This window comes from Limosilactobacillus ingluviei DSM 15946, from assembly GCF_001435775.1.
Taxonomy (GTDB): Bacteria; Bacillota; Bacilli; order Lactobacillales; family Lactobacillaceae; genus Limosilactobacillus; species Limosilactobacillus ingluviei.
In genome coordinates this window covers 1-112,094 of the sequence record NZ_AZFK01000005.1, presented here as the reverse complement: position 1 = coordinate 112,094, position 112,094 = coordinate 1, and the positions used below count along the sequence as shown (strand labels likewise).

129 protein-coding genes, 1 tRNA gene and 1 pseudogene (1 of these 131 running past the window's edge) are annotated in these 112,094 nt (G+C 47.2%); 111 read left to right on the top strand and 20 right to left on the bottom strand.

Annotated elements, in window-relative coordinates:
- Positions 1–234 carry the 5' portion of a hypothetical protein gene (locus tag FC43_RS01450; protein WP_056953539.1) on the bottom strand. It extends 105 nt beyond the left edge of the window, so the window shows 234 of its 339 coding nt (coding positions 1–234); its start codon is at positions 232–234; its stop codon lies off the left edge, out of view.
- Positions 235–384: 150 nt separating this feature from the next.
- On the opposite strand from FC43_RS01450, the gene FC43_RS01445 reads away from it, so the two are divergent.
- From FC43_RS01445 to FC43_RS01430, 4 genes are all read left to right on the top strand, one after another.
- Entirely contained in the window at positions 385–708 is a 324-nt protein-coding gene (locus FC43_RS01445) for a thioredoxin family protein (RefSeq protein WP_019205715.1), read from the top strand.
- A 124-nt stretch (positions 709–832) separates the two neighbouring features.
- Positions 833–1,471 carry a YtpR family tRNA-binding protein gene (gene ytpR, locus FC43_RS01440; RefSeq protein ID WP_056953537.1) on the top strand — a complete coding sequence of 213 codons (639 nt, stop codon included), beginning with the start codon at positions 833–835 and terminating at the stop codon, positions 1,469–1,471.
- A gap of 16 nt (positions 1,472–1,487) precedes the next feature.
- Positions 1,488–2,792, top strand: a complete 1,305-nt coding sequence (gene murC, locus FC43_RS01435; protein ID WP_056953535.1) for a UDP-N-acetylmuramate--L-alanine ligase — start codon at positions 1,488–1,490, stop codon at positions 2,790–2,792.
- 151 nt (positions 2,793–2,943) lie between these two features.
- Positions 2,944–3,663 (top strand): Bax inhibitor-1/YccA family protein, encoded by a 720-nt coding sequence (locus tag FC43_RS01430; protein ID WP_056953533.1) that lies wholly within the window; start codon positions 2,944–2,946, stop codon positions 3,661–3,663.
- Between the two features lie 45 nt (positions 3,664–3,708).
- On the opposite strand, the gene FC43_RS01425 is transcribed toward FC43_RS01430, so the two are convergent.
- Positions 3,709–4,269, bottom strand: coding sequence for a phosphoribosyltransferase family protein (locus FC43_RS01425; RefSeq protein ID WP_019205711.1), 561 nt, complete (start codon positions 4,267–4,269; stop codon positions 3,709–3,711).
- Positions 4,270–4,525: 256 nt separating this feature from the next.
- Here FC43_RS01425 and polA point away from each other — a divergent pair, with 256 nt between their 5' ends.
- From polA to FC43_RS01320, 21 genes are all read left to right on the top strand, one after another.
- A complete protein-coding gene (gene polA / locus FC43_RS01415) occupies positions 4,526–7,192 on the top strand; it encodes a DNA polymerase I (protein WP_056953530.1) in 2,667 nt (888 codons plus the stop codon).
- Between the two features lie 128 nt (positions 7,193–7,320).
- Complete coding sequence (gene mutM / locus FC43_RS01410) at positions 7,321–8,160, top strand: bifunctional DNA-formamidopyrimidine glycosylase/DNA-(apurinic or apyrimidinic site) lyase (protein ID WP_019205708.1); 840 nt, start codon at positions 7,321–7,323, stop codon at positions 8,158–8,160.
- On the top strand, positions 8,153–8,764 hold the full coding sequence (coaE, locus tag FC43_RS01405; RefSeq protein ID WP_040469886.1) for a dephospho-CoA kinase: 612 nt from the start codon (positions 8,153–8,155) through the stop codon (positions 8,762–8,764). The genes mutM and coaE overlap by 8 nt, the downstream gene beginning before the upstream one ends.
- Positions 8,765–8,839: 75 nt before the next feature.
- Positions 8,840–9,322, top strand: coding sequence for a transcriptional regulator NrdR (nrdR, locus tag FC43_RS01400; protein WP_056953528.1), 483 nt, complete (start codon positions 8,840–8,842; stop codon positions 9,320–9,322).
- A complete protein-coding gene (locus tag FC43_RS01395) occupies positions 9,315–10,676 on the top strand; it encodes a DnaD domain protein (RefSeq protein ID WP_056953526.1) in 1,362 nt (453 codons plus the stop codon). Before nrdR ends, FC43_RS01395 begins: the two co-directional genes overlap by 8 nt.
- A gap of 21 nt (positions 10,677–10,697) precedes the next feature.
- Positions 10,698–11,642 (top strand): primosomal protein DnaI, encoded by a 945-nt coding sequence (dnaI, locus tag FC43_RS01390; RefSeq protein WP_019205704.1) that lies wholly within the window; start codon positions 10,698–10,700, stop codon positions 11,640–11,642.
- 224 nt (positions 11,643–11,866) lie between these two features.
- Positions 11,867–12,379, top strand: coding sequence for a translation initiation factor IF-3 (gene infC / locus FC43_RS01385; RefSeq protein ID WP_019205703.1), 513 nt, complete (start codon positions 11,867–11,869; stop codon positions 12,377–12,379).
- Positions 12,380–12,398: 19 nt separating this feature from the next.
- Positions 12,399–12,596: a 50S ribosomal protein L35 gene (rpmI, locus tag FC43_RS01380; protein ID WP_019205702.1), complete on the top strand. Its 198-nt coding sequence runs from the start codon at positions 12,399–12,401 to the stop codon at positions 12,594–12,596.
- A 50-nt stretch (positions 12,597–12,646) separates the two neighbouring features.
- Positions 12,647–13,000 carry a 50S ribosomal protein L20 gene (gene rplT, locus FC43_RS01375; RefSeq protein WP_040469709.1) on the top strand — a complete coding sequence of 118 codons (354 nt, stop codon included), beginning with the start codon at positions 12,647–12,649 and terminating at the stop codon, positions 12,998–13,000.
- A gap of 176 nt (positions 13,001–13,176) precedes the next feature.
- Entirely contained in the window at positions 13,177–13,707 is a 531-nt protein-coding gene (locus FC43_RS01370; protein ID WP_056953525.1) for a YqeG family HAD IIIA-type phosphatase, read from the top strand.
- On the top strand, positions 13,700–14,818 hold the full coding sequence (gene yqeH, locus FC43_RS01365; RefSeq protein WP_056953523.1) for a ribosome biogenesis GTPase YqeH: 1,119 nt from the start codon (positions 13,700–13,702) through the stop codon (positions 14,816–14,818). The genes FC43_RS01370 and yqeH overlap by 8 nt, the downstream gene beginning before the upstream one ends.
- A gap of 18 nt (positions 14,819–14,836) precedes the next feature.
- Positions 14,837–15,148 (top strand): ribosome assembly RNA-binding protein YhbY, encoded by a 312-nt coding sequence (yhbY, locus tag FC43_RS01360; RefSeq protein ID WP_019205698.1) that lies wholly within the window; start codon positions 14,837–14,839, stop codon positions 15,146–15,148.
- Between the two features lie 26 nt (positions 15,149–15,174).
- Positions 15,175–15,813: a nicotinate-nucleotide adenylyltransferase gene (locus FC43_RS01355; protein ID WP_056953521.1), complete on the top strand. Its 639-nt coding sequence runs from the start codon at positions 15,175–15,177 to the stop codon at positions 15,811–15,813.
- On the top strand, positions 15,800–16,411 hold the full coding sequence (gene yqeK, locus FC43_RS01350) for a bis(5'-nucleosyl)-tetraphosphatase (symmetrical) YqeK (protein WP_019205696.1): 612 nt from the start codon (positions 15,800–15,802) through the stop codon (positions 16,409–16,411). Before FC43_RS01355 ends, yqeK begins: the two co-directional genes overlap by 14 nt.
- Positions 16,411–16,767 carry a ribosome silencing factor gene (rsfS, locus tag FC43_RS01345; RefSeq protein ID WP_056953519.1) on the top strand — a complete coding sequence of 119 codons (357 nt, stop codon included), beginning with the start codon at positions 16,411–16,413 and terminating at the stop codon, positions 16,765–16,767. The genes yqeK and rsfS overlap by 1 nt, the downstream gene beginning before the upstream one ends.
- Positions 16,767–17,531, top strand: a complete 765-nt coding sequence (locus tag FC43_RS01340; protein WP_056953517.1) for a class I SAM-dependent methyltransferase — start codon at positions 16,767–16,769, stop codon at positions 17,529–17,531. Before rsfS ends, FC43_RS01340 begins: the two co-directional genes overlap by 1 nt.
- Positions 17,532–17,536: 5 nt before the next feature.
- On the top strand, positions 17,537–18,679 hold the full coding sequence (locus tag FC43_RS01335) for a nucleotidyltransferase (RefSeq protein ID WP_056953515.1): 1,143 nt from the start codon (positions 17,537–17,539) through the stop codon (positions 18,677–18,679).
- 53 nt (positions 18,680–18,732) lie between these two features.
- Positions 18,733–19,287, top strand: a complete 555-nt coding sequence (locus FC43_RS01330; RefSeq protein WP_056953513.1) for a YceD family protein — start codon at positions 18,733–18,735, stop codon at positions 19,285–19,287.
- Positions 19,288–19,339: 52 nt separating this feature from the next.
- The gene (rpmF, locus tag FC43_RS10725; protein WP_081583797.1) at positions 19,340–19,519 is read left to right on the top strand and encodes a 50S ribosomal protein L32; all 180 of its coding nucleotides are present in this window, start codon (positions 19,340–19,342) and stop codon (positions 19,517–19,519) included.
- Positions 19,520–19,671: 152 nt separating this feature from the next.
- Complete coding sequence (locus FC43_RS01325) at positions 19,672–20,358, top strand: response regulator transcription factor (protein WP_019205691.1); 687 nt, start codon at positions 19,672–19,674, stop codon at positions 20,356–20,358.
- A gap of 15 nt (positions 20,359–20,373) precedes the next feature.
- Positions 20,374–21,903: a HAMP domain-containing sensor histidine kinase gene (locus FC43_RS01320; RefSeq protein ID WP_082611424.1), complete on the top strand. Its 1,530-nt coding sequence runs from the start codon at positions 20,374–20,376 to the stop codon at positions 21,901–21,903.
- Positions 21,904–21,951: 48 nt separating this feature from the next.
- Here FC43_RS01320 and FC43_RS01315 read toward each other — a convergent pair whose 3' ends face one another.
- The 3 genes from FC43_RS01315 to FC43_RS01305 form a co-directional block, all read right to left on the bottom strand.
- Positions 21,952–22,362 (bottom strand): peptide deformylase, encoded by a 411-nt coding sequence (locus FC43_RS01315; protein WP_056953511.1) that lies wholly within the window; start codon positions 22,360–22,362, stop codon positions 21,952–21,954.
- A 70-nt stretch (positions 22,363–22,432) separates the two neighbouring features.
- Positions 22,433–23,371 carry a membrane protein insertase YidC gene (yidC, locus tag FC43_RS01310; RefSeq protein ID WP_056953510.1) on the bottom strand — a complete coding sequence of 313 codons (939 nt, stop codon included), beginning with the start codon at positions 23,369–23,371 and terminating at the stop codon, positions 22,433–22,435.
- An 80-nt stretch (positions 23,372–23,451) separates the two neighbouring features.
- Positions 23,452–23,724, bottom strand: a complete 273-nt coding sequence (locus FC43_RS01305) for an acylphosphatase (RefSeq protein ID WP_019205687.1) — start codon at positions 23,722–23,724, stop codon at positions 23,452–23,454.
- Positions 23,725–23,772: 48 nt separating this feature from the next.
- Between FC43_RS01305 and FC43_RS01300 the strand changes: the two genes are divergently transcribed.
- The 7 genes from FC43_RS01300 to greA all read left to right on the top strand — a co-directional run bounded on the left by FC43_RS01300 (position 23,773) and on the right by greA (position 30,563).
- Positions 23,773–24,558, top strand: coding sequence for a TrmH family RNA methyltransferase (locus FC43_RS01300; RefSeq protein ID WP_056953508.1), 786 nt, complete (start codon positions 23,773–23,775; stop codon positions 24,556–24,558).
- A 125-nt stretch (positions 24,559–24,683) separates the two neighbouring features.
- The gene (locus tag FC43_RS01295; RefSeq protein WP_019205685.1) at positions 24,684–25,187 is read left to right on the top strand and encodes an HD domain-containing protein; all 504 of its coding nucleotides are present in this window, start codon (positions 24,684–24,686) and stop codon (positions 25,185–25,187) included.
- 24 nt (positions 25,188–25,211) lie between these two features.
- Positions 25,212–25,577: a winged helix-turn-helix transcriptional regulator gene (locus tag FC43_RS01290; protein ID WP_019205684.1), complete on the top strand. Its 366-nt coding sequence runs from the start codon at positions 25,212–25,214 to the stop codon at positions 25,575–25,577.
- 270 nt (positions 25,578–25,847) lie between these two features.
- Complete coding sequence (locus tag FC43_RS01285; protein WP_056953505.1) at positions 25,848–26,894, top strand: phenylalanine--tRNA ligase subunit alpha; 1,047 nt, start codon at positions 25,848–25,850, stop codon at positions 26,892–26,894.
- 4 nt (positions 26,895–26,898) lie between these two features.
- A complete protein-coding gene (gene pheT, locus FC43_RS01280; RefSeq protein ID WP_056953504.1) occupies positions 26,899–29,325 on the top strand; it encodes a phenylalanine--tRNA ligase subunit beta in 2,427 nt (808 codons plus the stop codon).
- 17 nt (positions 29,326–29,342) lie between these two features.
- On the top strand, positions 29,343–29,993 hold the full coding sequence (gene udk / locus FC43_RS01275; RefSeq protein ID WP_019205681.1) for a uridine kinase: 651 nt from the start codon (positions 29,343–29,345) through the stop codon (positions 29,991–29,993).
- Positions 29,994–30,086: 93 nt separating this feature from the next.
- Positions 30,087–30,563, top strand: coding sequence for a transcription elongation factor GreA (gene greA, locus FC43_RS01270; protein WP_019205680.1), 477 nt, complete (start codon positions 30,087–30,089; stop codon positions 30,561–30,563).
- A gap of 54 nt (positions 30,564–30,617) precedes the next feature.
- On the opposite strand, the gene FC43_RS01265 is transcribed toward greA, so the two are convergent.
- Entirely contained in the window at positions 30,618–33,212 is a 2,595-nt protein-coding gene (locus FC43_RS01265; protein WP_056953501.1) for a YfhO family protein, read from the bottom strand.
- A gap of 216 nt (positions 33,213–33,428) precedes the next feature.
- Between FC43_RS01265 and FC43_RS01260 the strand changes: the two genes are divergently transcribed.
- The 7 genes from FC43_RS01260 to FC43_RS01230 all read left to right on the top strand — a co-directional run bounded on the left by FC43_RS01260 (position 33,429) and on the right by FC43_RS01230 (position 38,791).
- Positions 33,429–35,489, top strand: coding sequence for a peptidoglycan D,D-transpeptidase FtsI family protein (locus FC43_RS01260; RefSeq protein ID WP_056953500.1), 2,061 nt, complete (start codon positions 33,429–33,431; stop codon positions 35,487–35,489).
- A gap of 137 nt (positions 35,490–35,626) precedes the next feature.
- The gene (gene rpmG / locus FC43_RS01255) at positions 35,627–35,776 is read left to right on the top strand and encodes a 50S ribosomal protein L33 (RefSeq protein WP_056953498.1); all 150 of its coding nucleotides are present in this window, start codon (positions 35,627–35,629) and stop codon (positions 35,774–35,776) included.
- Between the two features lie 150 nt (positions 35,777–35,926).
- Positions 35,927–36,478 carry a 5-formyltetrahydrofolate cyclo-ligase gene (locus FC43_RS01250; protein ID WP_019205677.1) on the top strand — a complete coding sequence of 184 codons (552 nt, stop codon included), beginning with the start codon at positions 35,927–35,929 and terminating at the stop codon, positions 36,476–36,478.
- A gap of 27 nt (positions 36,479–36,505) precedes the next feature.
- Positions 36,506–37,150 (top strand): rhomboid family intramembrane serine protease, encoded by a 645-nt coding sequence (locus FC43_RS01245; RefSeq protein ID WP_056953496.1) that lies wholly within the window; start codon positions 36,506–36,508, stop codon positions 37,148–37,150.
- Between the two features lies 1 nt (position 37,151).
- Positions 37,152–37,379, top strand: a complete 228-nt coding sequence (locus FC43_RS01240) for a YqgQ family protein (RefSeq protein WP_019205675.1) — start codon at positions 37,152–37,154, stop codon at positions 37,377–37,379.
- A gap of 6 nt (positions 37,380–37,385) precedes the next feature.
- Complete coding sequence (locus FC43_RS01235) at positions 37,386–38,351, top strand: ROK family glucokinase (protein WP_019205674.1); 966 nt, start codon at positions 37,386–37,388, stop codon at positions 38,349–38,351.
- A 23-nt stretch (positions 38,352–38,374) separates the two neighbouring features.
- Complete coding sequence (locus FC43_RS01230) at positions 38,375–38,791, top strand: rhodanese-like domain-containing protein (protein WP_019205673.1); 417 nt, start codon at positions 38,375–38,377, stop codon at positions 38,789–38,791.
- 139 nt (positions 38,792–38,930) lie between these two features.
- On the opposite strand, the gene FC43_RS10720 is transcribed toward FC43_RS01230, so the two are convergent.
- Positions 38,931–39,107, bottom strand: coding sequence for a DUF3042 family protein (locus FC43_RS10720; RefSeq protein ID WP_019205672.1), 177 nt, complete (start codon positions 39,105–39,107; stop codon positions 38,931–38,933).
- A gap of 92 nt (positions 39,108–39,199) precedes the next feature.
- Here FC43_RS10720 and miaA point away from each other — a divergent pair, with 92 nt between their 5' ends.
- Entirely contained in the window at positions 39,200–40,123 is a 924-nt protein-coding gene (gene miaA, locus FC43_RS01225) for a tRNA (adenosine(37)-N6)-dimethylallyltransferase MiaA (RefSeq protein WP_056953494.1), read from the top strand.
- Positions 40,124–40,264: 141 nt separating this feature from the next.
- Positions 40,265–41,605 (top strand): type I glutamate--ammonia ligase, encoded by a 1,341-nt coding sequence (glnA, locus tag FC43_RS01220; RefSeq protein WP_056953492.1) that lies wholly within the window; start codon positions 40,265–40,267, stop codon positions 41,603–41,605.
- 116 nt (positions 41,606–41,721) lie between these two features.
- On the opposite strand, the gene FC43_RS11480 is transcribed toward glnA, so the two are convergent.
- Entirely contained in the window at positions 41,722–41,850 is a 129-nt protein-coding gene (locus FC43_RS11480) for a hypothetical protein (protein WP_019205669.1), read from the bottom strand.
- Positions 41,851–42,044: 194 nt separating this feature from the next.
- Between FC43_RS11480 and FC43_RS01215 the strand changes: the two genes are divergently transcribed.
- The 9 genes from FC43_RS01215 to FC43_RS01175 all read left to right on the top strand — a co-directional run bounded on the left by FC43_RS01215 (position 42,045) and on the right by FC43_RS01175 (position 49,377).
- Complete coding sequence (locus FC43_RS01215; protein WP_019205668.1) at positions 42,045–42,929, top strand: hypothetical protein; 885 nt, start codon at positions 42,045–42,047, stop codon at positions 42,927–42,929.
- Entirely contained in the window at positions 42,922–43,956 is a 1,035-nt protein-coding gene (locus FC43_RS01210) for a hypothetical protein (protein WP_019205667.1), read from the top strand. The genes FC43_RS01215 and FC43_RS01210 overlap by 8 nt, the downstream gene beginning before the upstream one ends.
- Positions 43,946–44,464: a hypothetical protein gene (locus FC43_RS01205; RefSeq protein WP_019205666.1), complete on the top strand. Its 519-nt coding sequence runs from the start codon at positions 43,946–43,948 to the stop codon at positions 44,462–44,464. Before FC43_RS01210 ends, FC43_RS01205 begins: the two co-directional genes overlap by 11 nt.
- Positions 44,465–44,585: 121 nt before the next feature.
- Positions 44,586–45,149, top strand: a complete 564-nt coding sequence (gene ahpC, locus FC43_RS01200; RefSeq protein ID WP_019205665.1) for an alkyl hydroperoxide reductase subunit C — start codon at positions 44,586–44,588, stop codon at positions 45,147–45,149.
- A gap of 14 nt (positions 45,150–45,163) precedes the next feature.
- On the top strand, positions 45,164–46,804 hold the full coding sequence (locus FC43_RS01195; RefSeq protein ID WP_056953490.1) for an FAD-dependent oxidoreductase: 1,641 nt from the start codon (positions 45,164–45,166) through the stop codon (positions 46,802–46,804).
- A 162-nt stretch (positions 46,805–46,966) separates the two neighbouring features.
- Positions 46,967–47,437, top strand: coding sequence for a GAF domain-containing protein (locus FC43_RS01190; RefSeq protein WP_056953487.1), 471 nt, complete (start codon positions 46,967–46,969; stop codon positions 47,435–47,437).
- A 3-nt stretch (positions 47,438–47,440) separates the two neighbouring features.
- Positions 47,441–48,001, top strand: coding sequence for an RBBP9/YdeN family alpha/beta hydrolase (locus FC43_RS01185; protein ID WP_156648219.1), 561 nt, complete (start codon positions 47,441–47,443; stop codon positions 47,999–48,001).
- 49 nt (positions 48,002–48,050) lie between these two features.
- Positions 48,051–48,139 (top strand) — tRNA-Ser (locus FC43_RS01180).
- A 209-nt stretch (positions 48,140–48,348) separates the two neighbouring features.
- The gene (locus tag FC43_RS01175) at positions 48,349–49,377 is read left to right on the top strand and encodes a lipoate--protein ligase (protein ID WP_056953483.1); all 1,029 of its coding nucleotides are present in this window, start codon (positions 48,349–48,351) and stop codon (positions 49,375–49,377) included.
- A gap of 72 nt (positions 49,378–49,449) precedes the next feature.
- Here FC43_RS01175 and FC43_RS01170 read toward each other — a convergent pair whose 3' ends face one another.
- On the bottom strand, positions 49,450–50,706 hold the full coding sequence (locus FC43_RS01170) for a chloride channel protein (RefSeq protein ID WP_056953481.1): 1,257 nt from the start codon (positions 50,704–50,706) through the stop codon (positions 49,450–49,452).
- A 118-nt stretch (positions 50,707–50,824) separates the two neighbouring features.
- The gene (locus FC43_RS01165; protein WP_056953479.1) at positions 50,825–52,300 is read right to left on the bottom strand and encodes a hypothetical protein; all 1,476 of its coding nucleotides are present in this window, start codon (positions 52,298–52,300) and stop codon (positions 50,825–50,827) included.
- Positions 52,301–52,459: 159 nt separating this feature from the next.
- Here FC43_RS01165 and FC43_RS01160 point away from each other — a divergent pair, with 159 nt between their 5' ends.
- Complete coding sequence (locus FC43_RS01160; RefSeq protein WP_056953477.1) at positions 52,460–53,617, top strand: hydroxymethylglutaryl-CoA synthase; 1,158 nt, start codon at positions 52,460–52,462, stop codon at positions 53,615–53,617.
- A 119-nt stretch (positions 53,618–53,736) separates the two neighbouring features.
- Here FC43_RS01160 and lexA read toward each other — a convergent pair whose 3' ends face one another.
- Positions 53,737–54,363 (bottom strand): transcriptional repressor LexA, encoded by a 627-nt coding sequence (gene lexA / locus FC43_RS01155; RefSeq protein ID WP_019205657.1) that lies wholly within the window; start codon positions 54,361–54,363, stop codon positions 53,737–53,739.
- 135 nt (positions 54,364–54,498) lie between these two features.
- On the opposite strand from lexA, the gene FC43_RS01150 reads away from it, so the two are divergent.
- Together FC43_RS01150 and FC43_RS01145 are read left to right on the top strand one after the other, a co-directional pair.
- Entirely contained in the window at positions 54,499–54,750 is a 252-nt protein-coding gene (locus tag FC43_RS01150; protein ID WP_019205656.1) for a DUF896 domain-containing protein, read from the top strand.
- Between the two features lie 73 nt (positions 54,751–54,823).
- Positions 54,824–55,051 carry a YneF family protein gene (locus FC43_RS01145; protein WP_019205655.1) on the top strand — a complete coding sequence of 76 codons (228 nt, stop codon included), beginning with the start codon at positions 54,824–54,826 and terminating at the stop codon, positions 55,049–55,051.
- A gap of 35 nt (positions 55,052–55,086) precedes the next feature.
- Here FC43_RS01145 and FC43_RS01140 read toward each other — a convergent pair whose 3' ends face one another.
- Entirely contained in the window at positions 55,087–55,725 is a 639-nt protein-coding gene (locus FC43_RS01140; protein WP_019205654.1) for a lysophospholipid acyltransferase family protein, read from the bottom strand.
- A gap of 90 nt (positions 55,726–55,815) precedes the next feature.
- On the opposite strand from FC43_RS01140, the gene FC43_RS01135 reads away from it, so the two are divergent.
- The 9 genes from FC43_RS01135 to FC43_RS01095 all read left to right on the top strand — a co-directional run bounded on the left by FC43_RS01135 (position 55,816) and on the right by FC43_RS01095 (position 62,752).
- Positions 55,816–56,571, top strand: coding sequence for a tRNA1(Val) (adenine(37)-N6)-methyltransferase (locus FC43_RS01135; protein ID WP_056953475.1), 756 nt, complete (start codon positions 55,816–55,818; stop codon positions 56,569–56,571).
- On the top strand, positions 56,561–56,833 hold the full coding sequence (locus FC43_RS01130) for a GIY-YIG nuclease family protein (protein WP_056953473.1): 273 nt from the start codon (positions 56,561–56,563) through the stop codon (positions 56,831–56,833). The genes FC43_RS01135 and FC43_RS01130 overlap by 11 nt, the downstream gene beginning before the upstream one ends.
- Positions 56,834–56,994: 161 nt before the next feature.
- Positions 56,995–57,993 (top strand): D-2-hydroxyacid dehydrogenase, encoded by a 999-nt coding sequence (locus FC43_RS01125; RefSeq protein ID WP_019205651.1) that lies wholly within the window; start codon positions 56,995–56,997, stop codon positions 57,991–57,993.
- Positions 57,994–58,165: 172 nt separating this feature from the next.
- The gene (gene rpsB / locus FC43_RS01120; RefSeq protein ID WP_019205650.1) at positions 58,166–58,945 is read left to right on the top strand and encodes a 30S ribosomal protein S2; all 780 of its coding nucleotides are present in this window, start codon (positions 58,166–58,168) and stop codon (positions 58,943–58,945) included.
- 98 nt (positions 58,946–59,043) lie between these two features.
- On the top strand, positions 59,044–59,919 hold the full coding sequence (tsf, locus tag FC43_RS01115; RefSeq protein ID WP_056953472.1) for a translation elongation factor Ts: 876 nt from the start codon (positions 59,044–59,046) through the stop codon (positions 59,917–59,919).
- Positions 59,920–59,997: 78 nt separating this feature from the next.
- Positions 59,998–60,723, top strand: coding sequence for a UMP kinase (pyrH, locus tag FC43_RS01110; RefSeq protein WP_019205648.1), 726 nt, complete (start codon positions 59,998–60,000; stop codon positions 60,721–60,723).
- A 1-nt stretch (position 60,724) separates the two neighbouring features.
- Positions 60,725–61,285, top strand: a complete 561-nt coding sequence (gene frr, locus FC43_RS01105) for a ribosome recycling factor (protein ID WP_056953470.1) — start codon at positions 60,725–60,727, stop codon at positions 61,283–61,285.
- Positions 61,286–61,422: 137 nt separating this feature from the next.
- Positions 61,423–61,797 (top strand): iron chaperone, encoded by a 375-nt coding sequence (locus FC43_RS01100; protein WP_019205646.1) that lies wholly within the window; start codon positions 61,423–61,425, stop codon positions 61,795–61,797.
- Positions 61,798–61,801: 4 nt separating this feature from the next.
- Positions 61,802–62,752 carry a linear amide C-N hydrolase gene (locus FC43_RS01095; protein WP_056953468.1) on the top strand — a complete coding sequence of 317 codons (951 nt, stop codon included), beginning with the start codon at positions 61,802–61,804 and terminating at the stop codon, positions 62,750–62,752.
- A gap of 60 nt (positions 62,753–62,812) precedes the next feature.
- On the opposite strand, the gene FC43_RS01090 is transcribed toward FC43_RS01095, so the two are convergent.
- The gene (locus tag FC43_RS01090; RefSeq protein ID WP_056953466.1) at positions 62,813–64,729 is read right to left on the bottom strand and encodes a sucrose-specific PTS transporter subunit IIBC; all 1,917 of its coding nucleotides are present in this window, start codon (positions 64,727–64,729) and stop codon (positions 62,813–62,815) included.
- Between the two features lie 240 nt (positions 64,730–64,969).
- Here FC43_RS01090 and FC43_RS01085 point away from each other — a divergent pair, with 240 nt between their 5' ends.
- From FC43_RS01085 to FC43_RS01060, 6 genes are all read left to right on the top strand, one after another.
- Positions 64,970–66,433: a sucrose-6-phosphate hydrolase gene (locus FC43_RS01085; RefSeq protein WP_056953464.1), complete on the top strand. Its 1,464-nt coding sequence runs from the start codon at positions 64,970–64,972 to the stop codon at positions 66,431–66,433.
- A gap of 141 nt (positions 66,434–66,574) precedes the next feature.
- Positions 66,575–67,342, top strand: coding sequence for an isoprenyl transferase (locus FC43_RS01080; protein ID WP_056953462.1), 768 nt, complete (start codon positions 66,575–66,577; stop codon positions 67,340–67,342).
- A 22-nt stretch (positions 67,343–67,364) separates the two neighbouring features.
- Positions 67,365–68,153 carry a phosphatidate cytidylyltransferase gene (locus tag FC43_RS01075; RefSeq protein WP_056953459.1) on the top strand — a complete coding sequence of 263 codons (789 nt, stop codon included), beginning with the start codon at positions 67,365–67,367 and terminating at the stop codon, positions 68,151–68,153.
- A gap of 12 nt (positions 68,154–68,165) precedes the next feature.
- Positions 68,166–69,437 carry an RIP metalloprotease RseP gene (gene rseP / locus FC43_RS01070; protein WP_056953457.1) on the top strand — a complete coding sequence of 424 codons (1,272 nt, stop codon included), beginning with the start codon at positions 68,166–68,168 and terminating at the stop codon, positions 69,435–69,437.
- Between the two features lie 31 nt (positions 69,438–69,468).
- A complete protein-coding gene (locus FC43_RS01065; RefSeq protein WP_056953455.1) occupies positions 69,469–71,196 on the top strand; it encodes a proline--tRNA ligase in 1,728 nt (575 codons plus the stop codon).
- 98 nt (positions 71,197–71,294) lie between these two features.
- Positions 71,295–75,614 carry a PolC-type DNA polymerase III gene (locus FC43_RS01060; protein ID WP_056953453.1) on the top strand — a complete coding sequence of 1,440 codons (4,320 nt, stop codon included), beginning with the start codon at positions 71,295–71,297 and terminating at the stop codon, positions 75,612–75,614.
- Positions 75,615–75,720: 106 nt separating this feature from the next.
- On the opposite strand, the gene FC43_RS01055 is transcribed toward FC43_RS01060, so the two are convergent.
- The 4 genes from FC43_RS01055 to FC43_RS10980 form a co-directional block, all read right to left on the bottom strand.
- Positions 75,721–76,896 carry a tyrosine-type recombinase/integrase gene (locus FC43_RS01055; RefSeq protein WP_056953452.1) on the bottom strand — a complete coding sequence of 392 codons (1,176 nt, stop codon included), beginning with the start codon at positions 76,894–76,896 and terminating at the stop codon, positions 75,721–75,723.
- A 157-nt stretch (positions 76,897–77,053) separates the two neighbouring features.
- Positions 77,054–78,055 (bottom strand): Abi family protein, encoded by a 1,002-nt coding sequence (locus FC43_RS01050; protein ID WP_056953449.1) that lies wholly within the window; start codon positions 78,053–78,055, stop codon positions 77,054–77,056.
- Positions 78,056–78,168: 113 nt separating this feature from the next.
- Positions 78,169–78,591: a hypothetical protein gene (locus FC43_RS01045; RefSeq protein WP_156648218.1), complete on the bottom strand. Its 423-nt coding sequence runs from the start codon at positions 78,589–78,591 to the stop codon at positions 78,169–78,171.
- A 56-nt stretch (positions 78,592–78,647) separates the two neighbouring features.
- Positions 78,648–79,106: a hypothetical protein gene (locus tag FC43_RS10980; protein WP_056953445.1), complete on the bottom strand. Its 459-nt coding sequence runs from the start codon at positions 79,104–79,106 to the stop codon at positions 78,648–78,650.
- 85 nt (positions 79,107–79,191) lie between these two features.
- Here FC43_RS10980 and FC43_RS11330 point away from each other — a divergent pair.
- Positions 79,192–79,290 (top strand): annotated as a pseudogene (locus FC43_RS11330) (IS30 family transposase); the annotation flags it as partial.
- Between the two features lie 51 nt (positions 79,291–79,341).
- Here the strand turns inward: FC43_RS11330 and FC43_RS01035 are convergent.
- The 3 genes from FC43_RS01035 to FC43_RS01025 are packed head-to-tail and all read right to left on the bottom strand — an operon-like array spanning position 79,342 to position 80,919.
- Complete coding sequence (locus tag FC43_RS01035; protein WP_056953443.1) at positions 79,342–80,103, bottom strand: hypothetical protein; 762 nt, start codon at positions 80,101–80,103, stop codon at positions 79,342–79,344.
- Positions 80,104–80,106: 3 nt separating this feature from the next.
- Positions 80,107–80,568, bottom strand: a complete 462-nt coding sequence (locus FC43_RS01030) for an ImmA/IrrE family metallo-endopeptidase (protein WP_056953441.1) — start codon at positions 80,566–80,568, stop codon at positions 80,107–80,109.
- Between the two features lie 9 nt (positions 80,569–80,577).
- Positions 80,578–80,919 (bottom strand): helix-turn-helix domain-containing protein, encoded by a 342-nt coding sequence (locus FC43_RS01025; protein WP_056953440.1) that lies wholly within the window; start codon positions 80,917–80,919, stop codon positions 80,578–80,580.
- 165 nt (positions 80,920–81,084) lie between these two features.
- Here FC43_RS01025 and FC43_RS01020 point away from each other — a divergent pair, with 165 nt between their 5' ends.
- The 42 genes from FC43_RS01020 (at position 81,085) to FC43_RS00820 (ending at position 111,984) form a co-directional block, all read left to right on the top strand.
- A complete protein-coding gene (locus FC43_RS01020; RefSeq protein ID WP_056953438.1) occupies positions 81,085–81,294 on the top strand; it encodes a helix-turn-helix domain-containing protein in 210 nt (69 codons plus the stop codon).
- A 41-nt stretch (positions 81,295–81,335) separates the two neighbouring features.
- On the top strand, positions 81,336–81,575 hold the full coding sequence (locus tag FC43_RS01015; RefSeq protein ID WP_056953436.1) for a hypothetical protein: 240 nt from the start codon (positions 81,336–81,338) through the stop codon (positions 81,573–81,575).
- A gap of 83 nt (positions 81,576–81,658) precedes the next feature.
- Complete coding sequence (locus tag FC43_RS01010) at positions 81,659–81,868, top strand: hypothetical protein (RefSeq protein WP_056953434.1); 210 nt, start codon at positions 81,659–81,661, stop codon at positions 81,866–81,868.
- Between the two features lie 37 nt (positions 81,869–81,905).
- Positions 81,906–82,151, top strand: coding sequence for a hypothetical protein (locus FC43_RS01005; protein ID WP_056953431.1), 246 nt, complete (start codon positions 81,906–81,908; stop codon positions 82,149–82,151).
- A 99-nt stretch (positions 82,152–82,250) separates the two neighbouring features.
- The gene (locus FC43_RS01000) at positions 82,251–82,730 is read left to right on the top strand and encodes a siphovirus Gp157 family protein (protein WP_056953429.1); all 480 of its coding nucleotides are present in this window, start codon (positions 82,251–82,253) and stop codon (positions 82,728–82,730) included.
- A gap of 36 nt (positions 82,731–82,766) precedes the next feature.
- A complete protein-coding gene (locus FC43_RS00995; RefSeq protein ID WP_056953427.1) occupies positions 82,767–83,444 on the top strand; it encodes an AAA family ATPase in 678 nt (225 codons plus the stop codon).
- A complete protein-coding gene (locus FC43_RS00990; RefSeq protein ID WP_056953425.1) occupies positions 83,437–84,780 on the top strand; it encodes a DEAD/DEAH box helicase family protein in 1,344 nt (447 codons plus the stop codon). Before FC43_RS00995 ends, FC43_RS00990 begins: the two co-directional genes overlap by 8 nt.
- A gap of 15 nt (positions 84,781–84,795) precedes the next feature.
- The gene (locus tag FC43_RS00985; RefSeq protein WP_056953423.1) at positions 84,796–85,353 is read left to right on the top strand and encodes a DUF669 domain-containing protein; all 558 of its coding nucleotides are present in this window, start codon (positions 84,796–84,798) and stop codon (positions 85,351–85,353) included.
- Between the two features lie 12 nt (positions 85,354–85,365).
- Positions 85,366–85,701: a hypothetical protein gene (locus tag FC43_RS00980; protein ID WP_056953421.1), complete on the top strand. Its 336-nt coding sequence runs from the start codon at positions 85,366–85,368 to the stop codon at positions 85,699–85,701.
- 55 nt (positions 85,702–85,756) lie between these two features.
- Complete coding sequence (locus tag FC43_RS00975) at positions 85,757–88,081, top strand: phage/plasmid primase, P4 family (RefSeq protein WP_056953419.1); 2,325 nt, start codon at positions 85,757–85,759, stop codon at positions 88,079–88,081.
- Between the two features lie 290 nt (positions 88,082–88,371).
- Complete coding sequence (locus FC43_RS00970) at positions 88,372–88,569, top strand: hypothetical protein (RefSeq protein ID WP_056953417.1); 198 nt, start codon at positions 88,372–88,374, stop codon at positions 88,567–88,569.
- Positions 88,556–88,894, top strand: coding sequence for a VRR-NUC domain-containing protein (locus FC43_RS00965; protein ID WP_056953415.1), 339 nt, complete (start codon positions 88,556–88,558; stop codon positions 88,892–88,894). Before FC43_RS00970 ends, FC43_RS00965 begins: the two co-directional genes overlap by 14 nt.
- A 74-nt stretch (positions 88,895–88,968) precedes the next feature.
- The gene (locus tag FC43_RS00960) at positions 88,969–89,448 is read left to right on the top strand and encodes a hypothetical protein (RefSeq protein WP_056953413.1); all 480 of its coding nucleotides are present in this window, start codon (positions 88,969–88,971) and stop codon (positions 89,446–89,448) included.
- Between the two features lie 221 nt (positions 89,449–89,669).
- Positions 89,670–89,966 (top strand): hypothetical protein, encoded by a 297-nt coding sequence (locus tag FC43_RS00950; RefSeq protein WP_056953411.1) that lies wholly within the window; start codon positions 89,670–89,672, stop codon positions 89,964–89,966.
- Position 89,967: 1 nt separating this feature from the next.
- Positions 89,968–90,159, top strand: coding sequence for a hypothetical protein (locus tag FC43_RS00945; protein WP_019251679.1), 192 nt, complete (start codon positions 89,968–89,970; stop codon positions 90,157–90,159).
- Positions 90,159–90,335, top strand: coding sequence for a hypothetical protein (locus FC43_RS10970; RefSeq protein ID WP_156648216.1), 177 nt, complete (start codon positions 90,159–90,161; stop codon positions 90,333–90,335). Before FC43_RS00945 ends, FC43_RS10970 begins: the two co-directional genes overlap by 1 nt.
- Positions 90,332–90,544, top strand: a complete 213-nt coding sequence (locus FC43_RS00940) for a hypothetical protein (RefSeq protein WP_056953409.1) — start codon at positions 90,332–90,334, stop codon at positions 90,542–90,544. The genes FC43_RS10970 and FC43_RS00940 overlap by 4 nt, the downstream gene beginning before the upstream one ends.
- A gap of 157 nt (positions 90,545–90,701) precedes the next feature.
- Positions 90,702–91,160 carry an ArpU family phage packaging/lysis transcriptional regulator gene (locus FC43_RS00935; RefSeq protein WP_056953408.1) on the top strand — a complete coding sequence of 153 codons (459 nt, stop codon included), beginning with the start codon at positions 90,702–90,704 and terminating at the stop codon, positions 91,158–91,160.
- A 208-nt stretch (positions 91,161–91,368) separates the two neighbouring features.
- Positions 91,369–92,409, top strand: coding sequence for a hypothetical protein (locus tag FC43_RS00930; protein ID WP_156648215.1), 1,041 nt, complete (start codon positions 91,369–91,371; stop codon positions 92,407–92,409).
- A complete protein-coding gene (locus tag FC43_RS00925; RefSeq protein WP_056953404.1) occupies positions 92,406–93,008 on the top strand; it encodes a hypothetical protein in 603 nt (200 codons plus the stop codon). The genes FC43_RS00930 and FC43_RS00925 overlap by 4 nt, the downstream gene beginning before the upstream one ends.
- A gap of 41 nt (positions 93,009–93,049) precedes the next feature.
- On the top strand, positions 93,050–93,484 hold the full coding sequence (locus tag FC43_RS00920; protein ID WP_056953402.1) for a terminase small subunit: 435 nt from the start codon (positions 93,050–93,052) through the stop codon (positions 93,482–93,484).
- Positions 93,471–94,736: a PBSX family phage terminase large subunit gene (locus FC43_RS00915; RefSeq protein ID WP_056953399.1), complete on the top strand. Its 1,266-nt coding sequence runs from the start codon at positions 93,471–93,473 to the stop codon at positions 94,734–94,736. Before FC43_RS00920 ends, FC43_RS00915 begins: the two co-directional genes overlap by 14 nt.
- Before the next feature lie 11 nt (positions 94,737–94,747).
- Complete coding sequence (locus FC43_RS00910; RefSeq protein WP_056953397.1) at positions 94,748–96,211, top strand: phage portal protein; 1,464 nt, start codon at positions 94,748–94,750, stop codon at positions 96,209–96,211.
- Positions 96,177–97,541 carry a minor capsid protein gene (locus FC43_RS00905; RefSeq protein ID WP_162258973.1) on the top strand — a complete coding sequence of 455 codons (1,365 nt, stop codon included), beginning with the start codon at positions 96,177–96,179 and terminating at the stop codon, positions 97,539–97,541. The genes FC43_RS00910 and FC43_RS00905 overlap by 35 nt, the downstream gene beginning before the upstream one ends.
- Positions 97,541–97,777, top strand: coding sequence for a hypothetical protein (locus FC43_RS00900; protein WP_056953392.1), 237 nt, complete (start codon positions 97,541–97,543; stop codon positions 97,775–97,777). Before FC43_RS00905 ends, FC43_RS00900 begins: the two co-directional genes overlap by 1 nt.
- A gap of 28 nt (positions 97,778–97,805) precedes the next feature.
- Complete coding sequence (locus FC43_RS00895; RefSeq protein ID WP_056953391.1) at positions 97,806–98,141, top strand: YjcQ family protein; 336 nt, start codon at positions 97,806–97,808, stop codon at positions 98,139–98,141.
- 156 nt (positions 98,142–98,297) lie between these two features.
- Positions 98,298–98,924 carry a capsid assembly scaffolding protein Gp46 family protein gene (locus FC43_RS00890; protein WP_056953389.1) on the top strand — a complete coding sequence of 209 codons (627 nt, stop codon included), beginning with the start codon at positions 98,298–98,300 and terminating at the stop codon, positions 98,922–98,924.
- Between the two features lie 12 nt (positions 98,925–98,936).
- The gene (locus FC43_RS00885; protein WP_056953387.1) at positions 98,937–99,815 is read left to right on the top strand and encodes a hypothetical protein; all 879 of its coding nucleotides are present in this window, start codon (positions 98,937–98,939) and stop codon (positions 99,813–99,815) included.
- Between the two features lie 10 nt (positions 99,816–99,825).
- Positions 99,826–100,221 carry a phage head-tail connector protein gene (locus FC43_RS00880; RefSeq protein WP_268872331.1) on the top strand — a complete coding sequence of 132 codons (396 nt, stop codon included), beginning with the start codon at positions 99,826–99,828 and terminating at the stop codon, positions 100,219–100,221.
- A complete protein-coding gene (locus FC43_RS00875; protein ID WP_056953385.1) occupies positions 100,199–100,504 on the top strand; it encodes a hypothetical protein in 306 nt (101 codons plus the stop codon). Before FC43_RS00880 ends, FC43_RS00875 begins: the two co-directional genes overlap by 23 nt.
- Positions 100,504–100,860: an HK97-gp10 family putative phage morphogenesis protein gene (locus FC43_RS00870; protein ID WP_056953383.1), complete on the top strand. Its 357-nt coding sequence runs from the start codon at positions 100,504–100,506 to the stop codon at positions 100,858–100,860. Before FC43_RS00875 ends, FC43_RS00870 begins: the two co-directional genes overlap by 1 nt.
- Entirely contained in the window at positions 100,857–101,249 is a 393-nt protein-coding gene (locus tag FC43_RS00865; RefSeq protein WP_056953381.1) for a gp17 family tail completion protein, read from the top strand. Before FC43_RS00870 ends, FC43_RS00865 begins: the two co-directional genes overlap by 4 nt.
- Before the next feature lie 13 nt (positions 101,250–101,262).
- The gene (locus FC43_RS00860) at positions 101,263–101,877 is read left to right on the top strand and encodes a phage tail protein (RefSeq protein WP_056953379.1); all 615 of its coding nucleotides are present in this window, start codon (positions 101,263–101,265) and stop codon (positions 101,875–101,877) included.
- Positions 101,877–102,224: a tail assembly chaperone gene (locus tag FC43_RS00855; RefSeq protein ID WP_056953376.1), complete on the top strand. Its 348-nt coding sequence runs from the start codon at positions 101,877–101,879 to the stop codon at positions 102,222–102,224. The genes FC43_RS00860 and FC43_RS00855 overlap by 1 nt, the downstream gene beginning before the upstream one ends.
- 77 nt (positions 102,225–102,301) lie before the next feature.
- Positions 102,302–102,655 carry a hypothetical protein gene (locus FC43_RS00850; protein ID WP_235807563.1) on the top strand — a complete coding sequence of 118 codons (354 nt, stop codon included), beginning with the start codon at positions 102,302–102,304 and terminating at the stop codon, positions 102,653–102,655.
- 138 nt (positions 102,656–102,793) lie between these two features.
- On the top strand, positions 102,794–105,259 hold the full coding sequence (locus FC43_RS00845; RefSeq protein WP_202812965.1) for a tape measure protein: 2,466 nt from the start codon (positions 102,794–102,796) through the stop codon (positions 105,257–105,259).
- Positions 105,256–106,035: a phage tail family protein gene (locus FC43_RS00840; protein ID WP_056953370.1), complete on the top strand. Its 780-nt coding sequence runs from the start codon at positions 105,256–105,258 to the stop codon at positions 106,033–106,035. Before FC43_RS00845 ends, FC43_RS00840 begins: the two co-directional genes overlap by 4 nt.
- Positions 106,035–108,326, top strand: a complete 2,292-nt coding sequence (locus tag FC43_RS00835) for a phage tail protein (protein ID WP_056953368.1) — start codon at positions 106,035–106,037, stop codon at positions 108,324–108,326. Before FC43_RS00840 ends, FC43_RS00835 begins: the two co-directional genes overlap by 1 nt.
- The gene (locus FC43_RS00830) at positions 108,316–108,711 is read left to right on the top strand and encodes a hypothetical protein (protein ID WP_056953365.1); all 396 of its coding nucleotides are present in this window, start codon (positions 108,316–108,318) and stop codon (positions 108,709–108,711) included. The genes FC43_RS00835 and FC43_RS00830 overlap by 11 nt, the downstream gene beginning before the upstream one ends.
- Complete coding sequence (locus FC43_RS10710; protein ID WP_082611420.1) at positions 108,711–111,107, top strand: BppU family phage baseplate upper protein; 2,397 nt, start codon at positions 108,711–108,713, stop codon at positions 111,105–111,107. Before FC43_RS00830 ends, FC43_RS10710 begins: the two co-directional genes overlap by 1 nt.
- 300 nt (positions 111,108–111,407) lie before the next feature.
- Positions 111,408–111,569, top strand: a complete 162-nt coding sequence (locus FC43_RS10705) for an XkdX family protein (RefSeq protein WP_082611419.1) — start codon at positions 111,408–111,410, stop codon at positions 111,567–111,569.
- A 103-nt stretch (positions 111,570–111,672) separates the two neighbouring features.
- Positions 111,673–111,984 carry a hypothetical protein gene (locus FC43_RS00820; protein ID WP_056953363.1) on the top strand — a complete coding sequence of 104 codons (312 nt, stop codon included), beginning with the start codon at positions 111,673–111,675 and terminating at the stop codon, positions 111,982–111,984.
- Positions 111,985–112,094 lie beyond the last annotated feature (110 nt).

Below are 112,094 nucleotides of genomic sequence, written 5' to 3'. Positions count from 1 at the left end.
TTGGTAGGCTTGCGTGCGGACAGCAAAGCGTTGGAAGGGCCGGGCTTGGTAGTCAATCCAACTGCCCGTAATCGGGCCTTCCTTTTTAAAGTCGTTGATGACCAAGCGGAGAATTGCGTTGGCACTCAACTTGCGGTCACCAAACAATTTACCAGCTAAGAAGCCCGCGGCTCCAGATAATCCGAGGGTAACGGGAATCACCCAGGGGTTAAGGGAAGAATTAGAACTTGCCATTGTCTGCCTCACTTCTCTCATGTAAAGTAAACATATTGTAACACATGTGGCGCAGAAGCCAAAAATTTTCCCGGTTTGAGCAAACCATTGGTGAAAGTTGGAAAATTGTGTATAATTATCCTTACAATTAATAAGTATGGAGGAGAGCGAATGGAAAAGTTACCAAAGATGACCCAAGCAGAATTAAAGCAAAAAGTTGCTACGGGCAAGTATGTCCTCTTTTTTACGGCGGATTGGTGCCCAGATTGCAACTTCATCAAGCCGGCAATGCCAGCAATTGAAGCCGATTTTAGTGATTTTACCTTCTTGCTGGTTGACCGCGATGAAAATCTGGAATTAGCAGCTGAGCTGGGGATCATGGGGATCCCTAGCTTTGTGGCCTACCAAGCGGGGCAGGAAATCGGGCGGTTTGTCAATAAGGACCGCAAGACGAAAGAAGAAGTTGAAAGCTTCTTACAAAGTTTGCCAGCTTAATGGCAGTCGCAGGGTGGTCCCAAATGGGGCCACTCTTTTTGTTTGCTTTGTCGCGCGGAGAGCAACTTGTGGTAAACTATAGACTGATTTATTTAGAAATATAGATTGTGAGGGATTCATTGCCATGTTAATTGCAGGCTACAACCCGGCGGAGCTGGGGGATATTTTAGTAACGATGACGGCACCGGGGACTGGTGAACAAACGGTGGAAAAAAAGGGGCAGGTCGTGGCGATCACGGCTGCCGATGGTCAATTGTTGGGGTACAACTTCTTGGCTGCCAGTGCCATCCTGCCGGAATTAGCGACGGGGGTCAACGGGAATGTTGATCTGACCGCTGCTCAAGTGGCTAAGCTCAACGCGGCGATTCATGAAGCGGGCTTTACGGCTGAATTGACCGCCGCTTTGACCCCACATTTCCAAGTTGGCTATGTTGAAAAGATGGAAGACCACCCGAAGTCGGACCACTTACACATTACGACGGTGGACCTGGGCGATCACAAGCAACAGATCGTCAGCGGCTCGCCAAACATGCAAGCCAACGTAAAAGTCGTCGTGGCCAACGTCGGCACGATGATGCCCAGTGGCAGCATTATTTGGCCGGGGGCCCTACTGGGGGTTGAAAGCAACGGGATGATTTGCTCGGGGCGGGAGCTCCACTTGAAGGGTGCCCCCCAAAAGCCAGGGGCCTTGATTTTGCCGGATGATTTTGCCCCGGTGGGAGCGGCCTTTGATTTTACAAAGGGAAATGAATTGTTTGCCTAAGAAAGGAAGCGGCAAAATGGAACAGAAACACTATTACTTTATCGGGATCAAGGGGACCGGGATGGCCGCTTTAGCCGAGGTCTTGTTTGATTTGGGGCATACGGTTGAAGGGTCAGATATTGAAAAAGAAACCTTTACCCAAGGTCCCCTGCTTGAAAAGGGGATCCAAATTCACTCTTTTGATCCAGCTAACTTGCGCGCCGGGATGACGGTGGTGAAGGGGAACGCCTTTGGGATGGATCACCCGGAAGTGCAACAAGCGTTGGCCTTAGGGCTACCCGTCCAGTCTTACCCAGAAACGGTGGAAGAATTGGTCCAAAGCTATACCAGTATTGGGGTCGCTGGTGCGCACGGTAAGACCAGTACGACGGCCTTGTTGTCCCATGTGCTGGCGGGGGTGGCCCCAACCAATTACTTGATTGGCGATGGGGAAGGGAATGGGCAAGCCGATGCCCGCTTCTTTGCCTTTGAAGCCGACGAATACCGGGATCACTTCTTGGCTTATCACCCGGATTACGCCATCATGACCAACGTTGATTTTGACCACCCGGATTATTTTGCTGATTTAGCCGCGGTCCAAGCTTCCTTTGAAACTTACGGTCGGCAGGTTAAGAAGGCAATTTTTGCCTGGGGGGACGATCCAAGTCTGCGGCAGTTAAAGGTTGACGTGCCGGTCTACTACTATGGTACCAAACCAACGGATGACTTCTACGCCGTTGACATTCAGCGGACGCCGGCCGGATCGACCTTTACGGCCTTTTACCGGGAAAAGAAGCTGGGCGAATTTACGGTCCATCTTTACGGGGAACACAGCGTTTTGAACGCCTTAGCCGTAATTGCCGTGGCCTACTTGGAACAGGTGGATTTGACGGAAATTCAACGTGAATTGGCCAGCTTTACCGGGGTTAAGCGGCGCTTTGCCGAACATAAGGTGGGAGAAGCAACCATTATCGATGACTATGCCCACCACCCGTCAGAAATCAAGGCAACGCTGGATGCGGCCCGGCAAAAATACCCAGATAAGGAAATCGTGGCGGTCTTCCAGCCGCATACCTACTCGCGCTTGCAAGCCTATTTAACGGAATTTGGTCAAAGCCTTACCGCCGCGGATCAGCTGTACGTGACGCCGATTTTTGGTTCAATTCGCGAAGCGGCGGGGCAAATCTCCAGTGCCGACTTGATCAAGCTGGTGCCTGGCAGCAAAGCGATTGATTTGGATTCCATTGATCAATTGTTGACCCACCACAATGCCGTGGTTGTTTTCATGGGCGCCGGTGATATTGAAAAGTACGAAGATGCTTATGTAGCGCGCTTACAATAGGGCTTAAAACGGGAGGTCGGAATATTCCGGCCTTTTTATGACCGAATAGTTCACAAAGAAAAGGTTAAGTTGCTTGCCTTCTACGGTGGGATTTGCTAGGATTTAGCTAGATTAAACGTCAAAGATAGTCAAATTTGAAGGGGGATTTGAATTGAACGATTTCTTTTCTCAGGAACCGCAACGGCGGGAAGTTAATACCGACGTGGTGGGACTGAATCGCTTTTTAACCCGGATGTACGGGAACATGGCTTTAGCCGTCTTGGTCTCGGCTTTGACCGCCTACTTATCAATGACGGCCTTTCGGGCGGTAATTTTTTCCTACTTTGCGGCGCACAGTGGGATGGTGTGGTTGGTCTTGCTATTGCCAATTGCCCTCACCTTTGGGATTAACGCCAGTGCCCAGCGCAATCCGGTCGGCAGCTTCGTGATGTTGATGGTGACCGCGATCATCTACGGCCTGGTTTTTGCACTGATTGCGGGAGCTTACACGGGGGCCAACATTGCCGCGGCGTTCTTGTCTAGTGCGTCCTTATTTGTCTTCTTAGCAATTTATGGGACGGTTACCAAGCGGGATCTTTCCCGGGCCGGGGGCCAAGCGACCGCCGCATTATTCGCTTTGATGATTGCTTGGATCATTAATATGTTCTTGCAAAGTCCAGCGATTACCTACATCTTTTCCTTTATTGCGGTCATTATCTTTGTGGTTTTGACTGCCTGGGATGCTCAAAAGATGAAGCAACTGTACTTACAAGCGGGCAGCCAAGTTTCGGTCAGTGGTTTAGCAGTGATCGGGGCCTTGCAATTGTACTTGGACTTCATTAACCTGTTCTTGCAACTCTTGCAAATTTTTGGGATGTCGGATCGTGATTAATGAAAAAACAGCGTTGGCGATTAAGTCAACGCTGTTTTTGATTGTCTAAGCAGGTTGGGGAGTACCATCTAAGTTAAAGAGGGGCAGCGGGGCCAAAAAGGTCACGTCCGTACGCTTTTGGGCGGCCCCCTCGGCAAGGACGGCCGCCCTACCGACGACGGTGCTGCCAGCTTGCTGGAGGAGGCTTTCGGCGGCCTTCAATGATTCGCCAGTACTGATTACGTCATCGACGAGGATCACTTTTTTTCCTTGCAGGGCGGCTGCATCTGCCCCGTCCAGGACCAAGGTTTGCGCCTGGGCGGTTGTGATCGATTTGACCGTGGTGGTCAGTGGCTGTTGCATGTAGCTTTTAATGCTTTTGCGGATGACAAAGGAGCGGGGATGGTTGGTCAAGCGACTTAAATCGTGTGTTAAGGTCAGGCCCTTGCTTTCTACGGTAACCAGGTAATCGAAGGGGGTGGTTAAGCGGGCTGCCAATAGCTGGGCAGCTTGATAGGTCAAGTCATCATCGCCTAACAAAACAAAGGAAGCAATCGCGGTGGTTGCATTAATGGGCACGAGTGGCAAACGGCGAGTTTGGTTGCCGATGGTTAGTTGGTATTCCATGATTTCTCCTTTTCCCGAACAATATGAGCTCGAAATACTTATTAAGATCGCCTTTAACGGTATTATCTTACCGTTGCGGACGAAAATTGTCAATTTTGTTTGGCTGGGCCTGCCGGCGGCCGTTTTCCCAGGGCGGGTTGACGTCGGTAGTTTGGTTGGCAACCTTCACCGGGGGAAATAGGAAATAAAAGAAGGGTGGGGGAGACTCCACTTTTTTGTTACAATGAAATTGACGCGATCGGAAAGGACGAGGTAAATGACCAAAAAATTATTATTGATTGATGGAAACAGCATTGTCTTTCGGGCCTTTTTTGCGATGCATACGCAAATGGACCGCTTTACCAACCAGGCGGGGCTGCATACGGCGGCAATTTATGGTTTTAAGTTAATGTTGGACCATATTCTGGCGGATTTTCAGCCCGATGCCGCGTTGGTGGCCTTTGATGCGGGGAAGACGACCTTTCGAACGGAACGCTACGCGGAGTATAAAGCGGGGCGCAATCAAACCCCAACGGAATTGACGGAGCAATTTCCCTATGTGCGCCAGTTGGTCAAGGCCAGCGGGATGCACGCTTACGAACTGCCTAATTATGAGGCTGATGACATTATTGGGACGCTAGCCCAAGCCGGGGATCAAGCGGGCTACGAAACCTTGATTGTGTCTGGGGACCGCGACTTGACCCAGCTGGCTACGGAGCACACGACGGTTGCCGTGACCAAGAAAGGGGTCACTCAAACCGAACACTTTACGCCGGCTTATATGCTCGAAAAGCTGGGGGTAACGCCGACCCAATTTATTGACGTCAAGGCGCTGATGGGGGATAGCTCGGATAATTATCCGGGGGTCACCAAGATCGGGGAAAAGACGGCGATCAGCCTGATTCAAGAGTATGGTTCGTTGACTGGCTTATACGAGCACGTTACTGAGATGAAAAAGAGCAAGCGCAAGGAAAATCTGATCAATGAAAAAGAGATTGCCTTCAAGTGCCAAGATCTGGCCCGGATTCGGCGGGATGCGCCGGTCACGGTGAGCTTGGCTGATTTGACCTATACGGGGCCGGATCATGCGGCGCTGGTGGACCTGTATCAAGAACTGGATTTTAAGTCCTTTTTAACCAAGCTGACCCCGGATGAAGCCACGGCGCCGAGCGGGGAAACGGCGGTTGCTTTCACCCCGCTCACGGCTGAAAACTTAGCGGCCGTTGGGCAGCTGAAGGCGCCGTTGACGTTGCACCTTGAACAATCCCAAGCGAATTACCACCTGGCTAAAGTGGAAGGCTTTGCCTTGGGCGATGGCCAGCATTGGTTTGCCAGTCGGGATGCGACTTTATTGACCCAAGCACCAATTAAGGAGTTATTGGCCGATCCTAAGGTCGCGATTAACCTGTTCAATGCCAAAGCCCACCTGGTCTTATTGCACCGCTTGGGGATTGATTTGACCGGGATCGATTTTGATTTGCTGCTGGCGTCGTATTTGCTGAATCCAACTTTGAATGCGGATGACGTGGGGACATTGGCGCACGAACATGACTATTTGGCCATTTTGTCCGACGAAGAATTGTATGGCAAGGGAGCCAAACGCCAACTTCCAACTGATGATGCGGTCTTTTTGCGGCACTTGGTAGCCAAGGGACAAGCGATTGCCAAACTGCAACCCCAATTAGTGGCCAAATTAAAGGCCAACGAGCAATGGCCACTGTATACCCAAATCGAGCGCCCCTTGAGTACGGTGTTAGCACAGATGGAAATGGCGGGGATCAAGGTTGAAAAGGCGACCCTAGAAGCGATGGGCAGTCAATTATCAGAACGGCTCAGCGAATTAGAAACGGCAATTTATCAGGGTGCCGGCGAAGAATTCAATATCAATTCGACTAAGCAGCTGGGCACGATCTTGTTTGATCAATTGGGCTTGCGGCCGATTAAAAAGACCAAGACGGGTTATTCGACTTCGGTGGCGGTCTTGGAGAAATTGGTTGATCAGCATCCGATCATCAATAAGATCTTGGCCTACCGTCAAATTGCCAAGTTACAATCCACCTATATCGCCGGGTTGTTGAAGGTAATTCATGCCGATGACAAGATTCACACCCGTTATTTGCAAACCTTAACGGCGACGGGGCGTTTGTCTTCAGTGGACCCGAATTTGCAAAATATTCCGGTGCGCTTGGAAGAAGGGCGCAAAATTCGCAAGGCCTTTGTTCCCAGTCAACCCGGTTGGCAAATTTTCTCAGCTGATTACTCGCAAGTGGAACTGCGGGTGTTAGCCCATGTAACGGGAGATGCCAATTTACAGGCCGACTTTTTGGCGGGGGAAGACATTCACGCGGCCACGGCGCGGCGGATCTTCCACCTTTTGCCAGATGAAGAAGTTGATCCCAATATGCGGCGGCAGGCCAAAGCGGTTAACTTTGGGATTGTGTATGGCATTTCCGACTTTGGCTTGGCCCAAAATATTCACGTGACTCGTAAGCAGGCCCATGAATTTATTCAAGCCTACTTTGCGGAATTTCCGGGGGTTGAAAAGTATATCCATGACATTGTGGCCAGTGCCCGGGAACAAGGCTACGTTGAAACGCTGACGCACCGGCGCCGTTATTTGCCGGATATTCACGCTAAAAGTTTTAACTTACGCTCGTTTGCGGAACGAACGGCGATGAATACCCCGATCCAAGGCAGTGCGGCTGACATTATCAAGATGGCGATGATTAAGATGCCAGCGGCCTTGCAGGCCCACGGGCTGCAAGCGCGGATGTTGTTGCAAATTCATGACGAACTGGTCTTTGAAGCGCCGGCGGAAGAAATTCCGCAACTGGCGCAGGTGGTACCAGAAGTAATGGACTCAGCCATGCAGTTGGCAGTACCGCTGAAGGTCGAAAAAAAGGCCGGGGCCACCTGGTATGATTTAAAGAAATTGCCGGATTAGTGCATTGGGATGGAGGAGCCCAAGTGGTTCCCCCGCCTTTTTATTTTGACCGGAAAACAGGCACAAGCCTTGTGAAAACACGATGAAACTGCCTATAATATGGCTAAAAAAGGAAAGTGAGCGATTTTATGCCAGAATTGCCAGAAGTTGAAACGGTCCGGCGGGGCCTGTTGCGGATTGCGGCCGGCCGACAAATTCAGGGGATCGATATTTTTTACCCGAAGATGATTGAAAATCCAGTGGACGAATTTAAAGAAGCTTTAGTTGGGCAAACGATCGAAACGATCGACCGGCGGGGCAAGTACCTGCTGTTCCGGTTTAGCAACCAGTTGACGATGATTTCGCATTTGCGGATGGAGGGCAGTTACTTTAACCAACCCACTGGCACCACGATCGATAAACACGTCCACGTGCTGTTCCACTTTACTGATGGGACTGATTTGGGTTACCGTGATACCCGTAAATTTGGGCGGATGCACTTAGTGACCACGGGAACGGAAATGAATTACGGGGGCTTGGCCAAGATTGGGCCCGAACCCACCGCCGCCACGTTGACAACGACGTATTTGCAGGAAATCATGCACAAGTCACGCAGCAAAATCAAGCCCTTTTTATTAGACCAATCCCACGTGGCTGGGTTAGGAAATATCTATGTTGATGAGGTCTTGTGGGAGACAAAAATCAATCCCGAGCAGCCCACCAATACGATTCCGGCGGCGAAGGTTGCTCAGTTGCGGGACAACATCATTCACGAATTGGCCCGGGCGACCAAGCATCACGGGACGACCGTGCATACCTTTAAGAATGCCTTCGGGGATGCGGGAGAATTTCAAAATCAGCTCGATGTATATGGCCGCAGCGGGGAAGCGTGCCGGCGTTGTGGCACCAAGTTGGTTAAAATTAAGGTCGCCCAGCGCGGGACGACGTTTTGTCCACATTGCCAACCCTTGGTAGCCAGTGATGACTAAGGTATTGGGGCTGACCGGCGGGATTGCGACCGGTAAATCAACCGTGTCACGCTTTTTGCACCAGCAAGGGGCGGTTGTGATTGATGGCGATTTGGTAGCGCGTCAGGTGGTGGCCCCGCATCAGCCGGGGTTAGCGCGTTTGGTAGCCGCCTTTGGGCCGACGATCCTGGCCCCTGATGGGACGCTCAAACGCGCCCAATTGGGGCAAATGGTCTTTGGTCATCCCGCGGCCGAAGCGAAGCTCAATGGCATTTTGGGGCCTTTAATTCACCAAGAAATTGTTTGGCAACTCACCCAGGCCCGCCAAGCCGGGGTGCGTTTAGTGATCTTGGATGTGCCGCTCTTATATGAAGGGGGCTACGAAACGCTTTGCGATGCGGTGATGGTGGTTCAGGTCAGCGCGGCGACCCAATTGCGCCGCCTGATGGCCCGCAATGGCTATGATGAAACAACTGCCCACCAGCGGATTAATGCCCAGTGGCCTTTGGCTAAAAAGGCAGCGCGCGCCCAAGTTGTGATTAACAACGAAGGCAGTGTGGCTCAAACCCACCACCAAGTTATGGCCTGGCTGTTTCAGTGGCTTTTGCCGGTATGGTATAATTAAATAATTAGTTAAGCTCAGGGCCGGGGTTGGGACTGCCCTAACCAACGGATGGCCCTTGATTGAGGAGGGGAGCGCATGATTTGTCCACATTGTCAGCATAATGGCTCGCGGGTGGTGGATAGTCGGCCCAGTGAAGATGGGACCTTTATTCGCCGGCGGCGGGAGTGTACCCATTGTGGGTTCCGGTTTACCACGTTTGAACGCTATGAAGAGACGCCGTTGCTGGTGGTTAAAAAAGACGGCACCCGGCAAGAATTTAGCCGGCAAAAAGTGTTAAACGGCTTGGTGCGGTCGGCCGAAAAGCGGCCGGTCAGCATGGAAAAGTTGACGGATATTGCGGCCAATGTTGAAGCCCGGGTGCGGCGCTTGGGCGAAAATGAAGTTTCCAGTCAGGTGATTGGGGAATTTGTCATGAATGAGTTGCAAGAAGTTGACCAGATTGCCTACATCCGTTTTGCCAGCGTGTACCGCCAGTTTAAAGACGTCGATGCTTTTATGAGCGAATTAGAAGCCATCGTGGCCAAACAGCACCAAACCGAGGGGCCAACCCATGCTTGAGCGTTCACCGCTGACCCCTAAGAGCCACTATGTTATCAGTGCCGGGGCTAATTTTACTGGGCTTTCGCAGCCGACGTTTGTGCCGTATTATCAGCCCTTGTTAGGCTCAGCGGCGCTAGGGGTGTTGCTGGCTCTGGCAACGGAGCTGCACCCCCAACCGTTATTAACGGCGCCCGCCCGGATTAATCAATTACTGGTGCAACTGAACACGGGGATCCGCGAATTGACGGCAGCGTTGGATCGCTTAGAAGCCTTACGCTTGGTAAAAACCTTTGAGCAAGCAAGTGAACTGGGCGTGGTCTTTGTCTTTGAACTGCAACCGCCCTTACGGCCCGGTGAATTGTTAGCAGATGACTTATTATCGGTCTTGTTATTACAACAAGTTGGCGCCGCACGTTTTGATCAATTGGCGCGCCAAGCCCAGCAATTTAGCTTGGATACCAGTTCGCTCAAGCAAGTGACCAAGAGCTTTTTTGCGGTGTTTAAGCCGGATGAAACAACCAAGGCCCAAGATGATCAGGCCTTGCAAAAAGCCCGGCAAGGCCTGATCCAAGCGGCCGCGCCAGCGCAAGTTACTGCCCCGGATTTTGACTTTGGCTTCTTTTTACAACAAGCAACTAGTCTCGGGGTTCCCCAAGCGGCTTTGCAAGCTGCCCAAAATTTAATTTTGGCTGAACACCGCCTGTATGCGATGGATGAATTTCAACTGGCGAACTTAGCCGCCCGGGCAACGGATATGGCGACCAACCAGTTTAATGAACTGAGTTTTAAGCGCCAAGTTCAAGCGGCTAATCAGCCGCCGGCGGCCCCACCGTCAAGCACACCGGGGACTGATGATATGACCGGGTTGTCAGCCGCCATGCGCCAGCTGGTTAATTTAGCGAATCAGGTGCCGCCGGTTGAATTTTTACGGCAGTTAAAGGAACAAAAGGGGGGCTTTGTAACCCCGGCTGAACAGCGAACGTTGACGGAGCTGGCCCAAAACAGTCGTTTGTCCAACGGGGCGTTGAATGTTTTGACCTGGTACTTGTTGGTCGATCAAGAAATGCCCAATTTAGTAGCGAACTTAGCTAATTCAATCGCGTCGACCTGGCAAAGTCTCGGGGTAGCTTCGGCGGCTGACGCGTTGCGCCAAGCTCGGCGCCACCAACAGCAAAAACAAGCCCGCTTGGCCCAGCGCAACCAACCGAAGGGCAAGTATACTAAGCGGCCGCGGATTAAAGAACAATTGCCAGATTGGGCTAAACAGGCGAAGCCAGCGGCCTCGTCAGCCGCGGTCAGTTCTGCCAGTGTGCAAAAGATTGAAGATTTGCTGGCCGATTTGAAAAGTGATTCGCCAGACAAGAAACAGTAATGCTTGAAAGGAGGTGCCAAAATGGAATCCCTGAATCAGACCCTTGACCATTTATTGGCCCAGCAGGCTGGCAATGAAAGTTACCAGCAGCTCATGACGGAAGTTTTTGCTGATCCTGAAGTGCAGGCCTTTTTGCAGGCCCACCAAAGTGAATTAAGCGCGCAAAGCATTCAGCGGGGGCGGGCAAAATTGTATGAATACGTGCACGAACGAAACTTGGCCAATCAAGGGCGGGTTAGCGTAGCGCCAGGGTATGTTCCGAAGCTCGTTGTCTCCGCCGGCCAAATTGACGTGGCCTATGTGCCAACGGACCAGTTAAAAGCCCAACGCGCCAAGGCGGCCCGTTTAGCCCGGGTGACCCCAATCAGCATGCCCAAATTCATTCGCCAAGCTAGCTTCGATGCCTTCTTTCGCGAGGGACCGAATGCGACGCCAAGCCGCAATCAAGCCTTAGAGCGCGCCTTGATGTTTGTCAAACAATACAGCCCGAACCGGTTTGTTCCGGGGCTGTATTTATCCGGCAGCTTTGGGGTGGGAAAGACCTATTTATTAGGAGCAATTGCCAATCAGTTAGCAGACCAGGGCGTGCAGACGACGTTAGTACATTTTCCGTCCTTTGCGGTTAAAATGAAGAGTTCAATTGGGAAAAATACGACCGACCAGGAACGGGACCGGATCAAACAAGTCCCGGTCTTGATGTTGGACGATATTGGTGCGGATGCGCTCTCGGCTTGGGTACGCGACGAAGTGCTGGGGGTAATTTTGGAATACCGGATGCAAGAAGAATTACCGACCTTCTTTACTTCGAATTTCACGATGGCCCAATTGGTCGATCATTTGGCGATCGACAACCAGGGAAATCAAGAACCGCTAAAGGCCATGCGGATCATGGAACGGATTCGGTTTTTATCGCGCGAAATTGTTGTTGAGGGCGATAATTTGCGGCAAAAACTGGGAAATTCTTAAAAAGGCTTGACTTTCCACTTTAAATCACATAAGCTAGTAAACGTTGAAAGAAAAAAGCAGAAGCACCCGCTTCTCGCCTTGGTGATAAGTGTCGCCGGGCTGACGAGTTGAAGTACGACGATCGAGAGGATTCTCGGTAGTTTTGCGGCGGGGTGTTTTACCCCGCCTTTTTGCTTGATCTTTCCACTTAAAAAAATCGGAGGTGTGTTGCCATAGCTCAGGGAATGATTGTCAATAACGGTATTCGGGCCAAAGAAGTCCGGCTGATCGACCAAAACGGTGAGCAACTTGGGGTTAAGACCAAGGAAGAAGCTTTACGGATGGCTGAAGAGGCAGACTTAGACCTCGTCTTAGTTGCGCCAAAGGCACGGCCGGCGGTTGCACGGATTATGGACTACGGGAAGTACCGTTTTGAAATGCAAAAGAAGGAACGGGAAGCCCGGAAGAACCAAAAGACGGTTGCCGTCAAGGAAATTCGGTTGAGTCCCACAATTGATACGAACGACTTTAACGTGAAGTTAGGTCGGGTCCGCAAGTTCATCGAAAAGGGTGACAAGGTCCGCGTCTCACTGCGCTTCCGTGGTCGGGCGATCACGCACAAGGATATCGGTCGCGACATGATTGAAAAGATGGCTGAAGAAACCAAGGACATCGCAACGGTTGTGCAACGACCAAAGATGGAAGGGCGGAGCATGTTCTTAACGTTGGCTCCGCTCAACGACAAGGCAAAAAAATAAAAGAAGGTAGGAAATCGTTATGCCAAAGATGAAGACTAATCGCGCTGCTGCTAAGCGTTTCAAGCGGACTGCTAAGGGTGGATTCAAGAGCGGTAACTCTTTCACCAGCCACCGTTTCCACGGTAAGACCAAGAAGCAACGTCGTCAATTACGGGGGCTGTCGATGATGGACAAGTCCAACGTAAAGCGTTACAAGAAGATGATTCCTGCTAAGTAATTAGCAGCGACCAACCAAAATTAAGCAAAAAATTCTAGGAGGTTACCACTATGCGAGTTAAGGGTGGAACAGTTACGCGCGCACGTCGGAAGCGCATCATGAAGTTGGCAAAGGGTTACACTGGTTCTAAGCACCGCTTGTTCAAGACGGCGAAGGACCAAGTCATGAAGGGTTACACGTACGCTTTCCGTGACCGGAAGGCTAACAAGCGGAACTTCCGTGAACTTTGGATTGCCCGGATCAACGCTGGGGCCCGCATGAACGGGATCAGCTACTCCAAGCTGATGCACGGTTTGAAGCTGGCTAACATTGACATCAACCGCAAGATGTTAGCAGACTTGGCTGTTAACGATGCTGACGCCTTTAAGGCATTGGTTGACGAAGCTAAGAAGGCTTTGAACTAAACTTAATTAATCAAGCCCAAAAAAGATTAGGACGGTTCAAGGACTAGCCCTAATCTTTTTTTTAACTTTGGTTTTCGCGTGGACAGTGCCCGGGATTGGATTGGTCGTTTGAATTGAACCGCTAAAGCTCCCCCGGTATAATTAGCATGATTAACAATTAGGTGAGGAATTAAGCAGTGTTAGAGATTTTCAAGCCCACTTGGATGGTAAAATCGATATATCAAGTTTCCCCAACAGAACTGAAGCAGGCGGGGATCAAGGCTGTTTTAAGTGATTTAGACAATACTTTGATTGCCTGGAATAACCCCGATGGGACGCCTCAGTTGCGCACTTGGATGGAAGCGCTAGCCGCTGAAGGGATCCCGTTAGTGGTGGTTTCCAATAACAACCGGCGGCGGGTCGCCAAAGCAGTCGCCCCGTTGCAATTGCCGTTTGTTGCCCGGGCCTTGAAGCCATTGGGGATCGGGATTAAACGGGCGTACCGGGACTTAGGCTTGTCGCCAGATGAAGTCGTGATGGTGGGGGATCAATATTTAACGGATGTCGCGGCTTCCCACGCGGCTGGCGTCCGGTGTATCCTAGTCCAACCGCTGGTGACCAGTGATCAATGGAACACTAAGATCAACCGGTTTTTAGAACGCTTTGTTAAACAAGCACTCCAAAAGAAGTATCCAGAACAAACCTGGCAGGAGGGATTAAATGACTGACCAACAAGAAGAATTACGGTGTATTGGTTGTGGAAGTGTGATTCAAACGACTGACCAGCAAGGGTTGGGTTACACGCCGCAATCTGCTTTGGAGCGGGGCCTGGCCAGCGGTGAGTTATATTGCCAACGGTGTTTTCGCTTGCGCCACTACAATGAAATTGCGCCCGTGGCGTTGACAGATGATGATTTTTTAAAGCTGTTGAATCAGATTCGGGATGCCCAGGCCCTGATTGTGTACGTGGTGGATATTTTCGACTTCAACGGCAGCCTGATCCCAGGCTTACACCGGTTTGTGGGGGATAATCCGGTCTTACTGGTTGGAAATAAAGAAGACTTGTTGCCGCGCTCCTTACGGCGTTCTAAGCTGACGGATTGGCTGCGCCAGCAAGCCAATCAAGCGGGGATTCGACCGGTGGGGACGACTTTGGTTTCCGCCAAGAAAAATCACCAAATTGAAGCCCTCTTAGACCAAATTGAACAGCTGCGTGGCGACCGGGACGTCTACGTGGTAGGGGTTACGAACGTTGGGAAATCGACATTGATCAACCAAATTATCAAGCAACGGACCGGCGTGCAAGATTTGATTACGACTTCGCGCTTTCCGGGGACCACGTTGGATAAGATCGAAATTCCGCTCGACGATGGCCACCAATTAGTCGATACCCCGGGGATTATTCACCAAGAGCAAATGGCTCACGTCCTACCAGCTGAAGATTTACGGTTGGTAGCGCCGCAAAAAGAAATTAAGCCGAAGACGTACCAGTTAAATGATCAGCAAACGATCTTTTTGGGTGGGCTCGGTCGGTTTGACTATCTTAAAGGACCGCGGGCTGGGATCGTGGCGTATTTTGACAACAATTTACCCTTGCACCGGACCAAGCTGGCCAATGCCGATCAGTTCTATGACCGCCATATCGGTGAATTGTTGACGCCTCCCCGAACGGACCAATTGGCGCAATTGCCACCACTAGTCCGCTATGAATTTAAGACCACGGTGAAAAGCGATTTGGTATTTGAAGGGCTGGGATGGATCACCGTTCCTAAGGGGGTCACGGTTGCCGGTTGGGCCCCCAAGGGAGTAGCGGTCCTGTTGCGCCCAGCGATGATTTAATAAAAGTGAGGAAAAAAGATGCAATTACGCGGAAAGCAAAAACGATTTTTACGGGCGCAAGCCAACCACTTACAACCCTTATTTGCCGTTGGTAAAAATGGGTTGACCCCGGCGTGGGTGGCCCAATTAACGGGTGCCTTGGAACACCGGGAACTGATCAAGGTTAACCTGTTGCAAAATACCAGCGTTGATGTGACAGAAGTTAAGGATTACATTGAAGCCCACAGTGAGATTCAAGTGGTGCAAACGATTGGACGGGTCTTGGTGCTCTTTAAGCCGGCTTCTAAGCCCCAATTCCAGGATCTCTCCATTCAAGTCGCCAAACTATAAATTGGCTAGCATGAGGGGGAACAGTCATGGAACAGGTAACGCTTGAAGCAATTCCACAAGTTCAAGTTGCGCCGGTTCAAACCCGCCGGCGGCAACGCATCGGGTTATATGGGGGAACCTTTAATCCCGTTCATACCGCGCATTTAATGGTTGCGGATCAGGTTGGCCATGCGTTGCGTTTGAATCGGGTCGACTTTTTACCAGATGCCGTGCCACCGCACGTGGATAAAAAAACGGCCATCGATGCCACCGACCGGGTTGCCATGTTGCGCTTGGCAATTCAAGATAATCCGCTCTTTGGTCTTGAGTTGGCGGAAATTCAGCGGGGTGGGGTCAGTTATACTTACGAGACGGTTAAACAGTTAAAGGAAGCCCATCCAGAAAATGATTACTATTTTATCATTGGGGGCGACATGGTTGATTACCTGCCGAAATGGTACCGCATCAATGATTTATTGAAAATCGTCAATTTTGTCGCGGTGCGCCGGCCAGGCGCCAAAAATGAAAGTCAATATCCCGTGATTTGGGTTGATGTACCAGAAGTGCAGATTGCCTCAAGCGATATCCGCCAACGGGTTGCCCAGGGGGAATCAATTCGCTACTTGGTACCAACGCGCGTGGAGCAATATATAAAGGAGCATGATTTGTACCATGGCAGAAATTAAGTATCATAAACATTACTTACCCCTCAGTCGGCCGGAGCTGGTCGAGCGCTTAAAAGCGGCATTAAAACCGGCCCGGTTTGAACACGTCTTACGGGTTGAGCAGACCGCCTTGACCTTAGCTAAGGCCAATCACGTTGATTTAGAAGCCGCCAGTGTGGCAGCTTTGTGTCATGATTATGCTAAGCAACGCCCGGATGAAGATTTCGTGCGGGTGATCAAGGCTAACCACTTGGCACCGGAATTATTGAACTATGGCAACGCTATTTGGCATGGGGTTGTCGGCGCGGAGTTGGTAAAGGCCGAATTAGGGGTCCAAAATGAAGATATTTTGAATGCGATCCGGCAGCATACGACCGGGGCAGCCTTTATGACCCCCTTGGCCCAGGTCATTTACATGGCTGATTACATCGAACCCGGCCGTGATTTTCCGGGCGTTGAGCGGGCCCGCGAACTAACGAAAAAGAACTTGGCGTTTGGGGTAGCCTACCAAACGCAGCAAACTTTAACGTACCTGACCCAAAAGGGCAAGCCAGTTTATCCGAAGACCCTGGCGACTTACAATGCTTGGGTCCCACCATACAGGAAGGAAATTAAATAATGGAAAGTAAAACACTCTTAGAAAAAGTTGTTAAAGCAGCCGATGGGCGGCGGGCGGAAGACATTGTGGCCATGCAAGTCGACCAATTGACGCCGATGGCGGATTACTTTGTTACGATGACGGGGAGTTCGAACCGGCAGGTCCAAGCAATTGCCAACGCGATTGTGGAGATGGCCCACGAAAATCACGTGGAAATTGGCAGCGTCGAAGGGAAAGATGCGGCCCAATGGATTTTAATTGACTTAGGGGACGTTGTTGTACACGTCTTCCGTGAAGAAACGCGGCAGTTCTATAACTTGGAAAAATTATGGTCGGAAGCGCCCCTGGTTAATCTGTCAGCGTGGCTGAGTGACTAATGATTTATCAAACCTTTGCACAGCTGTATGATGAATTGTTTGATCCCCAGCTGTACGATGATTGGTTGCAATTTGTTCAAGCTCACGTACCGGCGGGACGCCATCTTTTGGACTTGGCCGGTGGGGCTGGCCGGTTGGCGGTATTATTGGCGCAAGCTGGTTATCGGGTCGTTGATGCGGATTTTTCGGCGGAAATGTTGGCATTGGCAGACCAACATCGGCAGGCGGCGGGAGTCGACTTTGACTTGGTGGAAGCTGATATGCGGGACCTCAGTGGCTTGCCCAAGTACGATGCAATCACTTGCTTTGCCGATTCCTTGTGCTACCTACCAGATTTAGCGGCCGTAACGGCAACTTTCCGGGCCGTGTACGAGCACTTGGTGCCGGGGGGCTACTTTTTATTTGACGTGATTACCCCCTACCAAACGGATGAGGTTTACCCGGGTTTTACCTATAATTTTGAAGATCCTGATCACGCCCGGGCCTTTTTGTGGGCCAGCTATGCTGATGATGCGATCGCCCATGGGGTTGTGCACGACCTCGCGTTTTTCATTCGCCAAGGTGACGGCAGCTATCAACGAATTGGCGAGCAGCACTTTGAGCGGACCTATCAGCAGGCAGATTTACGAGCCGCTTTAGAGGCAGCGGGCTTTGCCGACGAGCAGATCCAAGTCAGTGCCGATTTTGGCCGCCAAAAACCGGCAGCGCAAACGGCCCGGTGGTTTTTTACCGTCCAAAAGCCTGGTCAAGCAGTAAAGGGGTGAGTAGGATGAAAGCAGTGGGCCTGGTTACCGAATACAATCCATTTCATAACGGTCACCTCTACCACTTACAGACGGCCAAACGCTTAACCCAAGCCGATGTGGTAGTGGTGGTGATGAGTGGAAATTTTACCCAGCGGGGTGAACCAACCATTGTCGATAAATGGACCCGGGCGCAAGAAGCGCTGGCTAATGGGGCTGACCTTGTGGTTGAATTACCGCTTTTCGACGCTGTTCAGCCCGGGCAACGGTTTGCGACCGGGGCGCTGCGTTTACTAAATGACTTACAAGTTGCTGCGGTCGTTTTTGGGGCTGAGCATCCGGCTTGGGATTTTGAACGGTTGGTGGCAGCCGAAGCATCCTTTGCGGCGCCGGCATTTACTGATTACCGGGCGACTTATGCTACTCAGTTTAATGCGGCATTGGTCCAGCAAACCGGGGTGAGTCTAGTCGATCCTAACGACATTTTGGCTTTTTCGTACTTTAAAGCCCGCGCTGAACACAAGTGGTCAATGGAGCTGTACCCGATCCAACGGCGGGGCAGTGGTTATCATGATCAATCGTTGCAAACCACTTTGGCCAGTGCCAGTGCCATTCGCCAGGCGGTCCAAGACCGGACCGACATTGATGACGTGGTCCCAGCCCAAACGGCTCAGGACTTGGCAAATTTATCAGTCATCCCCAATTGGCAAGCGCTCTACCCGCTGTTGCGCAACCACTTGATTCAAGCGCCGGTAACCGAATTACGGCACATCTATTTAATGAGTGAAGGCCTGGAATATCGGATGAAAGAAGCGGCCAGTCGGGAGCTGACGTTTGATGGCTTTTTGCACGCCGTGAAAACGAAGCGCTATACCTTTGCCCGGTTATTGCGGCTGTGCTTATATACGGTCTTAGAAGCGACCCAAACGGAGGTCTTAAATGCGCAGCCTTACCATCACGTGCTGGGTTTTACGGCCCCGGGGCGGGCGTATTTACATGCGCTGAAAAAGACCGTTCAATACCCGTTGATCACTAAGGTGGATGCGGATAAAAAAGCGACCCTGATGAATTTGGATTACCGGGCAGGGAAGCTGTATCAACTCTTTACCCCAGTGGAGCAAGATTTAAAACACGCCCCAATCATTAAGCTGTCAAGCAAAAAACATTGACATGGCTGATCACGCCGCGTATAATAAAACGCGTTGCATTAGGAGGAACAAGGATGAAGTGGACCTTAAGTGAACTTCGCCGCTATGCAGATGAACCAATGCATCTGCAAAAGCAGTTAGAGTTAAATGATGCAATGAAGGCGCGCTTTCCGGATCAAATTTTAGCGGTTGCCCCCGTTAAGATTGACGGAAGCATGATGTATGAACGCGGGGATGCGACGATCTTTGCGACCGTTAAAACGACGGTCACCGTCCCATCAACGCGTTCGTTAACCCCGGTTGAGCTCCCGTTGGACTTTTCTTTTACGGAAAGTTATACCAATGACCAAACGCACCTTGACCGGTATGAAGAAGCCCAGACGCTGGCCTTTTTGCTCGATGATGCCCAAACGCCGATTGATTTTGAAGAAGCGGTGATGGAAAACATTATTGAGCAAATTCCCAGCCGGGTGTTGACGCCTTTAGAAGCTGCTGGTAATTCAATGCCCCAAGGTAAAGGATGGGACGTCCAAGAAGAAGGGGCGGTGGCTTCTGAAGCTAATGATTCTGTTGATCCACGTCTCGCTAAGTTAAAAGAATTATTTCCTGATCAGGACTCAAAGCATTAGCGAACGGTTAAAAACCAAAAGTGGATAAATTACATCTAAGGAGGTGTAACACATGGCTGTTCCAGCACGGAAGACGTCTAAGACGCGGAAGCGCAATCGTCGCGGTCACATCAAGTTGACTGTTCCTGGTTTGGCACCTTGCCCAAACTGCGGTGAATTGCGGAAGTCACACATGGTTTGCCCATCATGTGGCTACTACGATGGCAAGCAAGTTGTTAATGCCAACAACTAATGCCGTTTAACCGAAAAGATCCTCTCTAGGCGCCGGACCTGAGGGGATCTTTTTTTATGGGGAAATCCCGGGCCTGCCTAGGGAAAATCGGCGGGGTATGCTAAAATGTTGATAAGACTGAATAGATTTATGAGAGTAGTGAAGGTGATAAAATGAGTCGAATTTTGATTATCGAAGATGAAGAGAACTTGGCCCGCTTCGTTGAACTGGAATTAAAGCATGATGGTTATGAAACCGATGTTGAGCTGGATGGTCGGGCCGGGTTGGAAGCGGCTTTGAACCAAGACTTTGACGTCATTTTGTTGGACCTGATGCTGCCAGAATTAAACGGGATTGAAGTGGCCCGTCGGGTGCGCGAAGTTAAGGATACGCCAATCATTATTATGACCGCGCGGGACTCGGTGATTGACCGGGTTTCTGGTTTGGACCACGGGGCCGATGACTACATCGTCAAGCCGTTTGCCATTGAAGAACTGTTGGCCCGGGTCCGGGCCTTATTGCGCCGGATCAGTATTGAAGGTGGGGCCAACGGCGGCCACCAAACGACGGTGAACTACAAGGACTTGACGATTGAAAAGGAAAACCGGGTCGTTCGCCGCGGTGATGAAATCATTAACCTGACCAAGCGGGAGTACGAATTGCTGTTGATCCTGATGGAAAATATCAACGTGGTGATGTCCCGGAAGGAATTATTAAGCAAGGTATGGGGCTATGATGCCAAGGTCGAAACGAATGTTGTGGACGTATACGTTCGTTACTTGCGCAATAAGATTGATCGGCCGGGTGAAAAGAGCTACATTCAAACGGTCCGGGGGACGGGTTACGTCATTCGGTCGTAGAAAAAGAGGCGCAGTATGGAAAATGAGCAAACCAAGCCAAAGTTTGTCTCATTGAAGGTGAAGTGGGCCCTCGGGACGGCGGTGGGCTCACTGTTGATCTCCTTGGTGGTTGTAACGGTCCTGTTTGGCAGTTTTACCAGGGATTTGTTGCACCAGGAGCGTCGGGCCCTCAAGGACAATTTGGTCACCATTAGTCGCCAGTTAGGCGAAGTTACGACCAGCAATAATTTGACCAGTCAGCAGGTGAATGACTTACTGCAAAAACGGACTGCCCCGCTAAAGGGAACGGACGCCGGCAAAGTTTATCAGCGCCCGGTGATTCAAGGCTTCTCTAATTCGCATTTAGTGGTGGGGATTTATAATCGCGACCAACACTTGGTCTTTACGACGGGCCAATTAAAAAAGCCGTTTCACGCGGTTAAGGACGAACAAATCAAGTTGGTCGCCGGACGACACCACAAGGTGCTGGTGGGGCGGATTCCGGTGTATAATCACCAGACCCAGCGCCTTACGGGGTATTTGCAAATTGAAAACAACCTCAACAATTACTACCAACGTTATCAACGGCTGTTGTTGATCAGCAGCCTGGCTTTAACGTTGGTGGTGATTGCCAGTGGCCTGTTGGGCTACGGCTTATCCTACTTGATTTTACGGCCCTTAGACGATATTCAAACCACAATTTTGGCTTTACGGGATGACCCGACCAAAAACCAACGGGTCCCCGAGTTAAACCGGCACGATGAATTAGCTGAATTAAGCCAGATTTTTAATGCGATGCTCGACCGGATGCAACGCTATATTGAGCAACAGTCCCAGTTTGTGGGGGATGTTTCGCACGAATTACGGACCCCGGTGGCGATTATTCAAGGCCATATGCAAATGTTGCAGCGGTGGGGTAAGGATGATCCGCAAGTCTTGGAAGAATCCATTCCAGCGGTGATTGCGGAAACCAACCGGATGAACAGCCTGGTACAAGAGATGTTGGACTTGTCACGGGCGGAACAAGTGGAATTAAATTTCCATGATGCCACAACGCCCGTGCGGGAAGTGGTGCATCAAGTTTACAATAACTTTAAGATGATTCATCCCGATTTTGAATTCATGTTGGATGATGATTTGCGGCATGATGAAGTGGTGAAGATTTACCGGGATCACTTAGAACAAATTTTAATTATTCTCTGTGACAACGCCGTGAAATATTCTGGTGAGCAAAAGCGGATCCACTTGTCGCTTTCCCGCAACCTCCAGGCCGTTGAAATTGGGGTACAAGACTTTGGGGAAGGAATTTCCCCGGCGGAACTGTCGAAAGTCTTTGACCGGTTTTACCGGGTCGACAAAGCCCGGAGCCGCAAGAAGGGGGGCAATGGGCTCGGTTTAGCCATTGCCAAGCGCCTGATCGAAGGTTACCACGGGACGATTACCGTGGAAAGTCAGGTCGGTTCCGGTTCCCTGTTCCGCTTAACCTTACCAATTGTGCCAACCAATACCACACCTAAAGTGGCCGGTAAGGGGCGCAAATATCACGATAAAAAAGAACATTCATAAAGCAAAAGCCAGCTGAACCGTAGATGCCGGATCAGCTGGCTTTTTGGGTTAAATTAGGATTCCTTGGCAATGATCAAGCTCATGTTGAACGGCTTGAGCAGCGATGCCGCTTAAGCTTAACCGTTGCAATTGACCATGTTGATCCAAGTAGCGGACCGTGATTTCTTGGTAACGAGTAGTCGGGCGCTGTCCATTTAAGGAGAGACAGCCCTCGGTGGTTTGATAGGGGTGCCGCTTTTTTTCTAGGACGGGATTGAGCATGGCGACGTTAACGGGGCCAAGGCAGACGGCAATGATTTGTTTATGCACTCCGATCATATTGGCCGCCATCCCAATACATTCGGCTTGGTGGGCAGCTAAAGTTGCTAAGAGCTCTTGGGCGACCGGCCAGTCGGCTAAGGTTGCGGGAACACTGGGTTGTTGCAAGCTCAGGGGGTTACGATTGATAGGCTGGGTCATGAAATTTTCCTCCATTAATCTTAAAAAGACTGGTCAGCCAAGCTGAAGCTTGACGGCCAGTCCGAAATAATTACTTTGGCTTTCGGTGTTGCTTTCCGGCGTTACGCTGTTTACCAGCGTTGCGGGGCTTGGTTGGCGTAGTGTTTTTCAACGCGTTGATGGCTGCCGTGGGTTTAGTTGTCGTGGGCTGAGCAACAACCTTGGTTGGTTTTGGTTGCGGCCGGTTGGCCAATTCTTTTTTGATTTGCTTGCGCCATTGGGGGCGGTAGGCGTTAATCATTAGCGTTTGTAAGATGGCAAACAGTCCCCCGATAAAGAAGTAAACCCCGAGGCCGGCGGAAGACGATAAGCTGATTCCCCCGATCATGACCGGGTTTAAGAACAGCATCATCCGCATTTGCTTCTTTTGCTCCGGCGTTACCCCCACCATTGACAACCAAGCTTGAACAAGGTAAGCCACAAAGGATAGGGCGGCTAATAGGAAGCTGGGTTTTCCGAGGGGAATCCCCATAAAGGTGGCGACTGACAACTCCGGTGAGTAGCGAATGGCGTTGTACAGCGCGGTAAAGATTGGAAGTTGGATTAAAAGCGGCAAGCACCCGATCCCACCAACCATTGAAATATTGTTATCCCGGTAAAAGGCCATCATTTCTTGGCCAATCGCGGCTTGTTCTTCAGGGGTTTTGGCCTGCTTTTGCTTTTCTTGTAAGGCCCGCATTTGCGGTTGAACCATCGCCATGCGTTCTTGCATCAACGTTGATTTTTTCATTTGACTCATCATTGATGGTAAGAGGATCAATCGCACAATAATCACAATGACGACGATGGACCAGCCATAGCTGCCTCCCATGTGTTGAGCAATAAATTCCATCAAGTGTTGCATCGGTTTGGCCAGGTAGTCATAGACCATGCCGTAGGGCTTGCCATCCTTGACCCGGACACAGCCGGACAGGAGGACTAACAAACTGGCGAGGGCACTCAGCGTCCCGAGCCGTTTAATTTTTTTCATTGGTAAACCATCCTTCAGTAAGATTATCATCACTAAAAAATAATCATACCCGATTTACACCTAAATTGCTACTTTTGTTGCTAATTGGTAATTTTAAAAGTCCGCCACTTTGCCAAGGGTTGGGGTTGGATGTGGACTTCCTCCACCCGGCAATACGGATTAGGGCCAGCCTTAATGGCGAGGACAAAGGCTTTGACGTCACTGGCCGGGCCTTGGACGTTGATTTTAACTTGGCCATCGGGAAGATTTTCAACCGTTCCGGTCAGGTGGTACTGGCGGGCGAGCAGGAGAGTGGCATAGCGAAAGCCGACCCCTTGGACCCGGCCGGAAACAAAAATTAAGTAGTTAATCATTAAGCTGCTCCTTTAAAAATGTTATAATAGTTTAATTGAGGTGATAAAATGCGGGAACAATTAACGTCTATTAAGAACCAACACGTTAAAGACTGGAAAAAATTAGCCACCAAGCGGGGCCGGGAAAAATTTAATGCCTACTTGTTAGATGGCTGGCATTTAGTTGAAGAAGCCCTCAAAAGTGGGGTGACCTTAACGGCTTTAATTGGGACGGCCGATGAGTTGGCCGCTCACGAAGACATTGTAGCACGCTTTGACCGGGTCTACGAAGTTACGCCGGCGATCCTAAAGCACGTTTTGGACACGGTCACGCCCCAAGGCATTGCAGCGGTGGCCCAACTGCCCAACCACCGCTTCCAACCAGGGGTGGATCTGAAGGGGGCGTGGCTCTTGCTTGATCGCGTCCAAGATCCCGGCAACGTGGGAACCATGATTCGGACCGCGGATGCGGCTGGCTTTGCTGGCGTTGTGGCCAGTGCGCAAACGGCGGATCTGTTTAGTCCCAAGGTAGTGCGCTCAATGCAAGGCAGTCAATTTCATTTACAATTGTTCACTGGCGACTTAAGGAAATGGATTGCCGACTTTAAAGCCGCGGGGAAACCAGTGTATGGGACCCAATTAAATCCAGCGGCGCAAAGCTTTCGTCAGGTACACCCGGGTCCGGATTTTGCCTTAATCATGGGCAATGAAGGGCATGGGATGGCCAGTGACCTGTTGGCGGCGACCACGACCAACCTTTACATTCCAATGAAGGGGGCGGCCGAATCCTTAAACGTGGCGGTATCGGCCGGAATTTTAATGTTTGAATTGAACCGCGCGGCGTTGACGGACTAAACTTTCAAAAGCAGAAAAAAGTCAGGAAATTCTTAAGACTTACCAAAAGGAAGCAAAACGGTTCCCCTTTAAGGAGAAATCGTGTAAAATGATGGCAACAAAATAGAAAAGGAGCAATCTAGTGCATGAAAACAAGGGATGAATGGCGCAAGGACGAGGAATACGTGGCGTTAGTAGCGGACTTGTTGGCGCAACCGGCGGTGCAAAAGCTCGCCAACTATACCCAACATCATCACTCTGACCGCTTGCAACATTCGCTTTCGGTTTCTTATGACAGTTACCGAATTGCCAAGCGGCTTCACTTAGATTACGTGAGCACAGCGCGGGCGGGCTTGTTGCACGACTTGTTTTACTATGATTGGCGCACGACCAAATTCGATTTGGGGACGCACGCCTTCATTCATCCGCGGGTAGCGTTACGCAATGCGGAGAAGTTAACCCCGTTGAACCCCAAGGAAAAAGATATTATTTTAAAGCACATGTTTGGTGCAACTTTGGCCGTACCACGGTATGCAGAAAGTTTGATTGTTTCTTTAGTTGATGACTATGAAGCGCAAGCTGAATTCTTTGGCCCCTTAAAGCGGCGGTGGCAAGCGCGCATGCAGAGTCGACGATTGGTAAAAAATTAATTTGTTTGGTTGGAGGGGATTGTTATGAGCAAGGAAATGACGTTAGCGGGTGATGATTTTAGCCTGTGTCCGAAGTTTGCAAAGACTTTTTCGATTCTGGGCAAAAAGTGGAATGGAATGATTATTGAAGTGCTGTTGCACGAAAAGACCCAGCGGTTCAAAGATCTGGCTGGGCACGTAGCGAAGTGTTCCGATCGGGTGCTTTGTGAACGTTTAAAGGAATTAGAGCAAGAAGGGATTGTGGAACGCAAGACCTTCCCGGGGGAAAGTCGGATTGAATACTGCTTGACGGATCGCGGGGCGGAATTGGCCCCAGTGATGGCCGCTGTCCATGCTTGGTCTGATAAATGGTGTGAGGCTGAGCTTGACCAAATGCAAAAGATTGGTTAGAATGTAGCAGTGTTTATAAAGACGTTGAAGGAAATTAGTAGTTCTGGCAGCTCGTCAGGGAGGCTCATCAGTGACTGGAAGTGAGCCCGGGCTTAAAGGATGAATTTCACTTCCCGAGTTGGGGCCACCCCCGGTTGATGACCGTTATCAATCAATGAGTGTATAGCATAGCTATAAACTAGGGTGGTACCGCGAAGCCTCGTCCCTTGCTGGACGAGGCTTTTTTTACTACCCCAATTATTGCATACCATCGTGGATGAGGAGGATAAAATGGGCTTACGAGAAAAATTGGAAGAATTGCGCAAGCAAGGGATCCAAGAAATTAAAGCGAGCGCCGACCTGGATCACTTAAATGACATTCGGGTCAAAATGTTGGGTAAAAAAGGTCCCTTGACGACCGTTTTGCGGGGGATGAAGGACCTTAGCAAAGAAGAGCGACCAAAGGTGGGGAAGTTTGCCAATGAAATTCGGGACGAACTGGCCCAAGCCTTAGAAGCCAAGAAAGCTGAATTAGCGACCGCCCGGCTCAATGCCAAGTTGGCAGCGGAAACCCTGGACGTAACCTTACCCGGGACCCCGACGGTCCAAGGGCAACCCCACGTAATCCAACAAATTATTGACCAGCTGGTTGATCTGTTCGTTGGGATGGGCTATCAAGTGGCCGTGGGAGACGAAGTGGAACAAGATGAATATAACTTTGAACGGTTAAACCTGCCCAAAGATCACCCGGCCCGCGACATGCAAGATACCTTTTATGTGACGCCATCCGTTTTGATGCGGACCCAAACGTCACCAATGCAAGCGCGGATGATGGAAAAGCACGATTTTGCGAATGGGCCGTTGAAGATGATTTCACCCGGAAAAGTTTACCGGCGCGATACTGATGACGCGACGCACTCTCACCAATTCCATCAGGTCGAAGGTTTGGTCGTGGGTGAACATGTCACGATGGCCGATTTAAAGGGGACCTTGGAAGTCGTCGCCAAAACCCTGTTTGGGGATGAATTAGCCGTCCGGTTGCGGCCGAGCTACTTCCCATTTACTGAACCATCCGTTGAAGCTGACATTACTTGTTTTAACTGCCTGGGCCAGGGGTGTGCAATCTGTAAGCACACTGGTTGGCTGGAAGTCTTAGGGGCCGGGATGGTTCACCCGAACGTGTTGAAGATGTCAGGGGTTGATCCAGAAGTATACGGAGGCTTTGCCTTTGGGTTGGGGCCTGATCGCTTTGCGATGATTAAGTACGTGGTCGAAGACATTCGTGACTTCTACCAAAATGATGTTCGTTTCCTGAACCAATTCAACCAGAAAGGATAGCCGCATGAAAGTTTCATACCAATGGTTAAACCAATATTTGCCCCTGGAAGAAAAGGGGATTCAACCAGCCGCGTTAGCCGAAAAACTAGCCCGGACTTCGGTTGACATCAATGACGTCTACTCACCAATGGACGGGTTAAAAAAGTTGGTGGTCGGGCTGGTCGTGGCCTGTGAACCACACCCGGATTCCGATCACTTAAACGTCTGCCAAGTCCAAGTCAGCGAAACGGAAACCCTGCAGATTGTTTGTGGGGCTCCGAACGTGCAAGTTGGCAAAAAAGTTATCGTGGCCTTGGTGGGGGCCCGCATCAAAGATAACATTAAGATCAAGCGCGGCAAGATCCGGGGCGTTGAGTCCAATGGGATGCTGTGTGCCTTACAAGAAATTGGCTTCAGCGAGCAAGTGGCGCCAAAGGATTATGAAGCCGGGATTTGGTTCTTACCAGATGATGCTGTTGTCGGGGACGCCGTCTACCCGTACTTAGGGATGGACGATACGATCATTGATACTGACCTGACGCCAAACCGGGGTGACATGCTTAGTATTTTTGGGAACGTCAATGACCTGGCGGCGATCTATGATCTGCCAAACGGCTTTGAGAGTCATCCGGTCGTAGAAAGTGATGAGGCGATGGCTGATCAATTATCAGCGACCTTGGCGGATGAAGCAATTGCGCCGGCCTACGAAATGCGTTTAATCAAGCACTTGCACGTGGCGGACAGTCCAATGTGGCTGCAAATTAAATTATGGAACGCCGGGATTCGGCCGATTAATAACGTGGTTGACATTACTAACTACATCCTGCTGAAGTACGGGCAACCCTTGCATGCCTTCGATTACGCTAAGTTGCCAAGTCACCAAATTACGGTGCGCCATGCCCAAGCTGGTGAACAGTTGACGACGTTGGATGGGGAAGCCCGGAGTTTGCAGGCCAGTGATATTGTCATTGCGGCGGGCGAAGAAGCGGTGGCCTTAGCCGGGACGATGGGCGGTCAAAGCACGATGGTCGATGAACAGACGACCAGTGTGGCCTTGGAAGCCGCAATTTTTGATCCGGTCATGGTCCGCAAGCAAGCCCGGCGCTTAGATTTGCATTCCGAATCCTCAATGCGCTTTGAACGGGGCATCAACCCAGAAACTCTGCACCAGGCCTTGGATGAAGCGGCTTACTGGTTAGCTGAATTGGCCGGCGGGCAGGTTGTGGCTGGGAAAGCGGTCGCTGCCCGGCCCCAATTTGCCGACCGCGAAATTACGCTCTCGGTGCGGCGGGTCAACCATGTCTTAGGGACGGAATTGACCATGGCAATGATTGAACAGCTGATGGTCCGGTTAGACTTTGCGGCGCATTCTCTTGATGATGATCAATTGGTCGTGGCGGTCCCGGCCCGGCGTTGGGATATTGAATTGCCGGCGGACTTGTACGAAGAAATCGCCCGTTTATACGGCTATGATAATTTACCATCAACCTTACCAACCATGACCAAGACGGCTGGTGGGTTGACGGAAACGCAAGCCCGGTTGCGGGCCAGTCGCCACACATTGGAAGGCCTTGGCTTAACGCAAGCCATTTCCTACTCTTTGACTACCGTTAAGCGGGCCCAACAATTCCGGGTGGCTCCAGACCAAACTCAACCAATGCAATTGGATTACCCAATGAGTTCGGATCACGTGGCAACGCGGATGAGCATCATTAGCGGGCTGTTATTGGACGTGGCGTACAACCACGCCCGGAAAGTGGCCGATGTGGCCTTGTACGAACAAGGGCGCGTCTTTCTTCCGCAAGGCGGTGAACGGCCGTTAGAAGAAGAACATGTTGCAGGGGCAGTGACGGGGCACTTAACTCCGGCCAACTGGCACCAAGCGGCCCAACCAGTTGATTTCTATGCCTTGAAGGGGATTGTGCAAACCTACTTGCAAAACCTGGCCGTGGCTGGTGAGATTACTTACGTGGCCGATTCCAGCCGCCCAGAAATGCACCCGGGGCGGACGGCCAACATTTTATTGGACGGCCAAGTGGTTGGGTTCTTAGGCCAAGTGCACCCATCATGCGCGGCAGAATATAAGATTCCTGAAACCTACGTCTTTGAGCTGAACTTAGCGGCGCTTTTGGCAGCACCAAAGCGCGATAAGCACTATGTTCACATCAGCAAGTACCCGGCAGTCACCCGTGATATTGCCTTGTTGGTTGACCAAACAATTACCAACCAAGCAATCGTGGCGGCAATCAAGCAAAAGGGCGGCGCTTACCTTAAGCAGGTGCAATTATTCGACTTATACCGGGGGGAACACTTACCGGCCAATAAGAAGTCCTTGGCTTACACGTTGACTTACCAGGCCGATGATGCCACTTTGAAGGAAGACGACGTCAACCAAGCCTTTGAAAAAGTTGTGGCGCACTTAACGACGACCTTGGGCGCCGAAATTCGATAATAATAGTGAGGATTATGATGAACGAAGATAAACGACCAATCGTAATTGGGGTAACTGGGGGTTCTGGGAGTGGCAAGACGACAGTCTCCAAGGCCATTTATGAAAATTTGCGTGGGCAATCGATCCAAATTATCAACCAAGATACGTATTACAATGACCAAGCGGATATGACCATGGAAGAACGCAAGGCCGTCAACTATGATCACCCCTTAGCCTTTGATACGGCGCTGTTGATTGAACAACTGGATGCGCTGCGGCATAATCAAGCGGTCGAAATGCCGGTCTATGATTACAAGGAATATACACGTTCCCAAGCTACGGTGCACGTAGAACCCCAAGACGTGATTATTCTGGAAGGAATTTTAATCTTAGATGATGAACGCTTGCGGGATCTGATGGATATTAAAGTCTACGTGGATGCCGACGATGACATTCGGATTTTGCGCCGGATCCAACGTGATATGCAAGAACGGGGCCGGAGTTTAGAATCGATCATTAGCCAGTACCTTAAAACGGTTAAGCCGATGTATCACCAATTTATCGAACCCACCAAGCGGTATGCTGATATTATCGTCCCAGAGGGGGGCGAAAATCACGTTGCCATTGATATTTTGACGACGAAAGTCCGGGATGTCTTGGCTAAGCGGGGCCATTTGACTGCTGATTAGGAAAAATTCGTCACCTTCCTTAAAATAGCGCTTGAAATCGGCGGGGGAACGTGATAAATTTTCACAGTATTTGAATGAAAGGAATGGAATAATATGGCTGAAGAAAAAAGCTTCCCAATGACGGAAGATGGGAAAAAGAAGCTGGAACAAGAATTAGAAGATTTGCGCTTAGTGCGGCGTCCAGAAGTTATCAACCGGATTAAGATTGCCCGTAGCTACGGGGACTTATCCGAAAATTCGGAATACGAATCCGCAAAGGATGAACAAGCCTTTGTGGAAGGGCGGATCAGCCAAATCGAAACGATGTTGCAATACGCCGTCATCATTGATAATGACGCGGTTGACAAGGACGAAGTTTCAATGGGGCGTGAAATTACTTTCCAAGAGTTACCAGATGAAGAGCCCGAAACGTACACGATCGTCGGTGAATCAGAATCCGACCCGCTGAACGGTAAGATTTCTAACGAATCACCAATGGCCCAAGGTTTGTTGGGACACAAGGTCGGCGATGAAGTGGACGTGGAAATCCCAACCGGGACGATGAAGGTTAAGATTTTAAGCGTGAAGTAAAATTTGTTTGAACCTAAAAATAGCGTCAGGCCAAACGGCTTGACGCTATTTTTACTAAGCTTTTCGTTTCTGCCACGTTCCCCAACCTAGGGCGGTTAACAGGGTAATGGTTAACCCAAGCCACCAATAAGGCGGCCAGTACGTAAAGCTGACGGTATGCGTCCCCTTTGGCAGTTTTACCGCCAAAAAGGTTTGCGCAGCCTTGTGCGTAGCAACTGGGTGCCCATCGATTTTAACGTGCCAACCTCGCGTGTAGGGAATTGAGGTCATTAAGACCTGCCGGGCTTTAGTCACCGTAATGGTACCGGTAAAGCGGTTGCTGTGCCAACTGGTGATCTTAAGCGGGGCCGTTTGCAAACGCCGGGCGCTTTGCTCAAAGCGCGCCCGGTTCAGACGGTAGAGACTAACGTTTTGCAGCCAGAGGGACGCTTTTTTCAGCGCAATGGTGACCGTGATGGTTTTTCCCTTAGCATGATCGGCAATCGTGGTGACGATCGTATTTTGATAGGTTGGGTACTGTTTGAGCGGTCGGCCGTTCAAAGTGATGGTCGCGTTATCCTTCAGTGCTGCCCCGAGGGTAAGGTAGTAGGGGTCATTGGTTTGCGGCTTAATCGTCAGGGTCAGTTGGGCCGGGGCCATTAGCTTTTGACGCCGGACGGTAATGCCCGTAATTTGCCGCGAAGTCGGTAAATTGACAAATTCGACGTGATCAAAGTTTTGCACGGTAAAGAGTTCGGGTTCCTTGGCTTGTCCCGCTAACGTTTGGTAAAGCTGTGATTGGTAGCTTAAAGGATCGAGGGTGGTCGGATTGAACTGCAAGATTCGGGCGTTGGCTGCGAAGGCCAGGGGCAGGGCCCAACGGTTTTGCCGAATCTGTACGGCGGAAGTCTGGCTGACGACGGGGGCTTGCTTCCAGTCGGGGCGGTTGGCGACGAGGGGTAAGATCACGTTGCCTGCCGGCCCAAGCCCCTGACGTTGGGCTTGCCAATAATACTTCATGCCTAAGAATGAGTCGGTAACGGGGGTCCCGTTAGAGTAGGTCACATAGCCATCCCCGGCTGGTTGGCCGATTCGTTGGAAAAATTTGCTGACGGTTGGCTCCATCGTGGAACCAAAGTGGTCACCCGTAAAGAAATCGCCTTGAAAGGGATCATCTTTGGTCCGGGCGAAGTCCTTAGCGATTCGGTAGAGCCCGTGGTCAGTTTGGCGGTTTTGCTGACTGACTTTTACCAATGCCTTGGTGTAATTGGCAAATTGAGCTTGGCTGACGTAAGAAAGCTTGTTGAGAGCGGTCACCGCATTGAAACTCAGGTCAAAGATGGTCAAAGCTGCTAAGGCGACCCCAAAGTACGATAACCGCCGCTGGTCAAGGTATAACATCGCAATGGCCAACGCAGCTAACAATAAGCCGATGCCAATTTGCCAGGGGGTGAGGTAATCGAGTTGCTTGCGCAGCCCCCAGGCCATCCCAGCTCCGCTACCGGCGATCGCCACCAGCAAGAGGGCCAGGCGCCAACTGATGGGGCGGTGGGGGCGCCAGGCTACCGCGGCCAGCCACAGCCACCAAAAAGAAATTAAAAAGGAGAAGCGCGCTGGGTACCAGACGGGAAATTGGCCCAAGTGCCAAAGCAAATCCAGCGGGGGCCAACAGCAAGAAAGCAACAAGCCCCCGGTAATGGCGCCCGCTAACCACCGGCTGCGTTGGCGTTCGGTGGGCGTAAAGAAGTATAAAAGACCAGCAAACAAGGGTAACATCCCGAGGTAAAGGTTGGCTTGACCGCTGGGCATTTGATTGAAGTTAAACGCCCCGGGGACCAGTTTACCGAATAAATAGAGGGGGTTATATTCCAAGCGCCACTTAATGCTGGTTGTCGTATAAGTCCCTTTGCTGGTGGTTAAGGCCCAGATCGTTGGCAAGAGGACGACGGCACTGAGGGCGACACTGGTTAGTGAACTAAGCAAATAGGTTTTAAAAACCGTTTTACTGGCGGGAGCGTTTTGCCGACTCAGTTGCCAAAGTAAAAATGGCAAAGTGAAGAGGCAAACCATCCAGCCCATGTAGTAGTTATCAATGATCAACAACGTCAACCAACCAATATACATGTTGGCTGATTCCTGCCGGCTAATTTTTAAAAGCCCGGCGATTACCAATGGCAACAGGGCTAAAACGTCCAGCCAGAGCGGGTTGAGTTGGTTGGCAATCATCCAGCCCATCATGGCGTACCCGGTCGTAAAAATGATCAGGCGACTGCCGGTTTGCAAGTGTTCGTGCTTTAGCAGCCAGCCAAAGCTCAGGGCGGCTAAACCGTATTTGAGCAATAAAACGACCATGATCCCACTGGTCAGCCATTGGTGGGGGAATAAAAGCAACACCAGGTTCAGGGGGCTTAATAAGTAATAGGCGTTGGTCCCCCACATTTCGCCGCCTAAGCCCTTGCTGAATGAATAAAGCAAACTAGCGGGATGATGTAGAAGACTGGTGCGCAGGTAGGCAAAAAAATCGACGTACTGTTGCCCGAGGTCAACCGTTAATAAGGAACTGGATCCAAAGGGGACCATTCCCCGGCTGGCAAAGTAACTCCCCATTATTAAGATCGGGAGGAAAAAACAAATGATTAAATCGCGGTGACGAGTAACAAAGGTTTTCAAACCATGGACAGTCCTTCCGTAAAAGTAATTGGCAAGTGGCGATTGCCGTGATTGCTCCCCATTATATACCGATTTGGGTGGAGCCGGGGGTAAATTAAAATTTCTTAAAAACCCTGTTGATTCGAGTAAAATGATAGTAAGATTGAATGGTTACCATGAGAAGTTAAATTGGGGCGAGTTGATCGCGCTATTTAAACTAAGGAGAAGCGAGCAATTGTGAATTTTTTAAAACGTTTTAAAGGGATCTTTAACCAACGCGACGAAAAGCGGCAGACCTCACAATCGGCGATTCCCTTCCGGTTGAATTTGTTGCTGTGGATCGTGGCCTTGCTTTTATTGGCCCTTGGGGTGCGCCTGTTTTATCTCCAAGTGCTGAACGGGACGTCATACAAGGCCTTAGTTAAGCAGGCCGATACAATGACGGAAACCAATAATGTTCAGCGGGGGATGATCTATGATACCAACGGAAAGGTCTTGGTTGGTAATCAAGCCCACCAAGCCATTACCTATACCAAGGGCAGCACGGTGACGGATCGGGAAATGTATCGGATCGCGAACCGCTTGGGTAATTACCTGACGGTTAATACCAGTCGCCTGACCACCCGGAACCAAATGGATTACTTTTTGGCTGATGAAGCACATTTAAAGCAGGTAGAAAAGGCGGCCAAGATTAAGGCGGGCTCAACCAACGCTTATGACGAGGCTATTGATTACCTGCAAAAGCATCCGCACTTCTTTAAACTCAGTAAGCAAGAAAAGAATAAGGCGATGATTTATGGCTCCATGAGCGGGGCTTACTCACTGTCGACGACTTATATCAAAGCAACCGGCGTTACCGCCAAGGAATTGGCCGAAGTCGGGGAACACCTGAGTGAGATGCCCGGGGTGAAGATTGGTTCCGCCTGGACGCGGAATTACCCAGAAGGCAAGGATATTCAATCCCTCGTGGGGACCGTAACCACGACTGGGTTGCCAAGTGATACCCAAAATACTTTGTTGGCGCAAGGCTATTCGCGCAATGACAACGTCGGGGCTTCGTATTTAGAAAAGTTATTCCAAGCTACCTTAGCGGGTTCAAAGTCCCAAACGGAAGTGTCGACTTCAGGCACGCGAACGCACGAAAAACTTAAGTATGCCGGCAAGAAGGGGGACAACTTGGTCCTGACCATCAATGCGGAATTTCAAAAGAAGGTCCAAAGTATTTTGGAAAGCAACTACGGCTCGGCCGGGATTGCCAATTCGCCAGGAGCCTACGCGGTGGTCATGAACCCGAATACCGGGGCCATTTATGCGATGGCGGGAATTGACCGTGATTTAAAGACCGGGAAACAAACCGTCGATGAAATTGGGGCCATCAACCACCCGATTGTTTTAGGGTCGGTGGTCAAGGGGGCCACGATTATGGCGGGGTTAATGACAGGGGTGATCACGCCAAGCAATAATGTTTTAACCGACCAACCGATCAAGGTGGCTGGGACCTCCGTCAAAGGGTCTTGGTTTAATAAGTCTGGCGGTGCGAACGTTGGCTTGACGGCTCCGGAGGCCTTAGAAGTCTCCTCCAACTCGTATATGATGCAACTGGCCATGAAGATGGGTGGGATGCACTATTCTTATGATACCCAAATCACGTTAACGCCAAGCATCTTTACCAAGTTGCGTTATTACTTTAATATGTTTGGCTTGGGCGTGAAGACCGGGGTTGATTTGCCAGGCGAAACCGTGGGCTACCGCGGGGCAGCGGACCAAAAGCACATTGGGAGTGCCTTGGACCTTTCCTACGGGAACTACGATGCGTACACGGTCATGCAACTGGCCCAATACATGTCGACCTTAGCTAACGGGGGGAAGAAATTACGGCCCTACATTGTTAAACAGATTCGGGAAACGAATCCAGATGGGACGTTGGGCAAGATCCAATCCGAAACCCAACCTGAGGTCCAATCAGTGATTAACGCGCCGAAGTCGTACTTTGATTTGATTCACCAGGGCTTGTACTTAGTGACGCACGGTTCGAGTCCGTACGTGACGGCAGGGACAATGAAGAGCGAAACGCCATCGATTTCCGGGAAGACGGGGACGGCCGAAACGGTGTCTAACGGTCATTCGACGGTGACCCTGAGTTTTGCGGGCTATGCACCATCAGATAATCCGCAGGTGGTGGTAGCGTTGTCGATTCCCGGGGCTTCCAATGATAACAGCCAGGCCAACATTAACATGGCCAAGCAAATCTTTGCGGCTTACTGGAAGTATGTTCAGGCCAAGCCGAGCAGCAACTAGGCCCTGACAAGGAAAAATCCTTAACAACTTCGACTAAAAGACTGGTCAAATCGAGCAATTGATGATATAGTTGTACGAGTTAGGGTTACGTATAACGTATTCTCGTTAAAATAATTATAGTTTGGAGGCAAGAACCGATGCGTGTAAACATTACTATGGAATGCACTGAATGCCACGAACGGAACTACTTGACTAGTAAGAACCGTCGTAACAACCCGGACCGGCTGGAATTAAAGAAGTACTGCCCACGGGAACGCAAGGTCACTTTGCACCGCGAAACTAAGTAGTGGTCAAGGGCTCAACAAAAAAGACTGGGTTATGCCCAGTCTTTTTTGTTGTCAGTGAAGCAGACTTTTTTAAGAATAATAAATTGACCTGGTTGCTAAAATTTGTGATAATTATTCTTTGTAAACGTTTGATCAAAGGAGAGAGATTTGATGACCTATACAAAGAAGGAGATGCGCCAGGCCTATATTGCGCGTTTACAACAGCTGGATTCCAATATCAAGCTGAAAGAAGAGCGGGCCTTGGCACAAAAGCTGTATGATCAACCGGCGTGGCTTAATGCTCAAGTGATTGCTTTGACCTTAAGTCAGTCCTTTGAGCTGGATACTGCCCCGTTGATCCTACACGCCCGGCATAAGGGGCAAACGGTAGTAGTGCCACGAACTTTACCGCACCGGCAAATGGAGTTTGTGGAACTAACGGAGGAAACCCACTTTGGTGAGTCAAGTTTTGGCGTTTTGGAACCATTGGATGGGCGTGTGTTTGACAAAGCTGACATTGACTTGATGGTCGTCCCGGGAGTGGCCTTTACCCCGGCGGGGAAACGGTTAGGCTTTGGTGGTGGTTATTACGATCGCTACTTGGCTGATTATGCGGGCGCGACCGTCGCGGTAGCCCTGACGACTCAGGTGGCTCAAGCAGACGAATGGCCAGGTGAAACGCACGATATCACCGTGCAGCAGGTGGTTAGCTTAGTGGACTAAGCGTGATTGGAGGGTGTTTTGAAAGAAATGTGGCGCAAAGCCCCGGTAACGACCGGGCTGGTAGGCATCATGGTCGTGGTCTATTTAGGGGTCATCATCACCGGTGGCCTGACCGTCCCGAACTTATTGCGGTGGGGCGCGCTGTACCCGCCGTATGTTGCGGTTGGCCAAGTTTGGCGCTTGCTGACGGCAGGGTTCTTGCACCTCGGCTGGGAACACTTATTACTGAACAGTTTGACCTTGGCGTTAATTGGCTATTATGTTGAGCAGCTTTTTGGACACTGGCGGTTACTAGCCTTGTTTCTACTTAGTGTTTTGGGGGGCAATTTAGCCAGTTGCGCCTTTGATCCTACCAGCCTTGCGGTGGGTGCCAGCACCGGGATTTTTGGCCTATTTGGGGCTTTTATCTTTTTAGGCAGCGAGTTTCGCCAACAAGAAGGGGTCCGTTTAATGGCGCGCCAATTCTTGATCCTGGTGGGGATTAATGTGGCCTTTGATTTTTTGCTGCCGCACGTGGGGTTAGTCGCTCATTTAGGCGGACTGTTGGTTGGCTTTTTGGCGGCTGCTATGTTAGGGGCGCCACGCTTAGGCCCAGTTAATTTGGTTAAGCGGGGCTTAAGTGGGGCCATTTTAATCGGTTTGGCAATTTTGTGTTATGGAATGGGGCGATAGAATGCCGGGAACGACGAACTTGCGGACCCTGTATGACGTCCAGCAGCTTTTAAAACGCTTTAATGTATTTGTTTACGTTGGCAAACGCTTGTGGGACATTGAATTGATGGCGCTAGAACTAGATAACCTTTATCAGGCCCGGGTTCTGGAGCGCGATGTGTATCTGCAGGCTAAGCTGGTGTTGAAAAAAGAACACCGTGAAGAAGAGAAATATCAACAAGAGAGGTAATTTATCATGACGAACAAGAAGTTGATTGGGGTTGACCTTGGTGGGACCACGATTAAGTTTGCAATTTTGACGGCCGAAGGGGAAATCCAACAAAAATGGTCATTGCGGACCAACATTTTGGATGAAGGGTCGCACATTGTTCCGGATATCATTGAATCCATTAACCACCACATCGATCTATACAAGATGAGCCGCGATCAATTCATCGGGATCGGCATGGGGACCCCTGGGACGGTTGACCGGGACAACGGGACCGTTATTGGGGCGTACAACTTAAACTGGAAGACCTTGCAACCAGTGAAGGAACAAATCGAAGCCGGGACGGGCCTGAAGTTTGCTATTGACAACGACGCCAACTGTGCCGGTTTAGGCGAACGCTGGAAGGGGGCCGGCAACGATGGTGACGACGTGGCCTTTATTACCCTGGGAACCGGGGTTGGTGGGGGCTTAATCGCCAACCGTCAACTGCTTCACGGGATCGGTGGGGCCGCTGGGGAAGTCGGCCACATTATTGTGCAACCAAACGGTTACCAATGTACTTGTGGCAACCATGGGTGTTTGGAACAATACGCCTCTGCAACCGGGGTCGTTCACTTGGCCCAAGACTTGGCTGAAGAATACGAAGGGACTTCCCGGCTAAAGAAGATGATCGATGACGGGGATGAAATTACCTCCAAGATCGTCTTTGACTTAGCTAAGGAGCGGGACTACTTAGCCAACAAAGTCGTTGATAAGGTTTGCTACTACCTGGGCTTGGCGTGTGCCAACATTTCAAACACCTTGAACCCTGAATTTGTGGTTATCGGTGGCGGGGTTTCCGCGGCCGGTGACTTCTTGTTGAAGCGGGTTCAAAAGAACTTTAATGAATTTGCCTTTGCCACGGTTCGGACTTCCACTCAACTTAAGTTGGCTGAATTAGGAAATGACGCGGGGGTAATTGGGGCGGCTTCATTGGCAACTCAATTTGCTTAATTGACGGCGAGGAGTGTTGGATTATGGTGATTGCATCCGTTTCAGGCGGCTTATTATTATTTGATGCTGTCATTATTGCGATTTTATTGATTTGGCTGGGAAGCGCTGGTTTGAACCGCTGGCGGCGGAAGCGCTACGCGACGGTGATTGATCAAGCGGCTTTTCAAAAGGGTTCCCACCGGGCGCAAGTCATTGACGTGCGCAACAAAGAAGATTTTGATCGGGGTCACATTTTAGGGGCGCGGAGCATTCCCTTGGCTTACATGAAGCAGCAAATGGGCGATTTGCGGGCTGATTTGCCAGTTTACCTGTACGATGAGGGGATGACGCTGAGTACCCAAGCGGCGGCCTGGTTGGCAAAGCAAGGCTTCCAACAGGTTTACATCTTAGATGGCGGGTTTGCCAAGTGGACTGGGAAAACCAAAAAAGCCAAGTATTAATGTTGTGACTGAATCGATAACAAAAAACGGGTGCCGCTTCCTTGTTCAAAGGAAGGGTTGGCGCTCGTTTTTGTTTAGAAGCAAAATAAAAAGGCTGGGTTACCAAATTAGTTGGTTGCCAGCCTTTCGTGAAGCAGGTTTAGAATTGGTGGGCGGAGCGGCCCTTCCGGACCGCTGCCCGCCGGTTGGTATCAAATTTTTCTTCGGTTTCTTCAATTGGCTTGACAACCGCTTTGTGAAAAGCCAACATCCCGCTGGCGATTGCGCCCAGGGTAGTTAAGGTGCCAAAGAAAAAGCCTTTTGAGAATTGTTTCATAATAATCTGCTCCCTTCTTGCTTAACTATGTTCATTATGCAAGATTTACTGGCATTTTGCCAGTCCAAAACCAAAGATTGGCGGTGAATTTAATGACAAAAGTGATTGCAATTGTTGGACCAACTGCAGTTGGCAAGACGGCCCTTTCCTTGAAATTGGCCCACGCCCTGAACGGGGAAATTATTTCGGGGGATTCGATGCAAGTTTACCGGCACTTGGATATCGGAACAGCCAAGGTCACGCCACAAGAAATGGCGGGGATTGAGCACCACTTGATTGACATTTTGGATGTTCATGAACGCTTTTCGGTGGCTGATTTTAAACAACAAGCGCAAGCCCAGATTCAAGCGATTGCCAAGCGAGGTCATCAACCAATGATTGTTGGGGGCACTGGCTTTTATCTTCATGCCCTTACCCACGCCTTAGTCTTGGGGAATGATCATTTTGATCAGCAATCGCAAGCGATTCGTGACCACTGGCATCAAGTGGCCCAACAAGCGGGGAACCAATTTGTTTGGAACGTTTTGGCCCAAAAAGATCCAGCAGCAGCGCAGCAGATTCCAGTAGCTAATTTACGCCGGGTGATTCGGGCCTTGGAAGTGATCGAGAAAACAGGCCGGCCGTTTTCCTTGCAACCCCAGCAAACCAGTCCCGATGAATATTTCCTGGTTGCGTTAACAACCGAGCGCCAGTTGTTATACGAACGCATTAACCAGCGGGTCGATCAAATGGTTGCCAATGGCTTGTTGGATGAAGCCCGGTGGTTGTATGAGCAAGGCGGGGAAGCCCTGCCAGCTGGGAAGGGCATTGGTTACCGGGAACTCTTTGCGTACTTTGCCGGGGAGATTTCCTTGGCCGCGGCAATTGAAAAGATCAAACTCGATTCGCGTCACTATGCCAAACGGCAATTAACCTGGTTTCGGAATCAAGAAGAGTGTCACTGGTTTGACCTGGTCCAAGGGCAAAGCAGTACTGAAGAAATTCAAGCTCACCTTGAACGGTGGTTAAAAAAATAAAGATTTAAGCGGTTCCATTCTAATTGTCAACCAGAATTGCACTGGGGAATTGACTTGTGAGGGCATGGTGATAAACTAATACCAATTTAGAAATTTGATTGCAAATCACTAGTGGGCTTAGCGAGAAAGGAACTAGACAATATGACCAGGCATTTGTACACGAAGGATGAAGTTCGGCAGCTGATTAAGGATGAGGACGTTCGCTTTTTGCGGTTGATGTTCACGGATTTATTTGGGATGAGCAAAAGTGTGGACCTACCAATCAGTCAGCTGGACAAATTGTTGAACAACAAAATGATGTTTGACGGTTCTTCGATTGACGGGTTTGTACGGATTGAAGAAAGTGATATGTACCTTTATCCGGACATGAGCACTTGGTTGATCTTCCCGTGGGGGCAAGAACACGGGAAAGTCGCGCAGGTAATCTGCAGTGTCTACACGATTGATGGAGAACCCTTTGCTGGTGATCCGCGGAACAATTTGAAGCGCATCGTGGCTGAAATGAAGGCGGCTGGTTTTACCAACTTTAACATTGGTCCAGAACCGGAATTCTTCTTATTCAAGACTGATGAGGCTGGCAAGCCAACGATGGAAGTCAACGACCAAGAAAATTACTTTGATATGGAGCCAGCGGACCGGGGGGAAGATTGCCGGCGTGATATTGTCCTGGCCTTAGAAAAGCTTGGGTTTTCCGTGGAAGCTTCCCACCACGAAGTTGCACCAGGCCAACACGAAGTCGACTTTAAGTATGCTGATGCCTTAGAAGCGGCGGATAACATTCAAATCTTTAAGATGGTGGTTAAAACCATTGCTAAGCAATATGGCTTGCATGCGACCTTCATGCCAAAGCCATTATCTGGGGTCAACGGGTCGGGGATGCACATGAACATGTCCCTCTTTACGGAACAGGGGAATGCCTTTTACGACGCCGCTGATGCTAACCAGCTTTCGACGACGGCTTACCAATTCCTAGCGGGGGTCTTGGCTCACGTGCGGAGTTTGACGGCAGTCTGCAACCCAACGGTTAACTCCTACAAGCGGTTGGTGCCGGGCTATGAAGCGCCAGTTTATGTTGCTTGGTCAGCTTCGAACCGGTCACCGTTGGTTCGGATTCCCGGGAGCCGGGGCTTGAGTACTCGATTGGAACTGCGCTCGGTCGACCCATCGGCTAACCCATACTTAGCGATTGCGACGATCTTGGCCGCTGGCCTGGATGGTTTAAAGCAACAGTTGACGCCAATGCCAGCAGTGGACGAAAACATTTACCAAATGACCTTGGCCCAACGGCGGGCGAAGGGGATTGAAGACCTGCCCGACACTTTGCACAATGCCTTGAAGAGTCTGGCCCAAGATGAAGTAATTAAAGCGGCGATGGGGGACCACTTGTTTGATAGCTTTATGACGGCCAAGAGCAAGGAATACGCGGCTTACCGGCTGAACGTTTCAAATTGGGAACGGGACCGGTACATGGAAAAGTTCTAGTTTAAAAATCTTTTAACACGCTCGAACGAGGCAGGACCTTTGTTGGAGCGTGTTTTAATTTGCGCAAACGAAAGGGGCTGATGAGAAATTGACTTCTCATCAGCCCCAACCTGCCATTACTTGTTTAATTTAGCTGCATCGGCGTCGAGCTTGGCAAATCCAGCGCCCTTGGTTGGGGTGCTGTTGCCGCGCTTTTCCATTGCTTTACGGGCCATCGCTTTGCGTTCTTGCTTGCTGAGTGCCATGCTAACTCGCCTCTTTTGCATTGGAATGTCAAAACTTTTGTTTCGACGCCTTCATTGTAGCACGTTCAGCTGAATTGTGAAGGGAAGATGATGCGCAAGACGCTAATTTATAAAAAAAGTTGGCGTTTCGTCATTGTCCCTTTAAATCCAGCCAAAAAATCGGTAAGATTAAACTAGACTATGATAAGGAGACCATGCTGATGATAAGTGAGACAACCAACGGTGCACAACCGATCAGTCAAATTATTAATCAATCAATTGAACAAAAAGTTAACTACCTCCAAGAATTAAAGCAAGCGGTGGCCAACCATGCCGATCAAGCAATCTATGCTTTGCTGGATCAAAAACGGTATGCAGCTGAAATTATGCATCGGGAAGAAAAGGCGAATGATACCGGGGTCATGACCTTGGTTGATGACTTGACGGCCCAATTAAGTAATTATTTGAGTACCAAGTTGATTAATTACTTAAGTCAAGCCTATCCGTTTTTTTACTATGAAGAATACCAATTAGGCCATTACCGCATGTACTTTGGTAACTGGTGGGATCGCCGGCAATTTGGTGAATTAGATGTATTAAATATTCGCTTTGTCTTTGATCAAAGTGAATACGCCAAGTTGGCCAAGTCCTTTGAATTGGCGCAAGCTGGGCAACGTTATAATGGTCAACGGATTGAAGAATTATCCAAGGAAAATGATCGCTTACAAGCGCTGATTGATTCGGCGGATAAACGGGACGCGAAAAAAGAAGAATTGCAAGCGGAGTTAAAGGAAGCCAGTGCGCGCAATGGCTTGTTTGAATCAAGCAAGAACCGTGAAACCAGGGAAGCCATTGTGGCTAAACTGAGCGAATTGGAAAACCAAGATGAAGAAGCCCGGACGGCGGCCGGCAAGATTAAGGCCAATAATCAGCAGGTCCTGGAATTGTCAAAGGAAAATACGATCCTTAGTTATGAACGGAAGAGTATTGTGGATACTTTCGGCAGTTTTGAAGATTTCGAATTAGCTAACCGGAAACTTTACGCTAGCTATTTACAAAGTTTGGTCGCGGATGGAAAGCAGGTGGAAGCTGATGACTAAGCAAATGATCTCAACAGCGACCGAACAAGTGACCAGTTTAACCGCTTCGCTGACGACGGGGTTAAAACTTGGGGAGCGCTACGTGCAATTATTGGACCAACTGGCTACGGCGACGGTCCCGACAGAATTATTGGACGCAGCCGGTCAATTGGTAGAATTTGATTTAAATCATGCCTACGTTAAATTTCCGCAACACTATCAACCTGAAGATTATTACTTGCTTTTGATGGGACGGCTGTTAGAATTAGCCGGGATTGGCGACTTTGCGGTGAAACCTGACCCAATGCACCGGCGTTTGGCCATGCGGCTGACCACGTTTGAAAATGACTATACCTTCTGCTTTGAACAAAAGCGCAGTCGTCCGGGGGCCTTTTTCTGTGAGCAAACAGACCATGAGCCGCTGTTTAACTTGGACTTGGCGCACCACAGTTTACAATTTGATAACCGGGCCCTGGTTGATTTCTTGATTGTCAAAGAAATTGCCAACCATAATGACTTGGAATTACAAGGGGTGGTCAAGCCCCTAGTGGCCTTTGCTAACCTTTTGGTTGAGCAATTGGACTTTACCATTAACTTGGGGATCTTGGCCACGGATAATGCGGCGCAATTCAAGTTAGCGGCGCCGGAGTTGTCGTTAACGGTTATTGATAAATTGTTTGTCCAAACGGCGGAAACGGACACGGTTTTATTGAGTTTGCCACAAAACAATGGGGCGAAGTTAGCTTTGGCATCAGACACGGCGTTAAGCCTGGCATTTGATCCTGACGATTATACCAAGCAATGGTTCTTCATGGTCACAGATGCAAAAGCGCAACTCTCCTTCCTAGACGTGCTCTTACATTACCCGTTGGTCCGGGATTGGTACTTGGCGAACCGGTCCGCTTTGGCCATTCGTGATGATCAATTTGCCTATGCGCCTGTTGATGAACATGTGGTGGTCAATTCACCGGCGACGGATGCCGAGCCGATTAAAGAAGAAGCCCCGGCGAGCGCGGTCGAAGAAGAGGACGGTGAAAATGATGCTTGATTTTACCAAGTTGTTGCAAGCGGCGATTAGTTTGGATAATCAATTGTTTGAAAAGCGGGATCTCTTGTTGGGACCGACTGCGCACCTACAGCATGCGGTCTTGAATGCGGATCAGGCTTTGACGACTTTGTACGGCGGGCAAAGCAAATACTCCTTGCGTGCGGGCCAAGTTAAAAAATCAACCGAACAGCAAGCCGAAGACTTTGCCCACGTTTTATTTTGGTTTTTGGTGGTCAGTGCCCGGCTTAAGTGGACGCATTTGGTGGTAATGACCCCCGAAGAATACCAAAAATTAGTGACGGCAACGCCTTGTACCAAATTGGTTGATTTAGATCGGGAAGCGTTAGCTATTAAGAACCTTTTTTTGCAAAGCTACTATACCCACCGGCAAGCTGATTTTCGTCATGCTTGGCATTTGTTGTTAAAAATGGGCTTGGTTGATTACCAAGTTAACCCGACCGAATTAATGCAAGCCTATGACGGCTTGTTTGCGGCAGTTGAAGATTGATGAAGAAGGACTGGTGTCATTGGCATTAGTCCTTTTTGATTTGAAAATAAGCCTTTACATTTGATATCACTAGTGTTATATTTTGGTTGTAGATAAGAATCATTATAAGGAGGATCTTAAGATGAATTTTTTGAATCAAGAAATTGGTGACTTTGCGGTGAAGGCTTACCAAGCTGGTAAAACGGTTGATGTTACCAAAGCAGATGTTCTGGGAAAGTGGAGCATTTTCTTCTTTTACCCAGCGGATTTCTCCTTTGTTTGTCCAACGGAATTAGAAGCATTACAATCTAATTATGAAGCCTTTCAACAAGCAGGGGCGGAAGTTTACTCGGTTTCTGAAGACACCGAATTCGTGCACAAGGCCTGGGCGGAAGCTTCCGAAAAGATTGGCAAATTGCAATACAAGATGCTAGCGGACCCCGCCGGGAAATTGGCTCGGATGTTTGATGTGTTAGATGAAGAAGCGGGTCAGGCTTACCGGGGCGTCTTTATCGTTGACCCAGATGGCAAGATCCAATCCTATACGATTAATAATATGGGGATCGGGCGGTCAGCTGACGAAATTTTGCGGACTTTGCAAGCGGCCCAATTTGTTCGCGAACACGGCGATCGGGTTTGCCCGGCTAATTGGCAACCGGGTGAAGAAACGATCAAGCCAAGTCTGGACCTGGTTGGCAAGTTATAAAAGAGGCGATGTCGATGACGGAGCGGATCTATGATTTAATTATTGTAGGTGCGGGGCCAGCTGGATTAAGTGCCGCGATTTACGCGGGCCGCGCAACTTTGGATACGTTGGTGTTGGAGGCTGAAACGGTCGGAGGGCAGGTTACGACCACGGCCATGGTCTACAACTACCCCGCGGCACCAGCAGTTGATGGTTCCCAGTTAATGCGGCAAATGCAAAGTCAGGCCCAGGATTTTGGGGTTCAAATCAAAAAGGATGCGGTGGTAGCTTGCCAACTGGCCGATGAGGTGAAAGTCCTCACGGGAGCCAGTGGGCAAACTTATCGCACGCGCAGCGTGATTTTAGCGATGGGGGCCCAACCACGTCAGGCAGGCTTTATTGGTGAAGATGCTTTTCGGGGCCGGGGGGTCGCCTATTGCTCAACGTGTGATGGGGAACTGTTTACCGGGTTGCCAGTTTTCGTGGTTGGCGGTGGTTACGCGGCGGCCGAAGAGGCAGATTTCTTGACTCGCTATGCTAAACGCGTGACCGTATTAGTGCGGGAAGGCGAATTTCAATGTCCACCGCTAACGGCGGCCCGGGCCCTTGATAATCCTCAAGTCGAAGTCCGTTATCACACGGAGATTAAGGAAGTGCATGGTGAGCAGTTCTTAACGGGGATGACCTTGGTAAACAACCAAACCGGGGTGGAAAGCACTTACCAAGTGACACCACCGGACAAGACCTTTGGGGTGTTTGTCTACGTGGGGACGCAACCCGCCACCGCCGGTTTGCCACCAACGTTAGTGCGCGACAAACACGGTTATTTAGCAGTTGACGCGCAGCAAGCGACAGCGGTTCCTGGTGTCTTCGCGGCGGGAGACCTAGTTGCTAAGCCCCTCCGGCAGATTATTACTGCGGCGGCCGATGGCGCAATGGCGGCAACCAGTGCGGAAGCTTATGTTACCGCCCTAAAGCAACGGTTGCATTTGCCTTTGCATAAGACGCCAACGGTTAAGCAGGGCCCAACCAGCAAACTGCCAACTGCGTCGACCAGTCAGCACACGGGCAAGTGGTTTACGCCGGACTTAGTAGCCCAATTGCAGCCGGTTTTATCCAAACTTACCCGGCCGGTAACCTTGCAGTTGTGGCTGACTGACAATCAAGTCAGTCAGGAACTGCGGTCGTTTGTCAGTGAATTGGTTACCCTGGATGCGCACTTAGAAATGGCTGAACAAACCGCTCCCGCCCAAGCTACGTTACTGCCGCAATTACGCTTGGTTTGTGATGGTCAGGATACGGGCCTGCATTATGCCGGCGTGCCGACCGGTCATGAATTGAATTCGTTGGTGTTGGGCTTATACAATGTGGCCGGGTCAGGCCAAACGCTTGAACCTGCCTTAAAGGAGCGGATCCAAGCGCTGCCACCAACGAAGCTGGAAATTGGTGTTTCGTTGACGTGTCATTTCTGTCCCGATGTTGTGGCCGCCTGCCAGCACATGGCGGCGTTAAATCCGGGAATTGAGGCTACCATGATTGATTTGGCCCAATTTAAAGATCTGCGGGAAGCCCGGCAGATTATGAGCGTGCCAGCGACCATGATTAATGGTGGGCCGGTAATCTTTGGCAGTCAAAGTTTGGCAGCCTTGGTAGCGGCAGTAGAAGCAGCCGATTAAATTGCAAATAAAGAATGGTCACCAGTTGCTTGCGGCATTGGTGACCATTTTTGCTGTTAAATGAAAATGCCCTCAATGAGCTTAGTTAAGATATAAGGACCAGTTTCCGTTTGCGACTGTTTGTTTTTATGATAAAATGATTAGAAAATGTGAGGTGTTAGCATGCCAGAAACCGATTATCAATTACTACAAGAACAAGCAGCAGCGCTATTAGCTGGTGAAACTGATTGGGTCGCTATGACGGCTAATCTTTCATCATTACTGTTTCATAGTTTACCGGCGGTTAATTTTGCTGGCTTCTATCGCTTGAAGGCAGGGGAGCTATTACTCGGTCCCTTTCAAGGGCGAGTAGCTTGTATGCATATTGCTTTAGGAAACGGGGTCTGTGGGACCGCAGCTCAACGTCAAACGACCGTCATTGTTCCAAACGTCCATCAATTTGCTGGCCACATTGCTTGCGATAGTGCCTCAAATTCTGAAATTGTCGTTCCGGTTTTTAAAGCGGGGCAACTATGGGGCGTTTTAGATATTGATAGTCCTGAATTAGCGCGTTTTTCTGCGGCTGATCAAGCGGGACTTGAAGCTTTAGTCGCGTTATTATTCCCCGCCCCAACATCACTAACGGAGGATTAATTGATGACTGATCCAATTTACGTTGTACACGGTTATTGTGCCAACCCCGAGGCCAACTGGTTTCCTTGGCTTAAACAGCTTGGGGCGACCCAGCTGCACCGACCGGTTCACGTCGTAACGCTCCCGGAACCTGATAATCCTCGTTTGGCTGACTGGTTGGCGGCTTGTCAGTCGCAAATCTCGCAGACCGATGGGGTGACGTTAATCGGCCATTCGCTTGGTTGTATTACCACCCTACGCTTTTTGGCGCAAGCTGATGTACAGAATGTCAACTTAATTCTCGTTTCTGGTTTTGATGACCTCGTCCCTGGCCTGACAGAACTGGCACCATTTACCGCTGAATCGCTCGATTATGCTGCGATTCGGGCCAAATTAAAAGCCGCGGTCGTAATTTCGGCGCGGGATGATCATATTGTTCCATACCAGTTTACCCAACGACTGGCTACTAATTTGGCGGCGCCGTTTATTCTTTTGCCAACTGGCGACCACTTTATTACCCAAACAGGTGGCGATCGACTGCCATTACTCGAATTCTTATTAAAAAATGGCCTGTTAATTAACTAAATCCCCTTGTCAAAGTTAATTCTCCATGCTAAACTATAATAGTTGTCACGGAGAGTTGGCAGAGTGGTAATGCACCGGACTCGAAATCCGGCGAACCCATGTTGAATGGGCGCGCAGGTTCAAATCCTGTACTCTCCTTATTTTTAAGTTTTAAAACCGCTAGATGCTGTTAAGTCAGTATTTAGCGGTTCTTTTGTTAGGTTATCGTTATGGTGAAAAAGTCAGTCGCTTTACCAACTTTTCGTTGGCAGGGGCTAATGAAAGGACTAAGATAAAAGGGAGTGCTTTAAATTCTCGGTAAAAAGAAGATCTTTTTTGAATTTTAAAAGAGGAAGGAAGCAGCCAGTTTGTTCTTAATTGACACCAGTCGGCATGGCAAACCCGTTTATAATGCCATGATCAATCAATCTTTAGATGCATACTTGATTAACGATTTGCGGTTGGAGGGGCATGGCTTGATCTGCTACATTAACGATCCGGCGGTCATTATCGGGCGGCACCAAAATGCCTATGCCGAAGTTAACCTGCCGTATCTAAAACAGCATGATATCCAGTTGGTGCGCCGGACCAGCGGCGGCGGGGCGGTTTATCATGACCGGGGCAATATTGTCTTTGAAAACATTGTGGTGGGAGACACCACTGATTTTCGGGATTTTCAAAAAATTGGCGCGCCGATTGTGACGGCCTTGCACGATTTGGGAGTGGCCGGCGCTGAAGTACGTGGGCGCAATGATATGGCTATTGACGGTAAAAAATTTTCAGGGATGGCCATGGTTAAAGCCAATAATGCCTATGCCGCCGGTGGCACGATTATGTTTGATTTGGATGAAACTGTGGCCCGCACGGTTTTGACGCCCGATATTGGTAAATTAGAATCCAAGGGGATTAAATCGGTTGACGCCCGGATTACGAACGTCAAGCCGCATTTGCCGGCCAAGTACCAAGCTTGGACCAGCGAGGATTTTAAGAATTACTTGCTTTGTCACATGTTTGGGGTTGAAAAATTGGCTGACATTCCGACCTATCACCTTACGGAAGCTGATTGGGCGGTAATTGACGCTCGGCAAGCCAGTCGGTTTGCTACTGATGAATGGAACTTTGGGCAAAATCCGGGTTATGAGCACTATGTTTCCCATCATTTTCCGATTGGGACGGTGGCCTTCAATTTCAATGTGGTTGACCGCCACATCAGTGAAATTAAGCTGTTTGGGGACTTTTTAACCACCGGCAACCCGGCCGTGATTGAAGCGGCCTTACAGGGAGTTGAATACCACGCCGAAGCCATCAGGGCGGCATTGTCAACGGTCGATATTGAACGTAATTTAAGTTCAGTCAGTGTTGATGACTTAACCGCTTTGATAATGCGGATGCTGTAAAACGTTGCCTTGATTATAAAAGAAAGCCGCGCGTTTGTTGGGGAGCAAAGCCTAACAAACGCGCGGTTTTGTTTAATCTTTTTGTTTTTGAAATTGTTGCGCGGTCCAAGTGGCAATCGCAACCACTAAGGCCAAAGGCAGCAAGGCCGTATGGTTCATATGACAAACTTCGTAAATCATGAATAAGGCCATTAATGGAGCACTTTGCGATGCGGCCAACAGTCCGGCGGCCCCGAGGACGGCCGTTTGGCTTAAAGTTACACCACTGACCAGGGGAACGTATAAGGCGCCGATCATTAAGCCGCTGCACGCCCCCAAGGCAATTGAGGGGGTTAAAGTACCACCGTAACCGCCCCCCTTAATGGTTAATAGCGTTGCGCTGGCTTTCGCCAAGAAACCGAAGCCAAGCCAGCTGATGGCCAGCAAGGTCGCGGGATGGGTATTCATGGCTAATTGGGCCAGGCCCCGGCCATTACCACAAACCGCTGGAAAGAACATGGCAATTAAGCCGGTCAAGGCTGCAACAAGTGGGAACTGCCACAGCAATTGCCGGCCATAAGCCCGGTGCTGACTGGCCCGGTTAATGATTGCCTTAAACCCCGCGCCGAGGGCACCGTTAACCACCCCTAAGATTATCGCGAGCGGGATGATGGTCAAAGCATAGTGATGGTTGCCAGTCAGATAGTACGGGACAAAGCCCTTCGTTAATGCGCCCACCATAGTGGCAATGGCCGACATGGTAACACTGACGGCCACGGAGCGCGGGGTGATTTTTTTGTATAGCAGTTCCAGACAAAACATGGTTCCCGTTAAAGGCGAGATATAAACGCCGGCAAACCCAGCCCCGGCTGCCGCTGCAATCAACAGGCGGCGGTCTTCCGGCGTGATTTGCCAACCGTGTTGCTGGCTCCACCGACTTAAATTGTCGGCAATCATTGCCCCGGCTTGCCGCGGTGCTAATTCACGCCCGATCGACCCTCCGGTACTGACGTAAAAGATTTGGGTGACGACATGCCCGATCGTTCGGCCAACCGGCATCCGGGTGCCCTGCATGGCGGCATTGATGCCGACGGGGCGCCAGTTGCGTTGTAGCCAGTACCAACTCAAAGCGCTAATAATTCCACCAAGCACTAGTGCGAGGAAGCGTTGGACTGGTGGGGTATGGATCGCAACGGGGACCTGGTTGTTTTCAATGAAGCCCAAAAATAAGTGTTCAACGTGGTCCAATAAGAGCCCTAATAAAAGCGATGAACTTCCCACGATTAGTCCTAACCCAACCGTTAGCACGGCCAGGTGCAGATCTTCCCGACGACTGGTGTTCCTAACCATTCTCAATTCCTCATTTCATTTGGCCGCTTAAAATGCCAAATGACTTTCTACTAAAAATATTCCGTCCACCATTGTAGCACTGCGAATCTAACCCGCCAATTTAAAGTTTTAGTAAGTTTTACTCCAGGGTAAAATAACGGCAAAGGAATTGACGGGCTGTGATGTCGCTTGGGATGAGCGGTTCGGTTGGAGTGAGTGACAAACTTTGGTGGTGGTAGCTGATTTGCAGCGCCGGGGTAAATGAAATGGAAAGGCCAAGTTCAATGGCAGCCTGGAGCAACCGCTGTTTTTGTACGGAATATGTCTCTGCTAAAACCGGCACCGGGGCTGGGTCTTGGGCGAAAAGTTGATACCGCCGTTGCCCTGTGGTGATACCAAAGTTAAGCAATTGATGATCTGAAGTGATAAATTGAACCAACCGGCCACTCGGGGTTTTGGTAGGGGCTTGGAGCCGTTGCTGGACGGTGGCAAGTGCATGAAAGTAGGCAGCCGGGGCCTTAATGGTTTGGGCAAATTCGCGTAACTGCGCCACCAACTGGCCGCCTTCGCGTTGGACCCACGCGAAGACTTCCGTGGGGTCTTGCATAGCAACGGCATGGTTGCGTTCGCGAGCAGTGGTCAGGTCCAATCTTGGGCGGGTCACCAGCCAGTAAGCCAAGCAAAGCTCCAGGAAATCAAGGGTTGTTGGCGCAATGCCACTGGCCGCAAAAGGATCCAGGTCAAAGGCCCGGAATTCAAGGCGCTCGATGCCGTTTGCCAAAAGGTCGGCCAGGTCCGTTGCGCGACCTTTTAGCCGAACGGGGCCATAAAATTCATGGAGGGAAAAGAAGCGCTGGTTGGCTAGCATCGCGTTTAATTGGCGTACTTGGGCCGCTAAGCTGGCATAGGTGATCGTTTCCTCTGCAAAATTGGTATAGCCAAAATTACTGTTGCGTAAACTGCGAACGGGAGCCGAAAAGGAGACGGGGGCACCACTGAGCTGATTGCCAGCGACCGGGCTGGCCCCGAATAAGTAGGTAAATAACCACCGGTGGGCCACGAAGGCTTGGGCACATTGGAAGTAAAGCTGGTTTTGCCAAGCGATTGCCGACTCAGTAGTTGAAGTCAGATGGGCGCTTAATTGGGTTAGGAGGTGGCGATCAAACGAAAAATTAATGTGAATTCCCGTCAGCAATTCCCGGCTGGTGCCGTATTTTGCTTGTAAGTAGTCATGGTATTGGGCCACCCATGCGCGACTGTTAAATTGACCTGCAAAGTGGAGGTCTGTCGCTGAAAAAACGGGTGGCACGGATAGGGGCCATAAAAAGTCGTGATTCTTAAGGTGAGCAAGCTCAACTTCTTGAATCATGGTTAGGTTGCGGACCGCTAAACGACTGCCTTGACTAGGAGGTGCAACCATTTCAAGCATATTGTCAGCAAAGTCAGTTTTTAAATATGGATTCGTCTGCCGGGAAGAAAAGGTCGAGGGGTACGGGGCCCGACTTAGCTGGCCGGTTGCGGTTAGCCGGTGTTGTTCGCTTTCTAAGCCGAAATAGCCCTTTAGTAAATGCGGAACTAAGTGTTGCGACTGGAGAAATGACCAAATATCTGCCATTAATTTCGCCTCCCTAACGTGATAAGTAAGATCATTATACCTTTTTCTCATCTAATTTTCATTTTTAATTAATTCAACGGGCGAAAAGCAGTGATTATTTTACAAGGAACCTCGGAACCGCTAAAATTAAACCATCATGCTGAAGACGGAGGGATTATTTTGAAGATTGGGATTGATCGGCTCACCTTTGCAACGACCGAGTTGTATTTAGATTTACGCGACTTAGCGGCGGCACGCCACGTTGACCCGGATAAATATTTAATGGGGATTGGCCAAAGCCAACAGGCCGTGATTCCGCCAACCCAGGATGCGGTGACCTTGGCCGCACAAGCAGCCGCCAAAATTCCGGCCGCTGAATTAGCGCAGGTCAGCACCGTAATTGTGGCCACGGAATCTGGCGTCGATAATTCAAAGGCCGCGGCTTTGTACGTAAAGCAACTATTGGGGCTAAGCGATTTTGTCCGCACGATCGAATTAAAGGAAGCTTGTTACTCAGCCACCGCCGGCTTGCAATTTGCGAAAGGGTTGGTGGCATTGCACCCGACCGAAAAAATCTTGGTAATTGCTAGCGATATTGCTCGTTACGGGTTGCAAACTGGTGGTGAAGTTACACAAGGTGGGGGCGCGGTCGCCATGGTGGTGGCAAAAGACCCCCGCGTGTTGGAATTAGAATCGACCAGTGTTGCTTTTTCCCAAGATGTGATGGACTTTTGGCGGCCGCTGTATCGGTCAGAAGCACTGGTTGATGGGAAATATTCGACCCAAGTCTACATTGATTTCTTCCAAGCTTGTTGGCAACGGTACCGGCAATTGACTGGGGTGACGCTTGATGATTTTGCTGGCTTCTTATTCCACTTGCCGTTTACTAAGATGGGCAAGAAGGCCTTGGCTAGTGAGTTAGGCGATCGTGATGATCAAGTTGCCCAGCGTTTTTGGGCGGTGTTGCAAGCCAGCCAGGTTTATAGCCGCCGGGTCGGTAATCTTTACACGGGGTCGTTGTACCTAAGCTTGCTTTCGGCGCTTAATCACGGTCAGTTGCAAGCGGGTAATCGCTTGGGCCTGTTTAGCTATGGCTCGGGTGCTGAAGGAGAATTTTTGACGGGCCGGCTTGTTGATGGCTTTGCGGCGGCCTTGGAACGGCCCGATGCAATGCTTGATCAACGGCGGCAAGTCAGTGTTGCAGAATATGAAACCTTATTCAATCAGCACTTAGGCTTGCAAAGTCAGGATTGTACCTTTGATTTGGCAGACAGCCAAGCCCCGTTTGTCCTGGCAGGTCAGCAAAACCACCAACGCCAATATCAACGGCGGGGCTAGAAAAAGCGGCTGGAAAAAAGTCTTAAAATTTCAAAAAGCGCTAGAAATCACGTTCCTGAAAACGTTGATTTCTAGCGCTTTGTTGTTACTTTCTGGGCGCTAGCCGAAAAGCTAGTTCTCTAAAAAATACTGTCCCGGAATAAACCAATCACCCGCCCCAAAATCCGAACATCGTCTAAAATGATCGGGTCCATTTGGTCGTTTTCTGGTTCTAAGCGGTAGTAGTGAGCTTCTTTGTAGAACCGCTTGCAAGTAACTTCGTTTTCCGTGGTCATGGCGATGACTACATCCCCGTTATTGGCAGTTTCTTGCTGACGAACAATGACCTTATCGCCGTTTAAAATGCCCATGTTGATCATACTGTTTCCCTTAATCGTCAACATGAACAAATCATCATTGTCTTGGATCGTTGGTGGAACGGGGTAGTAGTCAGTGGCATCTTCAATTGCCAAAATCGGCTGGCCGGCCGCTACGACCCCTAAAAGAGGAATTTCGTGTTGGTGCGGCTTAATGCCGATGGCGCTAAGGCCTTCTTGGGTAATTTCTAAGGCCCGGGGTTTAGCCGGGTCTTTTTGTAAGTAACCCCGTTTGATTAAGCGGTTAATGTGGCCGTGAACCGTAGAAGTTGATGACAAACCAACTGCATCACAAATTTCACGGATGGTCGGCGGATAGCCCTGGTTGGTAACTTGTTGATGGATAAACGCTAGCACTTCTAATTGCTTCGGTTCGGAATTTCGTGGCATAGTACTTCGCTCCTTTTTTTAATTATCTTACCATATAAGAATTGATTTGTAAAACATGCGTTCGTAAGTTTGGCTGCTTGAATTTAATGGTAATTTTGGGTATGCTAAAATTGATTCGTAAGGGAGTTGATGAGCATGACGGAATCAAAAGAACAAGACCAATTATTAAAACGAATTAACGAATTGGCCCATAAAAACAAAACGGAGGGCTTGACTCCGGCTGAAAAAGCAGAACGCAAAAAATTGCGGGATCAGTATTTAAAGAATTTTCGGGCGGCGTTCCGTTCCAACATCGAAATGATGCAAATCTTTGATAAAAATGGTAAAGAGGTGACCCCAGAAAAGGTGAAAGCCATTCAACGTAAAAAGGGGTTGCGGGATGATTAAATTAAAATTAGGCTTTTAAAATTCTCCCGAATTGTGTAACATAGATATGATTTAAACAAAGGGGGAAAAGACAGTGGGTCTGACAATTGCTTTAGTAATTTTGGCTTTACTGGTTGGGATTGCCATTGGTTTCTTTGGGGCACGGCGCTACATGGAAAACTACTTGCGGAACAATCCGCCAATTTCGGCTGACATGTTGCGGACGATGATGTTGCAAATGGGCCAAAAGCCATCGGACAAGAAATTGCACCAAATGATGCAAACGATGAAGAGCCAAGCTAAGAAAGCTAATAAAAAGTAATAAAAAAAGCGGCGTTTCCGCCGCCTTTTTTATTACTAAAATTGATCATCAGATGGTTTTGGTGGCATCTGGTATTTAAAGGTCGGGTCCAATTGTTGGTCTAACTGGTCAAAAGCGGCTTGAATCGTCTGCTCCATTTCGGCGAGCTTTTCGTCATTTAATTTCATTTTGCGGTCGATTGTGATTGGTTCCCCGATCGCAATTTTGCGTGGATGACGCGCAAAGAGTTGTTTAAATGACAACGGCCCTTGATAGACTGCTGGCACCAAAGGTACACCGGCCAACTTTGCGATTACAAGCGCCCCGCCCTTTAGCTTCGCGGAATAACGAGAACCGGTTGGGAAGATAATGGTCGCCAAGTCGGTTTGCTTCAGAATGCGGACCGGGGTTTTAACGGCCGACGGACCGGGGTTAGCTCGGTTGACGGGAAAAGCGTTTAATTTCCGTAAAAACCAATTAGCCAGCGGCTTTTGGAAAAGTTCTTCTTTGGCCATAAAGGCAAATTTTTTAGGAAAAATGGCCAGCGCCAATAGCACGGGATCCATCCATGAGCGATGGGGAGCAATTAAAATGTAATTTCCGGCCGGTAAATGCTCCTTACCGGTAATAATTGGTCGCCCGTTGATCAAATTTAAGAAGGGTTGGACCAAATGAACTAAAAAACTGTATAGCATTGATAAACCTCACCAATAATTTTTTATCTTGGAATATTCTTAGTCTAGTATGAAGAATCACAGTCGATTATGCAAGCAAGCGGAGGAAAAATGAACGAAGAAGCATTACTCAAAGCCAACGAGCGCATTGATGCGCTAAGTGCCCAAGGCATTCGAATTATTCAGAGTCCGGAAGTGTTTGCCTTTTCTCTGGATGCGGTGTTGTTAGCTGATTTTGTGCGTCCCAATCGCAAAAGTAAGCTGCAAACCGTAGATCTTTGTGCGGGGAATGGGGCGATTGGCCTCTTTTTAAATCGAAAGTTAGGCGGGCACATTACAGAAGTCGAGTTGCAAATGCGCTTAGCGGACATGGCTGAGCGCAGCGTGGCTTTAAATCAGCTGACGGAACGTTACACCGTCATTAATGCGGATGTAAAGGACATTTACGAATATCTGTCAAAGGATTCAGCGGACATTGTTGTATGCAATCCGCCGTACTTTAAGGATTTACCCACCAGCGAAAAAAATCCGAATCCCCACTTGGCTTTGGCCCGGCACGAAATTGCCATTGATTTAGCTGGTATCGTAGCGAAAATGAGTGGGCTGTTAAAAATGAATGGGAAAGCTTATCTGGTGCACCGCCCCGAACGCTTGGCGGAAATCTTAACGACCTTTTCACAATACCGCTTGGCCCCTAAGCGTTTGCGCTTAGTGTATCCCAAGGCGGGCCGGGATGCGAATATGGTTTTGATCGAGGCCATTAAAGATGGTAAAGCGGGGGGCTTAAAAGTGGTGCCACCCTTAGTGGTTGCCGATCAAGTCGGGAATTACCGACCGGAAGTGCAGGCGATGTTGCATGCCCACTAAGCTGTATTACATGTATGTTTTGTTATGTGCTGACGGTAGTTTTTACTGTGGTTTTACTGACGACGTGCAACGGCGGTTTCGGACGCACCAACGGTTTAAAGGGGCAAAATATACCCGGGTCAAAGCGCGGCACCCGTTACGGTTGCTTTATCAAGAGGCGTTTGCGGATAAGTCATCGGCCTTGTCGGCTGAGTACCGCTTTAAGCATCAGTCCCGGCGGGCCAAGGAAAAATTTCTTCACATGCGTGGCGTGAAATGGTAGCGGTTTCATAAGATTTTAGCTTAAAAATAGCACACTTTTTCACAAACTGTGCTATAATGAATTTGTCGAAAAATAAAGGTTCTGACAAGGTAATGTGATTCGATTCACATTTGGGTAGAACCGCTATTTTCCTTAGAGACAAAGATTTGGAGGCTAAAGTAATGAAGATTATTGCTTACGGGATTCGCGAAGACGAAAAGCCATACGTTGCTGAATGGCAAGAACAACACCCAGACGTTCAAGTCAAGATTGTTGAAGAATTATTACTTGACAGCACGGTCGATCAAGCTGAAGGGTTTGATGGGGTGGTAGCCTATCAACAAGCTCCATACACGGATAACGTTTTAAAGACGCTGGCAGGCTACGGAATTCACTACCTGTCCTTGCGTAATGTCGGGGTTGATAATTTGAACCCGGTAGCCGTAAAGGAAAATGACTTTAAGATTACCAACGTTCCAGTTTATTCACCAGCGGCCATCGCTGAATTTTCTGTCACTCAATTAATGAATCTGTTGCGTCGGACTAAGGAATACTTCCGGAAGTTTGACCGTCGTGATTACCGGTGGGCACCAGAAATTTCTCAAGAATTAAACCAACAAGTGGTTGGGGTCATTGGGACGGGCCACATTGGGCAAGTTGCCATTGACATCTACAAGGGCTTTGGGGCGAAGGTAATTGCTTATGACAAGTTCCACAACCCTGAATTGGAAAAAGAAGGTTTGTATGTTGACAGTTTAGACGAACTGTTTGCGCAAGCAACGGTGGTTACTTTGCACATTCCGTTGTTCCCTGAAACAGAAAACATGTTAAACAAGGAAGCCTTCGACAAGATGAACGATGGGGTCTTCATCGTTAATGCTTCGCGGGGGCCACTGATTGATGAAAAGGCTTTGATCGATGCCCTTGATTCTGGTAAGGTTGCCGGGGCTGCCTTGGATGTCTTAGTTGATGAAACCAAGGTCTTTAACCACAACATGGCTGGTAAGAACATGGATTACCCAGAATTCTGGAACTTGGAAAGCCGGGGCAACGTTTTGATTTCCCCACACACCGCCTTCTACACCAATGTCGCGGTTGAAAACATGGTTAAGCAAAGTTTGGACGCTAACCTGAGTCTGATTCAAACCGGTGCTTCTGACCACGAAGTTAAATTTAACTAAAAATCAATTTTCTCGGGCTGAAAGTCTTGTCTTTTCAGTCCGTTTTTTGTATACTAGTCAACGGTGCAAAAAGCCCAATTCACACCCGTCTTGATGACTGAGGAAGTGCGTTTTCGTACCCCAGTCAAGTGAGGGGCGGGGAGGAAAAAACTATTTTTTTGGAGGTATATTCATGTCTGTAGTTAGCATGAAGCAATTGCTTGAAGCCGGTGTCCACTTTGGTCACCAAACGCGTCGTTGGAACCCAAAGATGAAGCCATTCATCTTCACGGAACGGAACGGGATTTACATCATTGACCTGCAAAAGACGGTTAAGATGATCGATCACGCTTACAACTACGTGAAGGACATTGCCGCTGATGGCGGGGTGGTTCTGTTTGTTGGGACCAAGAAGCAAGCCCAAGACTCAATTGAAGAAGAAGCCGTTCGGGCAGGTCAATACTTTGTTAACCACCGTTGGCTTGGTGGGACCTTGACCAACTGGAAGACGATCCAATCCCGGATCAACCGCTTGAAGCAACTCAAGAAGATGGCAGAAGATGGCACGTTTGACCGGCTGCCAAAGAAGGAAGTTGCTGTGTTGACGAAGCAACGTGAAAAGTTGGAACGCTTCTTGGGTGGGATCGAAGACATGCCACGCATCCCAGATGTATTGTACATTGTTGACCCACACAAGGAACAAATTGCAGTTAAGGAAGCTCAAAAGTTGAACATTCCGATTGTTGCAATGGTTGACACTAACACGGACCCAGATGACATTGATGTGATCATCCCATCTAACGATGACGCAATCCGGGCCGTTCGTCTGATCACTTCTACGATGGCTGATGCAGTGATCGAAGGAAAGCAAGGTCAAGACGACCAACAAGTTGCTGAAGAAGCAGAACAAGACGCTGAAGTTACGGCAGATGCTTTAAAGGATCTGAAGGACAGCGTTGAAGGCAACAACTAAAAATAGTTAATGCTTAGGCTGTTTTGCAGTTAGACCAGGAAGGCCTGAGTGCAAAACAGCCTTTTTTGAAAATTTACTTTGATTAAGGAGAGATACTCATGGCAATTAGCGCAAAGCAAGTTATGGAATTACGGAAGAAGTCAGGGGCCGGAATTATGGATGCCAAGAAGGCCTTAGTTGCCAGTGATGGTGACATGGACAAGGCAATGGACTTTTTGCGTGAAAAAGGGATTGCTAAGGCGGCAAAGAAGAGTGACCGGATTGCGGCCGAAGGGTTGACGGACATCAAGGTTGAAGGCAACACGGCTGCCATCGTGGAATTAAACTCCGAAACGGACTTTGTGGCTGCTTCCGATCCATTTAAGGATGCTTTGAAGAGCGTCGCCAGCCTGTTGGTAGAAAAGAAGCCGGCTGACGTTGAAGCGGCCTTGGCTTTAGAAACGGCTAACGGGACGTTAAACGATGACCTGATTGCTACGACCCAAAAGACGGGGGAAAAGGTTTCCTTACGGCGGTTTACTTTAGTTGAAAAGGCAGACGGTGACTCCTTTGGGGCTTACCTGCACCAAGGTGGTCGGATTGCGGCCTTGGTTGTTTTGGAAGGGGCCGACGAAACTACTGCTAAGGACGTTGCAATGCACGTGGCGGCCGTTAACCCTGAATTTATGACCCGGGAAGACGTTCCTGCTGAACGCCTTGAACACGAAAAGAAGATCTTTACGGAAGAAACCTTGAACGAAGGGAAGCCAGAAAAGATCGTTGGCAAGATTGTTGAAGGGCGTTTGAACAAGTTCTTGGCGCAAATTACGTTGGCCGACCAAGCCTTTGTTAAGGATTCTGACCAAACGGTTGCAGAATACGTTGCTTCTAAGGGTGGTAAGCTGAAGTCCTTCATCCGTTACGAAGTTGGGGAAGGGATCGAAAAGAAGGAAACGAACCTGGCCCAAGAAATCAGTGAACAATTAAACAAGTAATTACTGATTAAGCTCAGGACGTACTGTACTTTTTGGGGCGGTGCGTCCTTTTTTGAAATGAGAATCAGGAGGGTGAAGATGACAGAAGCAGTCAAATACCAACGAATTATTCTGAAGTTAAGCGGAGAAGCATTAGCTGGGGACCAAGGCTTTGGGATTAATCCGCCCGAATTAAAGACCGTTGCCAAGGAATTAAAAGAAGTTCACGACTTAGGTGTGCAAGTCGGGATTGTTGTTGGTGGTGGCAACATGTGGCGCGGTGTGACGGGCGAAAAGCTCGGCATGGAACGGGCCCAAGCTGATTACATTGGAATGTTGGCCACCATCATGAACGCCCTCTCCTTACAAGATGCCTTGGAAGCCTTAGGGGTTCCGACCCGGGTCCAAACTTCAATCGAAATGCGCCAAATTGCTGAACCATATATTCGGCGCAAAGCCATTCGTCACTTTGAAAAAGGCCGGGTAGTTATCTTTGCTGGTGGCACGGGTAGTCCATACTTCTCCACGGATACCACAGCTGCTTTGCGGGCCGCTGAAATCAATGCAGATGCCATTTTAATGGCGAAAAATGGGGTTGATGGGGTTTACTCAGCGGATCCGAATAAGGATGCTTCCGCGGTTAAGTTTGACCGGTTGACCCACATGGATATTATCAATAAGCAATTACACGTCATGGATTCGACGGCAAGTTCTTTGTCAATGGATAATGATATTCCGCTGGTGGTCTTTAACTTGAATACCCCAGGAAATATTTTGAAGGTGGTCAAGGGCGAAGCTATCGGCACAACGATTGAGGGGGATTAAGATGACTGGAAAAGAAATTTTAGTTGAAGCTAAAGATAAAATGACGAAATCCGGGGAAGCTTTAAAGCGGACCTTGGCAGATATTCGGGCTGGGCGGGCCAACGCCAGCCTGTTAAACCCAGTTCAAGTCGAATATTACGGGGCAATGACGCCGTTAAACCAAGTGGCCTCCATTTCAATTCCGGAAGCCCGGCAATTATTGGTGACGCCGTACGATAAGACTTTATTGGAAGAAATCGAACGGGCCATTTACCAATCCAACTTGGGGTTAACCCCGCAAAACGATGGGACTACCATTCGCTTAATTATTCCGCAACTGACGGAAGAACGGCGTAAGGAATTGGTCAAGGACGTGAAAGCGGAAACCGAAAAGGCGAAAGTTGCCGTGCGCAATGTCCGGCGCGAAGCAATGGACGCTTTGAAGAAGGGGAACAAGGCTGGCGACTTTAACGATGATGAGTTCCATGACTTGGAAAAGAAGGTCCAAGAGGAAACAGATGCAGGGATTAAGAACCTGGAAGCCATCGCGGCCGAAAAAGAAAAAGAATTAATGGCCAACTAAGTCGTGGCCAAAGAAAGGCTGGGAGCAATGCTCACCAGTCTTTTTTTAAACCGTTATGGTGGTGGGGGGCACTTCGCTTGTGGTTGGTGAGTAAAACCGGTATATTAAAAAGAAAATAGTTAATGGGAGCGACAATAATGACAACTTTTGCCCAATACCTCGCCCAAATTGATTCGCCGACTCACCGGGATCAATTTGCCGCTGTATTACAGTGGGTAGCCCAACAAGATCCGCAACTGACCGGCGTTATTAAGTGGAATCAACCGATGTTCACGGCCCACGGTACTTTTATTCTCGGTTTTTTTGCTGCTCAACACCACTTTACGGTTGGACCCGAACAAGTTATTTTTGATCAATTCCTGCCTCAAATTAAGGCGCAAAGCCTAAAGCACGGGAAGAAAACCTTTCAAATTCCCTTCGATCAGCCGGTACCGTATGATTTATTGGGGCAGTTGCTCCAAGCAACCTTAACCTTGAAAGCGACGACGACTAGTTTTTGGTGGCGGGGGTAAGATTATGTGTACGAGTATTGGAATTGTCACGCAGGATGGTTATCATTTGTTGGGACGGACGATGGATTGGGATACTTTGCGGGTCGGGCCCCTGTTTTTGCCGCGTGGGTATCAATGGCAAACCGTTTTTGACCATCGTACCTACCAAAACCGTTATGCTTTGGTGGGAGGCGGTTTAGCTAATGCTAAGTTGGTTGACGTGAGTGATGGGGTCAATGAGAAGGGGCTGATGGTCCAAAAGCTGACGTTTGATCATGGTGGACAATTAACCGAAGCTCGCCATGCGGATAAAGTGCAGTTGGCAGCCCGTGAGTTAGCGCTGTATTTGTTGGGGCGGTTTGCCTCGATTGCCGAAATTGAAGCCCACTTGTCTGAGATTGAATTGATGAGTGATACCAATAGTGATGTTAAATATGGGCACGCGGAGCAACACTATGCGGTTATGGATGCGACGGGGCGCATGGTCGTAATTGAACCCAGTCAAGCCCCGTTACGCTTACGCGAGAATCCGCTGGGCGTATTGACCAATCACCCCAACTTTGATTCCCAAATTCGGCGTTTGCACGATTATGTAACTTTTAGTCCCGCTTTTGAACAGGGGACCGTCCCCTTAAATACCTACCACGTGACGACCGGGGAGTTGAGTGGCAAGAAGACGCCGCCGGGGGCGTACTCGCCGAGTGCGCGCTTTATGCGGGCCGCGTATATGAAAGAGCTGGCAGATCAACCGGTGGACCTGACCATGGGCGTCGCCACGACCAGTCACCTGTTGGATACGGTTACGGTCCCGCAAAGCAAGGGGCACCGACCGACGTTTTCAGTCTACCGTTCAATTGCCGTGGCGGAGACTTGCACCTATTACTTTCAAGCTTACGCCCAATTGGGGATGACGGCGCTAACGCTAACGCCGGAATTAGCAGCCCAGCCAACGCCGCAATTGTATCGCAATGATTAACTAATCAACAATAAAAGCGAACGAGAAAGACAAGTTGCTTCTCGTTCGCTTTTAAGTTATTTAGGCTTGGGCCGCCAACAACTGATCACCTGCGTTCACCGTACCGCTTGTTAGGGGTTCGATGGCTTGGTATTGGTTGGAGTTGGTGATGACGACCATTACGGTTGGATCATAACCTGCGGCTTTGATGGCTGCTAAGTCGGCGGTCCCCAGGATCTCACCCGCTTTCACGTGTTGGCCTTGGGCAACTTGGGTCGTAAAGTGTTGACCCTTTAAGTTTACGGTATCCAAACCGACGTGGATTAAGACTTCTGTGCCATCGTCGGCGGTTAACCCATAGGCATGCTTGGTTTCGTAGGCAACGGTGATGGTTCCCGTGACGGGAGCATGGATGGTCCCGTCGGTTGGGATCACTGCTGCCCCGTCGCCCATCATTTTTTGTGAAAAGACCGCATCGTTAACCTGACTCAGTGCTTCTACCGTTCCACTAACGGGACTCAAAATTTCACTGGCAGTGGTTGCAGTTGGCGCAGCTGCGGCAGTAACAGGTTCCGCAGGGGCAGTCGCTGGCGCAGCTGGTGCGGGGTTAACCAGCTGGTGGTGCGTCTTACCATAAAGGAAAGTAACGGCAAAGGCGATGGCAAAGCTGACTACTTCACACAGTAAGTACAGGGGAATGGAGTGGGCGTCGATGGATAGAAAACCAATGAACCCAGCTGAACCCATGGAAACCGCAATGACGTGAAAGAGTCCCGCTAAGGTTGCCGCAACGCAAGAACCAATTAAGGCACAGAAGAATGGGAACTTGAGCTTTAAGTTGACCCCAAACAAAGCCGGTTCGGTAATCCCCAGCAAGGCCGAAATGGCCGCCGAACTGGATAAGCCCTTCATCTTTTGATCCTTGGTCAAGAAGTATACGGCCGTAGTAGCGGCCCCTTGAGCGACATTAGCCATGGAAGCAACGACAAAGATAAAGTCACCAGCACCATGACCATCCTTAAAGGCGGTGATCAATTGGGTTTCGATGGCCGGGAAGCTTTGGTGTAACCCGGTCAATACGATCGGGGAGTAGACGGCCCCGAAAATCCCGGTCCCGATAAAGCCCAAGGTGCTGTATACCCAAACGATCCCATTAGTCAACCAATCGGATAATTCCTTCATGACTGGTCCGACCACAATAAAGGTCAAGAACCCAGTTAAAAGGACGGAAATTAATGGGGTAAAAGTAAAGTCAACAGCGGCCGGCAACTTTTTGTGTAACCATTTTTCAAAGATTGACAGTAAGTAAACGGCTGCCAAAGCCGGGATTACTTGGCCAGTGTAGGATTGAATGGCGATGTTTAACCCAAAGGCATGCCAAGTCCCACCATTAGCGAGCGCCGGGGCAGTCATCATCATTCCGACTACAGCCCCTAAGAATTGGTTAGCTCCGAACCGTTTGGCCCCAGAAATTCCGACGAGAATTGGCAAGAAGACGTATGGAGCCGCTGACATGACGGCCACCATTTGTTCCAGTCCCTTGAGGGCCGGGTACATTTGAATGACCGACTTCGGGCCAAAGAGATCCGTTGCGGTCAGGACGTTGTTTAAAGCCATTAACAAACCACCCGCGACCAGGGCCGGAATTAATGGCACGAAGATATCTGATAGCAACTTGATAAAGGCCATCACCGGGTTGAACTTTTGGTTCTTGGCGGCGATTTGCTTAAGGTCGTCAGTTGAGACTTCTTGTAAGCCGGTTTGCTTGATCAATTCATCGTAAACGTTGTTGACATCACCAGGGCCAATAATAATTTGGTATTGGCCATTGGTTTTAAAGGTCCCCTTGACACCATCATTCGCGTCAAGCGCCGCTTGATTGATTTTTTCATCATCCTTTAAAACCAGGCGGAGGCGGGTTGCGCAGTGCGCAGCTGCCACTAAGTTTTCTCGACCCACGGCGTTAATAACGTCGGTGGCCACTTGTTTGTGATTCATAAGCTGAACCCTCCTTTAGGTTACGCTTGGTTGAAAACGCTTTATTCGAGTTATATAATACGCTAAATCCCGTCAATGTCAACCGATAGTCAATAAGATTTTAAAATTAGTTCATCAAATCAGCTCTACTAAGCGGTTTGTCTGCTCAAGGTGATTACTAACCGATTGACAAAAAGGGGGCGATCGGGCACAATAACGGTGATTAACTTGGTGGAGTTTTTGAGAAGGTGAGGAAAGAAAATGGAATGGACACGCGCAAAACGGTATCAACCATATACTGCCTATTCGGCGGCAACGCTGTTGGCGCTGCAACAGCAAGCAGCTGATTCGCCCGCCCAATTGCGTTATCATATTCGCCCCCGTTCAGGGTTGTTGAACGATCCGAATGGTTTTTCCTACTTTAACGGGGAATGGAATGTTTTTTACCAGTCGTTCCCGTTTGGGGCCACCCATGGCTTGAAGGCTTGGATGCGTTTGACGTCGCCTGATTTGGTCCATTGGTATGAGCACGGCTTAGCCTTGCAACCCGATACCAAGTTTGACAGTCACGGGGCTTATTCTGGTTCGGCCAGGGCCGTTGGCGACCGCTTATTTTTAATGTATACCGGTAACCACCGTACCGCTACCTGGCAACGGCACCCCTATCAACTGGGAGCGTGGTTGGATCAAAAAGGCCAGGTCACTAAACTGGGCAAGCCATTGATTGAACCGCCCGCCGCGGTTAGTGAACACTTCCGTGATCCGCAATTATTGCAAGTTGGCTCGACTTACTATGCGTTGATTGGGGCGCAAACGTCGTCCGATCAGCATGGGGCGATCTGGCTCTACCAAGCCCCAGCGGCAGTGGGGCCTTGGCAAGCGGTTGGTCCCGTTGATCTAGGGGAGACGGCGTTGGGATACATGGTTGAATGCCCCAACCTGGTTGAGGTTGATGGCACTCCGGTAATGATCTTTTGCCCCCAAGGCCTGCCCAAACAAGTCGCTGCTTACCAAAATATCTATCCCAATATGTACGTTAGTGGCACCGCCTTTGATTACCAAACGGCCCAATTACGCCACCCGAGTGCCCTGAGCAATTTGGATGCTGGCTTTGATGTTTATGCCAGCCAGGCCTTTAATGCCCCGGATGGAAAGGCTTACCTGATTTCTTGGGTGGGGCTGCCAGATCTGACTTACCCAACCGATCAGGAAAATTGGGCCAACTGCCTTAGTCAAGTCAAGGAATTACATTTTCACGCTGGGCATTTGTATCAACAGCCAGTGGCAGCGATGAAGACCTTACGGCAAACTGAGCATGGCTTTGCTGGTTCGGTAACGACGGTTGCCACGGCCGCGGGACAGCAATTGGAATTACAACTGACCATTGCGGAGGATCAAACTGGCACACTTTACTTAGCTGCTGATGACACCCTAACGCATGGCTTGCGGCTAAACTTTGATACCCGAAACGGCCAATTGGAAGTTGACCGGGGGCAAACGGCGCAAGTGCCGACGCCCGAATATGGCACGACGCGGTCGGTGGCCGTGCCGGCACATCAACCTTTGCAATTGAGAATTTTCTTGGATCATTCCCTGGCCGAAATTTTTGTCAATCACGGCGCCGAAGTGGTCACCTTGCGTTACTTTAACGATCAATCATGGGGGAAAATTGCCTTTGCACAGCCAACCCAAGTTACGGGAAAGTGGTGGTCGTTACAACTGTAAATTCAAGTGAGCCAGTGTTGCCCCAAGCAGCGCTGGTTTTTTGCGTGTCTTCTCGATGAAAATTCTTTTTATGGCGTCTTAAATCTGCTAAAATGAAAAGTGTTGCAAAATTTCCCACTTGGGAAGGAACGGAGGAACATCGTGTTTTCCAAACCAAAAGAAACTGTGGCTGATCAGCCGGCCCTCGATTTGGCAAACATTCCCGCCCACATTGCGATTATTATGGATGGAAACGGGCGGTGGGCCAAGGCTCGCCATTTGCCACGGGTTGCTGGCCACCAACAAGGAATGCAGACGGTAAAAAAAGTTACCATTGAGGCGAGTCGGTTAGGCGTGAAGGTCTTAACGCTATACGCTTTTTCAACCGAAAATTGGAAGCGGCCCAGTAGCGAAGTCAACTTTTTGATGCAATTACCAATTAAGTTCTTTGATACCTTTGTCCCGGAATTGATTGAAAATAACGTCCGGGTAATGGTCATGGGGGACTTAACCGCGTTACCTGCTCCCACCCAGGCGGTGGTGAAAAAAGCCATGGCCCAAACGGCGGCTTGTACGGGGATGGTCTTAAACTTTGCCTTGAATTATGGGGGACGAGCCGAATTGGTTCGGGCGGCCCAAACGCTAGCCCAGCAGGTTGAACAAGGCGCCCTAACAGCGGAGGCAATTGACGAAGCGCACTTTGAGCAAGCGTTAATGACGGCGCCGTTGGGTGAGCTGGCCGCACCGGATCTTTTGATTCGCACCAGCGGTGAAGAGCGGTTGAGCAATTTTATGCTCTGGCAGGTTGCCTACAGTGAATTTGTCTTTTTAGATGAGCACTGGCCAGATTTTGATGGCGCTAGTTTACGCCACGCAATTGAAGTATTTCAACACCGTCACCGCCGGTTCGGGGGTTTGGTGAATAAATAACGTAGATGGGAGAATTTGAAGAATGAAGACACGGGTAATAACCGCGGTGATTGCATTGGCAATATTTATTCCACTGATTATCATTGGCCACTTGCCATTGACCTTTGCGGCAATGGTGTTAGGGGTAGTCGCAGTCAGTGAAGTCTTGATTATGAAGAAAATCTTTGTGACCTCGTTTGCGGCGATTGTGTCGTATTTGGCGGTCATTTTGATGATTGTGCCGGCTGGCTACTTGGCCTTTTTGCCGAGCCAATTAAACCGGTTAACGACGGTTTACATTTTATTGATGTTATTGTTGTTGCACACGGTCTTTCATAAGACCCGCTTTAGTTTTGATGATGCCGGGGTGTTAACCCTGGCCATTATCTACATTGGGATGGGCTTTAATGCCTTTATTACCGCCCGGGCCGCGGGCTTTTGGACCTTGCTGTATGGGATGCTGATCGTGTGGCTGACTGATTCCGGGGCGTATTTATTTGGCCGCCAGTTTGGTAAACACAAGTTGGCGCCAAGGGTAAGTCCCAATAAGACTTGGGAAGGTTCCATTTTAGGGACGGTGGCTGCGACCGTTATTTTAGCGGTTTACTTGCATTTCTTCCCCGTCGGACACCTTAATTTCTGGTTGATGTTGCTGGTGACGGTCGTCTTGTCAGTGTTTGGCCAGCTGGGTGATTTAATTGAATCGGCGTTGAAGCGCTACTATGGCGTTAAGGATTCCGGCAAGATTTTGCCAGGTCATGGGGGGATCTTGGATCGTTTTGACAGCATGTTGGTAGTTATGCCAGCTTTATACCTTTTGGGGATTATCTAAAGGGGTGACACTTTGCTTTTAACAATTATCGTCTTCATTATTGTTTTTGGGTTGTTGGTGTTGGTCCATGAATTTGGTCACTACTTTTTTGCTAAGCGGGCCGGCATTTTGGTGCGTGAATTTGCAATTGGGATGGGGCCCAAGCTATGGTGGCGCCAAGTAAATGGCACGACCTATACGCTTCGTTGCTTACCCTTAGGGGGATACGTACGACTGGCTGGCAGTGAGGAAGATGAAGAAGAATTGCGGGTTGGTATGCCGGTGACCTTGGAATTAAACGAAGCCGGGCAAGTGGTTAAGATTAATACCAGTCAACAGCCCGGCTTATTTACCGGTTTGCCGCTGCAAGTGACGGCCTTTGATTTGGTGGATACTTTAACGATTAAAGGCTATGTTAACGGTGACGAAACAACTGAACAAACTTATGCGGTTGATCACGATGCCGAATTGGTCGAAAAAGGGGGGACCACGGTCCGAATCGCCCCGCGGGACACCTGGGTAAATTCCGCGCCTTTGCCTGCGCGGATGATGACCAACTTTGCCGGGGCCTTTAATAACTTTTTATTGTCGTTGGTGGCCTTTGTGGTGCTCGGGTTTACCCTGGCCGGCATTCCCACCAACAGCAACCAGTTAGGGCAAGTTGCGGCTGGTTCGCCGGCAGCGCGTGCGGGTCTGGTCGCCGGGGATCGGATTGTCGCGGTGAATAGTCACCCCACGAAAGACTGGGAGGCGTTGGCAACGCAAATTGCCAACCATCCGGGGCAAAAGGTAACTTTGCAATATCGCCATCAAGGCAAGCTTAAAACAACTACGGCAACGCCTAAAAAGGTTCGGCAAGGCAAGCAGACGGTTGGCCAAATTGGCATCAGTGAACGACTGGATCACTCCATTGCCGCACGGCTAAATTACGGGTGGCACCAGTTTATCACTGCGGGAACGTTGATTTTTACGATCCTCGGGCACATGGTGACCCATGGCTTTTCGTTAAACGATTTGGGTGGTCCCGTGGCAATTTATGCGGGAACTTCACAAGCCACGGCCTTGGGGTTCAATGGGGTCTTGAATTTCTTGGCCCTGTTGTCAATTAACCTGGGGATTGTAAACTTATTACCGATTCCCGCTCTTGATGGGGGAAAGTTGTTGCTCAATATCATTGAAGCAATCATTCGCCGGCCGATTCCCGAAAAAGCTGAGGCCATTGTTTCAATGGCGGGCTTTTTCTTCCTGTTGTTGTTGATGATCCTGGTAACTTTTAACGATATTCAACGCTACTTCATTCACTAAAAATTAATTGGTACAAAGGAGTACTTTACGCATGAAACAATCACAAATTTTAATTCCAACTAAAAAGGAAGCGCCAAGCGATGCAGAAGCGCTCAGTCATCAGATGATGGTGCGGGCGGGGTATGTTTACCAGGTTTCCGCGGGGGTGTGGGCATACTTGCCCCTGGCTTACCGCGTGATTCGCAAAATCGAAAACATTATTCGCGAAGAAATGGCTAATGCCGGTGCGGTTGAAATGATGATGCCGGGCCTCTTACCGGCGGACCTTTGGAAAGAATCTGGTCGTTACGAAAGCTATGGGGCCAACTTATACAAATTAAAGGACCGGCGGGACCGGGACTTTATCATGGGCCCGACCCACGAAGAAACGTTTACGGCCTTGATGCGGGATTCGATCAAATCGTACAAGAAGTTGCCACTGGTCTTATACCAAATGCAAGATAAGTACCGGGATGAAGACCGGCCGCGGTTTGGGGTGTTGCGCGGGAAGGAATTCGAAATGTTAGACGGGTACTCCTTCTCAGCCGACCAGGCGGGATTAGATGCCGCCTACGATAAGCAAGCAGTTGCTTACCGCAATATTTTTGACCGGATTGGCTTGGACTACAAGGTCATTTTGGCGGATTCCGGGACCATGGGGGGCAAAAATTCACAGGAATTTTCTGCGCCAGCGGCCGTTGGTGAAGATATCATCGTTTATACGGATGGTGATTATGCGGCCAACATTGAAAAGGCGACGAGTCAATTTACCGGGGTACAACAAGAAGGGACCCCGGCCGAATTGACGAAGGTGGCCACCCCCGGGGCACACTCAGTGGATGAAGCTGGCGAAAGCCTGGGGATGCCAAGCAGTCAGATTCTGAAGTCGATGTTGTTTATGGCCAAAATGGCTGATGAGACGGTTCAACCAGTGATGGTCTTGATGCGGGGCAACGATGAAGTCAACGAAACGAAGTTGAAGAATGCCTTGGATTGTTTGGAATTAACCTTTGCAACTGAAGAAGAAGCCGAACAATACTTAGGGGCTCACCCGGGTTCTTTAGGACCGGTGGGAGTGGGTCAAGAAGTTAAGATCTTGGCTGACGAATACGTCAAGGTTTTGGTAAACATGGCTTGTGGTGCCAATGACGACGGCTACCACTACATCAATGCCAATTTAGACCGGGACTTCCGGGTGGATGCATTTGGCGATTTCCGCTTGGTACAAGAAGGCGAAATTGCCCCGGATGGTTTGCCACTAAAGTTTACCAAGGGGATTGAAATTGGCCATATCTTTAAACTGGGGACGCACTACTCCAAGCAGATGGGCGCCCAAGTTCTGGATCAAAACGGCCGGCTGGTGGATGTGATCATGGGGTCCTACGGGATCGGGATCACGCGGTTACTGTCGGCGGTAGCTGAACAACAAGCCGATGAAAACGGGTTGGTTTGGCCGGACAGCATTGCTCCGTTTGACGTCCATGTAATTCCAATTAACGCTAAGAACGCGGATCAAATGCGGGTCGCGGATGAAGTGACGGCGCAACTGGAAGTAGCCAACCTGGAAGTCTTATTGGATGATCGCAAGGAACGGCCGGGGGTCAAGTTTGCCGATTCCGACTTGATTGGGCTGCCAATTCGGGTAACGGTTGGGAAAAAGGCCACGGAAGGAATTGTGGAAGTCAAAATTCGCAAGACTGGTGAAACCATCGAAGTCAAGGTTGAAGAATTAGTCAATACCATTCAAATTCTGTTGCAAAACAACTTGCAACAAGCTTAATTGCAGTTGAAACGTCGCTGATAAATCCAGCAGCTGCCGGTGGGCGGCCGCAAATGATTTGTTGGCGTCGTTTTCTTTTCGGTTAAGGAGGGAACAACGTGGCATTAAGTCCGCAAGAAAAATTTACCAAATTACTTGAACAGATTAATTACTCCGCTCCGGCCCTGATGAAGGGGCAAGTCGCGGCAGTGATTGTTCACCAAAAATCGCGGGTCTGGGAGTTAACCTTGCATTTTCCGCACCTCTTGCCGGCGGAAGTATACCAGGGATTGTTTCAAGCGTTACGGGTTTCATTTTATCAATTGGCGCAAGCACAAGTGGCCCTACAAATTACCGCTGATGAAGCACCTTTAACGCAGGACTTGTTAGTTGCCTACTGGCGGCCCTTGGTGCAACAAACCTTTGGCCAAGCTGGAATGGCGGTTGAATTAGCTGAACAGACGGAACCCCATTTGGTGGGCCAGCAAGTTCAAGTACCGCTGGAAAACGAACAGATTAAAGTTTTCATGGAAAACAAATTCTTTGGACCGTTAGCAAGGGCCTACCAACGGGTTGGGTTTCCGACGTTTACTTTCCGCGGTGTGGTTGACGAAGCCAAATCCCAAGCCCAAATTGATTTAGTAAAGCAAAAACAAGAAGCTCAGGATGCTGCGCTGGTGAAAAAAGCGTTGGCGCAACTGCAAGCCAACCAAGCCAAGCAGGCTGCTGCCCAAGCTGCGGCGCCGCAAGACGGACCAGTCGTAATTGGCAAATCAATCAATCCGCAAGCTGAAGTGATCGCGATGCAAGAGATTGTGGAAGAAGAGCGCAGTGTGGTCGTGGAAGGGTATGTCTTTTCCAAGGAAATTCGTGACTTGCGTTCTGGCCGCCAGCTGATGGTGCTGGAAGTCACGGATTACACTTCGTCGATCGTGGTTAAAAAATTCTCCCGCAACCAAGAGGAAGAAGCGCAATTTGAAGGCTTAAATGAAGGCGATTGGATCCGGGTTCGGGGGTCAGTCCAAGAGGACAATTACATGAAAGATCTGACGCTGAATGCGTATGACATCAATCAAATTTCGCACCCCGCCCGCCAGGATCAAGCGCCCGCGGATGAAAAACGAATTGAACTCCACGTTCACTCGACAATGAGCCAGATGGATGCTACTAATTCCATTACGGACTACGCCAAGCAAGCCGTTAAGTGGGGAATGCCGGCACTGGCCATTACGGATCATGCCGATGTCCAGGCCTTTCCCGAAGCCTTTAAAGCCGCGGGCAAAATTAAAATGCTGTACGGGGTCGAAGCCAACGTAGTCGACGATGGGGTGCCACTGGTGTACAACGAAAATCACCAGCCTCTGCAAGGACAAACTTACGTGATTTTCGACGTAGAAACCACGGGTCTGTCAGCCGTTTATGACAAGGTCATTCAGCTGTCCGCGGTAAAAATGAAAGATGGCGAAGTGCTGGACCGGTTTGACGAATTCATCGATCCGGGCTTCCCGTTGTCCCAACAAACCACGGAATTAACCAGTATCACGGACGATATGGTCCGCGGGTCCAAGTCGGAAGAAGAAGTCTTCCAATTGTTCCGTGATTTTTGTGCCGATGCAATTATTGCCGGTCACAATGTTTCCTTTGACTTGGGCTTTATGAACGCAGGTTACGAACGTCATGGCAAGGCCCCGATTGAAGCACCGGTCATTGATACTTTGCCCTTGGCGCGCTTCTTGTACCCTAATTTGCGCGGTTACCGGTTAAATACCCTGAGCAAAAAGTTTAAAATTGCCTTGGAACACCACCACCTGGCCAACTTTGACTCGGAAGCAACGGGGAAGTTACTGCACTTGTTCTTGAAAGAGGCTGAGCAACGTTATGCCATCAAATACGTTGATGATTTAAATCAACATATGACCGACAATGGGGCTTACCGGCATGCCCGGCCCTTCCACGTGACGATTTTGGCCCAAACCCAAGCGGGAATGAAGAACCTGTATAAGTTGGTTTCGTTGAGTAACGTTAAGTACTTTGCGCGGGTCCCGCGGATTCCGCGGAGCGTTTTGGCGCATTACCGGGAAGGGTTACTGCTGGGAACGGCCTGTGCCAGTGGTGAAGTCTTTACCGCGATGATGCAAAAGGGTTACGCTGAAGCTAAGCGGTTGGTTGATTTTTACGATTTTATTGAGGTTCAACCCAAGCCAAATTATGCGCCTTTGCTAGAGCAAGGGGTGATCCAAGACCAAGCCCATTTGGAATCAATCATTAAAAATATGGTTAAGTTGGGGGAAAAAGTAAACAAGCCCGTGGTGGCAACCGGGGATGTGCACTACTTAAATCCGGAGGATAAGATTTACCGCAAGATTTTGATTAACTCCCAGGGGGGCGCGAACTTCTTAAATAAGACTGAGCGGCCGGACGTGCACTTCCGGACGACGGACGAAATGTTGGCGGAATTTGCCTTCTTGGGGCCGGAAGTGGCCAAGCAAATCGTGGTTACCAATACCCACTTGATTGCTGATCAAATTGGCGACTTGCATCCGGTCCAAGATAAGCTGTATGCGCCGCACATGGCGGGGGCGGACCAAGAAATTCAGGATCGGACCTGGGCCACGGCCAAAGCTTGGTACGGTGATCCACTGCCGGAACTGGTCAAGGACCGGGTGAACTTGGAATTGAACAGTATTGTTTCGAACGGGTTTGCCGTGCACTACTTGATCGCGCAACGGTTAGTGGCTAAATCTAATAAGGATGGCTATTTAGTGGGGTCCCGGGGCTCGGTGGGCTCCAGTGTGGTGGCGACATTGTCGGGGATTACGGAAGTTAATCCGTTGCCGCCGCACTATCGTTGCCCCAACTGCCAGTACAGCCACTTCTACACGAAGGGGGAATACAGTTCAGGCTTTGACTTGCCAGATAAGCCGTGTCCCGAGTGTGGCACGTTGATGGTCAAGGATGGTCACGATATTCCCTTCCAAACGTTCTTAGGGTTTAAGGGTAACAAGGTCCCGGATATTGACTTGAATTTCTCTGGGGACTACCAACCAATCGCCCACAACTACATGAAGGTCTTGTTTGGGGAGAAAAACGTTTTCCGGGCCGGGACGATCGGGACGGTCGCCGATAAAACGGCCTATGGGTACGTTAAAGCTTATGAACGCGATACTGATCAGCAGTTCCGCGGGGCGGAAGAGGACCGGTTGGCCAAAGGCGCAACCGGGGTCAAACGGACAACGGGGCAACACCCAGCCGGGATTATTATCGTCCCTGATGACAAGGAAATTTATGACTTTACCCCGGTTCAATACCCGGCTGATGACCAAACGGCGGCGTGGGAAACGACCCACTTTGATTTCCACTCCATTCACGATAACCTTTTGAAAATGGACATTTTGGGGCATGATGACCCAACGATGATTCGGGCGTTACAAGATTTGTCGGGGATTGACCCAACGACGATACCAATGGATGATGAAGGGGTGATGAGTCTGTTCTCCAGTCCCGAAGCCCTTGGGGTAACCGAAGAACAGATCAATTCGAAGACCGGGACCCTGGGCCTGCCTGAATTCGGGACCCGCTTTGTACGGGGAATGTTAGAAGATACCCACCCGAAGAATTATTCCCAATTGTTGCAAATTTCGGGGCTTTCCCACGGGACCGGGGTGTGGTTGGATAACGCCCAAGAGCTGATTAAGCAAGGCACGGCGACAATTGCCAACGTGATTGGGTGCCGGGACAACATCATGACCGACTTGATTCACTACGGGTTAGATTCGGAAACCTCGTTCCAAGTGATGGAACACGTGCGTAAAGGGCGGGGGATTCCTGATGAGTGGCAATCCAAGATGTTAGAAGTCGGCGTGCCCCAATGGTACTTGGATTCATGTTTAAAGATTAAGTACATGTTCCCGCGGGCCCACGCCGCGGCCTATGTCTTAATGGCGTTGCGGATTGCTTACTTTAAGGTTTATTTCCCGCTGACCTACTACGCGGCCTTCTTCTCGGTCCGGGCCGACGATTTCGATGTCGTTGCCATGGCCCACGGCAAAAACGCCGTCAAAGCCGCGATTAAGGAAATCAACGACAAGGGCAACGAGGCCTCGGCCAAGGAAAAGAACCTGATGACGATCCTCGAATTGGCCAACGAAATGCTGGAACGCGGCTTTGAATTCAAAATGGTCGACTTGGAACGTTCCGACGCCAGCGATTGGTTGATTGACGGCAACACCCTGATTGCTCCGTTCCGGGCGATCCCGGGGTTGGGGCTGAACGTGGCCAAGCAGATTGTTGCGGCGCGCGAAGAACGGCCCTTCTTGTCCAAGGAAGACTTGGCAGAGCGGGGGAAGGTTTCTAAGACCTTAATTGAGTTCATGACGGTAAACCACGTTTTGGACGGGCTTCCAGATAGTAACCAGCTTGATCTGTTCTCTGATCTGTAATTAGATGATAATAAAATTAATACTTCGATTTTGTAAGCCCTCAAATGGGCACAAAATGGGCAAAAATTAAGCGGTGCTGATTGATTTCAGCACCGCTTTTTTGATTTTAAAGTTTATCAATTTTACCAATCTGATTTTCAAAGTCATCTTGGGCTTGTTTAGTGACGTGCATATAGATTTGTGTTGTTATATCACCTTTAGCGTGACCAACGCGTTTCTGGATTACTCGTAGTGGAACATCCATATCTGCCAGGACAGAAACATGAGTGTGGCGAAAGTAGTGAGTAGTAACGTTTTTATCGATCTTTTGTCGTTCAACAGCTCGCTTCAGATATTGATTGGCGTTGTTAACATTAAGAGGCTTCTGTTGATCATATGTGATTGCCGTCTGATTGATGGCAAACAGTAGGGCGTTCTCATCTTTTCCTCGTGCGTGTTGCTCAACTATATTAGCAGCAATAGGGGAAAGGGTGATGGTTCTTAAACCAGCGAACGTCTTAGGTTCATGAGAAAGAAAATGTCGATAAGGCTTCTTTTTCCAGATCATTGTGCCATCGATTCTTAGGTAGACTTTGCCATTTTCTTTGATTATGTCGTTCACTTGCAGACCAGACAATTCACCGAACCGTATTCCAGTTAAGAATTGTAACTGAAAAGCATCAGCGTAGTACTGCATATTACGATCAATGCAATCATTAATAATACTGTGGTATTCATCTATGGTGAGATATTTATTTTCAATCTCATCCCGGCGCCGGGCGGTCTCGTCCTTCCACGTTATCCTGACCTTATCCATAGGGTTCTCGCTGAGAAAGCCGAAACTGACAGCATAATTGAAAAGCAGATTAATAGCGCTCTTCTTCGATTTAACTGTCCCATTGGTTAGAGGAAGTTTATCGCGGTATAGCTGATCGTTAAAGTAACGGTTTAACCACACAGTTGTAATGGCACTTGGACGCGTACTTGGTCCACAGGCTTTAACAAACTCATCGAGAAAAATTTCGCCGTTGTGATAGGTGTTATATCGGACCTGTTTTTCGTAGTCATCCAGAAACTTGGTTTCCAGTTCTTGCATGGTGATTTTACGAACAGCGCGACCTTCTTCTGCGAGGGCCTTCTGAATCTTCTCCTCCAACTCCCTGGTGGCCGCTTTAACCACTTGTGGGGTCTTCTTACCGTATGTCACAGATACTCGGCGATAATGACCGGTCAATGATGATTTGTACCGTTCAATGAAACAGTAACGGGTTTTACCATGCACGGAACGTTTTTCTATCCACATAGTTGTCCCTCCATTATTTAATTGTGTATAATGAAAGGGTTGATAGCGTAGACCAATGCTTTATCAACCCTCGGCCCATCTCCTATGCCAGTAGGGGATGGGCTTTTTTCATTTACCAGCTTTTTACGTCATCAGGGTTTGGACATAAAATCATTTTCTATGAAGGAAATTTCATGTTCATAAATTCCTGCAGTCTTGAAATAAAATCTTTATCAACTTCAAATAAATCGTAGATGCTTTTACCGTTAAAAAGGTTTTGATTCCCATAAGTATTAACAACTGATTCCAGCTCATCGATCATAGTAGATATAAGATATTGATCGTCTAGAAGTACAATAATACTAACTATAATTGAAAAAAGCCCATTACGGGGTAATTCTTCCCCGTTCTTAGTTTTATAAAGAAACGAAATTGAGAACTCCTTTAAAAAACGTATTTTTTGTGTGTCAGATTCCTTAAGCCGCAACTTAAAGGTTCTATTACCATGGGCCGAGAGATTTCTAAATCTATAAACTTGTTCTAAACAAATTTTGCAGAATTGCAGTTTATCGTCAGTTGTAACATTCTCATGCTTTGGCATTCTTTGAAGGAAAATGTTTACAACTTCTTTCTTTTCGTTAATCGATAAGGTGGAATACCAATTTACCATAGAGCCAAAGCTAATAACTTCTGCCGCTATCCATGGTGGTAAATTGCCTTCTTCATCTATATAGTGTTGGGCGATCTTGCTGCTTTGCTTAGCATCTTCAATTGCATTCATAAAATCGCTGATTTTGCCACGTTGCGCTCTTATTTTACTGTAATTTCTTTTATCTAAGTACTTTTCTTCATCGATAGAAAAGTTTCGAGCTACTATATTTGAAACAAGGGCTTTTAGCCGTTCTTCTACTGCTAGTGAGTATTTAAAAATAATATTGCTAACTTGAACATCAATCCAATGAACTTGATATAACATTTCGAAAGAAGTTCCCGTTCGATATATATCGGGTTCTTTTTGCTTCAAGAACATATCTTTGTAGCCATTAATAATAGAGTAGTATGGAAATGTCATTAAAGCATTTTTAGCAAATTCGTAATCGTTTATTTCCACACCGCGACTTTTTAAAATTGCTATTTGCTCATCGAAAGATTTATACGGATGCTTAAAATTTTTAGACATGCAAAAAGAGCCTCCCCACTATACAGTAGAAAGGCTCTTTTTCGCAGGTCTCATCTAGGAAACCCATCTCAGACACCTTTATAGTACCGTATAGTCTATTTTTAGTCAACTTGTTAATCAACAAATTCAACAATATCTCCCACTGAAATAACTTGATCAGGCTTGATATTTTTTACATCTGAGTTATTTACATTTAAGTTTTTAAATTTTGGCGATGAGGCCTCTTTGATAAGAGGAGGGACACTGGAAGAGTTAAGGCTTTTTGATACTTTCTTTCTAGCAATTGAATACTTATCACGAACATCAGTGATTTCTAAGTAATCAATTGGAGGGTTATAACTACCTAGTGGTTCATTTGTATCGGGGTCAGTCAACTCCATGCCTTTCGATTCTACAACTATTTGTTGACCAACTTTTGCATACTTTGGTTCACTACCAAAGGGCAAATCGTCTCTATCTACATCATCTTCATATCCATAGTTAATGATAATTCTTGTATCATCTGGAATTGCTATAACTTTAACTTCTTTTTTCACTATAATTGCCTCCAATAAATAATTTATATCCATCCCTTGCCCCAGCGGGGGATGCTTTAGTTATGCGAGATGCTCCCATCGTCCCCGACAGTAGCCGTGTAGCCATCTCCGGAAAAGGTCCACCCGTTGGAAGTTCTCGTTGCCTGCAGGTCACCATTAGCACCGCCAAGCATCGCACGGGCCTGGTCCTCGGTAGTGGGGCCACCATTTTGGGCGGCTTGATTACGAGTCTGCTGTTGACTACTCCATGCGGCCGGTTGCGAGCTCTCACTAGATTGGGTGGATTGGACGCTCGACGACTGACTCTGGGATTGCTGATTGGTCTGACTAGTAGAACTAGATGAAGATACGGACGAGCTCTGGGACTTTTGGTGACGCTTCTTGTGGTGGTGCTTAACTACCTTGGTAGATGAACTACTACTTGCTTTATGTGACTGCTGTGACGCCAGGTTATTGCAGGCTGACAATGACAGCCCAACTAGCAGGGTGACACAGATTAAACCTAACTTTTTCATTTTGTTTACTCCCCCAAAAATCAGTTATGTGAAATGCTTCCGTCGTCTCCAACGGTGGCCGTGTAGCCATCTCCGGAAAAGGTCCAGCCACCGGAACAATATTCCCCGCAAGTCGTTGGGCTATCAAACACCTTACGAGGTATTCATGAAGCATGTCACCGATGAGCAACTACTTTCTTTCTAACTTAAATTGACATTTCGGGTAATGAATCTCCTGACTAATTTATTCAGCCTGTTATTTAATTAGATTGTTATTTTGCCCGTCAACCCAAGTTTCAGATAATGAGCATCGACAATCGTAATGAATAATGTTTCTTAATGCTTTCGCTTGCTTGTAATCATAAATTCCAGGTCCGTATCCGTTATCTTTCAAACTAGCCTTTTTACATTTATCGCAGCAATTTTTCATTGCCTGCCATTTATAAAATCTGTAACCATTATTGATCCCATTTTTCAAAGACCTATCAAACCAATAAAGACGATCGTTTAACATAGCTTTTTTCTTTTCTTCACCTTTTAATAGTTTGCTAAAATCATAATGAATAGATCCATCTGAAAAATAACTTTTAACGGCTCGATGTTCCATAACGATCTGATTTTGTGATTTTAATAAACTAAGTCCTTTGGGCGTTAATTTTTTATTGCTGTCTATAAGATTGAGTTTCTCTAGTTTATCTAAGGAGTCAGTTAAATTAATTCCATAATCTCTCGAAAAATATTTTGGAGTACGGCTTTTATTCGTGCGTGGATTGTTAAGCCACCATAAGGCAATAATTTCTCCGCGCAATAATGAAAAATCGCCAAAATTGATAGGCTCCATATACTGTTTCGGAACACCAACATTTAATTCACTGTGGCTAATCACGAAATCTGCATCGTTATTTTCTATATAAGGAATTGTATTATAACCCTTATCCTTATAACGTTTTTCGAGTTCATTTTTAGCTGTATCTGATGAACCTTTTTTGCGATGACGAAATAAATTAAATAATCCCATGGCTTACTCCTTCACTTTACTGATATTGATTGCGTTCCGCAGGTCAAAATAGTAGCCATTGTAACGGAAAACCAGGCCATACTTATTGCGGTAATTCTGGATAGCTTGCTGAACGTACTTCTCAGTAACGCCAAAGTAATCCGCAACTTCCTCTAACGACCACACGTGGTTAAAGTAACAGTGGATTAGCCCTTTAAGCGTGACCGATCGTTCCATTGCCTTTGACCGGGCCAGAGCTTCCTGCTTTCTATCTGCTTCAGAAGAATAAGAAGAAATATCGCCCACAGTGTAGTCATAGTGGGCTAACTCTTCCTGCAAAATCTCGTATTTTTCTCTGTCGCTTCGATTATGGTTGATATAAATGTCGCGGATAAAGGTCAAGCCGCCCAGTGACTTCGGCATTTCTTTGCTGATAATAATGTTGAGTTGAGGCCGAGAAGCTGCCAACGCTTCAAAATTATTCATACTATCGCCTTACTTCCGAGCCTTTTTCAGGTTCTCGATAAAATTGATGATTTGCTCACGCTCTGATTCTGGTGTGTCATCGTCAATATGAGCGGCAATAACATCAGCAGCTTCATTTTCTTCCTTACTAGACTCTTTACCATCGAAGAAATAATCAATGCTGACATCAAATAAATCAGCAACCTGTTTTAATGAAGAGAGACGTGGTTCATCCGTATCGTGTTCCCACTTAGACAGGCGTCCTTTATTGAAGTTAGAGCTAGGATTCTTGGCATTCAATTGATTGGCCATTTCCTCTAATGTTAGCTTGTGTTCGGTTCTTAGCTCTTTTATTTTCGTGCCTAAAGACATAATTTTTCACCCCTTGCATATGCCTTTATTATAGTGTTTTCGTTGCTTTTTAGCAACATTTTTTGGAAAAATCCAACATAAGTTGTTGACACCGCAACTTGAAGGGGGTACTATAATACACGTAATCAAGTTGCGATTACGCAACAAGACGAAAGGGGTGAGACTGTGGTTAGGGAAAAAGCCGAACCATATTATGGATTAATGGTAGAAATGAAACGCCAGGGAAAGACCCAAGCTGAGTTGGCTGACCTGATTAAGGTTAACCGAAGTACCTTTAATCAGAAGCTCAATCGTATTAATGGCAAAGATTTTTACTATTCCGAAGCATCGTTAATTGCAAAAGCTTTACACATGCAAGTTAGCGATTTTTCTTAACAACTTAAGTTGCGAAAAGAACAACTTGGGAGGTGATGACCATGATGGCGAATTCGTGGAAGGCGGTTTCAGAAATTTGCGTCGATTATGGCATTAAGGACAAGACGTTTTATGCCTGGGCAGATGAATGCCGAACTTATCCCGAATATCGAGATGCTATTATCTGCCCGACTGGTAAGCGGACGTTTGTTGATGAGGATAAATGGCAAGCATTTCTCCGATTTATGTCGGAGAAACGGCGAAAGAAACTGCTGGATCCACACCTTAGGGAGGAGGAATAGACAATGGTATTCTTAATTACTTTACGCTCTGGAACGTGAAGTGATCCGAAAAACCTTAAAAACGATTGATGAGGAGAACAACAATGAAACCAATTAAAGCAGCACTCTATACGGCGTTGGGAGCCGAACTTACCTGGGCGTGGATGATGGGCCACACCACCATTTGGGGAATCCTGGCGATCTTTGCCTGGTGTCCCTTGATGGGATTTGATCTGGCTTATGTACTCAGTCCCTGGGCTGAAAAGCTTGGCTTCTTCGGCCCGGAAAAAGAAAAGGACCCTAGCGGCCACTAGGATCCTTCAAATAAACAATCTACGAGGTGATTATACCATGCAATTGAACGAAAACGAAAGCCGTTTGCGGCGCCTGTTGGCATATAAAGCGGTCCTGATGAGTGCCAAACTCGATCGGGCCCACGTTAGCACGATGACGGCGGAAGAATACTTTAAGTTGGCCCACGACTTTAAAGTCCAAGCCGAAGAATTGGTTGTGATGGCCAAACAGTTTGAACAGGAGGCGGTGCAACACTATGGACGAGCAGATTCTGACAATCCGGCGGCAAATCCACTTAATTAAGAGCCGGGCACCACGGATCACCTTGGACCAGTGTGGCGAGTATTTCCGCCGCCTGGATTACTGGGGTGACGAGTTAAACAAAGTAATGGGGTGGCAAAAGTGAAATTATACGAATTAAGCAATGCCTATAAAGAGCTGCTGGAACGTGAAGACCTAGACCCACAAGCAGTCGTCGATACGTTAGATGCGATCAAAGACGAGATCGAAATCAAAACTGACGGAATTGCCAGTGTGATCGACGAACTCCGGTCCAGTGCTGAACGTAAGAAAGCTAAGGCTAAGGACTGGAACGAATCCGCCAAGGCAGACCTGCAACGGGCCCAATGGCTGAAGCAATACCTAACGACTGAGTTAGACAATGCCGGGATCAAAAAGGTCGAAACCGACAATCACCTGCTGAGCGTCCGGAACTTCAAGGCGTCCACGGTAATTGATGATTTTGACAGCTTACCGGATGACTACAAGGTAACAAAAACCGAAGTCGTAGGCGATAAAGCGGGTATCTATAAGGCCCTCAAGTCCGGTGAAACCGTGCCTGGGGCGCACCTAAAAGATAACCGATCAGTGGTGATCAAATGATTGGAAGAACGCGATGAAAATTAGCGAGGTGATCAAATGCCATCAGTGGATGTAGAAAAGTTAAGTAGGTATGGAGATTGGCGAATTCTGATTTATGGTCAGCAAGGGAGAGGTAAGACCTCAATTGCCGCTAACCTAAGCGGTAAAACGTATGTCCTCGCATTTTCGAAATCATATAAAGTTTTGGCCGGAAAGGTTGCTGGAGCGTGGCAAGTTAATGCACGAACACCGATCGAAGACTTAGAAGAATGGACTCGTAGTTTTGATCCGTCCCAGTACGACAATCTAGTTCTTGATGATATCTCTAACTTTAGCAATATCTGGTTGCAAGAACGGGGACGAGAAAGCAAAAACGGGATTAGCAATGAAATTCAGCACTTTGCACAATGGAAAAACTATTTTCTTCGTTTTATTGAGTGGATCTTTGACATGCCGCTTAACGTATATGTAACGGCATGGGAATCTACCACTTCTATTATTCTTCCCAGCGGACAACAATTTAACCAATTTAGCCCAGATTTAAGAGATTCTGTCCGCAATGTGGTTATGGGGCTATGCGATGTTGTGGGCCGACTAATTGTCAAAGCGGAAGATGGGTCACGATACATCGTACTTGAAGGTGACAATAGCATGTATGCCAAGAACCGTCTTGATCATCGCAAGGTCTGCAAAGTAGAAGATCTATTTAAGTTTGAAGGTGAGGATAGTGTTTAATCCGTATCCTTACCAATTAGACCTGATTAATCGGGCTCGGCAGTCAATGGCGGCTGGTCATCAATCGGTGTTGCTAGTCAGCCCAGCGGGATCGGGAAAGTCGGTAGTAATCGCGGAGATTGCCCGGCTAGTGGTTGCTAAGGGTGGTCATGTCATGTTTACCGTGCACCGGAAAGAATTGGTGGACCAAATCCGCGAAACTTTCCAGCAAGACGGGATCGACCTTAAGCACACTACAATTATGACAGTTGGGCGAATTAAAAATCGGTTAGGTAAACTGCCTCGCCCCTCCCTAATCATTACTGACGAAACGCACCACGCTTTAGCTAAAACTTATCGGACTATTTACGACTACTACCATGATGTGCCACGGTTAGGATTTACGGCGACGCCATGGCGATTGTCAGGCAAAGGTTTTAAAGATGTTTACGACGATCTGATCGAGGGACCAACCGTGCCATGGCTGATTGATCATCATTACCTGGCACCATTCACGATGTATGGCTACCAAGCTGATCAAAGCATGCTGAAACGATCATCGACTGGTGATTTTACTAGTTCATCGATGGACGAATTTGCGAAGCGGATCATTTATGGTGATGTCGTTAAAACTTGGCAGGACAAGGCCCAAGGGCAAAAAACAATCATCTATTGTCATGCAATTTGGTTCAGCGAAAAAATCGCTCAAGCGTTTTGCGATGCCGGCATTGCCGCTGTCCATGCTGATAGTCACACACCAGCCAAAGAACGCGAACAGATTATGAGTGATTTTAAAGCCGGAAAGATCAAAGTGCTATGCAATGTGGACCTGGTATCAGAAGGCTTTAACGTGCCAGATTGCGCTTGCGTGGTCATGCTGCGGCCAACTCAATCATTGGTCTTGTATATTCAACAAGCGATGCGGTCGATGCGGTATCGTCCACACAAGCAGGCGATCATCATTGACCAGGTCTCAAACTTCGAACGCTTTGGTCTACCGAATGCCGATCGGGAGTGGACGCTGGAAGACCGGATCAAGAAAAAACGTGGCCATGGTGATAGTTCTGGCCCAGCAGTCCGAACTTGCATGGAATGCTATGCCGTAATCCCAGCAAGCTGTACTAAGTGTCCAATCTGTGGGCGCAAAATCGAAGTTGAAAAACAGTCAATCAAAATCGAGAAGCAAGCCGAGCTGGTAGAACTTAAAAATTTCCAGCCAACTCGTGTTAACTATTTAGTCACTAAGAAACCAAGCGAACTCAGCACGCCAGCTGAACTACGGGAATATGCCAAAGCCAAGGGATACAAACCTGGCTGGGTGTGGTACCAAATGAAAGCACGCGGCTGGGCAAAATAGAAAGGAATTTAAATTATGCCATTTTTAACTACTGATTACTCAAACACCAGCAACTCTTACGGTCCGTTGCCAGAAGGCGATTACGAATTTGTGATTGAAGACGTCCAAGAACAAGCGACGAAGGGCGGCTCAGAATCATTGCACTTTGATCTGATTGTCCGAAATGACTTAGACCAAGCCTTACCGGAAACGAATGGTAAGTATCACAATCAACACCTCTGGGTCGATGAATGGAAGCGGCGGGAAACCCAACAGTACGACAACAATAACTTGATGTATTTCTTAAAGGCTGCTGGAATTCCGGAAGGTACGCCGATTAATACGATGGAAGATTTCTTTGCCATCATGCAGGGGAAGCCGGTGCGGATGCACATTAAGGTGACTGACAATACTTATAACGGGACGACGACTAAAGTTAACCGGCCAGCACCATGGGACTGGCAACCATCAAAGTTCCCACAAGTGGCTCACCAATGGAAGAAGGGGATGGCGCCTGCAAACCAGTCGACGCCAAGCAATGGGGCAATGCCGTTTGCAGGACAACCGCAACCGGTCGAAAACGTGCCATTCTAAGAGGGATACAAGATGCAAACTATCCAACAACAAATTAACAAACTGAAAGAAGCTTGTCCTAAGGGATACTATGTGGACAATCTTCAAGTCGCACTATTTGGTGGTGAACCGCAAGTTACTTGTGAGTATAAACGGACGTTCTGCTATGGCGTGGCAGAAATGGATTGGCAACCAAACAATGGGAAAATATCGCTTTTTAAGTGGTTCGATGAAAGATTTACTTCTCCGCGTCTGCTGTCAGATAAAGCTACACCAGAGTATGAAATCTTAAAGATATGGTCTTTACAAAATAATAAAGATAATGAAGTTGGGTATGTATTCTACAAGCAATATTTAGAGCCCTGGTAACTACGGCAGTGTCCGGTTCACCGAATGGGTGAGAGGCCCATTAAGGAGTTGAGCGATGTACGAGAAAATTCCAAACGAATTAAAGAAATTAACCCAATGGGGCTGTTTTCACCGTGAATGGGTCGAAGCGCGGGGGAAGTACAACAAGATCCCCGTTGACCCATGGACAGGCGGCCCGGGTAAGTCAAATGACCAATCCACTTGGTCTGATTTTGACACAGCGTTGCGAGCGCTGGACAAGTATCCAAATGCTGACGGTTTAGCTTTCTACTTTGCCAATGGCTACGTTGGCTTGGATATTGACCATGTGGCCGATGAACTAGAAAAAGTGGCGGCCGGTGATTCCGATCCGGAAAATTTCATCAATAAGGCCCAGGAGCTAACTAAAGACACTTATATGGAAATTTCAATGTCTGGCGAAGGAATCCACGCAATCTTCAAAGGAAAATTACCCGGCAAGCGACGGCGAAAAGGTAACTTTGAAATTTATCAATCAGGCCGTTTCTTCGCCCTCACCGGGCACGTCGTCCACGATGAGAGAGGGATCCAATCGTTGAATGACGACGAGATGCAACAGCTCTATGACCACTATTTCCAAGGTGAGAAAGTCGTTGAATTTCCCGAACGCCAGCAGCCACTAACATTAACGAATAATCTTAGCGATGATGAAGTGATCCAGCGAGCGGAACGGTCATCAAACGGGCAACGGTTCCGGTTTTTCATGGAAGGCGGCTGGGAACCGTTCTACAGTTCGCAATCGGAAGCAGATTTAGCCTTTGCTAATGACCTAGCCTTCTGGACTGGCCGTGACTTCGGGCAGATGGACCGGATCTTTCGCATATCCAGTCTGATGCGGTCTAAATATGATGAGAAGCACGGGCAAACGACGTACGGGATTGGCTTGCTTAATAAAGCCATTGCCGAAACGCAGAACGTCTTTAGCCCCCGTGATAAACCGACTTTTAACTATGACTTAAGTTTTCTTGATAAGCACAAGGAGAAGCCTAAGCAACCTTGTTCCTGGGACGATATGGGTAACGCCCAGCGGTTCTTGGATAATTTTGGCAAGATCGTTAAATATTCCTACATTGATAAGACTTGGTTCGTTTACAACGGTTCCTATTGGGAGCAGGACAAACGGGGTCAAGTAGAGCAGTTAGGCGATTTGACGATCATGGCGATGGAAGATGAAAAAGTCAAAATTCCACCGGAGGTCAAAAGTGACAAAGAAGACTACTTGAAAAAGTGGGAGCAGTTTAAAAAGAAGTCCCGTAGCAATAAGTCGAAGAAAAATATGCTCGACGAAGTGCAGCACCATGTTGCGGTCCAGCACGGTGATTTCGACAAGGAACAAATGCTGTTAAATACCGTTTCCGGGTACGTTGATCTCAGTTCTGGCGTACTACACGACCACGATCGGGAGAAGATGTTTTCTCGTCAGGCCGAAGCTGAGTACACCGAATCGATTGACGCCCCGGAATGGGAAGCGTTCTTGCAAGAAACGTTTGAAGGCAACGAAGAACTGATCCACTACATCCACAAAGCAGTGGGGTATTCTGCGACCGGATCGACCAAAGAACAGGTAATGTTCATCCTGTACGGTAACGGGCGGAATGGGAAGTCAATCTTTATCAACACGATCGCTGACGTGCTAGGATCCTATGCCAAGCAGATGAACGCCGAAACGATCATGGTTAAACGCAGTAGTAGTGGTGCGGCTAATTCAGACGTGGCTCGTTTAGAAGGTGCCCGGATGGTAATTTCCAGCGAATCAGACGAAGGCAGTCGGTTGAATGAGAGTTTGGTTAAGCAGATGAGCGGTGGGGACCGGATGGTCGCTCGCCACCTGTATGGGAAAGAATTTGAGTTTGAACCCCAATTTAAGTTGTGGATGGCGACTAACCATAAGCCACTGATTCGTGGGACTGATGATGGGATCTGGCGACGGCTGATTTTAATCCCGTTTAAGCACCAAGTCGCTAAAGAAGACGTCGACAAAGATCTTAAGTATAAGTTGGAGCGAGAAAGTGCCGGAATCCTAAACTGGATTGTCCAAGGGGCGTTGTACTGGCAGCGCGAAGGCTTGGAACCTCCGCAAGCGATTATGAACGAACGTGAAGAATACCGTACTGAAATGGACGTACTGGAACTGTTTGTTGCCGAAAACTGCGAAGTTGGCACCAACTATACCGCTCCAGCTGGCGATCTGTTTAATAAATACAAGGAATGGGCGCTTGAGTCTAACGAGTATCTGATGAGCAAGCAAAAGTTTAGTCGTGAGATGAAGAAGAAGTATAGGTACAAAAGGTTAACTTACGGTCGATTTTTCTATGGTCTAAAAATCAGTCCAGATCAGCGACTTAATTTCAACAAGTTGTAGGATGACGGAACTGAGGTGTTTGATGACGGATGATGAAGTAGCCTTGAGCTTTACGCCCCAAAGGGTTCAGCGTCCATTTACCTATATATGACAGATCTTTTTACTAAAAGTAATAAAGAAAATAGAAAATAAGTATATATATAAAGGGTTACGCAAAAAAAGTGTCATCAAACGTCATGTTGGCGCCAATCCCTTGGGCGCCAAGGGATTAAGTGATGCCAGTTCTGTCATTCATAAGCGTCATATTTTGTGGTTTTAACGGGTCAGGGGTGGGCGAATGGAGGATTTTAATGGCAAGTATTATCTATTTCGACAACGGACAATCAATCCGTGTCGATAATGACATTGAAGAAGTTGCATCGAAATTAATTGAAGGCGGGTGGCTGCATATTGTCGCACGAAATAACATTTTTGAAGACAAACATCAAATGCTGGTGAATACAAAGGCGGTAACGCGGGTGGAGGTTTTTAATAATGACCCAGCCTGAGCATCAAGTGCAAAGCGCTATCCGCGTCGCCCTGTCAGCCAATCAATGCACAGTGTTCCGGGTTAACGCGGGCCAGGTCCGCTTACCGGATGGCCGGTTTTTCCAGACTGGCGTTCCCAAAGGCCACCCTGATTTGTATGGCTTCCGCTGGTCTGATCATCAGGTATTTTACATCGAGGTTAAGACCGAGACGGGCCGACCCCGCCCAGATCAGATTAAGTTCCACGATTTTCTCGCCCGGCGCGGGGTGATCCATGGGATTGCCCGGACCCCTGAGGACGCAATCAAAATTGTGGAGGAAGGATTGGTGGGATATGGATTTTAAGATAGCGGTAGAACACGAAGACAATAGCAACCCGATGTTTACGGTACCGCAGGATGTGAAACCGGAGGATATTGATGAAAACAAGTGAATTAATTAATAAGTTAAATGACGCTGGATTTATCTTTTATATGAACGACTACGATATGATTGTAATTTCTACTAAAAATATGAAATTCAATATTTGCATAGGCAAAGACTTTACTGAATTGGATGATGTGAAATTAAACCTTTCAGAGGTGAAACTAACGTTGCGCGAACTTGCTAAGCTTAGCCAGCTATTATTAACCTATGCTGAAACACCGTTAGACGAACGCGAAGATGAACCTAAGTACCGTGTTCCTCTACGCGGATTTAAATCTGACAACGGTCCACAATATCTGACTTGCGAAAATAACATTCATGGCCACGTTTTTGCCTGTGCGCCAAATCATAGTTTGAAACAAGAGTTTACTCGCTCAGAATTGGATCAATTATGCAACGACTTACGCTTTAAGGCAATCCCATGGTTTAGAGAGCTTATCCGTTCAAATGTTGAGGAGGTCAAGGATGATTAGTATGCTAGCTGCTCCATCCATTACGGTCATATTCAGAAATTCCCCTAAGCTACGTAAAGACTGGCATGCAGCTTTGAACGGATACAAGCGTATTAAGCCGATCAAGCGGACCAGGAAGCGGCAGATCGCAAGAGCACGTCACATGATGGCTGAGCATGATCACACTAGCTACGATCACAGTGGTGGCGAAAGAAAGCTAGAGAGCCGAAGAGGTGGAAGTAATGAAAACACAAGTAACTGAAACTCAATACATTTGTGATGTCTGTGGTACCGTAGCTAATGGCGATTTTTGGATAGATATGCACGTCAACGATGATTATATAGACAGCTATTATTGTCCAATTGATTTATGCAAAGAATGCATGAAGAATTATCAACACTTTCTTGAGGAACACCCTCAAGATATGATGCGTTTTGTGAATGCTCGTAGGGGTGAACCGCAATGTAGTGAGATTAACAAGAAAACTTTGATTAGAGAATTAAAACATGTATCGCAAGGGAAAACTGGAGGTAGATGAAATGCCAACTAAAGAAGAATTCAATAAAAAACTTGCTGAATTACGTAGGAAGCAGGCTGAACTAGACGAAGTTTATTATGACGAATCAGATCCGTGTGCATTTGATGGTGGGTGTATTATGGAGCTTCACCAATTAGCTGATGAGGCTTTAGCACTGGCTTCTGGGCAAATTCTTAATGAGGGTGATATTTAATGACGTTTGAAGAAGCGGTCAAACACGAAAATAATAACAAAACAGTTAATTATAACAATAGTAAATATTATGTGATCGGACATAATAAGTTAACCCAAACCGTAACTATTCGGGAATTAAGTGGTAATCTACTCTTTACAGTCCCGGTCGATGTCAAAGCGGAGGAATTATCATGAGTATCAAAATTAACGCCCAAACAGTTGTATTTAAGGGACAAGGCTTTATTCCTAGTCAAGGTTGCTGTGAATATTGTCGCTTTCCATTTAAGAAGTTGATGGTTACTAAAGTATCCCCAGACCAATCAGTTAAGACAGAAGTACCAATTAAGGTTGATAGTGAGGCATTTAATTATTGTCCGCATTGTGGACGGAATTTGCAGGGGTGAGGTAATGTTTCTTTTAATAGTAATAATGATGATTATTTTTATTGTTGGGTTCCTAATGGGTAAGAAAAATCCATAATAAAAAGGACCCACCGCACTTGATGTGTCCTTACTCAAAAATATTAACCTTAATTATTATAGCAGATAGCGGGGGTACATCATGCAAACAGATTTGAACTTAGATATAGATTGTTTGAAAACTGCACGGAAGGTTACTGAGTTTCTTGAAAAGAAGCTGGATCGCTATCTAGCTTTATCCGGGAAACAACGATTTGATTTGAAGTCACCTGGAATGGACGGAATGCCTAAAGCACCTAGTCATGGCAATGGAAGTGAAAGCCGAATGTTGAATATTTGGCTGGCAGAAGAAGTAGTCGATTGTGTGGGCTGTGCAATGCGGAATATGACGAAGGAATCGCAACGGATATTGTTAAGCCGTTATTCGGATCAGATGTTGACGTACAACATTGCCAGGGAATTAAGTATTAGTTCATCAACATACAGTCGAAAGCAAGAGAAAGCATTATGTGAGTTTGCTGATCGTTTTGAATTTCAATTAGTTAAGCATGGTATTCACACTGAAATAGATGACTTACATGTTTATCCAGATAAGGAATGATAAATTGATGGGCAATTGTTGAATGAGCAATCCTTGATAAAAATGTGATAATGATATTGTCGAATAATTCGATGTTCATACAATAATCTCCCAAAATTATTTGTCCGGGATGACGTTAAACTACACCTAATATTATTTCATTAAAGAGAGCAGCTAAGCTCTCTTTTTTGATAGAATGATAGTGAAATAATATTGGGAGATGAATTTTGTGGAAAACGAAAAATTAAAGGATAACGTAAAAGCTGTATCCGTAGGTAGTATAACTGAGGATGTAGAGTTGTTTAAAAAATCATTAAAAGAAAATAATTACAGCGTTTCTTTTTATTTTGAATATTCAAAAAATGGTATAAATAAGATTGAGAATTTTGCTTATGCAAATGCAACTTTAGATGAAGATACAAGTAAGTCGATGTTGCAACGCTTTATTTATACATTTAAGGAATCAAAGCTTAATAAAAAACAAATACAAAAATTTGATATTTTAAAAAATAATAAGGATACAATTTATTATTTAAATAAAAATGAACGCAATAATTCTAAGAGCTTAGTAGAAAAATTGGAAGACGATAATTTTGTGCCTAGTGAAGATCTGACAGTATTAGGAAATTTGGAAAATGTAAAAGGAGCTATTGCAAAGGTATGCATTGGTACCAATGACCCCTATTATTTATTTATAAAGGTTGATAATTTTAATGCTTTTAAGAAAAAGAGATTATCATCGGGCTTTATGGGAAATTTAACTAATGATGGTATTGAGAAATTAGATGATAACCATCTATATTTCGGTATTAAGAACAATATTAGTTTTTACTACTCTCAGGGTGTTTATATTATTAATACACACTCTGATTTTGAAAAAATGCTTTTTTTATCAAGTGAATATAATTCTATAGCAAAAGAAAATATAAAACATTTAAAAACAGATTTTCCTGATGTCTTTAAAAATATTGATAAAATAGATGAGGCGTTGAAAGGAAAAAGTTCAAGTATCTTTACAAGAATGTTGGCTCGCGTTTCTATAAGTTCGTTGAAAGAAAGATTTAAGGAAGAGAACATACAACAAACGTTTAACGATATTGATAAAGAAATCATAAATAATAAAAAGTTTCATGATAGTTTTAAAGGGTTAGAGATGGATAAAAAAGATTTGACAATTACTTATAGTGAGGAAGGGAAGTTTGGTTTTGCGGCATTGTTATCAGATAGACCTTCTAGGACTATTTTATTAAAAAGGGATTTTATGGAATGATAATAATTAATATTTTAATTCTTCTTCTTATTATTGTTGTTTGTTTTTGTTTAAATAAAATAAATTTGTTTTTTGTTTCATTTACACCATTATTTTTAATATTATTTATAGATGCACTTAATTCAAGTGATGAAAAACTTAATCTAAAAATTATATTTTCTAATTGGTTAACATTTACTCTTTTATTACTTATAATATCCCCACTTATTATATTTATAGTTAAGCTTGCTCATTACAAGAAAAAACAATTAAATAACAAGAAAATAACTAATCCAGAAAAAATAGGTGATGGAATTGTTAGTTATATAATGACATACATTGTTCCTTTATCTACATTAGGCGTTGGTCAAGGAAATAGTAAATATTTCGATAGTATTTTAATATTTATAATGATAATGATTTTGTATATACGTTATGACTTAGTATACTTTAATCCAATACTTGCACTATTTTTTAATGTGTATAAGGTTACACTAGATAAAAAAGATGCATATGTTATGACTAGGATGAGTTATGCGCAATTTAAAGATAAGATTTCAGGTAATAATGGAAATTCATTATATAAAATTAGCAATTCTTTGTATCTGCTTCGAAAATAACAAAGAAGTCAGCTAAATAGCTAACTTCTTATTTTAAGGAGGTGAGTAGTATTACTCAAAAATTAACACAGAAACAACAGCGATTTATCGATGAGTACATTATCTCGGGTAATGCTACTCAGGCGGCAATTAAAGCTGGATATTCTAAGAAGACAGCTAATCGAATAGCTACTGAAAACTTGTCAAAACCTGTCATTAAAGCTGCTATTGAAAAACGTAACGAAGAAATTCAGTCAGAGAAAACAGCTGATATGACCGAAGTGATGGAATATCTCACTTCGGTAATGCGTGGCGAGCAAACAGAATCTGTCGCTACTGCTAAGGGCGTTTATGATGATGTTGAAGTGTCAGCAAAAGATCGCATTAAAGCGGCGGAATTAATCGGTAAGCGTCACGGCGCATGGACTGATAAAAAAGTTATTTCTGGTGATGTTCAGATTGATGTGGGAATGGGGGAATATGATGACGAAGATTAATCTTAATTTTCCTAAGCCTGCTAATGTCTTCAATAAACAGATTTACGATAACCTTTTTGATTATTCTCACTTTATCGAAGTTTGGTACGGCGGAGCTTCTTCTGGTAAATCGCATGGTGTAGTACAGAAAGTCGTACTTAAATCATTGCGGCAATGGAAACATCCCCGCAAAGTGCTATGGCTGCGGAAAGTTGATCGAACAATTCAAGAATCTATCTTCGCTGACGTAATTGACTGTTTATCAAATTGGCAATTGTTACCGTTATGTAGAGTAAATAAATCAAACCGTACTGTTCATTTACCGAACGGTGCGGTTTTCCTGTTTAAGGGTATGGATGACCCAGAAAAGATTAAGTCCATTAAAGGATTATCCGATGTGGTGATGGAAGAAGCTTCCGAATTTACGCAAGATGATTTTACGCAACTCACTCTTCGTCTACGTGAACCTAAACATAAGAAACGCCAATTGTTCTGTATGTTTAATCCGGTTAGTAAGTTGAACTGGACCTACAAGCAATGGTTTGATCCCGCCGTTACTGTTGATACTTCACGGGTAGCAATTCATCAATCGACGTACAAGGACAACCACTTCTTGGATGCAGACAACATCAGGACGATTGAGAATCTGAAACGGACCAACCCCGCTTACTACAAGATCTACACTCTTGGTGAGTTTGCGACGCTGGATAAACTGGTCTTTCCAGACTTCAGCAAGCGACGGCTGAGTGTGGAGAAGTTATCAGACCTTCCTTCTTACTTTGGCATGGACTTTGGTTACACAAATGATGAGACAGCCTTCATGCACGTTAAGGTTGATCAGGATAATCATGTGCTCTATGTCATGGAGGAATACGCTAAGCACGGTATGCTGAACGATGATATTGCCCGGATGATCAAGCAGATGGGTTACTCCAAAGAAATCATCACGGCTGATGCAGCCGAACCGAAGTCGATTGCTGAGATCAAGCGTGACGGCATCACTAGAATTAGGCCAGCCAAGAAGGGTAAGGACAGTATCATTCAGGGGATCGCCTTCATGCAGCAATACCATCTGGTGGTTGATGATCGCTGTGTGAAGACGATCGAAGAACTTGAAAATTACACTTATAAGAAAGATAAGCAAAATGGCGAATACACCAATGAACCGGTCGATGCATATAACCACGAGATTGATGCTATTCGGTATGCACTAAATGAAATCAATGGTATGGGCACACCGAAAGCAACGATTCTTAAAAATATTTATATTTAGGAGGTGTTGGAATGGCTGAAACAGTTAATGGCAAAGGCCAGGTGCTGGATGGACATATTTTTGTTTATCCCAAAGATGAACCGGGTTTAGCGATGAATGATTTGGATGCATTTATTAGCCATAATAATCAATATACAAAAAACTATCGGGAGAACATGAAGTTGTACACCGGTGACCATGACATTCTGCATCAAGTACCGCGTCGGTTTGGCCCGGACAATCATCTGGTTGCTAACTTGCCACATTACATTGTGGATACTTATAACGGGTTCTTCACTGGGATCCCGCCTAAGATTACGCTAGATGATGATACTAGCAATGAAGAATTACAGAACTGGAATGATGCTAATTCGTTCCAAGACAAATTATCTGAGATCAGCAAGCAAACGGATATCTACGGACGTTCGTTTGCTTTTATTTATCAGGATGAGGACAGCAACACGAAAGTTGCGTACATGAACCCAACTGAAGGTTTCATGGTCTACGATGACACAGTTGCTCGTCAGCCTTACTGCTTTGTTCGTTACTGGAAAGACGTTAAGAGCGGTCAGCAAACCGGTGTGATCTATTATGCCGATCATTTTGATGCTTTTGCTGGTGGTAAGTTAATTGATGCATCACAACCTAACCCATATGGCATTGTGCCGGCGGTTGAATTCTATGGCAACGAAGAGCGCCAGGGTGTGTTTGATAACGTCAAAACATTGATTAACTCATTGGATAAGGTGCTGTCACAGAAGGCCAACCAAGTTGAATACTTCGACAATGCTTATCTGAAAGTATTGGGTATTGACCTAGATCATGATGGCGATGGTTTACCAGATGCTAACTTACTTGGCAATCAGATGATCTACAGTCCTGACGCTGATGCAACTAACGCCACTGTTGACTTCATCAGCAAGCCAGACGGCGACACGATGCAAGAACACATTATTGATCGGCTGGTTACACTGATTTACCAGGTGGCAATGGTGCCTAACCTCAACGATGAAGCTTTCAGTGGTAATTCATCTGGTGTTGCTCTTCAATATAAGCTGCTTTCCATGCGAAACATGGCAAGCAATAAGGAACGTAAATTCCGACAAGCATTGCGGCAGATGTATCAAATTGTATTCAGCACTGGAACAGTAGTTCATGACTCTGCTGCTTGGCAAGATCTTGACTTCCATTTCAAGCGTAATCTACCGGATAACTTAGCAGACGAAGCTCAAACAGCGTCAACCTTGAACGGTATTGTGTCTAAACAGACGCAGTTGTCCATCTTGTCTTGTGTTGATGATCCACAGGCCGAAATGGAACGGATCAAGGATGAACAAGCGGATAAAGTCAAACAGGCACTTCAAAACCAGGCTAGTGCAATGGACGCAGTAAAGGGTGAGAACAATGGCGAACAGGAACACGGCTTACTGGAAGAAAAGACGTCAGCAAGAGACAGCCTGGATGAAGCAGAATCTGGACAACGATCAGAAGTTTAATCAGCGGCTTGCTGAATATTATCAGCGGGCCATTGATGGAATTAACCGGACGATTGATGAGAACGCCACACTTATTGTTGATGAGAATGGTAATCACACTGGATATCAGCCGGTTACTGCTGGTCAGATGGCTGCTTATCAACGAGAAGCCAAGCATGTTGTTGAACAGGCTAATCAGATGCGGGCACAAGGCCAAACACCGACTTATGGCGACTGGTCTGATAACGTCAATCGAAGAATGCGAGTTTATAATGCTACAATGCGAATCAATCGTCTGGAGTTGCTTAAATCGCAGGTTGGTGTCCACTTGACAGAGGCAACTGCTGAAACCGACAAAGCTTTAACGGCCAAACTGTCTGATGATTACATTAAGGAATGCCAACGTCAGGCCGGTATTATGGAGGTTACTGCTCAACCATCAATGTGGGCAGGGCCTAAGATTGCTAAGATTGTAATGGCCCAGACTAATTCAGCTACCTTTTCAGATCGGTTGTGGGCCAATCAAGATGCATTGAAGGCCAAGCTGGATGTTGTTATTTCTGATGGTATTATTCAAGGCCAGAACCCACGTAAGATGGCTCGGCGGTTAAAATCAGAGGTCAAAGATACGGTAACCAATCAGCGCTATGTAACCGAACGAATTGCCCGGACTGAATCAGCACGGGTTCAATTCACCGCTCAAATGAACTCCATTAAGGCAAATGGCTATGAATATGTTCAGTGGTTTACTGAGATTAAGGCTTGTCCAGAGTGCCAAGCTATTGAGCGTAAGGACAACGGCTGGGGACCAGGAATTTACAAGATCAGTAAAGTTCCTGAAATTCCAGTGCATCCTAATTGTCGGTGCGCAATTTCGGAAACAACTGTGAATGCTTCAGATAGTGGTGCACTTTCAGGTGCATTAAATAACGAGAATGATCCATATATGGTTAAGCGGTCTAAGCATGCCAGACTGTATTATGAAGAACTACGAAATTCTAAACGGAACATTTTAATTCATAATATGATGGCGAACAGTGGGTTAACAGAAGCTGTTGTATCAACAGCGTTGCAGCATATTCTTGATTCAAAGTATAATTTACAGAATGGCACTGATAGGTCACTACAACATTTTTACCCTGATTATGATATGGCGCAAAGCCTACAGCGTCTTAATGAAGGCAATGCTTTTGATTATGATATAATTATGTTGGAACACGAAAGTTTGGAAGCACACTATATGGATGATGAAGGGCTTGATTATGAGGAAGCCCATGACAAAACTAATCAAACATATAACTATGGTGAGGCTTTGGTGAAAGCCAAGAAAAAGAAAAGGAGGCGGAAATAATGGGCTTCTTAGTCGTTGACATTGTACATGATGATCAAGATTCATATACCTTTAAGTTGCATTCAGATATAGAAAATGGCACAGCCACTTTGAGTAAGAAAGATCATAATCTAGTAGTAAATGGTTTTGAGGATACTTTGAAGTACATTTTTTCGCTTGCTTATCTGAAGAAAACTTTGATTAGTCTTACTAATTTGAAAACCAGTCAAACTCATTTCTGCTTTGGAAATGGCTAGATAACGAGCTTAATTCTCGGAGGTAATTATGAGTAATAATGACTTCTTTACGGTAGCGTATAAAATACTAAGCTACCTTAAGTACTGTTATGAGAATGGAATTAAACCTGATCCAAATATTCTTAATGCTGATACATTCAATATCAGCAAAGCTCAGTTTGCAAACACGCTGAAAATGTTAAGCGAACATGGTTATATTTCAGGAGTAAAATTTACGCCAACCAAAATTGAAGGCATTATTATTGGTGGCCTTTATAATGTTTCAATAACTATTGAAGGCTTACAATATTTAGCAGAAAATTCTATGATGAAAAAAGCATATCGTATTTTTAAGGAAGTCAGAGATTGGCTTCCGGGCTTCTAAGCATTCACACTAATCTGTGAGTGCTTTTTATTTTACGGGGGATAGCTTACCGGCTGGCTATCCCTTTTCTTATGTCCGTTCCCGTGAGCTGTGGACGTTAAATAAGGCCCGAGAATGACTCCCAAGTCAATAAATGCGTGCATAGGAGGTTTACTTATGGCAGAAAACGAAGAACAAGCGCAACAAAACACTGGCATTCAACTGCAGGACGATCCGCAAAAGGGCCAGGATCCAGCCCCAAAGGATCAGCCTAAGGAAGAGGACAGTGCAGTTGACCGTTTAACGGCTAAATTTGAGAAGCGAATTGATAAGATCACTGCTTCAAAGAATGACTACAAGCAGAAATTGGATGAAGCTAATCAACAGCTAGAAGACTTGAAGTCTGGCAAGATGTCGGTCAAAGAATTGCTGAAGGAACAGAAAACCACAAAACAAGATGATGAAAAGGATCAACAGATCGCTGACTTGAAAGCTCAATTACAACGTGAGAAGGACTTGCAGTCCACGCGTGAAGCATTCCGGGAAGATGGTCTGGATGTTCCTAATGAAGTACTAGCGATGGTGGTTTCGACTGACCAACAGCAAACGGTTGACAATATCAGTGCTATTACAGATTTCGTCAATTCCATTCGTGACACTGCTAAGAAGGAAGCCTTACGTGGAACAACCCCACGAAGTAATGGCAAGACTGCTAATGGAATGAGCAAGGCGGACATTAGGAAGATCAAGGATCCGCTTAAACGGGTCAAAGCTATCACAGACAATATGTCGATTTATGAATAGGAGGACTTTTAAATGGCTGAAACTAATTTAACGACAAGTGCAGATTTGGTTGCACAGTCTATCGATTTTACCGAACAGTTTACTCAAGGCATTCAAACTTTACTGAATGCACTTGGTGTGGTACGAATGCATCCGATGACTGCTGGATCACAAATTAAAATCTACAAGTCTGAAGTGACTAAGGTTGATGGTGCAGTAGGTGAAGGTGAAGTTATCCCACTGAGTAAGGTAACTCGTAAGCTGGCTGATACTCTTACTCTGGCTTTTAAGAAGTATCGTAAGCAGACATCAATTGAAGCTATTCAATCTGCTGGTGGTGTAACTCCGGCTATTGTTGATACTGATAACAAGTTGCTTCGTGAAGTTCAAAAGGACGTTAAGAAGGATCTATTTGATTACATTACTAAGGCTAATGCAAGCAAAACCACTGCTTCTGGTGCTGACTTCCAGAAGGCTATGGCCGCAGCACTTGGTCAACTTGCCATAAAGTGGGAAGACTACGACACCCAAACTGTTGCTTTTGCTAATCCACTGGACTTGTATGATTGGTTAGGGAATCAGAAGATTGATGTACAGAACACTTTCGGCCTGCAGTATATTCAAAACTTCCTTGGCTTTAACACCATCATTCTGACTAGCGCTGTAAAGCAAGGCACAATTGCTGCTACTGTAGCTGATAATATTAATTACTTCTATGCCCCGATTTCTTCGGTTGGCCAGCTGTTCAACATGACTTCTGATGAAACTGGTTTGATCGGTGTAACTCATGATTCTGTTAATAACAATCTGACTTACGAAACTGTTGTAACAATGGCTAGTGTTCTGACGACTGAACGCCTTGATGGTATTGTTCTGTCAACTATCAGTGCACCGACTGATGCTGGTAAGTAGGTGATGAATCGTGGGTGAGCAAGCCGAGACAACAGATGTACTTGAGAATTTGAAGACAATGCTTGGCCTAAAAAATAATGACCAGGATGACTTGCTCAACCTGATCATTACAAATACAGACCATGCTCTGTGCTTTAAGCTGGAAAGTAAGACAGTGCCTCCGGAGCTGGACTATATCGAGTTAGAAGTCAGTGTCCGTCGGTTTAACCGGATCAAGAACGAAGGGATGACTGCTTATAGTCAGGAAGGTGAGTCAATCACTTTCAAAGCTTCTGACTTTGATGATTTCTTAGACGATATTAACCTTTGGAAACGGCGTAATCAAAAAGACGTGCAGACCTTAGGCAAAGTTCAGTTCATTAACCCGTATCGAGGTGATACTAATGCGAATGGACAGCAAGATTAGTTTCTATTCTGATTCTAAGCGCCGCTACAACCCGCACACTTCGAAGTATGAGGGTGGTACTGAATTGGTGGCCACACGGTATGGAAACGTGACTGATGTTGGTACTAACCGGTCTGTTGAGCTGTTCGGCAAGTATGACCAGCGAGCTAAGACAATTCGTTTTAGCGAACCAGTAACGGTCAGTTGGTCGTATTTAACCATTGATGATAGTCCGGTAAAGTACCGTCTGAATACTGAAAGGCGTCCGCTGAAGGGCGTCTCTTTGATTGTGGGGGAAGGATAATGCAGATTAAACTTCAAGGAGCCAAAGAACTCCAGGCTAAGCTGAGTAAACGCCCACAGTTGCTGGCCTCAAAGGTACGGCCAATTGTAAAAAACAATGCGGCGCAGTTGAAAGCTAAAACGGTTGCCAATATGGAGGCGGCATATACGGCTGGCTATTCGAAGGGTACAACGGCTCGAAGCATTACTAATGAACTGAGTCAAGCCGGCATGACTGCTACTATTGCTCCTCATACAGAATATTTTTCTTACTTGGAGTTTGGAACACGTTTCATGTCGGCACGGCCAACCTTGCATCCAGCTTTTGCTTATCAGTCAGTGAAATTCATTAACCAATTAAAGGCGGTGATGAAATGAACCCATCACAAGAGTTGTTTGATCAGCTTATGATTGAATGTGAGAATCTAGGTTACACAGTTTATGACCATCTGCCACTGGAAAGTGAAAATGCTAAGTATCCCTTCATTGCGATGGGGATGACCCAGCTTTTACCAGTAACTTATAAGGATGCATTGGGTGGTCGAATCAGTCAAACCTTAGACGTGTGGGGAGACGCTGAAAACCGCCCACTGGTTACGAAAGTAATTAATCAACTATCACTACTGGGGGCTGGGGCAATTAGAACAAAGCATTTTCACTTTGTTGGTCGTCCAGCTGCTCAGGATCAACAAATTTTAACGGATACGAGTGTTCCTGATACTGTCTTATATCATGGTGTCATTACACTCGTTTTTAATTTGAACTAGGAGGAATAAAAATATGGCACAAGATATTCCTGCATTGCAGGGTATTGACGTGGTTTTGTATGCACGGAAGCTTTCCGCTGCTAAGACTGAACCAGGTCATTTAGTCCCTTATCAAACTTCGCTGTCATTTGATCCACAACGTGACAGTGACAACACAGTAACGAAGTCTGGATCAGTAGCAACGACTTCCTCACTGGAAACGGACTTGGAAGTGGAGTTCGTCAACAACTGGAGTGAGATTGCGGATCAACTTTACGATTCGCTTTTCGATCAGGAAGAAATGGAGTTCTGGATCATTTATCGGAAGCGCAAGAATACGGCGGGAAAATACTTTGCCTTTTACATGCGGCGAAAGGTCACCGAAGATTCAAACGATAACGACCCGGACGACGTATCTTCTCGGGACACCACAATCACGGTTGATTATGGGCCAGTTCGGGGCTGGACGGAATTAAGTAATGAACAAGAATCCCAACTAGCCTATATTTTCCGGGGCGTTGGGGTAATTGAAGGAGCTGCCAAGGACGACGGGACTGATGGCAATGGTCAAGCTTGGAGCAATACCGACAATGGGGTCGGGATTGAAGCAACTGATGCGCCATCAGATAAAACAGGAGGGCAAAAATAATGGAAGTTAAGTTAAATGGCAAGGCGTTGCAGCTGAACTTTGGGGTACGCTTCGTACGGGAACTAGATAAAATTGCCGGAATGGAACTCACGGTGAAGGGCGTCAAGCAAAACTTTGGAATGGGATTGGCTAGGACGGTTCCAAGTTTGAAATCATACGACGCAGCCGTTTTGTCGGACGTGATTTATGCTGCGGCGTGGGATAACAAGTCACGGCCATCGCGAAGTGAAATTGATGCTTTGATTGATAACCCCAAAACTGACATTGAAGGCTTGTTTGACACGGTACTGAACGAAATGGCGGAAGCAAATGCTGTTAAGGTGGCGGTAAAAAACCTCAAAGCCTAGATGAGCCAGCGCCGAGTTCTGCCGAACAGTATCGGGAAATTAAACTCACGGCGCTAGCTTATCTGGGAATGAATGACATGAGAGAGATTGACCGCATGACGTGGAGTGAGTATCACTTGCGGCTGGAAGCTTACCAGTTGCGCCAATTAGAGCGACAAACGGATTTAGCAACCCAAGCGTGGATGAATCAGACCGTTCAAGCCACAACCGGGAAGAAGAATCCGAAACCGAAGTACCGCAAATTTAAGAAGTTTTTCGACCGCGAAGCTTACGAACATCAAATCAGGCAGCGCTTCGGTGATGACTACTTGGGGGCTACGTCGAGCAGACGCCAAGCCAGTCAAATCTTCATGCAACGTTTCAAGGAGTTTAAACGTCTACAAAAACTAGGCCGAATTGACATGACCGCATGGCGAAGGGAGGCGGATTAAATGGCCGAAAGTATGAGTATTGAAGCAGTTTTGTCCGCTGTGGATCGGAATTTCACCAAAACGATGGAAGAAGCTGTTAATTCGTTAAGTGATGTCATCAGTCGGACCAATAGCACAGCCCGGAGTTCGGGCGCGGCCATGGGTTCAATTAAAAATCTAGCCGGTGCCATGGGGCTACTTGCTGTGGGGGCGAAAGCGTTTGGAATGGTAAAAGATTCCGTTGGTGCAGCCATTAATCGGATTGATACGTTGAACAACGCCAACCGGACCTTTAGCAACATGGACTTTTCAGCCAAGCAAACCGCTAGCGCCATGACGGGCTTGAAGAAGTCGATTAATGGTTTGCCGACGTCGCTTGACGGTGCGGTTAAGGGCGTTCAAATGATCGCGGCTTCGACGGGTAACTTGGGGAAGTCACAGAAGGTTTTTAGCGCCTTAAATGACGGCATTATCGGCTTTGGTGGTTCGACAGCGGACGTTGACAATGCCGTTGTCCAGCTTTCCCAAGCCTTTGCGAACGGCAAGATCGATGCCCAAACTTGGAACTCGATGATGCAGTCCAACATGGGGCCAGCGTTGAACGCAATCGCAAAGAAGATGGGTGTGACCACTGCTGAGTTAAAAGACGGTCTATCGTCAGGCAAGATTTCGGTGAAGGACTTCCAAGATGCCTTAATTGACCTAGATAAGAACGGTGGCGGTGGCTTAAAGTCACTTCACAAGATTGCATTGGATTCCACCGCCGGGATCGGGACATCAATTCAAAATATGAAGACGGCCATCACGCGGGGAACTGCGGAAGCGATCAAAGCCTTTGACCAGTTTGTTAAGAGCGTTACTGGGTCAAGCATTGCAGAAATCATCGCTAATTTTGGGACGATGATGGAAAATGGCTTAAAGTCAATTGGTCCCGCCTTGCAAAGCGTCGCTCCGGCCTTTAAGGTGCTTGCTGATTTGATCAAAGGTGCGTTTAGCAACGATATTTTCAAAGGGGCTGCAGTTGGGGTGTTAGGTTTTATCGGCGCTTTTGCTGGGATTCAAAAAGTAACACCAATGCTATCGGCGCTAAAACGTAGTCTTACGGTATTGAAAGTTGCTTCGTCAGTCGCTAAAGATATGAATTTGCTGAAGTTTGCGTTATCAAACATGAGTGCCGAATCAAAGCTTGCGGCTGGCGCAATGAAAATCCTTAATTGGGTTATGAGCCTCAACCCGTGGGTGGTTGCGGCCGCAGCGATCGTCGCCGTTGTTGGGGCCTTAGTCTTTTTCTTTGCCAAAACTAAGACTGGCCAAAAACTCTGGAAGGGTTTTGTTTCATGGCTTAGTGGAGCTTGGCAAAATCTAGTGGGAATTGCTAGTAGTGTTTGGGGTGCAATCGGTAACGCCATAAACGCGGTCGTCGATTTCATTAAACCAATTTGGCAATCACTGGTGACCTTTTTTAGTGGCATTTGGACGTCAATTATGGCCGTAGCTGCGCCTATTTGGCAAGGTTTGGTTAGTGTTGTTCAAGCCGTTGTTAATCTAATCGTTACGATCTGGCAAGGCTTAGTGACAATTTTAGCTCCTGTAATAGCTGGAGTTGTTGCTGTCGTTGGTAGTGTTTTAATTACCATCGTCGGAGTATTTACAACTGTTTGGAACATGCTTATTCCAATTATTCAAATCGTTTGGCAATTAGTAATTGCAGTAATTACGACAGCGATTTCTATGATTGGAACAGTAATTTCCACAGGAATTTCAGTAATCGTTACTATTTGGACAACCATTTGGAACATATTGGTCACTGTTGTTAGCACGGTATGGAGCGTTATTGGAACGGTTGTTACTGCTGGACTACGGGTGATTGTTGATATTGTTACAGCGATTACCGACATCTTACAAGGCAATTGGTCAGGAGCTTGGAATGCAATTCAAAATATTGTGTCAACCGTCCTTGGAGCAATTGGAAGTATTGTATCAACAATTTTAAGCGGTATTGTTAGCGTGTTTAGTTCTATTATGAATGGCTTAAAAGGTGTTGTTAGTTCGGTATGGAATGGAATTAAAGGCCTGTTTAGTGCTGGGGTTAACTACATTAAGTCAGTGGTCAAAATTGACCTTGGTGCTGCTGGTCGGGCCATCATGAACTCGTTTTTGAAGGGTTTGAAATCAGTTTGGGAAAGCGTCAAGAATTTCATTAGCGGGATTGGCAAATGGATTAAAGACCATAAGGGGCCAATCAGCTATGACCGGAAGTTGCTAATTCCGGCTGGTCAAGCGATTATGGGTGGCTTGAATGCCGGCTTAATTAATGGATTCAGTGAAGTTCAATCAAACGTTAGTGACATGGCGGGGCATATTAGCGACTTAGTTTCAAGTACCCAAGCTGACTACTTGGCTGGCTTTAGTAGGTTCAACGGTGCGTTAGCTACTAATTTTGCTGGTAGTTTAGCCGTAAAGGATAGTGCCTTACAAGTCGAAAATAACCGCTTACTCCGACAAATTGCTGCCAAGGATACAACAATGGTTCTTGATGATGGCACGTTGGTTGGTTACACTGCCGCTCAGTATGATCAACGGTTAGGGCAAAATACAGCATTGAAAGACAGGTGGAGTCGATGAGATTTTTCAGTAATGATTATGTGTTTCGCGGGTTAGGACCAACGAATGCAAAACCTAAATATCTGGATAATTTGGAATATATTGACTTTGCCGGTTTTAATTCTGCTGATTCTGATTGGTGGTTAACTGAGAGAACGGCAACTACACCTGAGGAACAGGAGATAACAGAAAGCGTCCCTTACATGCAAGGAGAATATGATTTCTCTATGTATGATCAGGAACGCTTTTTTAAGATCCGTGAGTTGACTTATAAGTTCATGTACTTTGGCAAGATTTACCAGGAACGGAAAGCTTATGAGGAAGAGCTTAAGCGGCAGCTATTGCCACATGGTTATAGTAAGCTGATTGATTCTCATGATCCGGTGTACTACTGGTCTGCCAAGTGTACCAGTGTTGAAGTCGAAGATGACCAGGACAAGGGAACAATGACAGCAACGATTACTTTCAAGGCATATCCATTCGCCTATACGAACCACAATGAAGGCACTGATTATTGGGATGACGTTGCTTTTGATCATTGGATCTGGCAACCAGTAAAGTTCACCGTCAATGGTGATCAAGATATCAATGTTAGGAATATTGGCTCACGGCCGGTAGAATGCTCATTCCAGCTTTCCGGATTCGTGACGTTGAAGAACGATTCAATCGGTGAAGTTGGTTTAACTCAGGATAATTACAAGACAACCACAATCGTACTGGAGATGGGTGACAACAAGATTCATCTGTCTGGGAATGGAACAATTGAATTTCAGTTTAAGCGGGAGGAGATGATCTAGTGTATCGAATTATTGGTTACAATGAGCCAACCGACAAGGCAGGTTTTATTGTTTTGGACCCACGAGTCAATCGGTATGTTAGCTCAGGCAAACTCACGCTTAAAGAGTCTGACATCGATGATTTAACTCTTACTGTTAATCAGGCGAGTCCATTGTGGGATAATGTGCGTCCTTACCACACTCATGTTAACGTCTACGATGACAATGAGCTTATTTTTCGAGGACGGGCAATCAAGCCGAAAAAGTCAATGGAAGAGAGTGGCCAATTTACCCGTGAGTATATCTTCGAGGACATTGAGGCGTACTTGATGGATAGCACTCAACGCTTCTATGAAGGTGTTGGTCAAACGCCAAAGGAATTCCTGGAGACACTGATTGGTGTTCACAATTCACAAGTACCGGAATACAAGCAATTCCAAGTTCGAAATGTGAACGTCACTAATAACAAGGATAACCAGTATCGCCAAATTGACTACCCTAAAACTAGCGAAGCAATTAATGACAAGCTGGTTAAATCATTGGGCGGATATATCGTCACGACTTACAACCCTAATGGCCCAAACTACCTTGATTATCTGACTGATATTGGGGTGGACCATAAGGATGACACGCCAATCCAGTTAGCCAAGAATATGAAGTCGGCAAGTATGCAGATTGATCCGACAAAGGTGATTACTAGGGTAATACCTTTGGGGAAGACTCTAGATCCAGAAAAAGTTGAAGTATCCGGTGATAGCGATGGTAGTTTTGGCGATGGAGCCAAAGAACCAGTAAACGGCGATTGGACTCCCGTCATACAGTATGCAGCCAAGTTGGTTGGTGAACACCTATCTGATGTCGATATTACTAGCTTGAAGAACCGAATTCGGATTGAATCTACTGGAGACGAAAATGCTGTTAACAACTGGGATAGCAATGCTCAGGCCGGTACTCCGTCTAAAGGATTAATGCAGTTTGTTGAACGGACTTTCAGGTACTATGCACGGGAACCATTCACTACTTGGGTTGGTCAAGGCTCGGGCTTGTGTCAGCTAGTTGCGACCATGAACATTCCTAACTGGCGACAACAGATTGCCGGTTCTGGTGGGTGGTCACCTCATGGGGCGCCAATTAGCAAGGAACCGATAAAGGTGGTTGATACTGGCTCGTGGGGATGGCCATTTCCTAACATCGGAGAAGGTAATTTCTCTGCTGCTCAACGTTTTGGCCATACAGGATGGTTTGGACGTGGTGGCACCGATTTTCATGATGGTCTTGATTTTGGTTCAGTCGATCATCCTGGTCGTGATGTTCACTGTATTCATAGTGGGACAGTCATTATTAAGTCATACATGGCTGGCCTTGGGAATTACGTTGTTACTCATTCGTCTGATAGCTTTAATATCGTTTATCAGGAAGCGTTCAGTTCTCCTGGCAATATTATTGTTAACGTTGGTCAGAAGATAAAAACCGGCGATGTAATTGGTTACCGTGATACAGATCATGTGCATATCGGTATAACAAAAATGGACTTTTATCAAGCGGTCAGGAATTCTTATTCAGAAGCTGGTGGCTGGCTTGACCCGCAAAAGCTAATTAAGGAAGGTGGAGATGGCTCAAAACCACAGTCTGGCACGCAAACCGTTGATAATAGTAATGCTCCGCGTCCTAAATTAACCATTACCAGTGTAAACGATGGCAAGGACTACATTGATATTCCAGACTTGCAACAAGAGTTTGGAATTATTGAAGGTAAAGTGGAATTCGATGGTGTTGACGATCCTAATATCTTGTTGCAACAAGCGAGAGCGTGGATTGATGCTCAACGTATTCCAGAGAGTTGGGAAGTGTCGGCTTTGGAACTGCATATGGCTAACTTTAAGTCATTTAAGGTTGCGGATCGATATATGTTTATCAATCCGAATGTAGCTAAGACACAACTATTACGGATAACTCAAAAAGCAATCGACCTGTTAAAGCCACATGCATCAACACTAACAATTGGCGATAAAGCGTTAGGTATAACCGACTACCAACTGGAAAACTCCCGCAATCAGCAGGAGTTTTTAAATTTTAAAGTAAATGTTGATAATCGCTTTGCACGGCTTGGCAATACAACAAGTCAGTCTAGCGGTCAGGTAACTGATAACGCTAATTCAAAGGATGTTGCTCAGTTGCAATTTGATATGAAACAACTTCATAGAGTGGTTGATGATGATCTGCCGACTAAATATGTGTCAATGGAGTCATTTAACGAACTAAAGAAACAGGTCGAAAAACTAACAGCAGGAGGCGATGAGAATGGCAAGTGAAACTTATGACTATGAGCCTTTTTCGGAAACCGACCATAGCATGAAGGAGATTGCTGATGCTATCCGTCACAAAGGTTATGGTAAGGATGTGCGTGAAGCTATTGCGCAAGGGATGGAATTATATGATCGAACGTCTGGTGAATTGTTTAAGCGCATGAAGAAAGTTGAAGAAAAAACAGATCAAGAAATTGAAATAAGAAAAAAAGATAACGATAAGCTAACCACTCGCCTCGACAACCTAGATAAACAGAAAGCAACCCACGATGAAGTGAAAGCTGCTAAAGGCGAGTGGAAGACAAAAATTGAACATGTTGCACTGGGAACAGACTACGCGACAGTTGAAAAGGCTGTTGAACAAATTCTACAAGAGAAAGGACTGATTTAATGTCACAAACGTTGACCTATACGATTGGGAAAGACCGCCGAAGTCTAGTTAAAGATATTCAGGACTTCAAAATTGACTTTGATGGCAGCAATACCAACTGGGTTCAAGCACGGCAATACGAACGAAGCATGCGGCAAGTCTTTGTCAATATCAAGAACGAAGACGGGACACCCCTAGACTTAACCGGCTGCAACGTCTGGTTTGAAGGTTTACTTCCGAAGAATTCCGCCGGCGACTTCCGGATAATTGATGATAAAGGCTACGTTGCCCTTGACCCAACTGCCGGACGTTTCCGTTTCGACATGCCCGGCCATGCCTTTACAGTCGCTGGTTCTTACCGCCAAGCCTTTTTCCGTATTGTCAAGGATGGCAACTCAGTAACGACGCTGGAGTTTGATCTGGACGTTCTGGCCGACAAGGTGATCTCGGGTCTGGTGCCACGCGACTACATTACGCCGTTTGAGGACTTGTATGACCAGCTTCAACAAATCGTTAACAACGCTGACGGTAAGCTCCAAGACAAGCTGAACGAGTGGAACAAGAAGCTTCAAGATCTGTTTGACTCCCTCAATAAGATGGGGATCAGCACACAGACCATGCTTCAAACGCTCCAGAACCGGATCACCGATCTAGAAGTTAAGATTAAACAGGACGGGCTGTTTACGCAGGCTGAAGCTGCTACGTTTGAAAATAAAATTCAAGATGCAGTTACTAAATTTCTTAGTTCTTATGGGCTCAATGTCAAGGATTTAGGCGCAACTGGTGACGGTAATACTGATGACACTAAAGCTTTCCAAGATGCGCTAAGCCAGGCAGGAAGTGGCGCAATCAAACGTGTCATTATTCCTGAAGGCAGTTATGTGATTACCAGTGAACTTACTATTCCAAACAAGGTAGACTTAGTTGGGATTGATAATAGGTCAAACACAACCTTACTAACCAAAGGAATCGCTTACCTATTTGAAGTTGGCTCAAATTCACTAATCAGTAATTTCAGTATTGACGCGATTAACAACGGGAAAGACATTATACTGATTAAATTAGGCGGTGTTGGTCGTGGTGTTGGCGGCTCAACCATTAAGAATCTGCATCTGCATGGCTCTAATGGAATCAAAACTTATGGAATTGTCACAGCGGCTAGTGGTGACAACGCAAACATCTATAATCTTAGTATCAGCAATGTCGAAGCCGAAATTGTCTATGATGGTATCAAATTTGTCTCTAATCAGAAAGTGTGGATCAATGGCAATTCAGTACGTGATGTGACAGTAACTGGCTTCGCACATTCAGCCTTGTACTTGACTTCTAGTCAGACGGGCTCGCTGGAAATTGCACAGAATCTTTTCACCAACATTCAATTTGAGGCAATTCCGGAAGCTGAAGGCAAAACTTATGATCCTAATGACATCATTGGGATTCGTGTCGAATTTGGGGATCGAAACAAGTTCACTATGCTTCATGGCTGGGACGATGATGGCAAAGGAGCTTGCGGATTATCAGTTATGCCAAATGCCAACACGACTAATTTGAACAACTTCCGCGATAATGTGTTCGACGGTTATGTTGAAGGAAGCATTGTCACAAATTGGTATACGGCACATTACAATGATTTATCTGGATTAAATGTTTGCCAAACTAACGGTAGTAAATTAAAGGGATACAACCAACTAAACTATGGGAACATCAGCTCGGTCAGGAATTTAATCAGCGATGATCTAATCTCTTACAAAGTGTTCGGCTATGATGTTCCAATTTTTACTTCAAAAAATGTTTCTTTGTATTCTAGCTACGATAACTATGGAGCGTTTCTGCAAGCTAACTCAAACAGTGGCGAGATGTACATCACACTCTCTGGTAATGATCATGGATTAATCTCCTCAATGGCAAAGATAACAGTTGGTTGCGATGTAAGTTTTGATCCCCCTGAAAACTATAATAACGTTGATCTCAATGCAGGCTTTGCCAACTTTAAGATCAACGCTGGTAGCACTATTGCTAGGGTAAACTCAACAGCTTATCAACGCGAATTTGCGGTAGATCGATCTTACTGGAACGTAAGAGTTATCGCTAATATAACTGTCGGTGATGTGAGTGCTTATGATGTCCACGCACTGACATTAGCTTGGGATGGCTTAACTGAAGGGCACATTAAAGTCAGACGCTTCTTCGTAGTGCCTAATGAAATTAATGCAACGCAACAAGTTGATAAAGGACGTGCAGCTCATCCTTGGACAGTACAGAAGGCACCAGGAAAAATTACGAAATTTGCAGATATGTTTCTCCGCGTTATGCCCGAAGAACTAGTCGACAACCCATTAAACTTTGATCCCAACCTTCTGGACAAAAAAGTAGCATCATCGGGCACACAATTTCTGAGCTATCCAATCTGGTATTAGGAAGGAGGCCATTTCATGCAATAATGGTACTTATACGATACTGAACAAAACAATCTGTTCAAAAATGTTATCTATGCAGATAACCAACCGGAATGCTCTACAAGCATTCCACCCTATACAACAAGTTTTAATGGGGCCACCTATCCAATCTCAAACTCACACTTTAATTTAGAAAAGCAGGAGTGGGAAGGGGACAATATGCAACTGTCTCAATTGACTCTACTAGCATCACTAACTAAACAGGTAATGAGCTTGCAATTAGCTAATCAGAAACAATGAAAAATAAGGGAGATAATGCCAATGCTTGACCTATTTAAGCTCTGGTTCGAGCTAAAACTATTTACGGTTCAGGATGAGCGTAATGCTGTCCTTACCGGCTTGATTACTCAAGATGATTTTAAAACGATTACTGGCCTAGATTATAGTCAATCAGCTACACAGGCTGCTCAACCAGTATCATAGAAAAATAAATAGTCGCCAAAGAAATACACAGTACACAAAAGCCTCACTCAATCGAGCGGGGCTTATTTATGGGCGGCTTTAAGAAAGAGGGTGGCAACAGGCAATGCACATCTTTACAATTCATTCATTCCTTAGTCTTAGCTGGGCTGAGTGGGGATCAATTCTAGTGATTGGGACGGCGGTATTTGGCGGGGCACATAAATTAATTAGTAATTTAATTGATAAAGTTCTTAACCCAATCAATCAAAATCTTAAAAAGCTCAATAAAAATATTGAAGATTGGAACGAATGGCATAAACACGCTAATAAACGCTTTGAAGATGGAGATAAGCACTTTATCCATCACGATGAGCAGTTACAAGATCACGAACGAAGAATTACAAATTTGGAGGAGAAAACAAATGAATATCGTTAACGTAATTCCATCATATTTAATCACGGTTACCGCTTCGGTAGCCTTTTTTATTGCCTGAGAGTTTACAATTCAAGTGCAACACAATTTAAAAAAATAACCCATAACGGGGT

Bases quoted from the DNA above. Each gene is read 5' to 3' on its own strand.
- FC43_RS01445 (WP_019205715.1), top strand. From the start codon at position 385: ATGGAAAAGTTACCAAAGATGACCCAAGCAGAATTAAAGCAAAAAGTT.
- ytpR (WP_056953537.1), top strand. From the start codon at position 833: ATGTTAATTGCAGGCTACAACCCGGCGGAGCTGGGGGATATTTTAGTA.
- murC (WP_056953535.1), top strand. From the start codon at position 1,488: ATGGAACAGAAACACTATTACTTTATCGGGATCAAGGGGACCGGGATG.
- FC43_RS01425 (WP_019205711.1), bottom strand. From the start codon at position 4,269: ATGGAATACCAACTAACCATCGGCAACCAAACTCGCCGTTTGCCACTC.
- polA (WP_056953530.1), top strand. From the start codon at position 4,526: ATGACCAAAAAATTATTATTGATTGATGGAAACAGCATTGTCTTTCGG.
- mutM (WP_019205708.1), top strand. From the start codon at position 7,321: ATGCCAGAATTGCCAGAAGTTGAAACGGTCCGGCGGGGCCTGTTGCGG.
- coaE (WP_040469886.1), top strand. From the start codon at position 8,153: ATGACTAAGGTATTGGGGCTGACCGGCGGGATTGCGACCGGTAAATCA.
- nrdR (WP_056953528.1), top strand. From the start codon at position 8,840: ATGATTTGTCCACATTGTCAGCATAATGGCTCGCGGGTGGTGGATAGT.
- FC43_RS01395 (WP_056953526.1), top strand. From the start codon at position 9,315: ATGCTTGAGCGTTCACCGCTGACCCCTAAGAGCCACTATGTTATCAGT.
- dnaI (WP_019205704.1), top strand. From the start codon at position 10,698: ATGGAATCCCTGAATCAGACCCTTGACCATTTATTGGCCCAGCAGGCT.
- infC (WP_019205703.1), top strand. From the start codon at position 11,867: ATGATTGTCAATAACGGTATTCGGGCCAAAGAAGTCCGGCTGATCGAC.
- rpmI (WP_019205702.1), top strand. From the start codon at position 12,399: ATGCCAAAGATGAAGACTAATCGCGCTGCTGCTAAGCGTTTCAAGCGG.
- rplT (WP_040469709.1), top strand. From the start codon at position 12,647: ATGCGAGTTAAGGGTGGAACAGTTACGCGCGCACGTCGGAAGCGCATC.
- yqeH (WP_056953523.1), top strand. From the start codon at position 13,700: ATGACTGACCAACAAGAAGAATTACGGTGTATTGGTTGTGGAAGTGTG.
- yhbY (WP_019205698.1), top strand. From the start codon at position 14,837: ATGCAATTACGCGGAAAGCAAAAACGATTTTTACGGGCGCAAGCCAAC.
- FC43_RS01355 (WP_056953521.1), top strand. From the start codon at position 15,175: ATGGAACAGGTAACGCTTGAAGCAATTCCACAAGTTCAAGTTGCGCCG.
- yqeK (WP_019205696.1), top strand. From the start codon at position 15,800: ATGGCAGAAATTAAGTATCATAAACATTACTTACCCCTCAGTCGGCCG.
- rsfS (WP_056953519.1), top strand. From the start codon at position 16,411: ATGGAAAGTAAAACACTCTTAGAAAAAGTTGTTAAAGCAGCCGATGGG.
- FC43_RS01340 (WP_056953517.1), top strand. From the start codon at position 16,767: ATGATTTATCAAACCTTTGCACAGCTGTATGATGAATTGTTTGATCCC.
- FC43_RS01335 (WP_056953515.1), top strand. From the start codon at position 17,537: ATGAAAGCAGTGGGCCTGGTTACCGAATACAATCCATTTCATAACGGT.
- FC43_RS01330 (WP_056953513.1), top strand. From the start codon at position 18,733: ATGAAGTGGACCTTAAGTGAACTTCGCCGCTATGCAGATGAACCAATG.
- rpmF (WP_081583797.1), top strand. From the start codon at position 19,340: ATGGCTGTTCCAGCACGGAAGACGTCTAAGACGCGGAAGCGCAATCGT.
- FC43_RS01325 (WP_019205691.1), top strand. From the start codon at position 19,672: ATGAGTCGAATTTTGATTATCGAAGATGAAGAGAACTTGGCCCGCTTC.
- FC43_RS01320 (WP_082611424.1), top strand. From the start codon at position 20,374: ATGGAAAATGAGCAAACCAAGCCAAAGTTTGTCTCATTGAAGGTGAAG.
- FC43_RS01315 (WP_056953511.1), bottom strand. From the start codon at position 22,362: ATGACCCAGCCTATCAATCGTAACCCCCTGAGCTTGCAACAACCCAGT.
- yidC (WP_056953510.1), bottom strand. From the start codon at position 23,371: ATGAAAAAAATTAAACGGCTCGGGACGCTGAGTGCCCTCGCCAGTTTG.
- FC43_RS01305 (WP_019205687.1), bottom strand. From the start codon at position 23,724: ATGATTAACTACTTAATTTTTGTTTCCGGCCGGGTCCAAGGGGTCGGC.
- FC43_RS01300 (WP_056953508.1), top strand. From the start codon at position 23,773: ATGCGGGAACAATTAACGTCTATTAAGAACCAACACGTTAAAGACTGG.
- FC43_RS01295 (WP_019205685.1), top strand. From the start codon at position 24,684: ATGAAAACAAGGGATGAATGGCGCAAGGACGAGGAATACGTGGCGTTA.
- FC43_RS01290 (WP_019205684.1), top strand. From the start codon at position 25,212: ATGAGCAAGGAAATGACGTTAGCGGGTGATGATTTTAGCCTGTGTCCG.
- FC43_RS01285 (WP_056953505.1), top strand. From the start codon at position 25,848: ATGGGCTTACGAGAAAAATTGGAAGAATTGCGCAAGCAAGGGATCCAA.
- pheT (WP_056953504.1), top strand. From the start codon at position 26,899: ATGAAAGTTTCATACCAATGGTTAAACCAATATTTGCCCCTGGAAGAA.
- udk (WP_019205681.1), top strand. From the start codon at position 29,343: ATGAACGAAGATAAACGACCAATCGTAATTGGGGTAACTGGGGGTTCT.
- greA (WP_019205680.1), top strand. From the start codon at position 30,087: ATGGCTGAAGAAAAAAGCTTCCCAATGACGGAAGATGGGAAAAAGAAG.
- rpmG (WP_056953498.1), top strand. From the start codon at position 35,627: ATGCGTGTAAACATTACTATGGAATGCACTGAATGCCACGAACGGAAC.
- FC43_RS01250 (WP_019205677.1), top strand. From the start codon at position 35,927: ATGACCTATACAAAGAAGGAGATGCGCCAGGCCTATATTGCGCGTTTA.
- FC43_RS01245 (WP_056953496.1), top strand. From the start codon at position 36,506: ATGTGGCGCAAAGCCCCGGTAACGACCGGGCTGGTAGGCATCATGGTC.
- FC43_RS01240 (WP_019205675.1), top strand. From the start codon at position 37,152: ATGCCGGGAACGACGAACTTGCGGACCCTGTATGACGTCCAGCAGCTT.
- FC43_RS01235 (WP_019205674.1), top strand. From the start codon at position 37,386: ATGACGAACAAGAAGTTGATTGGGGTTGACCTTGGTGGGACCACGATT.
- FC43_RS01230 (WP_019205673.1), top strand. From the start codon at position 38,375: ATGGTGATTGCATCCGTTTCAGGCGGCTTATTATTATTTGATGCTGTC.
- FC43_RS10720 (WP_019205672.1), bottom strand. From the start codon at position 39,107: ATGAAACAATTCTCAAAAGGCTTTTTCTTTGGCACCTTAACTACCCTG.
- miaA (WP_056953494.1), top strand. From the start codon at position 39,200: ATGACAAAAGTGATTGCAATTGTTGGACCAACTGCAGTTGGCAAGACG.
- glnA (WP_056953492.1), top strand. From the start codon at position 40,265: ATGACCAGGCATTTGTACACGAAGGATGAAGTTCGGCAGCTGATTAAG.
- FC43_RS11480 (WP_019205669.1), bottom strand. From the start codon at position 41,850: ATGGCACTCAGCAAGCAAGAACGCAAAGCGATGGCCCGTAAAGCAATG.
- FC43_RS01215 (WP_019205668.1), top strand. From the start codon at position 42,045: ATGCTGATGATAAGTGAGACAACCAACGGTGCACAACCGATCAGTCAA.
- FC43_RS01210 (WP_019205667.1), top strand. From the start codon at position 42,922: ATGACTAAGCAAATGATCTCAACAGCGACCGAACAAGTGACCAGTTTA.
- FC43_RS01205 (WP_019205666.1), top strand. From the start codon at position 43,946: ATGATGCTTGATTTTACCAAGTTGTTGCAAGCGGCGATTAGTTTGGAT.
- ahpC (WP_019205665.1), top strand. From the start codon at position 44,586: ATGAATTTTTTGAATCAAGAAATTGGTGACTTTGCGGTGAAGGCTTAC.
- FC43_RS01195 (WP_056953490.1), top strand. From the start codon at position 45,164: ATGACGGAGCGGATCTATGATTTAATTATTGTAGGTGCGGGGCCAGCT.
- FC43_RS01190 (WP_056953487.1), top strand. From the start codon at position 46,967: ATGCCAGAAACCGATTATCAATTACTACAAGAACAAGCAGCAGCGCTA.
- FC43_RS01185 (WP_156648219.1), top strand. From the start codon at position 47,441: ATGACTGATCCAATTTACGTTGTACACGGTTATTGTGCCAACCCCGAG.
- FC43_RS01170 (WP_056953481.1), bottom strand. From the start codon at position 50,706: ATGGTTAGGAACACCAGTCGTCGGGAAGATCTGCACCTGGCCGTGCTA.
- FC43_RS01165 (WP_056953479.1), bottom strand. From the start codon at position 52,300: ATGGCAGATATTTGGTCATTTCTCCAGTCGCAACACTTAGTTCCGCAT.
- lexA (WP_019205657.1), bottom strand. From the start codon at position 54,363: ATGCCACGAAATTCCGAACCGAAGCAATTAGAAGTGCTAGCGTTTATC.
- FC43_RS01150 (WP_019205656.1), top strand. From the start codon at position 54,499: ATGACGGAATCAAAAGAACAAGACCAATTATTAAAACGAATTAACGAA.
- FC43_RS01140 (WP_019205654.1), bottom strand. From the start codon at position 55,725: ATGCTATACAGTTTTTTAGTTCATTTGGTCCAACCCTTCTTAAATTTG.
- FC43_RS01135 (WP_056953475.1), top strand. From the start codon at position 55,816: ATGAACGAAGAAGCATTACTCAAAGCCAACGAGCGCATTGATGCGCTA.
- FC43_RS01130 (WP_056953473.1), top strand. From the start codon at position 56,561: ATGCCCACTAAGCTGTATTACATGTATGTTTTGTTATGTGCTGACGGT.
- FC43_RS01125 (WP_019205651.1), top strand. From the start codon at position 56,995: ATGAAGATTATTGCTTACGGGATTCGCGAAGACGAAAAGCCATACGTT.
- rpsB (WP_019205650.1), top strand. From the start codon at position 58,166: ATGTCTGTAGTTAGCATGAAGCAATTGCTTGAAGCCGGTGTCCACTTT.
- tsf (WP_056953472.1), top strand. From the start codon at position 59,044: ATGGCAATTAGCGCAAAGCAAGTTATGGAATTACGGAAGAAGTCAGGG.
- pyrH (WP_019205648.1), top strand. From the start codon at position 59,998: ATGACAGAAGCAGTCAAATACCAACGAATTATTCTGAAGTTAAGCGGA.
- frr (WP_056953470.1), top strand. From the start codon at position 60,725: ATGACTGGAAAAGAAATTTTAGTTGAAGCTAAAGATAAAATGACGAAA.
- FC43_RS01100 (WP_019205646.1), top strand. From the start codon at position 61,423: ATGACAACTTTTGCCCAATACCTCGCCCAAATTGATTCGCCGACTCAC.
- FC43_RS01095 (WP_056953468.1), top strand. From the start codon at position 61,802: ATGTGTACGAGTATTGGAATTGTCACGCAGGATGGTTATCATTTGTTG.
- FC43_RS01090 (WP_056953466.1), bottom strand. From the start codon at position 64,729: ATGAATCACAAACAAGTGGCCACCGACGTTATTAACGCCGTGGGTCGA.
- FC43_RS01085 (WP_056953464.1), top strand. From the start codon at position 64,970: ATGGAATGGACACGCGCAAAACGGTATCAACCATATACTGCCTATTCG.
- FC43_RS01075 (WP_056953459.1), top strand. From the start codon at position 67,365: ATGAAGACACGGGTAATAACCGCGGTGATTGCATTGGCAATATTTATT.
- FC43_RS01065 (WP_056953455.1), top strand. From the start codon at position 69,469: ATGAAACAATCACAAATTTTAATTCCAACTAAAAAGGAAGCGCCAAGC.
- FC43_RS01055 (WP_056953452.1), bottom strand. From the start codon at position 76,896: ATGTGGATAGAAAAACGTTCCGTGCATGGTAAAACCCGTTACTGTTTC.
- FC43_RS01050 (WP_056953449.1), bottom strand. From the start codon at position 78,055: ATGTCTAAAAATTTTAAGCATCCGTATAAATCTTTCGATGAGCAAATA.
- FC43_RS10980 (WP_056953445.1), bottom strand. From the start codon at position 79,106: ATGAAAAAGTTAGGTTTAATCTGTGTCACCCTGCTAGTTGGGCTGTCA.
- FC43_RS01035 (WP_056953443.1), bottom strand. From the start codon at position 80,103: ATGGGATTATTTAATTTATTTCGTCATCGCAAAAAAGGTTCATCAGAT.
- FC43_RS01030 (WP_056953441.1), bottom strand. From the start codon at position 80,568: ATGAATAATTTTGAAGCGTTGGCAGCTTCTCGGCCTCAACTCAACATT.
- FC43_RS01025 (WP_056953440.1), bottom strand. From the start codon at position 80,919: ATGTCTTTAGGCACGAAAATAAAAGAGCTAAGAACCGAACACAAGCTA.
- FC43_RS01015 (WP_056953436.1), top strand. From the start codon at position 81,336: ATGATGGCGAATTCGTGGAAGGCGGTTTCAGAAATTTGCGTCGATTAT.
- FC43_RS01010 (WP_056953434.1), top strand. From the start codon at position 81,659: ATGAAACCAATTAAAGCAGCACTCTATACGGCGTTGGGAGCCGAACTT.
- FC43_RS01005 (WP_056953431.1), top strand. From the start codon at position 81,906: ATGCAATTGAACGAAAACGAAAGCCGTTTGCGGCGCCTGTTGGCATAT.
- FC43_RS00995 (WP_056953427.1), top strand. From the start codon at position 82,767: ATGCCATCAGTGGATGTAGAAAAGTTAAGTAGGTATGGAGATTGGCGA.
- FC43_RS00985 (WP_056953423.1), top strand. From the start codon at position 84,796: ATGCCATTTTTAACTACTGATTACTCAAACACCAGCAACTCTTACGGT.
- FC43_RS00980 (WP_056953421.1), top strand. From the start codon at position 85,366: ATGCAAACTATCCAACAACAAATTAACAAACTGAAAGAAGCTTGTCCT.
- FC43_RS00975 (WP_056953419.1), top strand. From the start codon at position 85,757: ATGTACGAGAAAATTCCAAACGAATTAAAGAAATTAACCCAATGGGGC.
- FC43_RS00970 (WP_056953417.1), top strand. From the start codon at position 88,372: ATGGCAAGTATTATCTATTTCGACAACGGACAATCAATCCGTGTCGAT.
- FC43_RS00965 (WP_056953415.1), top strand. From the start codon at position 88,556: ATGACCCAGCCTGAGCATCAAGTGCAAAGCGCTATCCGCGTCGCCCTG.
- FC43_RS00960 (WP_056953413.1), top strand. From the start codon at position 88,969: ATGAAAACAAGTGAATTAATTAATAAGTTAAATGACGCTGGATTTATC.
- FC43_RS00950 (WP_056953411.1), top strand. From the start codon at position 89,670: ATGAAAACACAAGTAACTGAAACTCAATACATTTGTGATGTCTGTGGT.
- FC43_RS00945 (WP_019251679.1), top strand. From the start codon at position 89,968: ATGCCAACTAAAGAAGAATTCAATAAAAAACTTGCTGAATTACGTAGG.
- FC43_RS10970 (WP_156648216.1), top strand. From the start codon at position 90,159: ATGACGTTTGAAGAAGCGGTCAAACACGAAAATAATAACAAAACAGTT.
- FC43_RS00940 (WP_056953409.1), top strand. From the start codon at position 90,332: ATGAGTATCAAAATTAACGCCCAAACAGTTGTATTTAAGGGACAAGGC.
- FC43_RS00935 (WP_056953408.1), top strand. From the start codon at position 90,702: ATGCAAACAGATTTGAACTTAGATATAGATTGTTTGAAAACTGCACGG.
- FC43_RS00925 (WP_056953404.1), top strand. From the start codon at position 92,406: ATGATAATAATTAATATTTTAATTCTTCTTCTTATTATTGTTGTTTGT.
- FC43_RS00915 (WP_056953399.1), top strand. From the start codon at position 93,471: ATGACGAAGATTAATCTTAATTTTCCTAAGCCTGCTAATGTCTTCAAT.
- FC43_RS00910 (WP_056953397.1), top strand. From the start codon at position 94,748: ATGGCTGAAACAGTTAATGGCAAAGGCCAGGTGCTGGATGGACATATT.
- FC43_RS00905 (WP_162258973.1), top strand. From the start codon at position 96,177: ATGAAGCAGAATCTGGACAACGATCAGAAGTTTAATCAGCGGCTTGCT.
- FC43_RS00900 (WP_056953392.1), top strand. From the start codon at position 97,541: ATGGGCTTCTTAGTCGTTGACATTGTACATGATGATCAAGATTCATAT.
- FC43_RS00895 (WP_056953391.1), top strand. From the start codon at position 97,806: ATGAGTAATAATGACTTCTTTACGGTAGCGTATAAAATACTAAGCTAC.
- FC43_RS00890 (WP_056953389.1), top strand. From the start codon at position 98,298: ATGGCAGAAAACGAAGAACAAGCGCAACAAAACACTGGCATTCAACTG.
- FC43_RS00885 (WP_056953387.1), top strand. From the start codon at position 98,937: ATGGCTGAAACTAATTTAACGACAAGTGCAGATTTGGTTGCACAGTCT.
- FC43_RS00875 (WP_056953385.1), top strand. From the start codon at position 100,199: ATGCGAATGGACAGCAAGATTAGTTTCTATTCTGATTCTAAGCGCCGC.
- FC43_RS00870 (WP_056953383.1), top strand. From the start codon at position 100,504: ATGCAGATTAAACTTCAAGGAGCCAAAGAACTCCAGGCTAAGCTGAGT.
- FC43_RS00865 (WP_056953381.1), top strand. From the start codon at position 100,857: ATGAACCCATCACAAGAGTTGTTTGATCAGCTTATGATTGAATGTGAG.
- FC43_RS00860 (WP_056953379.1), top strand. From the start codon at position 101,263: ATGGCACAAGATATTCCTGCATTGCAGGGTATTGACGTGGTTTTGTAT.
- FC43_RS00855 (WP_056953376.1), top strand. From the start codon at position 101,877: ATGGAAGTTAAGTTAAATGGCAAGGCGTTGCAGCTGAACTTTGGGGTA.
- FC43_RS00850 (WP_235807563.1), top strand. From the start codon at position 102,302: ATGAGAGAGATTGACCGCATGACGTGGAGTGAGTATCACTTGCGGCTG.
- FC43_RS00845 (WP_202812965.1), top strand. From the start codon at position 102,794: ATGGGTTCAATTAAAAATCTAGCCGGTGCCATGGGGCTACTTGCTGTG.
- FC43_RS00840 (WP_056953370.1), top strand. From the start codon at position 105,256: ATGAGATTTTTCAGTAATGATTATGTGTTTCGCGGGTTAGGACCAACG.
- FC43_RS00830 (WP_056953365.1), top strand. From the start codon at position 108,316: ATGGCAAGTGAAACTTATGACTATGAGCCTTTTTCGGAAACCGACCAT.
- FC43_RS10710 (WP_082611420.1), top strand. From the start codon at position 108,711: ATGTCACAAACGTTGACCTATACGATTGGGAAAGACCGCCGAAGTCTA.
- FC43_RS10705 (WP_082611419.1), top strand. From the start codon at position 111,408: ATGCTTGACCTATTTAAGCTCTGGTTCGAGCTAAAACTATTTACGGTT.
- FC43_RS00820 (WP_056953363.1), top strand. From the start codon at position 111,673: ATGCACATCTTTACAATTCATTCATTCCTTAGTCTTAGCTGGGCTGAG.